The sequence below is a fragment of the Streptomyces sp. WG7 genome (assembly GCF_049975785.1).
Taxonomy (GTDB): Bacteria; Actinomycetota; Actinomycetes; order Streptomycetales; family Streptomycetaceae; genus Streptomyces.
Genome location: NZ_JBNGGE010000005.1, coordinates 57,672 through 173,014 on the forward strand (window position 1 = coordinate 57,672; position 115,343 = coordinate 173,014).

Sequence of the window (115,343 nt, forward strand, 5' to 3'; positions counted from 1 at the left end):
CGTACGGGCCGACGAGGATCTGGCGCAGGCGGCGGCGCGGGAGCTGGCAGAGGAGACGGGCCTGTGCGTCCACGACCCCGTCGCACCCACCCAGGACAACGGTGCCCACCTGGAACAGCTCGCGACGTACGGCGACCCCGAGCGGGACCCCCGGATGCGCGTGGTCAGTGTCGCCCACCTCGCGCTCGCTCCCGACCTGCCCGCGCCACGGGCGGGCGGTGACGCCAGCAACGCGCGCTGGGCGCCGGTCGAGGAACTGCTGGAACAGGCTGGTCACGGCCGTGTCAGCGAACCTGTGGCGCCGCTCGCCTTCGACCACGCCCAGATCCTGGCGGACGGGGTGGAGCGAGCTCGCTCCAAGATCGAGTACTCGTCGCTGGCCACCGCGTTCTGCCCGCCCGAGTTCACCGTCGGTGAATTGCGTCGCGTCTACGAGGCGGTGTGGAGCGTGGCACTCGACCCGCGCAACTTTCACCGCAAGGTGACCGGCACCCCGGGCTTCCTCGTCCCTACCGGCGGCACGACCACGCGCCAGGGCGGGCGTCCCGCCCAGCTCTTCCGGGCCGGCGGCGCGACTCTCCTCAACCCCCCGATGCTGCGCCCCGAGGTGTGACGGCGAGCCCGGCCGGGTCCTGGGAGCGAACGGCGAACAAGAGATCGAAGAGACCTGTCACCCCGTGTCCGGCCCGCCGTGCGATGTCCGAAAAAACGGATATGGCACGCTATCTTGCTACGGGTGATCCAGGCCTTCGGACTTACCAGCAACCCCCGCAAGGAGCTTCCCCCCGCCGTCGACGACGTCTCGTTCGAGGCACGCGCGGGCCACGTCACCGCGCTGCTCGGTGCATCGGGCGCCGGCAAGACGACGGCACTCAGACTCATGCTCGAACTGGAGCACGGCCGTGGTCTCGCCTACTTCAGAGGCCGTCCCCTGCACCGCATCGCCCACCCCTCGCGTGAGGTCGGCGTACTGCTGGGAGATGTGCCGGGGCATCCGGCCCGCACGGTCCGCGGCCATCTCCGCATGCTGTGCGCGGCGGCCGGCGTTCCCGTCCGGCGGGCCGACGAAGTCCTGGAGTCGGTCGGCCTCGTGAGCCTGCGGGACGAACGCCTCGGCACGCTCTCCCGCGGCATGGACCGACGCCTCGGAATGGCCTGCGCACTGATCCCGGACCCGCACACCCTGGTACTCGACGACCCCGCCGGCGCACTCTGCGCGCGCGAGGCCCGCTGGCTCCACGGCGCGCTGCGCGCCCACGCCGGCCAGGGCGGCACCGTCCTGTTCAGTACGGCCGACCCCAAGGAGGCGGCGCGTACCGCCGACCACGTCGTCACGCTGGAACGGGGCAGAGTCGTCGCCGACCAGGAGGCGGCGGACTTCGCCCGTACCCGGCTGCGCCCCCGCGTCGCCGTCCGCAGCCCGCACGCCGCCCGGCTCGCTGCCCTTCTGGTCAAAGAGGCACGCACGGCCCGCCGTTCCGTCGAGGTCGTACGCGAGGGCGGCAACCGCCTCGCGGTGTACGGCAGTACGTGCGCCGACGTCGGCGAGACCGTGTTCCGTCACGGAATCCTGGTACACCAACTCGCCGACGAAGTCGGCGATATGGGACCGGGTGCGGGCGCGGCGCCTGCGGGCCGGCAGCCGGGTACCGAGATCGACGGGGCGCCGGAGACCGGAGACCGGGCCGCCCCCCGCCCAGCCGTCACCCGCCCACGCCGACCGTCCGCCACCGCGCCCCACCCGGCCCCTGCCGAACCACAGCACCCGTCCGCCACCGTTCTCGGCACGTTCGGCCCGCACCGGCCTCCCGCCGGCGACGGCGGCCCGGAGCCCGGTGGCCCACGCCCGGCCACTCCGACCGACTCCCCCCAGCGGCCGACGGACACGGCCCCGCGTGTCCCCGGGGAGGAGCACTCGCTCGCTGACGCCTCTCGGCCTTCGGCCGGCACGCCCGCACCGTCCGGGGCGGAGCCGTCCCCTGTCGCTGGCACCCCTCACTCCTCCCCCGGAACCCGGCCGGTGGCCACGAATCCCCGGCAGCTCGACCGCGATCCGCCGCCGATGACCGGCCTTCAGCCCCTCGGCCGGGCCGGACAGGCGTCCCCCGTCACGGGCGGAGGCACCGATGCGACTGTCGCCGCCGCCACAAGCCGCACCCGGAAGGCGGTGTCCCCGCTTCCACCGCCCGTCTCCGTCCGCTCCGCCCCCAGTCCCCTGCGCCCACTCCGCTATGAACTCCGCCGTGCGGTCGGCATCAGCACCGGGTTCGTCACCGGTGCCGTCGTCCTCGTCGTATCCGCTGTCATCGCTGTGGTCCTGGCACGTGTGGGTCACACCCCGCAGCCGCGGCTCCTGGCCGCGTGGCCGCGGGAGCTGCCGCTGCCGCCCGCGGCGCTCGGCGCGGGGCTGCTCGGTGCGCTGGCCTTCGGCGACGAGTTCCGCCACCCCGCCCTGGCGGCGGACCGCGGCACCGTGCCCCGCCGGATGGGGCTGCTGACCGCCAAACTCGTCGTCTCCGCGGCCACCGCGGTGGTGCTGGCCGTCCTGACGGTGGGCTGCGACACCGAAGTGCTCCGTCTGTTCTACGGACAGGAGCTCGCCCGGGTTCCCGCCGACTGGCCCGCACTCAGCGCCGGTTGGCTCGGGCTCGTCGTCGGATGCGCCTGGTCCGGTGTGCTCGCCGCGGGCGTCTTCCGGTCCACCACGGCCGGGCTCGCCGCGGTGGTCGCCGTTCCCGTGCTCGTCGTACCGCTCGTACAAAAGGTCTGGGACGGCCCGTCCGTGCGGACCGCCGCCGGTCTCCCGATGCGGGTGCGCGAGGCCCTTCTGACGCAGTGGCCGTTCGGCGGTGAGCGGTATCTGGCCGATGTGCTGAGCATGATCGTCCAACCCGTGGGCAGCGCACTGACGTTGTCGCTGACCACTCTGCTCTGCGCATACCTGCTCGTGACCCTGCGCAGCAGGGCCCGATGACGTCGGCCGCGCCCTTCCGGTCCGACCGTGCGCGCAACTCCCCGGGGAAAGCCCATTTCTTTCCGATAAGGCGTCAATTGCGACGGGGTGAGCGATCACCCTTTCGTGTGCTTTTCACCAAAGACCTCAAGGGAGTTGAGAACGGCGCCGACAAAGGATGCGTGAGTACCCTTGCGCACACCATGATGACCGCCGCCCGCTCCGCCGACTCCGGCCTCGCGAACCCGGGCGAACTCGACCGCTACCCCTACGCCGAGGCGCCCCCCGTCGACCGCGTCGGAGTGCCCGCCTGGGAAGGGGTGGAGCCCGAGCTGGGCCGCGTGGGCCGGCGCACCGCGGGCAGCCGTGGCCGTGGACTGCACGGGCAACTCGTCCAGCAGCTGGGCCAGATGATCGTTTCGGGGGACCTGGGCGCCGACCGCCCGCTGGTGCCCGAGGAGATCGGCCAGCGCTTCGAGGTGTCCCGAACCGTCGTCCGTGAGTCTCTCCGCGTCCTGGAGGCCAAGGGCCTGGTCAGCGCCCGTCCGAACGTCGGCACGCGCGTGCGCCCCGTCAGTGACTGGAATCTCCTCGACCCGGACATCATCGAATGGCGCGCCTTCGGGCCACAGCGCGACGACCAGCGCCGCGAGCTCAATGAGCTGCGCTGGACGATCGAGCCGCTCGCCGCCCGCCTCGCCGCCGGGCACGGGCGCGAGGACGTCCAGCAGCGTCTGTCGGACATGGTCGGGATCATGGGTCACGCCCTGGGGCAGGGTGACGCGCTCACCTTCTCGCGTGCCGACGCCGAGTTCCACACGCTGCTCATCCAGATCGCGGGCAACCGGATGCTGGACCACCTCTCCGGGATCGTCTCCGCCGCCCTGCACGTCTCCGGCGGCCCGGTCACGGGCTGTGACCGGCCGAACGACGTCTCGCTGACGCAGCACGGCAGGATCGTCGACGCCCTCGCCGCGGGGGACGGCGCGGCGGCCGAGGCGGCCATGCGGCAACTTCTGACCGTTCACCCCGAGGTGGAACGCGTGGTGCCCGCCCCGCGCGAGCACTGACCGCGTTCCGCCGCAACGGCGCGGGCCGGGCACGCCAGATCCCTCCTATGGCTGTGGCCGGCCGGTTCGCCGCCACCGCGGGCCCCGCGGAACCCCTCGTGGTTCCGCGGGGTCCGAAGGTGCGATGTGGCCTGGGCCTCCCGGCGCGGCCGAGTTTGACTCGTCGGTGACCTTGTTTGGCCGTATCTGACCTGTTTTGAACGCTTACGGGGTGTGACTCGGGCCACGCGGATTGGGCGTAACGCTCGTGGGAACAACGCGATGACCTAAGAGGTGACAGCCGCGGAGGGAATACGGACGCCGTTCACGGCGCTGTGCATCTCCCCGGCTCGCCCGCGCCGTCGACTCACTCCTAAGCCGACGGTCGGCTCCTGTCCGCCATGGACGGGGCCGGAAGCCGTTTTCCAACGTTCCGAGAGGTTGTTCGTGTCGGCCAGCACATCCCGTACGCTCCCGCCGGAGATCGCCGAGTCCGTCTCTGTCATGGCGCTCATTGAGCGGGGAAAGGCTGAGGGGCAGATCGCCGGCGACGACGTGCGTCGGGCCTTCGAAGCTGACCAGATCCCGGCCACTCAGTGGAAGAACGTACTGCGCAGCCTCAATCAGATCCTCGAGGAAGAGGGTGTGACGCTGATGGTCAGTGCCGCAGAGCCCAAGCGCACCCGTAAGAGCGTCGCAGCGAAGAGTCCCGCCAAGCGCACCGCCACCAAGACGGTCACGGCGAAGACGGTGACCAGCAGGAAGGCCGCCGCCCCCGCCACCCCGGCGGCGCCCGCCACCGACTCCGCAGTCGAGGACGAGGCGCCCGCCAAGAAGGCGGCGGCCAAGAAGACCACCGCCAAGAAGGCGGCGGTGAAGAAGACGACCGCCAAGAAGACGGCTGCGAAGAAGACGACCGCCAAGAAGGAAGACGGCGAGCTTCTCGAGGACGAGGCGATCGAGGAGCCGAAGGCCGCGACGGAGGAGCCCGAGGGCACCGAGAACGCGGGCTTCGTGCTGTCCGACGACGACGAGGACGACGCCCCGGCCCAGCAGGTCGCCGCGGCCGGCGCCACCGCCGACCCGGTCAAGGACTACCTCAAGCAGATCGGCAAGGTCCCCCTGCTCAACGCCGAGCAGGAGGTCGAACTCGCCAAGCGCATCGAGGCGGGTCTGTTCGCCGAGGACAAGCTTGCGAACTCCGACAAGCTCGCCCCCAAGCTCAAGCGCGAGCTGGAGATCATCGCCGAGGACGGCCGCCGCGCCAAGAACCACCTCCTGGAGGCCAACCTCCGCCTGGTGGTCTCCCTGGCCAAGCGCTACACCGGCCGCGGCATGCTCTTCCTGGACCTCATCCAGGAGGGCAACCTCGGTCTGATCCGCGCGGTGGAGAAGTTCGACTACACCAAGGGCTACAAGTTCTCCACGTACGCCACCTGGTGGATCCGTCAGGCGATCACCCGCGCCATGGCCGACCAGGCCCGCACCATCCGTATCCCGGTGCACATGGTCGAGGTCATCAACAAGCTCGCGCGCGTGCAGCGCCAGATGCTCCAGGACCTGGGCCGCGAGCCCACTCCGGAGGAGCTGGCCAAGGAGCTCGACATGACCCCGGAGAAGGTCATCGAGGTCCAGAAGTACGGCCGCGAGCCCATCTCGCTGCACACCCCGCTGGGCGAGGACGGCGACAGCGAGTTCGGTGACCTCATCGAGGACTCCGAAGCGGTCGTCCCGGCCGACGCGGTCAGCTTCACGCTCCTGCAGGAGCAGCTGCACTCCGTCCTCGACACCCTGTCCGAGCGCGAGGCGGGCGTCGTCTCCATGCGCTTCGGTCTCACCGACGGTCAGCCGAAGACCCTCGACGAGATCGGCAAGGTGTACGGGGTCACGCGGGAGCGCATCCGTCAGATCGAGTCGAAGACGATGTCGAAGCTGCGTCACCCGTCGCGCTCCCAGGTGCTGCGCGACTACCTCGACTAGATCGCGGTCGTACGAGCGACAGGGCCCGGTTCCACCAGGTGGGGAACCGGGCCTTCGCGCTGGGCAGCGGGTGCGCGGCACGGCGGGCTGGATCACTCTGGGTGTTCCATCACAATCTCGGAGTGAGGAGCTCGCATGCGTCGCCTCTTTGCCCGGGCGCTGGTCCGGCCGCTGGTCCTGGCGGCTGCGGCGACCGCGATACCGCTGGTGTCCGCCGCCCCCGCGTCCGCCGACAGCATCGTCGTCGGAGGCTTTCCGGTCGAAGCGTCGGACAGCCCGTGGACCGTCGCCCTGTCCAGCCGTGACCGGTTCGGAGGTACTCGGGCCGGACAGTTCTGCGGGGGAGTGGCCGTCGGCCGTACCACCGTGCTCACGGCGGCCCACTGCCTGGGTGAGGAGGTTCTCGGGTCGCCGCCCGAGCGGGTACGCGATCTGAGGGTCATCGCCGGTCGTACGGACCTGCTCTCGGACCAGGGCCGCGAGGTTCCGGTCCGCGACGTCTGGGTGAACCCGGCGCACGACGACGTCACCAATGCCGGTGACTTCGCGGTGCTCACCCTCTCCGAAGCCCTTCCCTCCGGCTCGGTCATAGGGATGGCGGCCGCGGGCGACCCCGCGTACGGATCCGGGACGGGTGCGCTCGTCTACGGGTGGGGGGACGCCTCGGGTACCGGGGACTACGCGAACGGCCTGCGGGCGGCACGCGTGCGGGTGCTCCCCGACGCACGCTGTGAGCGGGCGTATCCGGGAAGCGACGAAGGGCGGTATCACGCCGGCACGATGCTCTGTGCCGGCGAGGATGCCGGTGGCCGCGATGCCTGTCAGGGCGACAGCGGGGGGCCGCTGGTCGCGCAGGGCAGACTCATCGGCCTCGTGTCCTGGGGGAGCGGCTGCGGGCGCCCGGGCAGTCCCGGGGTGTACACGCGCGTCTCCGCGGTTCTGCGGACGCTGGGATGGGACGACGATGCCGCGCGGTGACGTGAGGGCGCCTGGCGGCCGCTGAGGGCCTTCCGGGCACGAGGACGGGCGGCCGCCTCCTGGTTGGGGAGGCGGCCGCCCGTTCATCGGCCTGTGCCGGGCTGGCTCGTCGTCGGGCGCGAAGCGTCAGCGCTCTTCCTCGGCGGAAGATTCCGGAGCGGCCGTCAGCCGCTCCGTCTCGTCCTGTATCTCAGCGGCGATCTTCTTGAGTTCCGGCTCGAACTTGCGCCCGTGGTGAGCGCAGAAGAGCAGTTCTCCGCCGCTCAGCAAGACGACGCGCAGGTATGCCTGGGCGCCGCAGCGGTCGCAGCGATCAGCGGCCGTCAGCGGGCTTGCGGAAGTCAGAACAGTAGTCACGTCGCCTCTTCTCTAGCTCGACGAGCTGTCGTACCAGGGTCAACATCCAACCAGCCCCAAAACGTTCCCGCTCGTGGCTTTTCCTCGAAAAAAATTTCCGAGGGGCAGGCTGTTGCCGGTTGGCGGCGAATGTGCCGTATTGCGTGTCTCTGTGTCGTACGGGTTCGCGCAGTCGGTCAGTGTCAGTCCCGCCGGCTGGGTTGCCGGTTTGTTCATGAGGACGTGCCCGGAGCCTAAATGGTTCATGCGTCGAAGGGAACGTGATGTGTACTTCACCCCTTCGAGGGATCGAACAGGCATGCGACGCTGGACTAGGGTGAACCCTCGACGAGGGTGGCGTTACAACGGCTCTACCAGGCCTCGGTACCCTCTGACCGGTGAACTGAGCCGCGCCCTTACCCAGCGGGGCCCCATCTGAAATTCAGCGAGGAGCGAACCGCGTGACCGCCGAGACATCCGTGCCGTCCACTGCGCTGCTGGCAGGAGCAGACCGGGACGGATCCAACTACACCGCGCGGCACCTGCTCGTCCTCGAAGGGCTCGAGGCCGTGCGGAAGCGTCCGGGCATGTACATCGGATCGACCGACAGCCGTGGCCTGATGCACTGCCTGTGGGAGATCATCGACAACTCCGTCGACGAAGCCCTCGGCGGTTACTGCGACCACATCGAGGTGATCCTCCACGACGACGCGTCGGTGGAGGTCAGGGACAACGGCCGGGGCATCCCGGTCGACGTCGAGCCCAAGACCGGCCTGTCCGGTGTCGAGGTCGTCATGACCAAGCTGCACGCCGGCGGCAAGTTCGGAGGCGGCTCGTACGCCGCATCCGGCGGTCTGCACGGCGTCGGCGCCTCCGTGGTGAACGCCCTGTCCGCCCGGCTGGACATCGAGGTGGACCGCAACGGGCACACCAACGCCATCAGCTTCCGGCGTGGCGTTCCGGGCGCCTTCACGGGGAGGGGGCCGGACGCGAAGTTCGAGGCCGCGAGCGGGCTGCGCAAGGCCAGGAAGATCCCCAAGAGCCGTACCGGCACGCGCGTGCGGTACTGGGCCGACCGGCAGATCTTCCTCAAGGACGCCAAGCTCTCCCTGGAGAACCTGCACCAGCGGGCCCGCCAGACCGCGTTCCTGGTGCCCGGACTGACCATCGTCGTCCGCGACGAGTACGGTCTCGGTGACGGCGGCAGCAAGGGCGAGGAGTCCTTCCGTTTCGACGGCGGCATCAGCGAGTTCTGCGAGTTCCTGGCCAGTGACAGGCCCGTCTGTGACGTGCTGCGCTTCAGTGGACAGGGCAGCTTCAAGGAGACGGTCCCCGTCCTGGACGAGCACGGCCAGATGACGCCCACCGAGGTCACCCGCGAACTCGGCGTCGACGTCGCGATGCGCTGGGGCACCGGGTACGACACCACCCTCAGGTCGTTCGTCAACATCATCGCCACGCCCAAGGGCGGCACCCACGTCGCGGGCTTCGAACAAGCGGTGGCCAAGACGATGAACGAGGTGCTGCGCACCAAGAAGCTGCTGCGCGTCGCCGAGGACGACATCGTCAAGGACGACGCCCTGGAGGGTCTGACGGCGGTCGTGACGGTCCGCCTCGCCGAGCCGCAGTTCGAGGGCCAGACCAAGGAGGTCCTCGGCACCTCGGCGGCCCGCCGCATCGTGAACAACGTCATCACCAAGGAACTCAAGGCGTTCCTGACCTCCACGAAGCGCGACGCGGCCCAGCAGGCACGGGTGGTCATGGAGAAGGCCGTCGCCGCGGCCCGCACCCGCATCGCCGCCCGTCAGCACAAGGACGCCCAGCGCCGCAAGACGGCCCTGGAATCCTCCTCGCTGCCCGCCAAGCTCGCCGACTGCCGCAGCGACGACGTCGACCGCAGCGAGCTGTTCATCGTCGAGGGCGACTCCGCGCTGGGTACGGCGAAGCTTGCCCGGAACTCCGAGTTCCAGGCGCTGCTGCCGATCCGCGGCAAGATCCTCAACGTTCAGAAGTCGTCCGTGACCGACATGCTGAAGAACGCCGAGTGCGGCGCGATCATCCAGGTCATAGGAGCCGGGTCCGGCCGTACCTTCGACATCGACGCGGCCCGCTACGGCAAGATCATCATGATGACCGACGCCGATGTGGACGGCTCCCACATCCGTACTCTGCTCCTGACCCTGTTCCACCGCTACATGCGGCCCATGGTGGAGGCGGGCCGGGTCTTCGCCGCGGTGCCGCCGCTGCACCGCATCGAGCTCGTCCAGCCGAAGAAGGGCCAGGACAAGTACGTCTACACGTACTCGGACCGGGAGCTGCGGGACACACTCATGGAGTTCCAGAGCAAGAACATCCGGTACAAGGACTCCATCCAGCGGTACAAGGGCCTGGGCGAGATGGACGCCGACCAACTGGCGGAGACGACCATGGACCCGCGGCGCCGCACCCTGCGCCGGATCAACCTCACCGACCTGGACTCCGCCGAGCAGGTCTTCGACCTGCTGATGGGCAACGACGTCGCGCCCCGCAAGGAGTTCATCTCCAGCTCGGCGGCGACGCTGGACCGTTCGCGCATCGACGCGTAACCGCGTACGACCGCGCGTAACCGTTGAGCCTGGCCCGGCGGCGATCGAGCTGCCGGGCCCGGCAAGGTGCCTGGGTCCGGCAACTGCCCGGGAAGGCCACTGCCCGACGGCTGCCCGGCCGGCCGCACAAGCGGCTCCTCCGCCTCTGGCCGACGCTCGCACCGTAGGGAATCGGAGGGCGAACCCCTGACGCCTGACTCCCTGCGAAAGAGTGAGGCATCTTCCCGTTCTGCCCAGCCTTGGGCATGCGGTCGAGCAACGCACCCCCCGAGGTGCCGAGAGGGGCCCCGAAGGCACGGCCGGCCACCGCGACGCCCCGGGCCCGTCCATGGCGTCCGGACTCCTCAGGCGCGGGTCGCCCACTCGTAACGGTGCTCCGGGCGGCCCGCGTCGCCGTACTTGAGGGTCAGCCGGGCCCGTCCCGTGCGCTCCAGCAGTTTCAGATAGCGCTGTGCGGTCTGGCGGCTCACCCCGGTCCGTTCGGCGATCTCCTGGGCGGAGAGCGCACCGTCGGCCTTCAGCAGGCACTGGCGCACGAGCTCGGCGGTGGTGGGGGAGTGCCCCTTGGGCAGCCCCGGCTCCGACGGTGCCGAGAGGGCGCCGAAGATGCGGTCGACCTCGGCCTGCTCCGCCTCACCACCGCCGTCGAGAGTGCGCCGCAGCTCCGCGTACGCCTCCAGCTTGGCGCGCAGCCCGGCGAAGGCGAACGGTTTGACCAGGTACTGCAGGGCACCCTGGCGCATCGCCGCCTGGACGGTCGACACGTCCCGTGCCGCCGTCACCATGATCACGTCGGTCTGATGGCCACGTCGCCGCATCTCCTGGACGACCTCCAGACCGGTCCGGTCGGGCAGGTAGTGGTCCAGCAGGATCAGGTCCAGGCGCGGCAGCATCTCCACGCTGTGCAGCGCCTCCAGCGCGCTGTGCGCCTCGCCGGCGACGTGGAAGCCCGGAACCTTCTCGACGTAGGCGGCGTTGACCCGCGCGACCCGCGTGTCGTCGTCCACGACCAGGACCTCGATCATCGGGACTCCTCCTCGGCAACGGTGTTCACGGGGGCGGTGAAGGCGTGTTCCAGGTCTGGTTCGGCCAGCGCCTCGGGCAGGACGACGACGAACTCCGCGCCCCCGCCGTGCGCCTCACCGACGGTGGCACTGCCGCCCTGCCGCTCGGCCAGCCTGCGTACCAGAGACAGCCCGATGCCGCGCTGGCGGTGGGCCGGCGGTTCCTTGGTGGACCATCCCGCCGCGAACACCAGCTCGCGGTGTTCCGCCGGTATCCCGGGCCCGGTGTCACGAACCCTGAGCGTGGCCGTACGGCCCTGCGCACGCAATTCGACCTCCACGCGCGCGTGCGGCGTCCCCGCGACGGCGTCGAGCGCGTTGTCGACCAAGTTACCGACGATCGTCACGAGCCCCCTGGGGTCGACCAGGAGGTCCGGCAGCCGCGTCCGGTCCGACACCCACAGGGCGACTCCGCGTTCGGCCGCGACGGTCGCCTTGCCGACCAGCAGGGCGGCGAGAAGGGGATCCCGGATCCGCTCGGTGATCTGCTCAGCGGTGACCCGGTGGTCGCCGACCACCTCGCCGACGAACTCCACGGCGTCGTCGTACATCTCCAGTTCGAGCAGCCCCAGCAGGGTGTGCATGCGGTTGGCGTGCTCGTGGTCCTGCGCGCGCAGGGCGTCGATCAGGCCGCGCGTCGAGTCCAGCTCCCGGCCGAGCTGCTCCAGCTCGGTGCGGTCGCGCAGCGTGGCGACGGCACCGCCGTCGTCGGTGGGCATCCGGTTGGCGACCAGCACCCGCTGGCCGCGCACCGTGAGCAGGTCGGTCCCGGTCACCCGGCCGGCCAGGACGTCGGCCGTGCGCCCCGCGCCGAGCGCCTCGTCGGGGGAGCGGCCGACGGCCTCGCCACCGATGCCCAGCAGACGCTGGGCCTCGTCGTTCAGCAGGCGTACCCTGCCGCCGCGGTCCAGGGCGACGACGCCCTCCCGGATGCCGTGCAGCATGGCCTCGCGCTCCGCGAGCAGCCCCGCGATGTCCGAGAAGGCCAGGTCCCGGGTCTGCCGCTGGACCCTGCGCGAGATGAACCAGGCGGCCAGCGCGCCGACGGCCAGGGCGCCACCGGCGTACGCGAACAGGCCGGGGATGGCGTGGATCAGCCGGGCCCGGACGCTGTCGTAGGCGATGCCCACCGAGACGGCGCCGACGACGGCGCCTTCGCTGTCGCGCAGGGGCACCTTGCCGCGCGCGGAGCGGCCCAGGGTGCCGTCGTCGATCTCCATGACCTCACGGCCGGCCAGGGCCTGCCCGGGGTCGGTCGAGACGACCTCGCCGATCCGCTCCGGGTCGGTGTGCGACCAGCGCACGCCCTGCCGGTCCATCACGACGACGTACTCCGCCCCCGTGGCCCTCCGGATCCGCTCCGTCTCCTGTTGCACCGGCCCGTCGGGCGCGGGCCGGGTGGTGCGCAGGTCCCGTACCACCTGTGGCTGCTGCGCCGTGGTCTGCGCGATCGCCAGCGCCCGGCGCATCGCCTGGTCGTCCAGCTGGTCGCTGAGCGGCGCCAGGAAGAGCCCGGTCGCGAGCACGACGACTCCCGCCGCGATCGCCAGCTGCATCAGCAGCACCTGCGAGAACACCCGCCGCGGCAGGCCGAGGCGCAGGCGGCGAACGGGGGGAGTGGGACTCATACCCATGACGGTACGTGGAGGCTCTGACATGCCGTAGAGGGGTGTGGCGCGGATCTCCCGAGCGCCTTGGACGAGGGAGGCCCGGCCGGGACCCCTCGCGGCCGTCGGGCCCCTCCCTCCGTCCCCGGGCCGGCTTCAGCCGGCGAGCGCCGCCGTCACCGACAGTTCCCGCACCGCGGTGACCGCCATCCGCGCCGGCGAGCCCAGCACCGACGTCCCGCAGCTCTCCGGACGCGGCGGTACCGACGCGTCCTGCTCGACGGTGACCCGCCAGTGCCGGCCGTCGGCGTGGGCCACGGTCACCTCCCAGTGCGGTGCGGCACCGTCCGTCCGTACGACGCTCAGCACCTGCGCCGCGTCCTCGCCCACGGCCGAGCGCACGGCCAGCTCGGCCGCCTGTCCGGGGCGCTCCCACGAGGAGTTCCCGCGGCAGCCCTCGACGACGACCCGTGCCTCCCGCGCACCGTGCAGGATCTCCTTGACCGTGTGGGCCTGGACCCGGCCGTACGCGTACCCGTGGGGCAGCACGAGCACCGTCGGCGAGAAGCGGTGCCCGCCCAGATGGGTGACCTCCCATACGCCCTCGGCCCCGGACGCGGCGAGCTCGGCAGCCAGCGGCCGGCCGAGGAGCGCGCAGCACCGGTCGCGCTTGCCGTTGGTACAGACGAGGGCGAGCGGATCGCCCGGGTGGGGACCGCCGTCGAGCACCGACTCGAAGGTACGGCGGTCGCCCCTGCCGAGCGCGGCGAAATCGAGGTCGAGCAGCCGGCGGGGGTCCGTGAGTGTGGTGCCGTGCAGCCACACGTTTCCCGGCACGGTGTGGGCCGCGTACACCCGGCGCTCGGCTGGAGTGCCGCCGTCCGCGTGGCGTCCGGGCCGGCGGATGAGCGCGATGCGTACGCCCGTCCCCTTCGCCTGCGCCTCCAGGGCACGCCCCAGCGCGGGATCCAGGTGGCTCGACGTGAGCGCCTTGGCGCCCCACGGGCCGGGCTGTTCGAGCAGCAACCAGGTCCTCGCGACGGGTGCGGTGCCCGAAACGGGCTCGTCGAGGTTCCGGGAGGCGACTGAGCACGTACTCACAGAGGTGAGCCTAACCTGACTTGTGCCGCGGCGACTTCCAGCCGCGCCTGAGCGCTGCTTCGGCAGGGCTTGTCAGCGGCTGCGGACCCGAGTGGAGCCCGCTGGTACGCGTGCGCGGTGGGCGCTCGCCGTACTCTCCGGCGCGTGCGCCATGGACGCTCGCCGTACTCCTCCGGCGCGTGTGCGGTCCTGCCAGCCGTCCGGGCCACGGGGGTGCGGTGTGCGGGGCAGGGGGCGCCGGTCGGGGCACCGGCGGCGGCTGAGGATCCGTGCGGCCTGGTGCCGTTCCGGCGCCAGGCCTCATCGGTGGGGCCGTCGAGCGGGACGGGGTGCCGAGGGCTCGACGGACGACTGGTCCGGCGCGGTGGACGGTTGCGTGCGGCCGGAACGGTGTGACGGGGTACGGGTCCGGGCGGACGCGTGCCTCGCGGGAGGTCAGGCGTCGGGGATGTCCGCCTTGGCGCGGATCAGGGTTTCCCGGCTGATGACCACGATGCGTTCGTAGTCGGCGCGGGCGGCGTCGGCGGGCAGCTCACGCTCCAGCGCCTCGGTGGCCTCGGTGCCGATGACGGCGAAGTTGCCGTCGCTCAGTTCGAACAGGTCGGGGCAGTTCGCTCCTGAAGCACTGCCACGGGCACTTGGCGGCACACCGATACGGCGCACGATTTTCAAGGGTTACCGGTCCTTACGTCGGATCTGCTCTCTCAGGGGCGGGCAGCACCCTACTGGTTGGCAGTGAGCGGTGAGGGCGACAGAGCGGCGTGTCCTGCTTTCCGCCTTGTCGCGGCCCTCATGCGCGTGGGGGAGCGGAAGACGTGCTGGGGATCTGCTCCGGGGCTGCGGGCGGCGACGGTGTCGTCGGCGGGACGCTGGGCGACAACAGGCAGAGAACGGCTATGACGGCGGCGCCTGCCGCGACACCGGCCCCGATTCCTTCCCGCCGGTTCACCAGGTAGCCGACGGCTGCGGCGACGGCGAGGAAGACGATGGCTTCCAGGGTCATGTGACACCTCCATGATCCGCACCTGCCCGGCGGTGAAAGCCGGCGCGGCGGGCAGGCCGGCGACCGTGCGCTGTTCCGAGCGCATCGCTTGGAGGGGGAGAGTACGGGTGGTCGTGGGGACGGGGTGACCGCATGGCCGAAAGGCACTCCGCGGTGACCCTCATGCGCCTTCGCTGACGGCGTCGCCGGGAAAGCCCGGAGGTCAGGGCGAGGGAGGCGTGCCCACCACCCACCATTCATCCGTGTCGGCCTCGTCGAGGTCGCTGATGAGGCCGTCTACCAAGTGGCCGATCCGGGCTTCGTCGGACGACTGCTTGAGCGTCGCGCGCTGCCCCCTCGATGCATCCCAGTACTCCCGCATCAGAGGGTTCTGGAAGAGCTCACGGGCATGCCCGTACAACTCCTCCTGGTCCACAAGTCCCGCGCGGTAGAGGTGGTAGAGGTTGATGTACCAGGCGTTGGCATAGAAGTACTGACGGCGCTTCTCCGCCGGAATGTCGGGCGCGTATGTGTCGATCACCGAGGCCAGCGACGGGTCGTCGATCGCCCTGGACAGCAGTTCCCAGTGCATGCGCTGCTGGTGAGCGAGCGCCCGGCGGCGCGAGGCGGTCTCCTCGAGTTCGAGCCGCCGTATGCGCAGCCGTTCCGCTTCCAGCGCACGGTGACGCGCGGCCAGCGTCAACCCGGCCGTGGCGACCAGCAGACACGCTGCGGCGGAGCCGAACCTCCCCGTGATGTTCTTCCGTGTGACCATGTCAACCCCCGAATCAGGCGACCGCCCGCCGGTCGTCGAGTGCGGGTCGGCTGACGGGGACCGGCGAGCGATGGCTGGCGCTGCCGCCTCCAGAGTGCCGAGCGGCGCTGACCGGCGGGGAGGCGGAGAGGAGGCGCACGGAGGGAAGCGAGGGTCGCACGGTCCGGCGCCATGCAAAACGTCTGCCCAGCCGGCGCTGCTAACAATCGTTCACTCCGCGGGCACTGCGTCGGCTCGTATCCTGAGCAGGCAATTCCGTATGTGGGTCTACGTTCTGCCGCGGACCGGCGTACGCGTAGGTGAGAGAGAGGTCGCACGGTGGGGCAGCGCTCGATTCCGCAGCAGATCCCGGTCGTCGTACTCGCCGGGTTCCTCGGCTCCGGAAAGACCACCCTTCTCAACCACCTCCTCCATCGCAGTGGAGGCAGCCGTATCGGCGCCATCGTGAATGACTTCGGCTCGATCGAGATCGACGCGATGGCCGTCGCCGGCGCACTCGGCGACTCCACCGTTTCGCTCGGCAACGGGTGTCTGTGCTGTGCCGTCGACGCCGGCGAACTGGACGGGTACCTGGAACGCCTGGCCCGGCCCGACACCGGTATCGACGTCATCGTCATCGAGGCCAGCGGGCTCGCCGAGCCGCAGGAACTCGTCCGCATGCTTCTCGCGAGTGAGCAGCCGGAGGTCGTCTACGGCGGGCTCGTCGAGGTCGTCGACGCCGCCGAGTTCGACGACACGCGCGCCAAGCACCCCGAGATCGACCGGCACTTGGCCCTCGCCGACCTGGTCGTGGTCAACAAGACCGACCGGGTTCCGGGCGCCGAGCGGGTACTCGCGCTCGTCCGGTCGCTCAGCGACCGCGCCGCCGTCGTGCCCGCGACCTACGGCCGCATCGACCCCGAGTTCCTCTACGACTGCCGGCCGAGCGAGGAGCGCGTGGGGCAGCTGTCCTTCGACGACCTGTACGACCACTCCAGGGGCGGCGCACACGCCGAGCACCTGCACGCCGCCTACGACACCCTGTCGTTCGTCTCCGATCTCCCGCTGGACCCGCGCCGGCTCATGCGCTTCCTGGACAGCAGGCCGGAGGGCCTGTACCGGATCAAGGGGTACGTCGACTTCGGTCCGTACGACACGCGGAACCGGTACGCCGTCCACGCCGTGGGCCGTTTCCTGCGCTTCTACCCGGAGCCCTGGGGGCCTGCCGACGCCCGCCGCACCCAGCTCGTCCTCATCGGCTCCGGCATCGACGCGCCCGCCCTCGGCGAGGAACTCGGCGCGTGCCGCGCGGATCCCGACGCCCCGCACGCCGACGAGCACGGCATGTGGGGCGTCCTGCGCTACGTACCGGAGCCCGAGGGCGGGGAACCGGGCGACATCGAACCGGGCGACATGGAATCCGACGGCGGGGATCCCGACGACAGCGAGCCGGGCGGCGAGGAGCCGCCGCCCGTTCCCTGGGGCGGGCCCTAGGGGGTGTCGTTTGGGTCAGGTCGGCTCCAGGCACCGGTGCCTTGCAAGCGACCCCGGCAAGATCCAAACGACACCCCCCCTAAGCCGGTCCCGCCACCACCGACACCGTCTTCGGCAGTGACACCCCCGAGCCGTCGCGGCGCGGGTCGATCTCCGGGAGCTGAGCCGGGGAACCGTTCTTCTGCGCGGCGAGCGCCGGGGTGGCACCCGCCCAGGCGAAGGCCAGGCAGTCCTCGCCCTTCAGGAACCGCTGGCAGCGCACACCCCCCGTGGCGCGGCCCTTGCGCGGGTACTGGTCGAAGGGGGTGAGTTTCGCCGTGGTCTGGACGGAGTCGTCCAGAGTGCCGCGCGAACCGGCGATCGTGAAGACGACCGCCTTCGCGGCCGGGTCCACCGCCGTGAAGGAGATGACCCTGGCACCGTCGGTGAGCTTGATGCCCGCCACACCGCCCGCGGGACGGCCCTGCGGGCGGACCTGCGAGGCCTGGTAGCGCAGCAACTGCGCGTCGTCCGTGATGAAGACCAGGTCCTCGTCGCCGGTGCGCAGCTCGGCACCGCCGACGATCCGGTCGCCCTCCTTGAGGCTGATGACCTCCAACTCGTCCTTGTGGGACGGGTAGTCGGGCACCACACGCTTGACGACACCCTGTTCCGTACCGAGCGCCAGGCCGGGGGAGGACTCGTCCAGCGTGGTCAGACAGATGACCGTCTCGTCGTCCTCCAGGGTCACGAACTCCGCGAGCGGAGCGCCACCCGAGAGGTTCGGCGTCGGCAGGGGCTCGGGGAGCTGGGGGAGGTCCACGACGTTCACCCGCAGCAGACGCCCCGCGGACGTCACCACGCCCACCTCGCCGCGCGCCGTGGCAGGCACCGCCGAGACGATCAGGTCGTGCTTGACCCGCTTGGCCCCCGCCTCCGTGACGAGCGGCTCGTCGTTCGCGGTGCGGGCCAGCAGGCCCGTGGAGGACAGCAGCACCCGGCACGGGTCGTCCGCCACCTGGAGCGGCACGGCGGCGACCGGGGCGCCGCTCGACTCCAGCAGTGTCGTACGGCGGTCGGTGCCGAACTTCTTGGCGACCGCGGCCAGTTCGGTGGAGACCAGCTTGCGCAGCTCCGCGTCGGAGTCGAGGATCCGGGTCAGCTCCTCGATCTCCGCGTTCAGCCGGTCCTGCTCGGACTCCAGCTCGATGCGGTCGAACTTGGTGAGCCGCCGCAGCGGCGTGTCCAGGATGTACTGGGTCTGGACGTCGCTCAGCGAGAAGCGCTCCATCAGGCGCTGCTTGGCCTGTGCGGAGTTCTCACTGGAGCGGATGAGGCGGATGACCTCGTCGATGTCGACCAGGGCGGTGAGCAGGCCCTCGACCAGGTGCAGACGGTCGCGGCGCTTGGCGCGGCGGTACTCGCTGCGGCGCCGCACGACGTTGAAGCGGTGGTCGAGATAGACCTCCAGCAGTTCCTTGAGGCCCAGGGTGAGGGGCTGGCCGTCCACCAGGGCGACGTTGTTGATGCCGAAGGACTCCTCCATCGGCGTCAGCTTGTAGAGCTGCTCCAGGACCGCCTCCGGCACGAAGCCGTTCTTGATCTCGATGACCAGGCGCAGTCCGTGCTCGCGGTCGGTGAGGTCCTTGACGTCGGCGATGCCCTGGAGCTTCTTCGAGCCGACCAGGTCCTTGATCTTGGCGATCACCTTCTCCGGGCCGACCGCGAAGGGCAGCTCGGTCACGACGAGACCCTTGCGGCGGGCCGTCACCGTGTCCACGGCGACCGTCGCCCGGATCTTGAACGTGCCGCGGCCCGTCTCGTAGGCGTCCCGGATGCCGGGCAGACCGACGATCCGGCCGCCGGTGGGCAGGTCGGGGCCCGGAACGTGCTTCATCAGGGCTTCGAGGTCGGCGTTCGGGTACCGGATGAGGTGCCGGGCGGCCGCGATGACCTCGCGCAGATTGTGCGGCGGCATGTTCGTGGCCATGCCGACCGCGATGCCCGAGGCGCCGTTGACCAGCAGGTTCGGGAAGGCGGCGGGCAGTGCCACCGGCTCCTGCTCCTGGCCGTCGTAGTTCGGGCCGAAGTCGACGGTGTCCTCGTCGATGGACTCCGTCATCAGGCTGGTGGCCTCGGCCATCCGGCACTCGGTGTACCGCATGGCGGCCGGCGGGTCGTCGTTGCCCAGCGAGCCGAAGTTGCCGTGGCCGTCCACCAGGGGGACGCGCATCGAGAAAGGCTGGGCCATGCGCACCAGGGCGTCGTAGATCGACGCGTCGCCGTGCGGGTGCAGCTTGCCCATGACCTCGCCGACGACGCGGGCGCACTTCACGTAGCCACGCTCGGGCCGCAGGCCCATCTCGTTCATCTGGTAGACGATGCGGCGGTGCACCGGCTTGAGGCCGTCGCGGGCGTCCGGCAGCGCACGGGAGTAGATGACCGAGTACGCGTACTCGAGGAAGGAGCCCTGCATCTCGTCGACGACGTCGATGTCGAGGATCTTCTCCTCGTACGAGTCGTCGGGCGGCGGGGTCTTCGTACTACGGCGGGCCATCGCTGCCGGCTCCTTGCTGAAGCGTGAACGGTGATCTGACGCGGTCCATTGTGGACCGCGGCACTGACAGCGACCGACCAGGACCCGTCACGGGCTGCCCGGCCCGGCGCTGCCCGCAGGGTACGCCCTCGTGCCGCGCCCCCGCCCCCGCCGGGTCGCCGACCCCGTTCTCGCTCTCGGCGTACGAGGTCCGGGAACTCCACGGGCGGCCCGCACGCTTGCATACAGTGGCAGGATCGGAAGGATCGGCGGAATTCCGCAGTTCCGCCCAATGATCCACCAAGTGTTTCACCAAGTGATTCCGCCAAGGATTTCGCGATCGAAGGGACGTACATGCCCATGGGTCACACGGCCACAGCCCAGGCAGGCTCCGGCGGCCTGACAGCGACCGAGCACCGCCTGGCCAACGGCCTGCGCGTGGTGCTCTCCGAGGACCACCTGACCCCGGTCGCGGCGGTGTGCCTCTGGTACGACGTCGGCTCCCGCCACGAAGTCAAGGGGCGTACCGGCCTGGCTCACCTTTTCGAGCACCTCATGTTCCAGGGTTCCGCCCAGGTCAAGGGCAACGGCCACTTCGAGCTGGTGCAGGGCGCCGGCGGCTCGCTCAACGGCACCACCAGCTTCGAGCGGACCAACTACTTCGAGACCATGCCCGCCCACCAGCTGGAGCTCGCTCTGTGGCTGGAGGCCGACCGCATGGGCTCCCTGCTGGCCGCCCTGGACGACGAGTCGATGGAGAACCAGCGTGACGTCGTCAAGAACGAGCGCCGCCAGCGCTACGACAACGTGCCCTACGGCACGGCCTTCGAGAAGCTGACCGCCCTCGCCTACCCGGAGGGCCACCCCTACCACCACACGCCGATCGGCTCGATGGCCGACCTGGACGCGGCGACGCTGGAGGACGCGCGCGCGTTCTTCCGCACCTACTACGCGCCGAACAACGCGGTGCTGTCGGTCGTCGGCGACATCGACCCCGAGCAGACGCTCGCCTGGATCGAGAAGTACTTCGGTTCCATCGCCTCGCACGACGGCAAGCAGGCCCCCCGGGACGGCTCGCTGCCGGATGTCATGGGCGGGCAGCTGCGCGAGATCGTCGAGGAGGAGGTCCCGGCCCGCGCCCTGATGGCGGCCTACCGCCTGCCGGAGGACGGCACGCGCGCGTGCGACGCGGCCGACGTGGCTCTCACCGTCCTGGGCGGCGGCGAGTCGTCCCGCCTGTACAACCGGCTGGTGCGCCGCGACCGCACGGCCGTCGCCGCCGGGTTCGGTCTGCTGCGGCTCGCCGGAGCACCCTCCCTGGGGTGGCTGGACGTGAAGACGTCCGGTGACGTCGAGGTGCCGGTCATCGAGTCCGCCATCGACGAGGAGCTCGCCCGGTTCGCGGAGGAGGGGCCCACGCCGGAGGAGATGGAGCGCGCCCAGGCCCAGTTGGAGCGCGAGTGGCTGGACCGCCTGGGTACGGTCGCGGGCCGCGCCGACGAACTGTGCCGGTACGCCGTCCTGTTCGGCGACCCGCAGCTCGCCCTCACCGCCGTGCAGCGGGTGCTCGAGGTGACGGCAGAGGAGGTCCAGGAGGTCGCCAAGGCACGCCTGCGTCCCGACAACCGCGCGGTGCTCGTCTACGAGCCCACGGCCCCCGCCGACGCCGACGACAACGCCGACGACAACGACGCCGACACGAACGCCACCGACGAGAACGAGGAGGCGGCCAAGTGACCGAGCTCGCCACCATGGAATTCCACCCTCAGCCGCAGGCCGGCGAGCCCAAGCCGTGGGCGTTCCCGGCCCCGGAGCGCGGCAGCCTCGACAACGGCCTGACGGTGCTGCGCTGCCACCGCCCCGGCCAGCAGGTCGTCGCTGTCGAGATCAATCTGGACGCACCCCTCGACGCCGAACCGGCCGGCCTCGACGGCCTCGCCACGATCATGGCGCGCGCCTTCTCCGAGGGCACCGACAAGCACTCCGCCGAGGAGTTCGCCGCCGAGCTGGAGCGCTGCGGCGCCACCCTCGACGCACACGCCGACCACCCCGGCGTCCGGCTGAGCCTGGAGGTGCCCGTCTCGCGCCTCGCCAAGGCCCTCGGCCTGGTCGCCGACGCCCTCCGGGCGCCCGCGTTCGCGGACAGCGAAGTCGAGCGGCTGGTCCGCAACCGGCTCGACGAGATTCCGCACGAGCTGGCCAACCCGGCACGCCGCGCGGCCAAGGAGCTCTACAAGGAGCTGTTCCCGGCCGGGACGCGCATGTCGCGCCCGCGTCAGGGCACCGAGGAGACGGTCGCGAGCATCGACTCCGCGGCCGTACGCGCCTTCTACGAGAAGCACGTCCGGCCCGCCACGGCCACCGCGGTGGTCGTCGGCGACCTCACCGGCGTCGACCTCGACGCGCTGCTCGGTGACACGCTGGGCGCGTGGACCGGCTCCGCCGCCGAGCCGCGTCCCGTGCCGCCGGTGACCGCCGACGACAGGGGCCGGGTCGTCATCGTGGACCGCCCCGGAGCCGTCCAGACGCAGCTGCTGATCGGTCGCACCGGCTCCGACCGGCACGACCGCGTGTGGCCCGCCCAGGTGCTCGGCGCCTACTGCCTCGGCGGCACCCTCACCTCGCGCCTGGACCGCGTCCTGCGCGAGGAGAAGGGCTACACCTACGGCGTGCGGTCGTTCGCACAGGTCCTGCGTTCCGCGCCCGACGGCACGGGCGCCGCCCTGCTGGCCATCAGCGGCTCCGTCGACACCCCCAACACCGGTCCCGCGCTGGAGGACCTGTGGACGGTGCTGCGGAAGGTCGCGGAGGGCGGGCTCACCGACGCCGAGCGCGACGTCGCCGTGCAGAACCTGGTCGGTGTGGCGCCGCTGAAGTACGAGACGGCTGCGGCCGTGGCGAGCACGCTGGCCGACCAGGTCGAACAGCACCTGCCGGACGACTACCAGGCCACGCTCTACCGCCAACTGGCCGCCACGGGAACCGTGGAGGCCACGGCGGCGGTCGTGAACGCCTTCCCGGTGGACCGTCTGGTGACGGTCCTCGTCGGCGACGCGGCGCAGATCAAGGAGCCCGTCGAGGCCCTCGGCATCGGTGAAGTGACCGTCGTGGCGGCCGAGTAGCGGCACGCGCGCGTGGCGGCCCTGGTGACCACAGTGTCACCAGGGCCGCCTTTTGTCCGAATTGAGGGGCTGACTGACCGTCTGCCCTGTGGCGTGCGCTACAAAAGGCCGGTTGCGTTTGAGGATTGAAGACACCCCGTTTAGCGTCGTCCGGGCTGTTCGTCAGGCAGTGCGCCGCACCCGCGGCACCGGACAGCCATCGCCGAGTCCCCGTACGGCGCGAGCCAGGGGAGCCGGGGACCCATCGCAGTCCCTGGGGTGAATCGGACGCCCGCGCGTGAAGCGAGGGGGTCCGTAGGAGACCTTCCTGCTCCGAACCCGTCAGCTAACCCGGTAGGCGAGAGGGAAGGAAAGGACCAGCCTCCACATGGCGTTCACGCGCGCCACCGGCAAGCATCGCCGTCCCAGCCGGATGCATCGCACCACCGCCCACGCGGCGGGCGTCGCGGCCCTCGCCACCACCGGTGTCGTCGGCACCCTCGCCGCTCCGGCGCTCGCCGCCGAGTCCGAGGCGGAGCAGAGCGGACTCACCCCGGTCGTCACCATCGGCGACGCCGTAGCCGACGAGATCGACGCCCAGGCCACCGCGCAGAAGCGGGCCGCGCTGGACGCCGCCGCCCGTGAGGCGGCCCAGGAGGCCGCACGCGAGCGGGCCGTCGAGGCGGCCGAGGAGGCACGCGAGGCCAAGGAGCGCGCCGCGCGCGAGGCGGAGCGCGAGCGCCTCAACACCTTCGTGTCGCCGATCACCGCCTCCTACGTCTCCACCGCCTACCAGGCCGGCAGCTCCCTGTGGTCCTCGGGCAGCCACACCGGCATCGACTTCCACGCCGCGAGCGGCACCTCCGTGCACGCGGTCGGTGTCGGCACCGTCGTCGAGGCCGGCTGGGGCGGGGCGTACGGCAACCAGGTCGTGATCAGGATGCACGACGGCACGTACACGCAGTACGGCCACCTGTCCTCCATCGCCGTCTCGGTCGGCCAGGCGGTCGCCGCCGGTCACCAGATCGGCCTCTCCGGCGCCACCGGCAACGTCACCGGAGCCCACCTGCACTTCGAGGCCCGTACGAGCCCCGAGTACGGCTCGGACATGGACCCCGTCGCCTATCTCCGCTCCCACGGTGTGAACGTCTGACGACGGACGGTACGGCACTCGAACGCCCCGGCTCCCGAGCCGGGGCGTTCGCATTTCCGTGGGTGATCCAGGCGTCGCCGCTGTCCAAAAAATGTCCATGAAATCCGCCCCGCCGTCGGAATATCCGCCCGACTGGCCTAGAGTCACTGCTCACGCGTCAATCGTCGACGTTTTCTTGGGGATCAAGGCGGAGGTCGGGCATGCGTATTCCGGCGCACTCGGTGTGCACGGCGATCCGGGACGACATCGTCGCCGGCGTCCACGGGCGCGGCAGCCGGCTCACCGAGGAACTGCTCGCCCGCCGTTACGGAGTCTCCCGCGTCCCGGTCCGTGAGGCCCTGCGCACGCTGGAGGCCGAGGGCTTCGTGGTGACCCGGCGGCATGCGGGCGCGTGCGTGGCGGAACCCGGCGAACAGGAGGCCGCCGACCTGTTGGAGGCCCGTACGCTCCTCGAACCCCTCGGCGCCTCCCGGGCCGCCCGGCGCCGTACCGAGGCCCACCTCAAGGTGCTGCGCGGACTGGTCAGGCTGGGGCAGGAGCGGGCCAGGCAGGGCAACAGCGAGGATCTGCGTTCCCTGGGCGGCTGGTTCCACGACACCCTCGCCCAGGCCGCGGGCAGCCCCTCCCTGGCGGCGTTGCTGACCCAGTTGCGCCACAAGATCGCTTGGATGTACACCGTGGACGCGCCGGCCGGACCCGTGGAGTACTGGGCGGAGCACGGTGCGATCGCCGACGCGGTGGCCCGGGGCGACAGCGAGCGCGCGCGGGCGCTCATGATGCTGCACACCGAGCGGTCGACGCCGGGATACCGGCTGCGATTCGCTTCCGACGGCGAACGGACAAGGCGTGTGAGGAAATCGCAACGTGCCGTAAACACGTCGAGCCTGCGGGCTTAACGCGAGGGCCGTATACAAGAGAGGGTAAGAGTAATTCGAGGAGTCTTTTTTGCTGCCCGGCTGCCCGGTTGCCCGACTTTCTGGCTTCTCGACTTTCTGACTTCTCGACTTCCTGGCCTACCGACGCCCCGGAATGCCCGGATGCCCGCAGAAGAGCGAAGCCGAAAGAAATCAAAAGGCCCGCCCGGTGGTCCGGGCGGGCCTTTCAATGCTGCTGTCCGTCAGACGGTTCAGACGGCTCAGACGGTCTCGGGAAGCTCCTCGAGCCCTTCGGAGACCAGCTTCGCCAGCCGCTCCAGGGCGGCGTCCGCGCCCTCGGCGTCGGAGGCGAGGACGATCTCCTCGCCGCCCTGGGCGCCGAGGCCGAGGACGGCCAGCATGGAGGCCGCGTTGACGGGGGAACCGTCGGCCTTGGCGATCGTCACCGGGACGCCTGTGGCCGTGGCGGCTCGGACGAAGATGGAGGCGGGGCGGGCGTGGAGGCCCTCGGCCCAGCCGACGTTGACGCGGCGCTCAGCCATGTGATGCTGCCCTTCAGGTATTCAGGGGTTCATGTTGTCTAGACCAGTCTTGTCTAGACCAGTTTCCCACATCGTGAAGCGTGCCCGGACGGCTGTGTGCCGCCCGTGTGGTCGTCGGACCGCGGCCTCGGTCCGAGCTTCCGTCCTCCACAGACTGCCTCGCGCCGTTGTCGTACGCGAGCCGTACTCTGGGGCCCATGCAGACCTCGTCGGACCGGCACGAGTACCCCGCCCATTGGGAGGCCGACGTGGTGCTGCGCGACGGCGGCACCGCGCGCGTCCGCCCCATCACCGTTGATGACGCCGAGCGCCTGGTCAGCTTCTACGAGCAGGTCTCCGACGAGTCGAAGTACTACCGCTTCTTCGCGCCGTACCCTCGCCTGTCCGCCAAGGACGTCCACCGCTTCACGCACCACGACTTTGTGGACCGGGTGGGACTCGCGGCCACCATCGGCGGCGAGTTCATCGCCACCGTACGCTACGACCGGATCGGCGCCGGTGGAACACCCGCGACGTCCCACCCCTCGCCCACCACCGCCCTTGCCGGAGGGCGCTTCGCGCCCGCCCCTCCCGTCTCCGACGAGGCCGAGGTCGCCTTTCTCGTCCAGGACGCCCACCAGGGGCGCGGCGTCGCCTCCGCGCTGCTGGAACACATCGCCGCCGTCGCCCGTGAGCGCGGCATCCGCCGCTTCGCCGCCGAGGTGCTGCCCGCCAACACCAAGATGATCAAGGTGTTCATGGACGCCGGGTACACCCAGAAGCGGAGTTTCGAGGACGGCGTGGTCCGCCTGGAGTTCGGCCTCGAACCCACCGACCGCTCGCTCGCCGTGCAGTACGCGCGCGAGCACCGCGCGGAGGCGCGTTCCGTTCAGCGGCTGCTGCAGCCCGGGTCGGTGGCGGTCATCGGCACCGGCCGCACACCCGGAGGCGTCGGCCGCAGCATCCTCGGCAACATCCGGGACGCGGGCTACACGGGGTCGCTGTACGCCGTGAACAAGGCGTTCCCCCAGGGCGGCACGGAACTGGACGGGGTCCCGGCGCGCCGCTCGGTGCGCGACATCGACGGCCCCGTCGACCTGGCCGTCGTCACCGTGCCCGCCGAGCACGTCCCCGAGGTGGTCACCGAGTGCGGCGAGCACGGGGTGCAGGGTCTCGTCGTGATCTCCGCCGGATACGCCGACAGCGGCCCCGAAGGACGCGAACGCCAGCGCGCACTCGTGCGGCACGCGCGCACGTACGGCATGCGGATCATCGGGCCCAACGCCTTCGGGATCATCAACACGTCCCCGGACGTGCGGCTCAACGCCTCCCTCGCCCCCGAGATGCCCCGCACCGGACGGATCGGCCTGTTCGCCCAGTCCGGTGCCATCGGCATCGCCCTGCTGTCCCGGCTGCACCGGCGCGGCGGCGGGGTCACCGGCGTCACCGGCGTGTCGAGCTTCGTCTCGTCCGGCAACCGGGCCGACGTCTCCGGCAACGACGTCCTTCAGTACTGGTACGACGACCCGGAGACGGACGTCGCGCTGATGTACCTGGAGTCCATCGGCAACCCGCGCAAGTTCACCCGCCTGGCACGGCGGACGGCGGCCGTCAAACCGCTGGTCGTGGTGCAGGGCGCCCGGCACGGGGGTGTGGCGCCCCAGGGGCACGCCGTACGGGCGACACGGCTGCCGCACGCGACGGTCTCCGCGCTGCTGAGGCAGGCCGGCGTGATCCGGGTCGACACGATCACCGACCTGGTCGACGCGGGTCTGCTCCTCGCCCGCCAGCCGCTGCCCGCCGGACCGAGGGTGGCGATCCTCGGGAACTCGGAATCACTGGGGCTGCTGACGTACGACGCCTGCCTCTCCGAGGGGCTGCGGCCGCACCCTCCCCTGGACCTGACCACGGCAGCCTCGGCCGGCGACTTCCACGAGGCCCTGTCCCGGGCCCTGGCCGACGACACGTGCGACGCGGTGGTGGTGACCGCCATCCCGACGGTGGGGGAGGGGCAGGCGGGAGACGCGGCGCTGGCGGAGGCCCTCCGCTCGGCGGCGGCCGGGGTGCCCGCCAAGCCGGTCCTCGTGGTCCACGTGGAGCTGGGCGGCCTGGCGGAGGCCCTGTCCGCGGCGACGAGCACGGCGCCGCAGGCGGTTCCGCCCGGCGGGCCGCGGGCCGCCTCGTCCGACGGGCGGGAGACGGCGGCTTCGGCCGCCGGCCCCCGGGTGGCTTCGACGGCGGAGAGCCGGGCTGCCCCATCCGACGAGCCCCAGGCCGTCTCGTCCGACGGGCCCCAGGCCGCTGCGCCCACCGATCCCCAGGTTGCCTCGTCCACCGCCGATCCCCGGGCCGCCTCGTCCACCGATCCCCGGGCCGCCTCGTCCACCGATCCCCGGGCCGCCTCGTCCACCGATCCCCGGGCCGCCTCGTCCGCCGAGCCCCAGGTGGCCCCGGCCCCCGGGCCGCACGCGCTCTCGGCCGCCGTGCCCCGGGCGCCCCTGGCCTCCGGGGCAGGCGCCGTCGACCGCCCCGCCTCCGCGCAGCGGCCCTCCACCGGCGAGCCCGGCGGCGGGGGGACGGAAGGCGCCCGCCTCATCCCGGCCTACCCCGCCGCCGAACGCGCCGTCCGCGCCCTCGCCCAGGCCGTCGCCTACGCCCAGTGGCGACGCGACGCCGCCGACCCCGGCAAGGTGCCGGAGTACGAGGACATCGACGAGAAGGGCGCCGCCGAGCTGATATCCGGGCACCTCGCGCGCGGGCAGGGGCTCACGCTCGGCCCGCAGGAGACCTGCGACCTGCTCGGCAGGTACGGCATCCATGTCCACCGCGCCCTGCCCGCCCCCACCCCCGACGACGCCGTCGCCGCCGCGCGGACCATCGGCTACCCCGTCGCCCTCAAGGCCACCGCCCCGCACCTGCGCCACCGCGCCGACCTGGGCGGCGTACGCCTGGACCTCGCGGACGAGGAGCAGCTGCGGCGGGCATACGCCGAGTTGACCGAGCTGTTCGGGAAGCCCGAGGAGCTGCGCCCCGTGGTGCAGGGCATGGCCCCGCGCGGCGTCGACACGGTCGTACGGGCGGTCATCGACCCGGCGGCCGGCGCGGTGCTCTCCTTCGGTCTGGCCAGCGCGGCCACGCAACTGCTCGGCGACATGGCGCACCGGCTGGTCCCGGTCACCGACCGCGACGCCACCTCGCTCATCCGCTCGATCCGCACCGCGCCCCTCCTCTTCGGCTGGCGCGGCTCGGCCCCGGTCGACAGCTCCGCCCTGGAGGAACTGCTGCTGCGGGTCTCCCGGCTGGTGGACGACCACCCGGAGGTCGTCGCGGTCACCCTGGAACCGGTCGTCGTCGCCCCGCGCGGCCTGAGCGTCCTCGGCGCCGCCGTCCGCCTGGCTCCTCCTCCCGCCAGGGACGACCTCGGCCCGCGGACCCTGCCGGCGTACTGACCGCCCGCGCCCCGGGACGGGTCTCGCACGAGCGTGCCGCGCAGTCGGCGCGCCCCCGTAGGATGGACGGCATGGCCAAGACCAGTACGACGACCCAGGGGCTGCGAGCGGCGATCGAGCGCAGCGGCTACTACCCGGCCCTCGTGGCCGAGGCGGTGGAGGCCGCTGTGGGCGGCGAGCCCGTGCGGTCGTACCTGGTCCACCAGGAGACGACGTTCGACCAGAACGAGGTGCGCCGGCACGTGACCGTGCTCGTGCTCACCGGCAACCGCTTCATCGTCAGCCACACCGACGAGCAGGCCGCCGACGACACCTCCCCGACGCCGTACGCCACGACGTCCACGGAGTCCGTCAAGCTCGGCCGGATCTCGTCCATCGTCGTCAGCCGCGTGGTCGCCAACCCGGAGCAGTACAAGCCGGGCACGCTGCCCCGCGAGATCGTGCTGACCATCGGCTGGGGCGCCGTCTCCCGCCTCGACCTCGAGCCGGCCGCCTGCGGCGACCCCAACTGCGAGGCCGACCACGGCTACACGGGCAGCTCGACGGCCGACGACCTCAGCCTGCGCGTCAGCGAGGCCGGCGACGGCCCGGAGACGGTGCGCCAGGCGCTCACCTTCGCCCAGGCCCTCTCCGAGGCGACCGCGGACACCTCCCGCTGATGGCGCAGCACACCGCCTGGGACACCGAGCCGGAACCCCTCCCCGTCGACTCCGCCCCCGTACCCGAGTACGGCACCGGATCGCTCGCCGACCTGCTGCCCACGCTCGCCGCAGGCCTCGGCGTCCCCGGCACGACCGCCGGGATCACGGAGCTGACCCCCGCCGACCGGAACTGCGTGTTCCTGATCGACGGCCTCGGCTGGGAGCAGCTGCGTGCGCACCCGGAGGACGCCCCCTTCCTGACCTCGCTGCTGGGCAGCTCACGGGGCGGCACCGGACGCCCGATCACCGCCGGCTACCCGGCGACCACCGCGACCTCCCTCGCCTCCGTCGGCACCGGTCTGCCGCCGGGCGCCCACGGCCTGCCCGGCTACACCGTGCGCGACCCGGCCACCGGCGCGCTGATGAACCAGCTGCGCTGGCAGCCGTGGACCGCACCGGGCCGCTGGCAGCCGTACCCCACCGTCTTCGGCCTCGCCCACGAGGCGGGTGTGCACGCCGCCCAGGTCTCCTCCCCGACCTTCGCGAACACCCCGCTCACCAAGGTCGCGCTCAGCGGTGGTGAGTTCCACGGACGCCTGTCCGGCGAGGACCGCATGGACTGCGCCGCCGAGCAGCTGGCCCGCGCCGACCGTTCCCTCGTCTACACGTACTACGCCGAGGTCGACGGCGCCGGCCACCGCTTCGGCGTCGACTCCGACACCTGGCGCGGCCAGCTCGCGCACGTCGACCGGCTCGTCCAGCGCCTCGCCGAGCAGCTGCCGCCGCGCAGCGCCCTGTACGTCACCGCCGACCACGGCATGATCGACGTGCCCTTCGACGAGGACCACCGCATCGACTTCGACGAGGACTGGGAGCTGAAGGCGGGCGTCGCCCTCCTCGGCGGCGAGGGCCGCGCCCGGCACGTCTACGCCGTCCCCGGCGCGCACAACGACGTACTGACCTGCTGGCGGGAAGTGCTCGGCGAGCAGTTCTGGGTGGCGTCCCGCGACGAGGCGATCGACGCGGGCTGGTTCGGTCCCCGCATCGACGACCGGGTGTACGACCGCATCGGCGACGTGGTCGCCGCCGCGCGGGACGACGTGCTGCTCATCGCCTCCGAGCGTGAGCCGAACGAGTCGTCGATGGTCGGCAACCACGGGTCGATGACCCCTGCCGAGCAGCTCGTCCCCTTGCTCGAAATCCGCTCCTGACCCACCCCCCCCCGCGTACCCCGCCCTCTCTGCCGAAAGGTGCTCAGCCCCTCATGCCCGAGCTCGTGTTCTTCTCCGGAACCATGGACTGCGGGAAGTCGACACTTGCTCTGCAGATCGGTCACAACCGGTCGGCGCGAGGACTACAGGGTGTGATCTTCACGCGGGACGACCGTGCGGGGGAGGGGAAGCTTTCCTCGCGGCTGGGTCTGGTGACGGAGGCGACCGAGGCGGCTCCGGGCATGGATCTGCACGCCTACCTCGTGGATCGGCTGTCGCGGGGCGGCAGGGTGGACTACGTGATCGTGGACGAGGCGCAGTTCCTCGCCCCGGAGCAGATCGACCAGTTGGCACGCGTCGTGGACGACCTGGGCCTGGACGTCTTCGCCTTCGGCATCACCACCGACTTCCGCACGAAGCTGTTCCCCGGCTCGCAGCGGCTGATCGAGCTGGCGGACCGGATCGAGACCCTTCAGGTCGAGGCGATGTGCTGGTGTGGTGCGCGTGCCACGCACAACGCCCGCACGGTGGGCGGCGAGATGGTCGTGGCGGGCGAGCAGGTCGTCGTCGGAGATGTGAACGGCCCGGCCGCGGAGGTCGGTTACGAGGTGCTGTGCCGACGTCACCACCGCCGCCGGATGACGAGTGTCTCCGCGCACGCCGGCGCGCTCTCACCGGACGTCCTGCCGGTGGCCCCGCCTGAGTGACACCGGCCGTACCGCCGGTCACGGGGCCTTTTCCACCTCCTTTTGAGGTGGTGGGAGGAGGGCTCGACGCGTGCCGGCCCACGGCTGTGGCCGCTGACCGGAACGAGCACCGCCCACCGCCACCCCACCAGGCCGTCGACCGGCCGGCGTCCCTCGCGGGTCGGGGCCGCGGCGGAAGCGCTGTCGCGCGGAACGTTGGACGCGCCGTCAACCGAGCGCATACGTTCGCGCGCATGGGTGACACCCCTTTTCGGCGCCTGGTCATGCTCGACGTGCCTGCTGCCCTCGGGTTCGCACTGCTTCCGCACGTGTCGGCACTGCGGCCGGCCGGGGGCGGCGAGGTGGGCGACGGCACCGTAGGGCTGTTGTCCCTGAGCGTCGCGCTGGCGTTGGCCGCCCGCCGGCTGTGGCCCGTCCCGGTCTTCGGATGCGTCCTGACCACCGCCTGCGTGGCACTGGCGGTCGGAGCCGGACCGGCCCTGTTCCCGGCCGCCTCCTACGCCCTGTACGCGGTGGCCACGACGAGGAGCGGACCACCGGTGCTGTCCGCGGCCTTCGTCGCGGGGCTGTGCGCCGCGGGCGCGGCCCTGCTCACGGTCACGGGAGGGCAGAGCCAGCAGGGCGGAGGCAAGGCCGTGCAGACCGTGTTCGGACTGCTCGTTCTCGGCGCCACCTGGGCGGCGGGTTCGGCCGTCCGGGAACGGAGGGAGAGCACGCGGCGCGCGGTCGGCCGACGCACCCCGCACCCGCCGGACGCGCACCACTGACCGTCCGGTGGCATCGCCGGACATCTCACCGGACATCTCACCGGACGTCCCGCCGAACAACTGATCGACATGTCGGCGGATCCGGCTATGATCTTCCACGGCAAGGCTGTAGCGCAGAGGTCGTCGCGCCCTAGCATCAAGCTGGAGGACGTCGGTTCGAATCCGACCGGCCTTGCCGCCCTTGTCGTGGAGGAACGTCGATTGGCGTCGGTCCGTCCTGGGCGGGCGGAGGGCGATGCCGTCCTCGGCGGGCCGGGCACCGGCGATGGACCGGTGGAGTGGTGATGACGCAGCCGACACCCGTGCGCTGCCCGGCGATCGAGCACCCGGACATCCCGATCAGTGACCCTGTCGGCCTGGACCCGCTGCTGACCCGGCTGACGTCGGCCCGGGCGGTGGAGACCGACGAGGTGTTCCCGCTCGGCACCGTGCGCGCGGACGGCCGTGTCGACCTGTGCAAGCAGGGCCTCGGGGCGGCCGGCGCCGCCCGGCTGATGCCCGTCGCCGCCACCTCACCGCACGCCCGGCACGTCCTGCTCGGCACCAACGCCATCGGCGACGAGGGGGCGTCGACGGTCGCCCGCGCGCTCGTCGACGGCCACGGCCTGCACACGCTCTACCTCGGCTGCAACCGCATCGGCCCGGAAGGCGCCGACGCGCTCGCGGACACGCTCTCCGCGGACGACACCGTCCGCGCCCTGTGGCTCAAGCGCAACCCGGTGGGCGACGACGGCGTGATGGCGCTCGCCGCGATGCTCCGCCGCAACACCACACTGCGCACCCTCGACCTGGTCAACACCGGTGTCACCACCAGGAGTCTGCGCGCCCTCGTCGACGCCCTCACCGGCCGCCCGCACCCGGTGGAACGCCTCTTCCTCGGCGGGAACGGCCTGACCGCCGACGCCGCCGGCCTGCTGGCGGCCCTGATCCGGGAGGCGGGCGTGCGGGAGCTGTACCTGCCCGCCAACCACCTCGGCGACGAGGGCGCCGCCGTCCTCGCGGCAGCCGCCGCCGACTCCGGGGGACCCGTGCGCCTGGGCCTGGGCGGCAACGGCATCGGCCCCGCCGGGGCGCGCGCCCTCGCCGGCGCCCTGGGCGCCATCGAGACGCTCGACCTGGGACGGCCGATGTCGGAGCGGAGCCTCGGCGCCCCCGCCAACGCCACCGGCGACGAAGGCGCCCGCGCCCTGGCCGCCGCGCTCGCGGGCAGCCCGCTGCGCCGGCTGGAGCTGTGCCACACCGGGCTCACCGGCCGGGGCGCGAAGTCCCTGCTGGCGGCGGTGCCGGACGCCTCACCGCTGGAGTACGTCGGTCTGGGGCCCGGACTGCCCCGGAAGGTGAAGCGGTCCTTCACCCAGCGCCTGCGGCCCGTGGCCGGGGCCCACCCCGACCTGCGCGCGATAGGAAGTGTCTACCGTTGAGCGGCCGCCCCGAACTCCCTTGCTTCCCACCGGAGGAGGCGGCGAGCCGGCGGCGGGTCCGCCGCTACGCCGTGCCCCGGAGGATGATCGAGCGCGCGACGGAACGCCGTACGGCCGGTGACTGGCGGGGCGCGTGCGCGGCGGCCGACGTGGACGTCGACATCGACCTGCCGGAGGTCGCCGAGCACTGCGGCGACGACGTCGCCGCGGCGCTGGCGGACGACCTGCGCCACCTGGTCCCGGACCTGGTGCGATGGCACCTGCCCCGGGTGCTGGGCGGGTGGACCACCCTCGACACCGACCGCACCGTGGTCCTCGCCCGCTACCGGCCGGTGCGAGCGGGCGAAGGCCCCCGCTCCACGCCGTACCTGCACCTCACCACGCCCGCGATGCTGGAGGGCCCGCAGCGGATCACCCTGCGGTTCCGAACGGTCGCGGACGAGAAGACCGCCGGCGTCTTCGGGAGCCCGACCGAGGACTGGCGGTACGCCCGGCACCTGTGGGACGCGCGGCACACCGCCGAACTGCGCGAGCGGTGCGGCGGCGGCACCGAACGTCCCCCCTTCTTCCACACCGACGGCCGACCGCGCCGTACGGACGAACTGCCCACGGCCGACCCCGGCCCCGGTGACGCGCCGGCCCGGGCCGAGTGGGTCACCCTGCTGCACCAGAACGGCGAGGTCGAGGCGGCCTTCACCGCGGCCGGGATCGAGGCCGACCTGACACCCCCGTCCGGCGGCCCCGGCTGGTACCAGGCCGATCCGACGAAGCTCCTCGGCCGGCTCGCGCTCGACCACACCCGTCTGGAACGGGAGGTCCGCCGGCTGAAGGACGAGGGTGTCGGCGACCGCTTCCTCGTCGTCGGCGACTGGCGCACACGCATCCTGCTGGAGCCGACGGCCACCGGTCTCGGGGTCAGGGCCGTCGACCGCGGGGAGACCAACGGCGTGCCCTTCCTGGCCGAGGCGCTCTGGCGCAGGCTCCCCGACCTCGACCTGCTGCGCGTCGGCGGAGTCGAGCCGGAACACCTGCATCCGCTGGTCCGCGAGGCGCTGTTCCCCGACCTCCGGGTCGCCGACGGGACCGGTGGCCCACCGGGCCCCGCCGTCCCCGAACCCGTCCGGGTGCGCTGCCGCGGCGAATGGCACGAGGTGGGCTTCCGCCCGGGCGGTCTGCTCCGCATGCCGCACAGCGACGAGGAGCAGCAGCGCGAACGGGCCCTGCGCGCGTTCGGCGGCGCCGTCGCCGGGTGCTTCGCCGTCGAGCAGACCTGGGCGTCGGGCGACGGCCGGCTGCCGAAGGCGCTCCGCGCCCAGCGCCAGGACCTGTTCCTGCGCGCCCAGCACGGCGACACCCACGGCGTGCTCCAGCTCCTGGACGCGGGAGTGGATCCCCGGGTCCGCGACGCCTCCGGACGCTCGCTGCTCCACGTACTGCACCTCCTCGACCACGAACCGCTCCTGCCCCGGCTGCTCGCGGCAGGGCTCGACCTGGAGGCCCGGGACCAGCGGGACCGCACACCGCTGTTCGTGGCGGTCAACGACGGCGGCTCCAGGGCCCTCGTGGAGGCACTCCTCGCCGCCGGTGCCCGGATCGACGTGGAAGACCAGATGGAGCTGTCGCTGGCCCAGGTCATCCGCCGCTACCAGCGTTCCGACCTGGCCTTCCTCCGGAAGCGCGTCCGTGAGGAACACCCTGGCCTCGGGGCCGACTGGTGGGACGAGTACATGGACCGCAACGAGCAGGAGGAAGCGGACGAGTACGAGCCTGTCGAGCCCGAGCCCGAGCCCGAGCCCGAGCCCGAGCCCGAGCCCGACGAGCCCGAGCCCGACGAGCCCGAGCCCGACGAGCCCGAGCCCGACGAGCCCGAGTCCGACGAGCCCGGACTCGACGCGTACAGCAAGGAACCGCCGTTTTGAGCACCGACGCCGCCCCCCGCACCGGACCGGCCCCGCTGGCCGCCGCGGACGACCTCGTCGCCAGGCTGCGCACCCGGCGCACCGAACCCGCCGCCAACCCCCAACTGGAGGCGCTCGCCCTGGCCGTGACGGCCAACCAGCCGGTCCTGCTGTGGGGCGAACCGGGCATCGGCAAGTCCGCCGGCCTTGAGCAGCTCGCCGCCGGACTCGGCCTCCCGCTGGAGACGGTCATCGCCAGCGTGCACGAGCCGTCGGACTTCGCGGGACTGCCGATCGTCGGGGACGACCCGGCCACCACCGGCGTGCCGATGGCCCCGCCCGACTGGGCGGTCCGGCTCACCCGCGCCGGACAGGGCCTGCTCTTCTTCGACGAGCTGTCCTCCGCGCCACCGGCCGTGCAGGCGGCGCTGCTGCGGGTCGTCCTCGAACGCCGGGTCGGCAGCCTCGTCCTGCCCGACGCGGTGCGCATCGTCGCCGCCGCCAACCCGCCGTCGAGCGCCGCGGACGGCTGGCACCTCAGCCCCCCGCTCGCCAACCGCTTCGTCCACCTCGACTGGACCCACGACCCGGCCACGGTCGCCCGCGGCATGGCCGGTACCTGGCCGGAGGTGGCCATCCCCGCGGTCGATCCGGCCAAGGTGCCCGGTGCCGTCGCGCGCGCCCGCGGCGCCGTCTCCGGTTTCCTCACGGCCCGGCCCGGCCTGGTCCACCACATACCCGCCGATGCCGAGAGCCGGGGCCGCTCCTGGCCGTCGCCCCGCACCTGGGAGATGGCGCTGCGGCTGCTCGCGACGGGATACGCGACCGGCGCCGGCCGCGAGGCGACGGCCGCCGCGCTCACCGGTGCCGTCGGGGACGGCGCGGGCATCGAACTGCTGTCGTACCTGGAGCACCTCGACCTGCCCGACCCCGAACGGGTCCTCGCCGACCCCGACGCGTTCGCCCTCCCCGAGCGCGGCGACCGGCAACTGGCCTTCCTCATCGCGGTCGTCGCCGCCATCCAGAGCGACCTCACCCGGCCCCGCTGGGAGGCCGGCTGGGCGGTCCTGGCCAAGGCCGTGGACGCGGGCGTACCGGACGTGGCCGCCCGGGCGGCCACCGACCTCGCGTCGATGCGCCGGCTCGACTGGCCCGTACCCCCCGGCATCGACGGGTTCCTGGACCTGCTGCGGATGTCCGGGGCCCTGCCCGGCAGCCGTTGAGGCACGTAGGCATGACGGATCCCCGCAGCCGCCTGGACACCACCAAACTGCTCGCGGCCCGCTACCGCGCGGCGAACGACCGCCCCTACCTGGCGTCGGCCCTGTACGCCCTCACCGTCGTGCCCAGCCCCGACGTGCCGACGATGGGCGTGGACCGCCACTGGCGCTGCTACGTGTCGCCCGCCTTCGTCGACGCCACCCCCGTGGAGGAACTCGCGGGCGTCTGGATCCACGAGGCGGCACACCTGCTGCGCGACCACCACGACCGCGCCGGCCGGCTCCCCGCCGCCGACCAGCGCGACCGGTACCGCGTCAACGTCGCCCAGGACTGCGAGATCAACGACGACCTCCTCGCCGACGGCCTGCGCCTGCCCGCCGGACGCGTCGAACCCCGCCTCTTCGGCCTCCCCGAAGGGCAGCTGTTCGAGGCGTACCTGCCGCAACTGCCCCCGCACGTAAGGGAACACGACTGCGGATCGGGCGCCCACGGCCGCCCGGCGCCCTGGGAACTCCCCGGATCCGCCGGCCCCGCCGCACTCGGCGACGTCGAGGCCCAGGCACTGCGCCGGCTCACCGCCGAGGCGATGCGCACCCACCAGCGCACCCGCGGCACCCTGCCCGCGGGCTGGCAGCGCTGGGCCGAGGAGGTGCTGGAACCCACGGTGGACTGGCGGCAGGCGCTCTCCGGCGCGGTCCGGGAAGCCGCCGCGTGGGCCGGCGGGGCCGTCGACTACACCTACCGCCGCCCGTCGCGCCGCACCCCGGCGCTGCGCGGCGTCGTCCTGCCCAGCCTGCGCCGTCCGCTGCCCCGGGTGGCCGTCGTCGTCGACACCTCAGGCTCGATGGGCGACGCGGAACTCGCCGCCGCCCTGGGGGAGATCACGGGCGTACTGCGCGAGGTCGGCGTGCGCGGCAACCGCGTCACCGTCCTCGCCTGCGACGCCGACGTGCACGCCGTGTCCCGGGTGACATCCACCGATCAGATCAGCCTCGGCGGCGGAGGCGGCACGGACATGCGCGTCGGCATCGACGCCGCCCTCGCGGCCCGCGACCGCCCCACCATCGTCATCGTCCTCACGGACGGCTTCACCCCCTGGCCCGCCGAAACCCCGTCCTGCCGCCTCATCGGGGCCCTGATCGGCCCCGAAGCGCCGCAGCCTCCGGCCTGGGTGGAGACGGTACGGATCTGAACCCCCTTGAAGAAGGCCCCGCCCCTCAGGGCGATCTGGGTACACCGGGTATTGCAGTGTTCCAGTGGCCCGTGTTCTGCGGACCCCTTGCTGTGGCAGCGCACGGTCAACGTTTGACGCGGTTGCGGACGGCCAGGACGGCCAGACCCAGCAGGACGGGCTCGGCCACGCGGGAGGCCATCTCGATGTAGGTGCCGGCGGTGGTCAGGCCCTGTCCGCTGGAGCGGAACACCACGGAGTTGAGCGTGACGTTCAGTGCCTTCTCGAAGCGCTTGCCGGTGAACCTGTTTCCGGTGGGATTGCGCGGGTCGGCCTTGTCGATCTCGAAGGTGACCCTGCCCCCGCCGGGCGGCACGGTGCCGGTCGCTTCCTGCTTCGGGGAGTTCTGGGGGAGCCCGAAGCCCATCAGCAGCACGATGGTGACGAGCATGGCGGCAGCGAGCCAGCCCAGGGCGCGCGAGGCGCGCAGTCCGTAGCCGGACAGTATCCAGTAGCCGTACAGCAGCCCGCGTTCGGCACGGGGGGTGCCGGTGCGGTCGTGGCGCCGCATCTCCATCTCGCCGTAGTAGAAGTCCGCCGCTCCCGGCTCGTTCTTGCCGTCCTCGAACGCCTTGCGGAGTGCCCGGTACACCGGCGACAGCTGCGCCGGTCCGACGTGTCCGGCGCCGAGCACTGCTGGACTCCAGCCCCGGACTGCTCTCGGCCGGCGTGCGCGCCAGTGGTGCTCTTCGGCGAGGGTGCGGCGCTGGGTGAACCGTACCGGGCGCCGACGCCGCCGGTGCGTGCGGGACGGGACCGTGTCGAAGGAGCAGGTGCCCTCCAGCCGCAGCTGGTCCAGGTGCACGGTCCCGGTGAACAGGCACTCCGACAGGTCGACGTCGGCGAGAACCAGATGGGCGGCGTCCACCCCACGCAGCGAGGCGATCCGCACCGCGGTGCCGGGTGCGTGGGCAAGAGCCCGTTCTGCCACCGGCTGCCCGTCGGGGAGCACGAAGGGGTCGGCCTCCGCGGCGATCGTGAGGGGGTACTCGAAGACGGCGTGGGCGAAGTCCACCGTGGCGTAGCGCAGGCGCAACTCGGCCGTTGACGACCAGCGGGTCCGTCGGCACTCCAGGCGACGCGCGGCGGATGCGAGGGTCACCGGGCCGCCGAACACCGCTCCGGACAACTTCACCCGCCCGGCGCACACCAGTGGCCCCAGGCTGACTGACCGCTCGAAAACCGCCTGTTCGAACCGTGCATCGCCCAGGAACGTCGCCGACTCGAACCGTGCGTCGCCTCGGAACGTCGTCGATCTGAACCGTGCGTCACCCCGGAAGGCCACTGAGGCGAACCCGGCACTGCCTTGGAACGTCGCCGAGGAGAATCCGGCACCGCCCTGGAACGTCGCCGATCTGAACCGTGCATCGCCGTGGAAGGTCGCTGCCCCGAACCAGGCGCCGTCCTGGAAGGTCACCGACCCGAATCCGGCGCCACTCCGAAAGATCGCCGACTCGAACCAGGCGACACCCTGGAACGTCGCCGACTCGCACCCGGCATCGCCTTGGAAGACCGCCGACTCGAACCGGGCGTCGGCCTGAAAGGCCGTGAACCTGAACCGCGCGTCGGCCTGGAAGGCCGCCGACTCGAACCAGGCGGCGTGCTGGAAGGTCACCGACCTGAACTCGGCGCCCTCCCGGAAGGTCACGGACCTGAACCGGGCGTCACCTCGGAAGGTCGCCGACCTGAACCACGCGACGCCTTGAAAGGTCGCCGACGCGAATTCGGCGTCGCCCTGAAAGGTCGCTGACTCGAACCAGGCATCGCCTTGGAAAAGCGCCGACGTGAACCGAGCCTCACCGAGGCGGGGATGTCCGGTGGCGGGGTCACGGAGGGCGTCGAGGAGGGCGTCGAGAAGGGATTCCGCGAAGGGGGTGCCGCGGTGGTCGATGTCGGCGCCGGGGGCCAGACCGGCCAGGTAGGCGTCGCGGTCGGTGCCGGTCAGGTGGGCGAGGCATGCGGTGTGACCGGGGACATGGATGCCACGGCAGCCGACCGGGTCCTCCGGGGCGGCGCCGTGGCCGCAGTGCGGCCAGTCGGGCGGAGTCGTGGACGGTGCGGAGCCCAGGTGCGTCATGTCCTGAGGACGATCACGCACGACCGGACGGTTTCCCGCCGCTTCCTGGCCGCCGCCGTACCGACGGAAGCGCTGACGTGGACCGTGCGCTCCTGAGTCCCTCCATGCGGTCCGGTGAACAGGACCAAGGGCTCCTCTCCGCAAGGTGATTGACAAGCCGGGTCATCGGTCCTTCGCATACGTGCAAGCCCTGGCGAAGCTGCCAAGTCGTACCTCGTGTTCCCCGTACCGCCGGCCGAGCCGTGGTCGGCCGACTGCCTCCGCGACGTCTTCACAGTGGACGTCGTCCGGCGGAGGTGCCCCGGCCGTCCTCACCCTTTCCGCGCGTTGGCGTGCTCGCACTGCACCAGCGCGAACCGCGCCCCCTCCGGATCCGCCACCATCGCCACCCGGCCGTGGGGAGTGTCCTGGACGGGCTTGACGGCATGGCCGCCCAGATCGGTGAGGCGCTCCAGGGACTCCTCCGCGTCGTCCACTTCGAAGTACGTCAGCCAGTGCGGCCCCCGGTCGCGGGGCAGGGCGGTGCCGAGGCCGTGGATGCCGGCGACGGGGCGTCCGTCGAGGCGCAGGGTCACGTAGTCGAAGTCGGCGGAGACCTCCGGCGCCAACTCGAAGCCGAACACGGTCTCGTAGAACTTGGCGACGCTCGTCGACTCGAAGGTCATCAGCTCGTTCCACGCCGGTGTGCCGGGCACGCCCGTGACGGCGGTGCCGAGGTGCGCCGCCGCCTGCCAGATGCCGAAGACGGCGCCCGAGGGGTCGGAACAGATGGCCAGACGGCCGGCCGCGCCCGCGTCGAGCGGGCCCACACCGATCGTGCCGCCGCACAGGCGTACCGTTTCGGCCGTCCGGTTGACGTCGTCGGAGGCGAAGTAGGGAGTCCAGGCCAGGGGCAGGTGCCGGTCCGGGGGCAGCTGGCCGATACCCGCTACCTCGCGACCGTCGAGCAGGGCCCGTGCGTAAGGGCCCAACTGCTGTGGCCCCGGCTGGAATTCCCAGTCGAACAGTGCGCCGTAGAACTCCCGGGTCGCGGCCGGCCCGTGCACCATCAGACTCACCCAGCAGGGTGTGCCGGGCGCGTGCCGGGCGTTCGTCTCGTCGTCCCGGCCGGTCGACTCCCGTGCGTCGGTCATCGTCACTCTCTTCTCGGCCCTCCGCGGGCCGTGCGTCCGCTTCCGCTCTGACGGATACCGGTCTGACAGACCTTCGCGCCGGTGCCGGCACCGGACCCGCGCCGCGTGCTTCGGGCGCGCCCGTGGGGACGGCCCGGCTGCTCGGGTGGTACAGCATGTGCCCGAACCCGTACGCCTCGTGATCGGTACTGTACGGCGGGCAGAGTAGCCCGACATCGACGCGGCGGCCACTCGGTACGCCAGGATGGGGCCATGAACGCCATCATTTCCGTACCCGAACTCGTGACCGAACTGGCGGGCGTGAACCCGCCGGTCCTGCTCGACGTCCGCTGGCAGCTGAGCACGGCCGGGGCGGCCGGCGCCGCGCCGTTCGACGGGCGGGCCGCGTACGCGGCCGGGCATCTTCCCGGTGCCGTCTTCGTCGACCTGGACAGGGAACTCGCCTCCGCGCCCGGCGGGCGCGGCCGGCATCCGCTGCCCGACGTGGCGGAGTTCGGAGCGGTGATGCGCCGGGCCGGAGTGTCGTCCGGCCGGCCGGTCGTCGTGTACGACGGCGGGCAGGGGTGGGCGGCGGCTCGCGCGTGGTGGCTGCTGCGCTGGACGGGTCACCCGAACGTGCGGGTCCTCGACGGCGGGTTGCCGGCCTGGGAGGCGGAGCTGTCGACGGACGTCCCCGCTCCGGTGGAGGGCGACTTCACGCCGGAACCGGGCGCGGCGGGGATGCTCGACGCGGACGGCGCCGCCGCGCTGGCCCGGTCCGGGCTGCTGCTCGACGCCCGCGCGGGGGAGCGGTACCGGGGCGAGGTGGAGCCGATCGATCCGGTAGGCGGTCACATCCCGGGCGCCGTGTCCGCGCCGACGACGGACAACGTGGCGGCGGACGGCCGCTTCCTGCCGGCCGGGGAACTCCGGGCGCGCTTCGAGTCCTTGGGGGCCGGGGAGGGCGGTGAGGTCGGCGTGTACTGCGGCTCGGGCGTGTCGGCCGCCCATGAGGTGCTGGCGCTGGCGGTGGCGGGCATTCCGGCGGCGCTCTATGTGGGTTCGTGGTCGGAGTGGTCGTCGGATCCGGACCGGCCGGTCGCGGTGGGACCGGACCCGCAGTAGAACAGCATCCAGCAGGCCCGGCGCACGAGAGGGGACCGCAGCCGCAGGGGCGCGGTCCCCTCTCACGCGTCGAACGCTGCCTACTCCTGCTTCTTCCGCCGCGTCCCGAACACGATCTCGTCCCAGCTGGGGACCGCCGCCCGGCGGCCCGGGCGGACGCCGTCGGCCTCGGCCTGGCGGTCGGTGGAGCCGGTGAGGCGGTCGCGGTGGCTGGCCACGGAGCGCGGCATGAGCACGTCGGCGTAGGCGGAACCGGCCGACGCCGCGGAGGCCGGAGGCTCCTCCACCTCGGGCTCCTCGACGGGCTCGTCCACCGGATCCGGAGCGCGCTCGGGTACCACCAGGTCGCCCCGGAAGCTCGGTACCGCCTCCAGCAGGCTGGTGAGCGAGTCGCGTTCGCGTTCGGCCGAGGCGGTGATCGCGGTCTCCTCGTCCGGCTCGGACGGCGGTGGGGGCAGGCTCGGCCGCTCCCGCTGCTCCCGGTCGAGGGAGCGGTCCAGCGGCCGGTCGCGCGGCAGCCGGGCGATGCGCGGGACGAAGGGGAAGCTGGGCTCGGGCGCGGCGAGGTCGTCGGACTCGCCGATCAGCGCGCGCGCCTCCTCGTCGACGGCCTGGACGAGCCGCCGGGGCGGGTCGTACGTCCAGCTCGCCGAGTGCGGTTCGCCCGCGACCAGGTAGACCAGCAGGACTTCCCAGGTGCCGTCGTCGCGGCGCCAGGAGTCCCACTGGACGGTGTCCTTGTCGGCGCCGCGCAGCACCAGCCGCTCCTGGACGGCCTCGCCGAGGGGCGGCCCGGAGTTCTCGCCGGGGCGGCGGACGGGGGTCTTGCGGGCCCGCTCCGCCATGAAGGCGCGCTCGGCCAGCACGGGGCCCTCGAAGCGCCGTACGCGGTCGACGGGGATGCCGGCCATCTGGGCGACCTCTTCCGCGGTCGCACCGGCACGTATACGCGCCTGGATGTCGCGGGGGCGGAGATGACTCTCCACCTCGATCTCGATCTGGCCGAGGCGGGGACGGTCGCCGCGTACGGCGGCCCGGAGCCGCTCGTCGATCGGAAGCGTGTACTCCGTGCTGTCCGCAGCCTTCAGCACCAGCCGTGTGCCGTCATTCGAGACGGCCACGACACGCAGTTCGGGCATGGGGACCTCCCGGGTGGTGCCTGCCGACGTCACGTGCGTCGCTGCTTCCGCTCTGTCGAGTGTGACCTGCCCGGGTGCAGCCTGCCACAACCTTGCCGAGTTGCCCGGCGTGTCGGGCACGGGCCCTGGATCGCCGTTATGGCACGGTTACCCATTTACAACGGTGAGTGACCGATTCTGTCACCCTGTGCAACCAGCCCCCTCCCGGCGGTCCTTCAAGGTCCGGAGCCCCCTGTCGGGAGACCGGGCCCAGGGTTCGCAACAGTACTCCATTCGGACCACCTGCGTGGATTGGCGCGCCGCTCGACTTCCGGCAAGAGGTGCGCCAGGGCGCTCCCGGTGCGGTTTCCTCGGTCTCGGGCGTGGCGTACTTCACGGAATCACCAGAAACGGAACTAATGGTTTCGGTGACACGTCCCTTTCTCGTGCAGTTGATCGATCACGTACGGGAAAGACAGGCAAGGTCCGGGGATGCGTGAAAAGCCCGATGATGCAGACGAGGCGGATGTGCGCGCGGAGGTGAAGTCCAAGCGAATCGACCTGAGCGTGCCCCAGGTCGCGGGCAGCGCCCTGGCGGCGGTGGTGGCCGCCAAACTCGCCTCCTCCTTCGGCGTGTACGGCACGATCCTCGGGGCCGGCCTGATCAGCGTCATCGCCACCTGCGGCGGCTCGGTCCTCCAGCACTTCTTCAAGCGCACCGGCGAGCAGCTCCGGGTGAAGCGCCCCCTCGGCGCCGGGGGTGCGGACGGGCGAGGGGCGGCGGTCCCGGGCGAGTTCACCGCAGGCACCGTCTACCGCGCACGGACCAGGGGCTGGAAGCGCCCGTTGGTCGCCGCGGCCCTCGTCTTCGGCGTCACCATGGCCGGGATCACCGCGTACGAGGTCGCCTCCGGCGAGAGTCTGGGGGGCGGCCACAGCACCACCGTCGGCAGTGCCCTCTCCGGGCACGGCAAGTCCGCGGCGGATGAGAACAAGTCGGATGATTCCGGCAATTCCCAGGACTCCCAGGACTCCCAGGACTCCGGTGGACCGGGTGACTCGGGCTCCGGCGGCGACGCCCCGACGGCCACCCCGTCCGGTACTCCGAGTGGCACCGACGGCGCCGACGGCGGCGCGTCGCCGGGCAGCGGCTCCGGGGAGGACGGGGGTACGGCGTCCAGCCCGACGCCCACCCCGGACGCCACCGGGGAGGGCTCCGGCGACGCCGCGAGTCCGGCCCCCGACGTCTCGGCTACGGCCCCAGAACCCGGCGCAAGTAGTCGTTCCGGAACAGACGATCCGGGTCGAGGCGGTCCCGCAGCGCCGTGAACTCACCGAAGCGCGGATACACCCGGGAGAAGTACTCGGCGTCCCGGGTGTGGATCTTGCCCCAGTGCGGTCGCCCCTCGTGCGCCGTGAAGATGCGCTCGGCGGCGGTGAAGTACGCCTGGTAGGGCGTGCCCCGGAACATGTGGACGGCGATGTACGCGCTGTCGCGGTCCGAAGCCGTGGACAGCGTGATGTCGTCGGCCGGGGCCGTGCGCACCTCGACCGGGAAGCTGATCCGCAGCCGTGACCGGTCGACCATCGCCCTCAGCTCGCGCAGCGCAGGGACGACGGCCTCGCGCGGAACGGCGTACTCCATCTCCAGGAAGCGCACCCGGCGCGGAGATGTGAAGACCTTGTAGGAAGTGTCCGTGTACGTCCGCGCGGACAGTGCCCTGCTGGAGATCCGGGCGATCGCGGGGACGGCGGCGGGCGCCGCGCGGCCGACCCAGTTGGCCGCCTGGAAGACACCGTTGGACAGGAACTCGTCCTCCAGCCAGCCCCGGAGCCGCCCCACCGGTCGTTCGGGGCCGGCGCTGCGGTTGTTGCGCTTGGTGTTGGTGCTGCCGGTGTGCGGGAACCAGTAGAACTCGAAGTGCTCGTTCTCGGCCCACAGTTCGTCGAAGTCGGCGAGAACCCGGTCGAACCGCATCGGTTCCTCGCGGGCGGTGAGCAGGAAGACGGGTTCCACGGCGAAGGTGATCGCGGTGACGACGCCCAGCGCGCCCAGGCCGATCCGGGCCGCGGCGAAGACGTCGGGGTTCTCCCGCTCGGAGCAGGTCAGCACCGAGCCGTCCGCCGTGACCATCTCCAGGCCCCGGATCTGGGCGGCGACCGAGGCCGAGTCACGGCCCGTGCCGTGGGTGCCGGTACTGGTGGCCCCGGCGACGGTCTGCTCCATGATGTCGCCCATGTTCGTCAACGACAGGCCCTCGCGCGCGAGGGCCAGGTTGAGCCTCTTCAGCGGTGTGCCCGCTTCGACCGTGACCGTCATGGCGGCGCGGTCGATGGCGCGGATGCCGGTCAGCAGCTGAGGGCGTATCAGCACGCCGTCCGTCGCGGCTATCGACGTGAAGGAGTGCCCGGTGCCGACGGCCTTGACCCGCAGTCCGTCCTCGGCCGCCCTGCGAACGGCCTCGGCCAGTTCGTCGACGGAGGCGGGGGTGACCTCCCGCGCGGGGCGCGCGGAGACGTTGCCGCCCCAGTTACGCCATGTGCCGTTCTTCCCGCTCGCCATCCCGCTCGCCGTGCGTGTGCTGCCCAACGGTCCCTCCCCGACGCGGAGCCGGCCGCTTGAGCCGGCGGTACCCGAGGAAACCGACCGCGGCCGCGACGGCCCCGGCCACCGCCGGAACCGCGTACCCGGCACGCGCCCCGGAGGCGTCGATCACCCAGCCGCCCGCGGAGGAGCCGAGTGCGATCCCGACCGCGAGGCCGGTGCTCACCCAGGTCATGCCCTCGGTGAGCTGCGTGCGTGGTACGTGCTCTTCGATGAGGGACATCGTCGTGATCATCGTGGGAGCGATGGACAGACCCGCAACGAACAGCGCCGCGGCCAGAAACAGCAGGTTTCCGACCAGTAGGAGGGGGATCATACTCACGGCCATCGCGCAGACGCCCAGCAGCCAGCGGCGTTCCGGCGGCCCGGCGAAGCGCATCAGCCCGAAGATCATGGCCGCCGTGCACGACCCCGCCGCGTACAGGGCGAGGACCAGGCTGGCGGCGGCCTTGTGCCCCTCCTCCTCGGCGAAGGCCACGGTGACGACATCGATGGCCCCGAAGATCGTCCCCGTCGCCGCGAACGTCCCGACCAGGACCTGGAGCCCCCGGGAGCGCAGGGCGGTGCCGCCGCCCTTGTGCTCGCGAGGATGCGGCTCCGGCTCGGTGGCGCGCTGGGCGGTCAGCCAGAAGACGCCCGTCGCCAGGAAGCAGGCGGCGAGCAGCGGACCGGCCTCCGGGAACCAGGCGGTGGACAGGCCGATGGAGATGATCGGCCCGAAGATGAAGCAGATCTCGTCCACCACGGACTCGAAGGAGTACGCGGTGTGCAGCTGCGGGGTGCCCCGGTACAGGGCCGCCCACCGGGCCCGGACCATCGCACCGAGGCTCGGCACGCAGCCGACGCCGGCGCAGGCGACGAACAGCACCCAGTCCGGCCATCCGTAGTGCGCGGCCGGCAGCAGCACGGCCGCCGCGGTGAGCGACACGAGGGTCGCCGGTCGCAGCACCCGCCGCTGGCCGTACCGGTCCACCAGGCGGGAGACCTGCGGTCCGGCCACGGCGGCGGCGAGCGCGATGGTGGCCGACAGGGCGCCGGCCAGCCCGTACCGCCCGGTCAGCTGCGAGATCATCGTCACCACGCCGATGCCCATCATCGACAGCGGCATCCGGCCGAGGAAGCCCGCGGTGGAGAAGCTCTTGGAGCCGGGGGCGGCGAACAGGGCGCGGTAGGGGCTGGGCAACGAGGTCTCCGGGAGCGGCTCAGTAACGACTCGGACGACTCAGTAAGGTCCGAACGCAGTCGATACAGCTTACTCGTCACAACGCCCGGAAACAGCCCCGCGGACCTGGCGGAACGCACCGTCGGCACCCCGCCGTTTTCCCGCTGTCAGTGCCGGGTGGCAGGATCGAGACATGCCAGACGTGCTCGATGCCAGCCCCTACGACGCCCTGCTCCTGCTCTCGTTCGGCGGCCCCGAAGGGCCGGACGACGTGGTCCCGTTCCTGGAGAACGTGACGCGCGGGCGCGGCATCCCCAAGGAACGCCTGAAGGAAGTCGGCCAGCACTACTTCCTCTTCGGCGGGGTCAGCCCCATCAACGACCAGAACCGCGCCCTGCTGGACGCCCTCCGCGAGGACTTCGCCGAGCACGGCCTGGACCTGCCGGTCTACTGGGGCAACCGCAACTGGGCGCCGTACCTGACGGACACCCTGCGCGAGATGGTCCGCGACGGACGCCGCCGCATCCTCGTCCTCGCCACCAGCGCCTACGCCTCGTACTCGGGCTGCCGCCAGTACCGCGAGAACCTCGCGGACGCGCTCGCCGCGCTGGAGGCCGAGGGCCTGGAGCTGCCGAAGATCGACAAGCTGCGGCACTACTTCAACCACCCGGGCTTCGTGGAGCCCATGGTCGACGGGGTCGTCCGGTCCCTCGCCGAGCTGCCCGAGGAGGTGCGGGACGGCGCCCACATCGCCTTCTGCACCCACTCGATCCCCGACTCCGCCGCGGACACCTCCGGCCCGGTCGAGGAGCACGGCGACGGCGGGGCGTACGTACGCCAGCACCTGGACGTGGCGCAGGTGATCGCCGACGCCGTCCGCGAGCGCACCGGCGTCGACCACCCCTGGCAGCTCGTCTACCAGTCCCGGTCCGGCGCCCCGCACATCCCGTGGCTGGAGCCCGACATCTGCGACCACCTGGAGGAGCGCCACGCGGCCGGCGCCCCCGCCGTGGTGATGGCCCCCATCGGCTTCGTCTCCGACCACATGGAGGTCCTGTACGACCTCGACACGGAGGCCACGGCCAAGGCCGGGGAGCTCGGGCTGCCGGTGCGCCGTTCGGCCACCGTCGGCGCCGACCCGCGGTTCGCCGCCGCGGTCCGCGACCTCGTCCTGGAGCGGGCCGGGGACGAGCGCGGACAGGAGGTCGCCCCGTGCGCCCTCGGCGCGCTCGGCGCGAGCCACAACCTGTGTCCGGTCGGCTGCTGCCCCGCCCGTGCCCCCCGCCCCGCCGCCGCGGGCGCCGACAGTCCCTACGCGTGAGGAGCCCCGTGACCGCCGTGACGCCCGACCCCCTCCACGCCGAGCTGCTGAAGATCGCCCAGGAGGCCGCCCACCGCGCGGGCGAGCTGCTGCGCGACGGCCGCCCGGCCGACCTCGCGGTCGCCGCGACCAAGTCCAGCCCGATCGACGTGGTCACCGAGATGGACATCGCGGCGGAGACGCTGATCACCGGCCTGATCGCCGACCGCCGCCCCGACGACGGCTTCCTCGGCGAGGAGGGCTCCGCGACCGAGGGCACGAGCGGCGTCCGCTGGGTCATCGACCCGCTCGACGGCACGGTCAACTACCTGTACGGACTGCCCACCTGGGCGGTGTCCATCGCCGCGGAGCAGGACGGCGAGCGGGTGGCCGGGGTGGTCGTCGCCCCGATGCGGGGCGAGGCGTACCACGCGGTGCTGGGCGGCGGCGCCTGGGCCACGGGTGCCTGGGACGGCGAACGCAGGCTCGCCTGCCGCCCTGCGGCCCCGCTGGACCAGGCCCTGGTCTCCACCGGCTTCAACTACGTCGCCGACGTCCGCGCCGAGCAGGCCGACATCGCGCGGCGGCTCATCCCGCTGGTACGCGACATCCGGCGCGGCGGCTCGGCCGCGATCGACCTGTGCGACGTGGCAGCGGGACGCCTCGACGGCTACTACGAGCGTGGACTGCACCCCTGGGACCTCGCCGCGGGCGACCTGATCGCCCGGGAGGCGGGCGCGGTGACCGGTGGACGCCCCGGTGAGCGCCCGACCGGCGACCTGACGATCGCGGCCACCCCGGAGGTCTTCGAGCCCCTCCAGCGGCTCCTGACGGACTTCGGCGCGTAGGCCTCCGGCAGGCGGACCGGTGCGCGGGAGGCGACGGCGCACGGCCGGCGCCGCGGGGGCGTGCCGGCTCTCGCGCACGCGGCGCGATCCACCGAGATGCGCCGGCGCCGGCTGCCAGTGCGGTCGGCCGGCACGGGGGCAGGCGGCGGCTGACGTCCCGGGCGATCCGCCCGCGGGTGGTGGCCGCCGTCGCGGCGGAGTATCCGGTCGGCACGGTCCAGGAGTGGCCCGCCGGGTGCCGGTCGTATCACGGCCCGGTGCTCGTGAACCCCGGTGACGTGCGGTCGGGCCGCAGCCTTCGCGCTGCCCGATGCCGACGTCAGGAGCACCGCCGGACGCCGGACCGCACACGGGCCGGCCCTGTATTTCCCGGGTGGGGGCAACGAGGCAATGGGGCAACGGTGCGTGGCCGCCCGGGGGAGGCTGTCCCGTGCCGACGGGGTGCCACTTGTGCTTCCACCCTCGGCCTCCACCCCCGCCTGCCCAGGGTGGTGCCTCCGCGGCGGTGGGGCGTTGGCGCAGCGTGACGGCCCGCGGCTGCGCCCGCCGGCCCACGGGCCATGGTGCTGCCCGGCAGGGGCTGTCCACACGCGGTCCGCGCGGCCCGGCGGCCGTGCGCTTGTGGCCGGACGGCGACACGCACGACAAGGCCCCGGCGCGGATCCCGCCGGGGCCTTGTCGCTCACGGGCCGGTCAGACGCCGGTCGCGCCGACCTCCACACCGTGCTCGGCGGCGAGACGGCGCAGGTCGTCGAGCTCTCCCAACTCCACCTCGACGAGGAACTCGTCCCCCTCGTCGCGGGCGCGGGACAGGTCGGACTCGGTCGTCTTTATGCGCTGCAGAAGTCCTGCGGTGAAAGCGTCCATGCTGCGCCCCCTCGTCCTGGGTCGTGGGTCGTTGGCACGGGGGTGTGCCGTTCGGAAGGGGCGATCACGTCTCCGGTGGAGTGCCCAGCGCTGCCCGGCCGGGCAGCGACGGTGCCGGACACCCACGCCCGCTCTGCGGAAGCGGACCGCGGCGTACCGCGCGGTAACGCGGTACAGGCAGAGCGTGATCGCGGGGTGTAAAGCCGTCCTCCCCCAGCTCCCCTTCGCGGAAACCTCAACCGCGCGAGAAAATCTCGCATTCCCGCTCCCCGCCGCCTTCCCCGCAGTCCCGTCCGACGGAGGCGCTCGGTGCTCGCCACCGGGCCCCCTCACCCGCCTTACAGCCGACTTATGGCCGAAAAGGGCAGGATGGAGGCAACACACCCACCAGCCCCCTGCCCTCGTGCGCCGAGAAGCGCTACGCGGGTGGACACAGGAAGGACAAGCGACGTGCGCGTACTCGTCGTCGAGGACGAGCAACTGCTCGCCGATGCGGTGGCCACCGGACTGCGCCGGGAGGCCATGGCCGTCGACGTCGTGTACGACGGTGCGGCCGCCCTGGAGCGCATCGGCGTCAACGACTACGACGTGGTCGTCCTCGACCGCGACCTCCCGCTCGTGCACGGGGACGACGTGTGCCGCAAGATCGTCGAGCTGGGCATGCCCACACGCGTGCTGATGCTCACGGCCTCCGGCGACGTCAGCGACCGGGTCGAGGGCCTGGAGATCGGCGCCGACGACTATCTGCCCAAGCCCTTCGCGTTCAGTGAGCTCATCGCGCGCGTGCGTGCCCTGGGCCGGCGTACCAGCGTGCCTCTGCCGCCCGTCCTGGAGCGCGCCGGGATCAAGCTCGACCCGAACCGCCGCGAGGTCTTCCGCGACGGCAAGGAGGTGCAGCTCGCGCCGAAGGAGTTCGCGGTGCTGGAGGTGCTCATGCGCAGCGAGGGCGCGGTCGTCTCGGCGGAGCAGTTGCTGGAGAAGGCCTGGGACGAGAACACCGACCCGTTCACCAACGTCGTGCGCGTGACCGTCATGACCCTGCGCCGCAAGCTGGGCGAGCCGCCCGTCATCGTCACGGTCCCCGGCTCCGGCTACCGGATCTGATCGACCGTGGCGACGACACCCGCGCCCCCCGGGGCGCCTCCGAAGCCCACCTGGGACCCGCGGTCGGCCACCCCGCTGCCCTGGCTGCGTCCCACCATCCGGATACGGCTCACGCTGCTGTACGGCGGCATGTTCCTGATCGCCGGCATCCTGCTGCTGTCGATCATCTACCTGCTCGCCGCCCAGGCGGTGCGCACCGGCAACCAGCCGCTGTACAAGATCGTCGATTTCGAGGATCTCCGGGTGACCAGCAACGACTGTCCGGGGATCACCAACGGCAACCTGTCGCTGTCGCAGTTCAACGCCGCGATCAGCGACTGCATCGACCACCAGCGCCAGGTCGCCCTGGACAGGCTGCTCAGCCGCTCGCTGCTGGCGCTGCTCGGCCTCGCCGTGATCGCCTTCGCCTTCGGCTACGCCATGGCCGGCCGCGTCCTGTCGCCGCTGGGCCGGATCACCCGCACCGCGCGCGCGGTGGCGGGCTCCGACCTCTCCCGGCGGATCGAGCTGGACGGCCCGGACGACGAGCTGAAGGAGCTGGCGGACACCTTCGACGACATGCTGGAGCGGCTGCAACGGGCCTTCACCGCCCAGCAGCGCTTCGTCGGCAACGCCTCCCACGAGCTGCGCACGCCGTTGGCGATCAACCGCACCCTCCTGGAAGTGCACCTGTCCGATCCGAACGCCCCGGTGGAGCTCCAGCAGCTCGGCAAGACGCTCCTGGCCACCAACGAACGCAGCGAGCAGCTCGTGGAGGGCCTGCTGCTGCTCGCTCGCAGCGACAACCAGATCGTCGAACGCAAACCGGTGGACCTCGCAGAGGTGGCCGGCCAGGCCGTGGACCAGGTGCACGCCGAGGCGGAGGCCAAGGGCGTGGAGATCCGCGGTACGCGCGAGCCCGCGGTGGTCCAGGGCAACGGCGTCCTGCTGGAGCGGATCGCCCTGAACCTCGTACAGAACGCGGTGCGTTACAACGTGGCCGAACAGGGCTGGGTGGAGGTCACCACCGCGGTCGAGAGCGGCCAGGCGGTCCTGGTGGTCACCAACACGGGCCCGGTCGTACCGGCGTACGAGGTCGACAACCTCTTCGAGCCGTTCCGGCGGCTGCGCACCGAGCGCACGGGCAGCGACAAGGGCGTGGGCCTCGGCCTGTCCATCGCGCGGTCGGTGGCCCGGGCGCACGGCGGGCACATCTACGCGCAACCGCGCGAGGGCGGAGGGCTCGTGATGCGTGTGACACTTCCCGTCTGAGATCATGACCCCGACATCTCACCGAACTCCGAGGATGTTCGCTTTGAGCGGAATTTCCAGGGTGGCGGCCCGGGAGTCGCCTGTGTGATCGATCACAGCGGAGGCTTTCCCGCCATTCACTCTCGGTGATCATGCACCCTGTCGGAAAGCCGGGAAAATCCCGGTTTTCAGGGGTCCTGATCACGGGAAGTACACGGTGAGGCGCCTTTGAAGTGCGGTATTGGGACCGTGTACGGTCCCCATCGCCATCCAAGCCGATCACTCATGAGGAGTCCGGTTGGGTGTCGATTGAGTAACAGACCTTGATGTGAGGCAAAATCTCCGCCTCAGGTCGGGCACAAGTCCGGCCTCTCACGCGTTACGTGCGCTGGAGACACCGCAGACACCCAGAGGGGGAGAGCGACTATGGCAACCGATTACGACACTCCACGCAAGACCGACGACGACGTCGACTCGGACAGTCTCGAAGAGCTGAAGGCGAGGCGGAACGACAAGTCCGCTTCGGCCGTCGACGTCGACGAGTTCGAGGCCGCGGAAGGCCTCGAACTTCCCGGCGCCGACCTCTCGAACGAGGAGCTGGCCGTCCGTGTGCTTCCGAAGCAGCAGGACGAGTTCACCTGCATGAGCTGCTTCCTGGTGCACCACCGCAGCCAGCTGGCCCGGGAGAAGAACGGCCAGCCGATCTGCCGCGACTGCGACTGAGGCGGGGTCGGCCGTGACTGGCTCGACCCCTCCCTGGAAGCGCCGCTTCTCCAGGCGGGAAGCGGACCAAGGACCGTCCGACGGTCCCTACGGCGCGCGTGACGACGAGCGGGGCCCGACCGATAAGGGAACGGCCTCGCTCGGGCCGGCGGCCGACCGGGGTGACCTCCCGGCGACCGCGCAGACGCCGGCACCCGCTGCCCGGCGACGGGCAGCGGCGTTCCGGCACAAGGCCGGACAGGGCGTTCGCAACGGCGGCACCCGCGCCAGGGCCGCCCTGGCGTACCTCGCCGACCGGATCATCGACCTGGCCCCGCGCGTGCCCGTACGGGACCTGGCGACGCTCCGCGGGCAGTTCCCCGGTCTCGGGCCGGAGGAGCTCGCCGACCGGCTCGTGGCAGGCGCCGCCAAGGGCACGGCGACCGTCGGGGCGGGAGTCGGCGCGGCGGCGATGATGCCCGTACCGCCCGCGATGCCCGCCGAACTGGCCGCCGAGGTCACCGGCGTGGCCGCGATCGAGCTGAAGCTGATCGCCGAGCTGCACGAGGTGTACGGTCTGCGTCCGCCCGGCAGCCTCGCGCAGCGGAGCACCGCGTACCTGAACTCCTGGTCGGACGAGCGCGGCGTCGACGTGTCCAAGCCGTCGACCCTCGGCTCGGCGATGAACAGCCACATGAAGCGTCAGCTGCGCCAGCAGATCATGAAGCGGATGGTGCGCAACCTGCCGAACCTCATGCCGTTCATGGTCGGCGCCGCCGTGGGCGCAGTCATGAACCGCCGCGACACCAGAAAGCTGGCCGACAGAATCCGCGCGGACCTGCGCAAGCGCCAGGTGCCCTGGAGCGCCCTCGGCGAGCTTCCCGCTCTGGACGGACCGCAGAACGCGCTGGACATGGGCGTCCTCACGAAGGAGTCCGGCACGAACGACTCCGGAACGCATGAGTCCGGCACACAGGAGTCCGGAACGCAGGAGTCCGGAACGAACGAGTCCGGCCGCCGCCCCGGCTGGGACGGCGGCCGCTGATCCCGCGCGTGCGCTACGCCGCCGCCTTCGCCGCGGCCAGGGCCTCGACCAGCCGCTCCGGCTCGCGGGTCGACAGGTACAGGTACGGAGTCGGGTCCTCCGGGTCCGTGACCACCACGCGCACGGCCCTCGGGATGTAGGCGCGCAGCAGCAGGAAGGCACGGGTGTCGGCCTTGTGGGTGCGCCAGGCGCGGGCCTCCGCCGGGTCGAGGATCTCCGCCTCGCCCAGGGCCGACAGCGGCACCTTCGCCTCGCCCGCGATCAGCGAGTCGCCCACGACGCGGATGCGGACCGCACCGTACGAACTGGCCACCACCGCCGCCACCGCCGTTCCGCCGGCCAGGCCGCCCAGCATCGGCAGCGTGCCGAAGGGCAGCAGGATCAGGGCGAACGAGAGCCCCACCAGGAAGGATCCCAGCCACCAGGAGCGGGGCGCGGTGAGGCGTTCTTCGTACGGGGCGGTGGAGAGCTGCATGAAGCAAGCTTGGCACGGTATCGGTGTTCGGCCGACGCGCGGGTAAGGTCTGCGCCTGTGAGTGGTACTTCCTCAGGTCTTCAGGTCCCCGCCGACGCGGTGAAACCCGTACGGCACCCCGACGCGCCCGCCCCCGGCGAACTGCTCGGCGCGCACTACGGGCAGTGCTTCGGCTGTGGCGGTGACCAGCCCCACGGGCTGCACCTGCAGGCACGGGCGGGCGAAGGCGTGTCGATCACCGCGGAGTTCACCGTGCAGCCCGCCCACCAGGGCGCCCCCGGCCTGGCCCACGGCGGCGTGCTGGCCAGCGCCCTGGACGAGACCCTCGGCTCGCTGAACTGGCTGCTGCGTACGATCGCGGTGACCGGACGGCTGGAGACCGACTTCCTGCGGCCGGTGCCCGTCGACACGACGCTGTACCTGGAGGCCGAGGTGACCGCCGTGGCCGGCCGGAAGATCTACTCCACCGCCACCGGCCGGATCGGCGGCCCCGAGGGACCCGTGGCCGTGCGCGCCGACGCCCTCTTCATCGAGGTCAAGATCGATCACTTCGTCGACCACGGCCGCGAGGAGGAGATCCGCGCCGCCATGGACGACCCGGACCAGGTCCGCCGCACCCGCGCCTTCGAGGTGAACCCGTGAGCAGGGACCCCAGGCCGGAACTCGACGTCCTGATCCGCCGCGTCGACCCCGACGTACCGCTTCCGGCGTACGCGCAGCCCGGCGACGCGGGAGCCGACCTGCGTACCACCGTCGCCTGCGAACTCGAGCCCGGTGAGCGGGCCGTACTGCCCACGGGCGTGTCTGTGGCGCTCCCGGAGGGGTACGCGGCCTTCGTGCACCCACGTTCCGGTCTGGCCGCCCGCTGCGGTGTCGCCCTCGTGAATGCCCCGGGGACGATTGATGCCGGGTACCGTGGGGAGATCAAGGTGATCGTGGTGAATCTCGACCCGCGCGAGACGGTGCGGTTCGAGCGCTTCGACCGGATTGCCCAACTGGTCGTCCAGCAGGTCGAGAGGGTCCGCTTCCGCCAGGTCGCGGAACTTCCCGACTCGGCGCGGGCCGAGGGGGGCTTCGGGTCCACCGGCGGCCACGCCGAGACGGACCGTGCAAGCGGCACAAGCGGTCAGGTCGCCGAGGGCGGCCCGACGGGTGGGAATCGATACGCTTCGGTCGTATCCGACCGGGAAGGACAGTGACGTGTTCGGACGTCGCAAGAAGAGGGATGCCGCCGAGGGCGCGGCCGGCGAGGCCGAGCAGGTCGTCGACAGCGTCGACACCGAGGCGGACGACAGGGTCGAGCGGGTGCGGCTCGAGCCCGAACCGCGGCCCGACGGCCCCTGGGACAGCACCGAGGTCCGCGACCCCGCCGAGGGCCGGGTGGACCTGGGCGGCCTGTTCGTACCCGGAGTCGACGGCATGGAACTGCGGGTGGAGGTCGCGGGCGACGCGATCGTCGCCGCGACCGTCGTGCTGCGCGACAGCGCCATCCAGCTGCAGGGCTTCGCGGCGCCCAAGCGCGAGGGCATCTGGGGCGAGGTGCGCGAGGAGATCGGCTCCGGCATCACCCAGCAGGGTGGCATCGTCGACGAGGTCGAGGGCCCGCTCGGCTGGGAGCTGCGGGCCCAGGTCCCGGTGCAGCTGCCGGACGGCACGAGCGGCTTCCAGGTCGTGCGGTTCGTCGGTGTGGACGGTCCCCGCTGGTTCCTGCGCGGAGTGATCTCGGGCCAGGGCGCGGTGCAGCCGCAGGCCGCCGGTCTGCTGGAGCAGATCTTCCGCGACACGGTGGTGGTCCGCGGCGAGGGACCGATGGCCCCCCGCGACCCGATCGTCCTCAAGCTGCCGAACGACGCGCAGATGGTCCCCGAGGGTGTCCAGCAGGAGGAGGGCTCCCGCTTCGCCGGCGGCATGGGCCAGCTCCAGCGCGGGCCGGAGATCACCGAGGTCCGATAGGCAAGGACTCCGCACGGAGGGCCGCGCCCCGCACGGGGCGCGGCCCTTCCGCCGTGCCGGGCGGAACGGTTCGCCGGACGGACCGGACGGACCGGACGGACCGGACCGGACGGGCGGACGGGCGAGCCGTGGAGCAGCGCCGTCCGCGTGGCCGAGCGGTGACGTCCGCGGACGTCAGAGTTCCGTCAAAGAGCACCTTCCCCCGGCGCCCTGCCCCGCTTTGCCGGGATTGGCGGCCGTAAGGTCGACGCTGCGCACTCAGCGATGACCGGAAGACGATGAGGCCATGGGACGCGGCAAGCTTCGGATCTATCTCGGCGCGGCGCCGGGCGTCGGCAAGACGTACGCGATGCTGTCCGAGGCGCACCGTCGCACGGAGCGGGGCACCGACTGTGTCGTGGCCTTCGTGGAGCACCACGGCAGGTCGCGCACCGAGGTGCTGCTGCACGGCCTGGAGCAGGTGCCGCGCCGGGAGCTGGAGCACCGCGGCGCGCGCTTCACGGAGCTGGACCTGGACGCGGTGCTGGCCCGGGCCCCGCGGGTGGCCCTGGTGGACGAGCTGGCCCACTCCAACGTTCCCGGCACCCGCAACGCCAAGCGGTGGCAGGACGTCGAGGAGCTGCTGGCCGCCGGCATCGACGTCGTCTCGACCGTCAACATCCAGCACCTGGAGTCACTCGGTGACGTCGTCGAGTCGATCACCGGGGTACGGCAGCGGGAGACCGTGCCGGACGAGGTGGTGCGACGCGCGGACCAGATCGAACTGGTGGACATGTCGCCGCAGGCGCTGCGCCGTCGCATGGCCCACGGCAACATCTACCAGCCGGACAAGGTCGACGCGGCCCTGTCCAACTACTTCCGCCCCGGAAACCTCACCGCCCTGCGGGAGCTGGCCCTGCTGTGGGTGGCGGACCGGGTCGACGAGTACCTCCAGCAGTACCGCAGTGAGCACCACGTCTCGAAGATATGGGGCTCGCGCGAGCGCATCGTGGTCGGACTGACCGGCGGTCCCGAGGGCCGGACGCTGATACGGCGGGCCGCGCGCCTCGCGGAGAAGGGCGCCGGCGGCGAGGTGCTGGCCGTGTACATAGCCCGCAGCGACGGGCTGACCTCGGCCTCCCCGAAGGAGCTCGCGGTGCAGCGCACCCTGGTGGAGGACCTCGGCGGCACCTTCCACCACGTACTCGGCGAGGACATACCGGCCGCCCTGCTCGACTTCGCGCGAGGTGTCAACGCCACTCAGATCGTCCTCGGCTCCTCGCGCCGCAAGGCGTGGCAGTACGTCTTCGGCCCCGGAGTCGGTGCCACGGTCGCCCGCGAGTCCGGCCCCGACCTGGACGTCCACATCGTGACCCACGAGGAGGTCGCCAAGGGCCGCGGGCTGCCGGTGGCCAGGGGCGCGCGGCTCGGCCGCTCCCGGATCGTCTGGGGCTGGCTCGCGGGCCTCGGCGGACCGGTGCTGCTGACGCTGCTGCTCAACACCGTCCACCTCGGGCTCGCCAACGACGTCCTGTTCTACCTGGCGCTGACCGTGGCCGCGGCCCTGCTCGGCGGGCTGTATCCGGCGCTGGCCTCGGCCGCGGTCGGTTCCCTGCTGCTGAACTGGTTCTTCACGCCGCCGGTCAACCGGATCACCATCGCCGACCCGAGGAACATCCTTGCGCTGGCCATATTCGTGGGCGTCGCGCTCTCCGTGGCCTCGGTCGTCGACGTCGCGGTCCGCCGCACCCACCAGGCCGCCCGGCTGCGTGCCGAGTCCGAGATCCTCTCCTTCCTCGCGGGCAACGTCCTGCGCGGCGAGACCAGCCTGGAGGCGCTGCTGGAACGGGTCCGTGAGACGTTCGGCATGGAGTCGGCCGCCCTCCTGGAACGGGAGGACGACGTGTCGCCCTGGACCTGCGCCGGCCGGGCCGGGGCGGGTCCACCGGTCGGGCGCCCCGAGGACGCGGACGTGGACATGCCGGTCGGGGACCACATGGCCCTCGCGCTGACCGGCCGCGTCCTGCCCGCCGAGGACCGCCGGGTGCTGGCCGCGTTCGCCGCCCAGGCCGCGGTCGTCCTGGACCGGAGGCGCCTGCGCGAGGAGGCCGACCGGGCCCGCGCGCTGGCCGAGGGCAACCGCATCCGCACGGCGCTGCTCGCCGCCGTCAGCCATGACCTCCGTACACCGCTCGCCGGGATCAAGGCGGCGGTCACCAGCCTCCGGTCCGACGACGTGGCGTGGTCCGAGGAGGACCAGGCGGAACTCCTGGAGGGCATCGAGGAGGGCGCCGACCGCCTCGACCACCTGGTGGGCAACCTGCTCGACATGTCCCGCCTCCAGACCGGCACGGTCACGCCGCTGATCCGGGAGATCGACGTCGACGAGGTCGTGCCGATGGCGCTCGGCGGGGTGCCCGAGGGGAGCGCCGAGCTGGACATCCCCGAGACCCTGCCCATGGTCGCCGTCGACGCCGGTCTCCTGGAGCGGTCGATGGCCAACCTGGTCGAGAACGCCGTCAAGTACAGCCCCGCCGGACGCACCGTCCTGGTCGCCGCCAGCGCCCTCGCGGACCGCGTCGAGGTGCGGGTCGTCGACCGGGGGCCGGGCGTGCCGGACGAGGCGAAGGACCGCATCTTCGAGCCCTTCCAACGGTACGGCGACGCACCGCGCGGGGCGGGCGTGGGGCTCGGCCTGGCCGTCGCCCGGGGCTTCGCCGAGGCGATGGGCGGCACCCTGAACGCCGAGGACACCCCCGGCGGCGGCCTCACCATGGTGCTCACCCTCCGCGCGGCGGGCCCACCCGGACCGGCGGCATCACACCTCGCCGCAGAGCCCTCCGCCGCAGAGCCCTCCGCGACGGAGCCCTCCGCCACAGCGCACTCCGCCACCCCAGAAAGGCAGGCCGCCCGATGACCCGGGTGCTCGTGATCGACGACGAACCGCAGATCGTGCGGGCCCTCGTGATCAACCTCAAGGCACGGCACTACGAGGTCGACGCCGCCCACGACGGCGCCACCGCCCTCCAGCTCGCCGCCGCCCGCCACCCCGACGTCGTGGTGCTGGACCTGGGTCTGCCCGACATGGACGGCGTCGAGGTGATCAGGGGCATGCGCGGCTGGACCCGGGTGCCGATCCTGGTGCTGTCCGCCCGGCACTCCTCCGACGAGAAGGTCGAGGCACTCGACGCGGGCGCCGACGACTACGTCACCAAGCCCTTCGGCATGGACGAACTGCTGGCCCGGCTGCGGGCCGCCGTCCGCCGGGCCGAGCCGGTCCCGGGGGGCGAGGACGGTGTGGTCGTGGACACCGCCGAGTTCACCGTCGACCTGGCCGCGAAGAAGGTGCACCGGGGCGGGAAGGACGTACGGCTGACGCCCACCGAGTGGCACCTGCTCGAGGTGCTGGTGCGCAACACGGGGCGCCTGGTCAGCCAGAAGCAGCTGTTGCAGGAGGTGTGGGGGCCCTCCTACGGGACGGAGACGAACTACCTGCGCGTCTACATGGCCCAGCTGCGCCGCAAGCTGGAGGCGGACCCCGCACACCCGCGGCACTTCGTCACCGAGCCGGGCATGGGATACCGCTTCGAGAAGTGAGCGGGGGTCGAGGGGCCGGAAGTGAGCCTCGCGATACCGGCCCGGAGAGGGTGTCTGGCTGTCGGCGGGCCCCGGTACGCTTCAGATATGAGTGCTGCTCCGCGTTCCGACAAGCCGGTGGGCCGGTTCCGGCGCATGTTCGACCGGCTCTCCTCGTCACAGGAGGACCTGGAGTCCGAGGAACTGCGCGAGGACGCCGACACCGCCGGCTGCACCCGCATCTGCGACTGCCAGGACCGGCAGATCGTGTCGGTTACTGGTACCTTGCGCACGGTCACCCTGCGACCGCGCGCGGGCGTCCCGGCCCTGGAGGCCGAGCTGTTCGACGGCTCCGCCGCACTGGACGTGGTGTGGCTGGGCAGACGCTCCATCGTGGGCATAGAGCCGGGGCGCAAGCTCATCGCATCGGGCCGGATCTCCATGAGCCGGGGCCGCCGGGTGCTCTTCAACCCGAAATACGAACTGAGACCCCTCGGACGGGAGTAGCCGGTGACGTCGCTCGACAAGCCGACCGAAGACACCCAGGACACGGAAGCGGACAACGCCCGAGCGGTGACGGAGGCCGCGCTCTTCGAGGCGTTCGGCGGCGTGCGGGGCATGGTCGAGACGGTGCTGCCGGGCCTGCTCTTCGTCACCATCTTCACCCTCAACAACGACCTGCACATGTCGGCGATCGCGGCGCTGGCCGTGTCGCTGGTGCTGGTCGTGGTCCGGCTGGCGATGAAGGACACCGTCAAGCACGCGTTCAGCGGGGTCTTCGGCGTCGCCTTCGGCGTGGTCTTCGCGATGATGACCGACAACGCCAAGAACTTCTATCTGCCGGGCATGCTCTACACCCTGGGCCTGGCCATGGCGTACATCGTCACCTCGCTGGCCGGAGTGCCGCTGATCGGCCTCATCCTCGGCCCGGTCTTCAAGGAGAACCTCTCCTGGCGCACCCGCAACCCGGGCCGCAAGAAGGCGTACACCAAGGCCAGCTACGCCTGGGGCCTGATCCTGCTCGGCAAGAGCGCGATCCTCTTCCCGCTGTACTGGTGGGCCGACACCGAGCAGCTCGGCTGGGTCCTGGTCATCCTGAAGATCCCGCCGTTCCTGCTCGCCGTCTGGCTGACCTGGGTGTTCCTGGCGAAGGCACCGGCCCCCATCGACGTGTTCGCGGAGATGGAGGCGGCCGAGAAGGCCGAGGAGGAGAGGGCGGAACGGGAGAAGGCCGAGCGCGAGGCCCGGGAGGGCGAAGCCGTGGAGTCCGCCGCGGACTCCGCACGCGGCGGCAGGCACCGCAAGGACTGACGGCGTACGACGACGGTCGAGGGCGTACGACGACGGTCGAGGGCGTACGACGACGGTCGAGGGCGTACGACGACGGTCGAGGGCCCACGAGGTGGTCGACGACCGCATACGACGGTGGCCGACGGCATACGACGGTGGGGCGCCCGGGAATCTCCGGGCGCCCCACCGTCGCATGCGCGGGCCCTGCGTCCGCTCAGCGCACAGCGCACAGCGCACAGCGCACAGCGCACAGCGCACAGCGCTCAGCGCGCGGCGTCGCCGCGCCGCGCCGACAGCAGGTCCTCCAGCTGCTCCTCGCGGGCCTGCGCCGCCACGAACAGCAGCTCGTCGCCGGCCTCCAGGGAGTCCTCCCGGGACGGCGTCAGCACCCGGGTGCCGCGGATGATCGTGACCAGTGAGGTGTCCTCGGGCCACTCCACGTCGCCGACCTGGATGCCGGCCAGGGCCGACTCCTCCGGCAGCGTCAGCTCCACCAGGTTGGCGTCGCCGTGGCTGAAGCGCAGCAGCCGGACCAGGTCACCGACGCTCACCGCCTCCTCGACCAGGGCCGACATCAGCCGCGGCGTGGAGACGGCGACGTCCACGCCCCAGGACTCGTTGAACAGCCACTCGTTCTTCGGGTTGTTCACCCGGGCGACGACGCGCGGAACGCCGTACTCCGTCTTGGCCAGCAGGGAGACGACCAGGTTGACCTTGTCGTCGCCCGTCGCGGCGATGACGACGTTGCAGCGCTGCAGCGCCGCCTCGTCCAGGGACGTGATCTCGCACGCGTCGGCGAGCAGCCACTCCGCCATCGGGACGCGCTCGACCGAGATGGCGGTCGGCGCCTTGTCGATGAGCAGGATCTCGTGGCCGTTCTCCAGCAGCTCGCCCGCGATCGAGCGGCCGACCGCACCGGCTCCGGCAATGGCGACCCTCATCAGTGACCGGCCTCCTTTTCGGGACCCTTGGCGAACGCCGCCTCGACCTTGTGGACCTCGTCGGTGCGCATCATCACGTGCACCAGGTCACCCTCCTGCAACACCGTCTGCGAGGTCGGCAGGATGGCCTCCCCGAGCCGGGTGAGGAACGCCACCCGCACGCCCGTCTCCTCCTGGAGCCGGCTGATCTTGTGGCCGACCCAGGACGCCGAGGTGTGCACCTCGGCGAGCTGGACGCCGCCGGTGGGGTCGCGCCACAGCGGCTCGGCGCCCGAGGGGAGCAGCCGGCGCAGCATCTGGTCGGCCGTCCAGCGGACGGTGGCGACCGTGGGGATGCCCAGGCGCTGGTAGACCTCGGCGCGGCGGGGGTCGTAGATGCGGGCGGCGACGTTCTCCACACCGAACATCTCGCGGGCCACCCGGGCGGCGATGATGTTCGAGTTGTCACCGCTGGAGACCGCGGCGAAGGCGCCGGCCTCCTCGACGCCCGCCTCGCGCAGGGTGTCCTGGTCGAAGCCGATACCGGTGACCCTGCGGCCCCCGAACGTGGAACCGAGGCGGCGGAAGGCGGTGGGGTCCTGGTCGATCACGGCGACCGTGTGCCCCTGCTGCTCCAGGGTCTGCGCGAGGGCGGAGCCCACGCGCCCGCAGCCCATGATGACGATGTGCATCGCCTCACACCCCGCTTTCCGCGGGTCCGCCGGCCTCTGTGGATGTCCTGCTCATGTCTCTCTTTCGGCTCGCCTGGCGACACGTCGCGGCCAGTGTGCGGGCCGCGGGGGAACCATCATGCCGGTGCGTACCGGCGCTGACGCCTCTCGGGGCCCCGGGTAGCCGGATTCCCCGTCCGGGGAGCCGGATTTCCCTGTGCGCACCCAACGTATCGGCAAGCCTCCACGGGCCGCAGGGGCCGTCTCACCCTCTGGCGGACGGCCCCCGCCGGCCGATGCTGCGGACGCTGGCGAGAGTCAGGATTCCGAGGCCGACGAGTGTGACGGCGCCGCCGATCAGTTCTGCGATCAGGTGCATGGAACCTCCAGGGGCGGCAACGGCCGGGAAGCGAAAGGTAATCGCACGGTGCTTGTCATATAGGCACGCGAACCCGTTCACCTGCGGAATCCGCAGCCGCACCACCTCCGAATTCACCCGTAGAGCAGACGGTGGACGGATCGGGGGTGGCGGGTGGGCGGGCGCTCGTTCGAACCCTTACGATCCTCTGTTGTGTCCAAACTGACCGACGTGCCCAAACGGATTCTGATCGGGCGCGCACTGCGCAGTGACCGGCTGGGGGAAACGCTCCTGCCGAAGCGCATCGCCCTACCCGTCTTCGCCTCCGACCCGCTCTCCTCCGTGGCGTACGCGCCCGGCGAGGTGCTGCTGGTCCTGTCCATCGCGGGCGTGTCGGCGTACCACTTCAGTCCCTGGATCGCGGTCGCGGTCGTCGTGCTGATGTTCACGGTGGTCGCTTCCTACCGGCAGAACGTGCACGCCTACCCGAGCGGCGGCGGCGACTACGAGGTGGCGAACACCAACCTCGGTCCCAAGGCCGGCCTGACGGTGGCGAGCGCGCTGCTCGTGGACTACGTCCTGACCGTCGCGGTCTCCATCTCCTCCGGCATCGAGAACCTCGGCTCCGCGGTCCCCTTCGTCGTCGAGCACAAGGTCCTCTGCGCGATCGCCGTGATCCTGCTGCTGACGCTGATGAACCTGCGCGGGGTCAGGGAGTCGGGCACCCTGTTCGCCATCCCGACGTACGTCTTCGTCGCGGGCGTCTTCATCATGATCGCGTGGGGAGCCTTCCGGGGCCTCGTGCTCGACGACACCATGCGCTCCCCGACCGCGGACTACGAGATCAAGCCGGAGCACGGCGGCCTGGCCGGCTTCGCCCTGGTCTTCCTCCTCCTGCGGGCCTTCTCCTCCGGCTGTGCCGCGCTCACCGGCGTGGAAGCCATCTCCAACGGCGTCCCGGCCTTCCGCAAGCCCAAGTCGAAGAACGCGGGCAACACCCTCGCGCTCATGGGCCTGCTCGCGGTCACCATGTTCTGCGGCATCATCGCGCTGGCCGCCGCGACCGACGTCCGCATGTCGGAGAACCCGGCCACCGACCTCTTCCACAACGGCGTCCCGCTCGGCGCGGACTACGTCCAGCACCCGGTGATCTCACAGGTCGCCGAGGCGGTCTTCGGCGAGGGCAGCTTCCTGTTCATCGTGCTGGCGGCCGCCACCGCCCTGGTCCTCTTCCTCGCCGCGAACACCGCGTACAACGGCTTCCCGCTGCTCGGCTCGATCCTCGCCCAGGACCGCTACCTGCCGCGCCAGCTGCACACCCGCGGCGACCGCCTGGCCTTCTCCAACGGCATCGTGCTCCTCGCCGGCGCGGCCATGCTCCTCGTCTTCATCTACGGTGCCGACTCCACCCGGCTGATCCAGCTCTACATCGTCGGCGTCTTCGTCTCCTTCACGCTCAGCCAGATCGGCATGGTCCGCCACTGGAACCGCCACCTGGCCGCCGAACGGGACCAGGCCAAGCGCCGCCGCATGATCCGCTCCCGGGCCATCAACGCCTTCGGCGCCTTCTTCACCGGACTGGTCCTGGTCGTCGTGCTGGCCACGAAGTTCACGCACGGCGCCTGGGTCGCCCTGCTCGGCATGTGCATCTTCTTCGCGACGATGACCGCGATCCGCAAGCACTACGACCGCGTCGCCGAGGAGATCGCGGCCCCCGAGGACCCCGAGGAGCAGAGCGACGACATCGTGCGGCCGTCCCGCGTCCACTCCGTCGTCCTCATCTCCAAGATCCACCGCCCGACCCTGCGCGCCCTCGCCTACGCCAAGCTGATGCGCTCCGACACCCTGGAGGCGCTCAGCGTCAACGTCGACCCGGCGGAGACCAAGGCACTGCGCGAGGAGTGGGAGCGGCGCGGCATCGCCGTACCGCTGAAGGTCCTGGACTCTCCCTACCGCGAGATCACGCGGCCGGTCATCGAGTACGTCAAGAGCCTGCGCAAGGAGTCCCCGCGCGACGCGGTCTCGGTGATCATCCCCGAGTACGTGGTCGGCCACTGGTACGAGCACCTGCTGCACAACCAGAGCGCGCTGCGCCTCAAGGGCCGCCTGCTCTTCACCCCGGGCGTCATGGTCACCTCCGTCCCGTACCAGCTCCAGTCCTCCGAGGCCGCGAAGCGCCGGGCCCGCAAGCAGCAGGACTGGAACGCGCCCGGTGCGGTGCGGCGAGGTCCGGCGCAGCGCGACCGGGCGAAGGACACCTCGTCGTCGACGTAGACTGGACGGCTGCTGTCCTTTGACGTTCGTCTTCCGGCGATCGTCCTTCGTCGTCCCCGTTCTATGGAGTCACCCCGCCATGCAGGCAGAACCGAAGAAATCGCAGGCGGATTCCCAGGCGGTCTCGCTGGTGGGTGACGAGTACGAGGTCGAGGTCGGCCCCGTCGCCCACGGCGGCCACTGCATCGCCCGCACATCCGAGGGGCAGGTGCTGTTCGTCCGGCACGCGCTGCCCGGCGAGCGGGTCGTGGCCCGGGTCACGGAGGGCGAGGAGGGGGCCCGCTTCCTGCGTGCCGACGCCGTCGAGATCCTGGACGCCTCCAAGGACCGCATCGAGGCCCCCTGCCCCTTCGCCGGCCCCGGCCGCTGCGGCGGCTGCGACTGGCAGCACGCCAAGCCGGGTGCCCAGCGCCGGCTGAAGGGCGAGGTCGTCGCCGAGCAGCTGAAGCGCCTCGCGGGCCTCACTCCCGAGGAGGCCGGCTGGGACGGCACGGTGATGCCGGCCGAGGGCGACAAGGTGCCCGCCGGCCAGGTCCCGTCGTGGCGCACCCGGGTCCAGTACGCCGTCGACGCCGAGGGCCGCGCGGGCCTGCGCAAGCACCGCTCGCACGAGGTCCAGCCGATCGACCACTGCATGATCGCCGCGGAGGGCGTCAGCGAGCTGGGCATCGAGCAGCGGGACTGGACGGGCATGGAGTCCGTCGAGGCGATCGCGGCGACCGGCTCCCAGGACCGGCAGGTCATCCTGACCCCGCGGCCGGGCGCGAGGCTCCCCATCGTCGAGCTGGACCGCCCGGTCTCGGTGATGCGGGTCGGGGAGAAGGACGGCGGCGTCCACCGCGTCCACGGCCGCCCCTTCGTCCGCGAGCGCGCCGACGACCGCACCTACCGGGTGGGCAGCGGCGGTTTCTGGCAGGTCCACCCGAAGGCCGCCGACACCCTCGTCAAGGCGGTCATGCAGGGCCTGCTCCCGCGCAAGGGCGACATGGCCCTCGACCTGTACTGCGGAGTGGGCCTCTTCGCCGGCGCCCTGGCCGACCGCATCGGCGACAAGGGCGCCGTCCTCGGCATCGAGTCCGGCAAGCGCGCGGTCGAGGACGCCCGGCACAACCTCGCCGGCTTCGACCGGGTGCGGATCGAGCAGGGCAAGGTGGAGGCGGTCCTGCCGCGCACGGGGATCGACGAGGTCGACCTCATCGTCCTCGACCCGCCGCGCGCGGGGGCGGGACGCAAGACGGTGCAGCACCTGGCGTCGCTGGGGGCGCGGAGGATCGCGTACGTGGCGTGCGACCCGGCGGCGCTGGCGCGGGATCTGGGGTACTTCCGGGACGGGGGGTACCGGGTGCGGACGCTGCGGGTGTTCGATCTGTTTCCGATGACCCACCACGTGGAGTGCGTCGCGATCCTGGAGCCGGTCAAGAAGGGCGCCTGACCTGCGGGTTCTCCGTTCTCGGCCGGTTCTCGACCTGTTTCCCGGTACCCAACAGGTTGAGCGGGACGCTCAGTGCCTGACCTGCGTTTTTCTGTTGCGGAGAGCGCTGCGACGGGTGACGCGTGCCCACTGGCGGGGAATCTTGACGCTCATATGACGCTCGAACCGCCGGCGGACAGGTGGGCCGGCGGTTCCATGCGGTGGCTGTCACTCGCCAGAACGGTGCTCCTGCATGAAGGGCTGTGAGCAGCGTCGCCGGCGACTCCTCTGATCACCTAGGGTGATGCGCAGTGCCGCAGGCTTGGGCTGCTGCGGCTCTCGGCAGGGGATGGCGAACCTCGGCATCGACCCGGTGGAGCTCGGCGAGCCCACCTTGGGGACGGCCCGTCGGCGTGACCTGCCGTGCGGAGGCTGGTTCACGACTCAGTCCCTGTCGTACAGCACGTCCGCCCCTTCTTGCCGTGGTCGAAGTGGTTCCCGCCGTTCCACCTTCTCTGAAGGTGGAACCTGTGCGTGTGTGCGGCGGGCGTGCGGGCCGATGGACTTCGGCCGGCCAGCACCACGGCTGGCCGCCGTAGCACCTGATGCGGGCCGCTACTTGCGTCGACGTGCGGATCCTCAAGGCGCACCAGCGCCAGTCGGCTCTCCTTGGTGTGGTGTGTCTCGCAGTATGCTAGGCGGTGACTAAGTAAGATTCATTCTATGTAAGATGTGAACTGCTTTTCTGGATGGAGTGCCGGTGGATTTCAAGGGCAGAGCGGCCGATCTCGATCTGCTGGCGCGACAACTTGGCCAGGTGACGGACGGCTCCGGGGCCACCCGGGGGCGGGCTGTGATCATGATGGGGCGGCGGCGGGTGGGCAAGTCCCGCCTGGTGCAGGAGTTCTGTGACCGTTCCGCAGCCCCGTACGTCGTCTTCCAGGCGACCCGGGGCCGTAACCCCGAGACGGAGCGGGCCGACTTTGCCACGGCACTCGCGCAGTCCCCGCTGCCGGGCGCGGAACTTGTGGCCGGCCTGCGGGCCACGGACTGGAACCAGGCTCTGCGCTCACTGGCGCTCGCGGTCCCCGACGACGTCCCGAGCATCGCGGTGATCGACGAGGTGCCGTGGTTGGTGGAGCAGGACGCGGAGTTCGAGGGAGCGCTGCAGACGGTCTGGGACCGCCACCTGTCCGCCAAGCCGGTGCTGCTGATCCTGGTCGGCAGCGACATGTCGGTGATGGAGGCGCTGCAGTCGTACGGGCGCCCCTTCTTCGGCCGGGCCGGGAAGATGCTGGTGCGGCCGCTGCACCTGGCCGATGTGCAGACGATGACCGGACTCGGGGCGGCGGACGCGGTCGACGCGTTGCTGATCACTGGGGGCTTCCCGGAGATCGTCCAGTCCTGGCCGGCGGGGATGGCCCGAGTGGACTTCCTGCGCGAGGCCGTGACGAACCCTCTGTCGCCGCTGCTGGTGGCCGGAGAGCTCTCGCTCCTGGGGGAGTTCCCGGAGGCGTCGCACGCGCGGGCGGTGCTGGAGGCGGTCGGCAGCGGCGAGCGGACCTTCTCCACCATCGCCGCTCAGGCCGGCGGAACCGGCGCCCTGCCCTCAGGCACCCTGTCCCCCCTGCTGAACGCGTTGCAGGCCAAACGGGTCGTCGCGGCCGACCTGCCGCTGTCCACGAAACCGGACACGAAGAACAAGCGTTACCGCATCGCCGACCCCTACCTCCGGTTCTGGCTGGCCTTTCTGCGGCGGGGAATCCCTCTCATCGAACGCGGGCGCGGCGACCTCGCCCTGGAACGCATCGAGCGCTCCTGGACCACCTGGCGGGGACGCGCCGTCGAGCCGGTCATCCGCGATTCGCTGTTGCGGCTGCTGCCTGATGAACGGTGGCCGCACACCGAGGCGACCGGCGGCTGGTGGAACCGCCAGAACAACCCCGAGATCGACCTGATCGGAGCCGACCGCGAACCGGTGGCGGGTGCGGTGCACTTCGTCGGTTCCGTCAAGTGGCTGGAGTCCCAGCCTTTCAGCAGGCGCGAGTACGACGCCCTGGCCCGAGATGTCCTCGCTGTGCCGGGGGCCGGGCCGGACACACCACTGGTCGCCGTGTCCCGCAGCGGAGTGTCCGACGGGCTGCCACTGGCAGCCCACTGGGGGCCCGAGGATCTCGTCCGCGCCTGGCAGTGAGTCACCCCCGACTGCCGGGCAAGTCTGGCTGCTGATGCGGCAGGCAGGTGAAGCTGGTTACGGATGGGTTCTCGAGAGGCGGCTGAGCCGTGGAACTCGTCATGGTCCTGGAGGGGAACTGCGGCTGCTTGCCGGAGGGCGGACACAGTCAGCCGATCGGCAAGATCAGCGTTGAGAACTCCACGGTCCTGTCGTTGAACTCCTCGACGGGCAACCGCGGCTGCCAGGGCAGTCGCGCGGGCAGCTGTAGCGCCAGCAGTTCGACCGTCGCAGACGTCGTTCTGTCCTCGGCTCAGGTAGGTGGACCTCATGCTCCTGCTGGTGCGGCGGAGGTGTCATGGGTGGGGACTCGTGTGTGTCAACAAAGGCTGTCGGCGACGGCGAGTGGAGGGGGACGCCGGATCCGTACGGTGACCGGCCTCTCCTGACCACTGTCATGACGGAGGGCTACGATGCCGTCCCCCAGCCGGAACGCAGTCGGCTGCGGAGCTACCTCGAAGCGGTTGCCGGGGCCCGTTCGGCGCCGGTGCATACCGCCGTCGCCTTCAACGCCGTGTACTTCGGGTACGACCCAGGTGGCGACGGCTATGGCGGAAGCCCGCTGCACCTCGACGACTTCCCCGTCATCACCTTCGGAGAGCGCGCTCCCGTTCTCCCGGTCGGTGCCATGGTGTGTGTCGCCACCGGGTCGGATCCGCTCTACGCCGAGATCGTTTACCGGGAGGGCGCGCACCCCGAAGTGAGCGCGCTCGGTGACGTACCGGGCTGGGTGTCAGGGGCTCCCGCGGGAGCCAAGGGGCCAGGAGGCCGGGGGAGGACGCCATGCCCCGGCGCAGGGAGCTGCTGGTCCCGGACTTTCTCCGCCCGGGCCCAGTCTGCAGGGTCTTTCCCGGTGCCGGACCCGTCACGTCTTCAGGGGGCCCGTGGTGCGCGGTGAGTCCTACCGGTGGTGTGTGGCCGCCGTCGGTACCGGCTGGGACGGCAGTAGCGGGGTGCTGGCGGGGGTCGAGCGGACAAGAGGTCGAAGCAGGTGTGCTGAGGGCAACGGCCACGAACCATCACCGAGAGCTTCAGCGGGCTCGCGATGGCCGACTGCGCGACCCACGGTCCGCGCACTGCGAAAGCGCCGGAGATCTGGCCGCGGACCTCGATGAGGTCGAGCACCCCCCCGGCTGGAGATCTTCGACGCGGAGCATGGGCTGGGCGGTATCTCGACCTTCGGCGCAGCCGAGACCACCGACGAAAACCCCGACCGTGTCGCTGCCGTACGAGCGCTCGTCCGGGCTTGTCTGCGCAGCGAGCTCTATCCCGGGGATCCGGCCTGGGCGCAGGCCACCGCGGCGCTCGCCGGCGGCACCACACCGATCGGACGCGTCGAGTCGAAGTAGACCCTCGGCGCACGTGACAGCGCGGCGGCTACCAGCGACGCTGTGGCGTTCGGCCCGGTCGGGCCCCTCGGCCGGGCCGGCCCGAACCGCCGGCGGTCAGGCGTGGGCGCCGCCCCCGCGGTCCACCGTCTCCTCCTCGCCCGCTGCCGGCCCCTCGACGCCACCCAGGGGGCCCTGGTCGTCAAGGTTCACGCGCGGGTCGCCCTCCGGTCTGTCGGGTGCCCCGTCGGCGGACTCGGAGTGGGAGAGCGCGGCGAGGAGCCGCAGTTTCTCGTCGCTGTCGCCGCCCTTGCCGGGGTAGTAGACGACGAGCAGGACATCGCCGATGGCGAGTTTGTCGCGGTGGAGGCGCAGTTCACCGACGACGGGGTGGTGGACCGTGGTCGTGCCTCCGGCGAGACCGCGGACGTCGTGGCGGGCCCACAGGGTACGGAACCGCTGACTGGAGAGTGCGAGTTCTCCGACGAGCTCGACGAACCGCGGGTCGTCGGTGTCGTCGCCGATGGTGGTGCGAAGGGCGGCGACGAAATCGGCGGTCGCTTTCTCCCAGTCCTGGTGGAAGGCTTGTTCCTCGGGGTCGAGGAGGAGGGAACGCAGCCGGTTCTGGCCGGGCCGCAGGCGGGGGTTGAGTGCGACGGCCATGGGATTGGAGGCCAGGACGTCGAACGAGCGCCCTTCGACGAACGCGGGTATCTGAAGGTGGGCGAGCAGTTCGTGCACCCGCGTCGGCACGTGCTCGGGTCGCTTGCGGCGAGGCGCCCTGGGGCGGGCCGACGCGAGGCCGAGCAGATACGTCCGCTCGATGTCGTCGAGTTTCAGGACGCGTGCGAGTGATTCGAGGACCTGAGGCGAGGGGTTGCTGTCACGTCCCCGTTCCAGGCGCAGGTAGTAGTCGGGGCTGATTCCGGCGAGCAGGGCGACTTCCTCACGGCGCAGACCGGGCACACGGCGGTTGCCGCCGGGCGGGATCCCTGCCTGAGCCGGGGAGACCAGCTCACGCCGGGCACGGAGATAGCTGCCGAGCCGGTTGCCGGATTCCTCATCCTTCATGCCGACACCGTAATGCGAGGCGTGTGTCTCAGCGGGGGCCCTGTCAGGACCAGGGAAGACGGGGGCTCTGCCACACCTGGTGCAGGCCGCCAAGACTGCGGTGGCACTGTTCACAGCGAAACGGGGACATCGCCGCCCGCGCCGCGATTGCGCGCGGGCGGCGCCCTGGATGAAGGGAAGATCTCATGGACCTCTCCAACCGCACCGTTCTCGTCGTCGGCGGGACCTCGGGTATCGGGCGGGAGCTGGCCCGGCGGTTCGCGGCGGCGGGCAGCACCGTGGCCGTCGGCGGCCGCAGCCCCCAGGCGCTCTCGGAACTCGCAGGGGAGGGCTTCGGCACGTTCGGCATCGACGTCACCGACAGCGCCTCCGTCGCATCCGCCCGCGACGCCGTGCTCGCCCGGTATCCCGAGCTGGACACCGTGGTGACGATGTCCGGCGTCATGCTCATGGAGGACCTGCGCGACCCCGCGCACTTCGAGGTGGCGGAGACCACGATCGACACCAACCTGGTCGGCACCATCCGGGTCATCGATGCCTTCACCCCGCACCTGGTCCGGCGGGGCGCCGGCACCTTCGTGACCGTCACCTCCGGCATCGCCTTCCTGCCGTTCCCGCCCATGCCCAGCTATGCCGCCTCCAAGGCCGCCGTGCACGCCTACTCCGAGGCACTGCGCGCCCAGCTCGACGGCACCGGCGTCGGCGTCGTCGAACTCGTCCCCCCGGCCGTCGCCACGGCGGACCAGGAGAAGGTCAACCCGCACGCCCTGCCGCTCGACGACTTCGCCACCGAGGTCATGGAGCTGCTCTCGGCCGACCCCACCCCTCACGAAATCCTCGTGAAGGGCGTCCTCATGCACCGCTGGGCCGAACGCGACGGCACCTACGACGACCTCGTCGCACAGCGCGCCAAGGCTCTGTCCATGCTCCCGGGCCGCGAAGGCTGACGTTCTTCACGACGCGACGGTGTCGCACAGGAATGGACGCCGTCCCGCCGGGCCCGATGTCGGACCGCTGTGCAAGGTTTCTTCCCGTCAACGCCGGTCCGCCCGGCGGTAGTCCGGCGCGAGGAAATTCCCGCGAACGCGCGGAGGGGAAGGAAAGGGAGGAACGGGCTTCGAGGAGCGCCGTTTCTCCCGGCACCGATCATGCGAGTGACATGTACGGATGAGACCACGTCAGGAAGCCGGGAAACGGCGCTGGTGCTGGACATGGAAGGTGAACGGGTGAGCGCCCGGGAGCTGATCAGGCGACGGGTCTTCCAGGAGGTCGCCGAATTCCGCGCCGAGGGAGCGACGAGACTCCACGGCCTGGTGGGGTCGTCGATCCCCAGGTCGTGGTCCGGGTCGTGAACGACCCCCGTCGCTTCGTGTTGGGGGTGCGCACACATGCCTTGGCGTCTTTCTTGCTGATGTCCACACCGGCGCAGCGTTCGTGCAGTACGTCCACGTCCCGGTCCCTCCCTCATCAGGCCGAGTGGTACGCCGTTCCGGGAGGGCCAGGGTGAATCAGGAATTCTGACGCACGTGCTCACAGCAACACTCCACGGTTCCCGTGGACGGCCCTCGGCACCACGCTGACCTGCGAGCTCGCCGGCATCACAGAGCAATCGGTTTCGGCCGGAACGAACACCACCACGATCCCGAGCCAGCACCGGCCCACGTCAGGGGCAGACAGAAGCATCCCCAGCGCGCGCCACGGCATTTACCACGCCCCCGGCGCACACCGCAGGTGCGCTGAGTCGCTGACCTGCTACTTCGCAGTGCTTCACAGGGCTGACCTGTTCCCGATGACGTCGCACGTGGAGTGCGTGGCGATCCTTGAGCCTAGATTGTTGCCTGCTCCGCGGACGGGTCGTCCTGGACGCCCAGACTCTGAAACGACGCTCGTTCTGTCGGGCTTGCATGCGTGGTTGTACGTGGGCACGGGGGGGCTCTCAGAGGGTGTCGGCCCCCCCGTACCGCAGATGGTGAACCCGATCCTCCGTCCGCCTACGACGACGGGGACGCATTCGACGACCTGCTGCCCGCCACCGCCCGGGAGGAGCAGCTGGCCCCCCTGCTCGAACTCGCCCATGCGGAACGGGCCACCCGGACCCCATCGGCCGAGGCCCGGCGGACGTGGCGGCGATGCCTGGAGGAGAGGCGAAGCGAGCTGGAGTGGTAGGGGAACTCACGCTGCCAGAAGGTGAGTTCACATTCCCCATTCGAGCCGGACCGGCTCTCGCGCCGTGGTCAGTGCCCCGTCGAAGTCCGCGAGACGTTCGGCCAGTGTGGCGGTGGCCACGCGCGGCGGGAGGGCAGCCGAGAACTTCAGGCCGCGGACGGCGCGCGGGTCGACGGTGGGCAGAGTGAGGACGCTCGGGAGTTCGGCGCGGGCGGATTTCCAGTCGGCGGGGGAGAGGTCCTGGCGCAGTCGGAGGTGGGTGTCGGAGGGCCGCTGGACGGGATCGGCGAGGTTGCCGAGGGAGGCGGCGAGGGTCGCATTGGCGCGGTAGCCGGCCCACGTCCACCAGCGTGTGGCATCGGCGTCGCGGACCACGAGAGTACCGGCCGGGTGCACCTCGTGGGGGGCGCGATCGGTGCGCAGCTCGGCGAGGGCAGCGGTGGCGCGGCGGGTGAGCCGGACGTCGGGGTCGGTGCCGAGGAGGACGTCGCGCATGGCGCGGGTGAGGGGGAACGACAGACCGCGCGCCTCGCCGCCCTGCCATTTGGCCACACCGCCGTCCTCTACGGGTTCGACGAAGGCACGGCGGCGGGCCCAGTCGATGAACGTGACCTGCCAGCTGCGCCCGGCAAGCAGGAGACGGCGCGGGCCGGGGCGTTCCTCGGTGAGCACGGTGGGGTCGGTGGTGCCGATCTCGGTGCGCCCGGCGAGGACGGTGAACTCGGGCGGCGCGGTGAAGGAAGCGGTGAGTTCCATGAAATGGCGGCGGCCGAAGTGCTTCTCGGCCTCGGAGCCGATGAAGAGCATGCCGTCGTCGCTGTCCAGGAAGCCCTCGTCGATCAGGTGCTTCAGGAGCGGGGCGGCCGACCGGTCGAAGGGCGCGAGGCCGTTCCACCGGTCCGGCCAGAGCCGGTCGCCGATGCGGTGCTCCTGCAGGGTGAGCGCGAGCAGCTGCTGGGCGACGAGGTGACGGGGCGATGGTGGCGGGGTGACGGGCTCGACCCAGCCCCGGGCCCAGAGGGTGAGCAGCCCTGCGGCCTGCAACAACGACTCGGGGCGGGTGGCGAGGAAGAGACAGTTGCGGGAGGTGTCGGCGCGACGGCCGGTGCGGCCGATCCGTTGCAGGAACGAGGCGACGCTGCTGGGGGAGTCGATCTGGATGACTCGGTCGAGGTCGCCGACGTCGATGCCGAGCTCCAGGGTGGAGGTGGACACGATGACGCAGTCGCGCGCCTCGGCGAACGCCTGCTCGGAGCGGGCCCGTTCATCGGTGGAAAGTGAGGCGTGCGAGAGGAACACGGTGACGTCGCGGGCCCGGAGCGCCGCACCGAGTTCCTCGACCTGCTTGCGGGAGTCGCAGAAGACCAGACGCTTCTCGCCGCGGTGCAGGGCGGAGATCACCTTGGCGGCGTTGGCGAGTGAGCCGACGTAGTCGAGTTCGACGTCTCCCGCGGGCCTCGGTAGCGCGGCGTCCCCGGCCGTGTCCGGCAGGGTGACGCCGGGCGCGACGACCCGCCCCGGGCGTTCGGCGGGACGCGCCCCCTGCAGCCATGTGAGCAGTGCGCCCGGGTTGCCGACGGTGGCGGAGAGCCCGATCCGCTGGATCCGGTGACCGGCCAGCCGCTCCAGCCGTTCGAGCACGGCAAGTAGGTGCCAGCCCCGGTCGTCACCCGCGAAAGCGTGCACCTCGTCGATGATCACGGCACGGACCCGGCCGAGCATGTGCGTGTGGTCGGTCTTGACACTGATCAGCATCGCTTCGAGCGACTCGGGTGTGGTGAGCAGGAAGTCGGGCGACTCGGTGCGGATACGGCGGCGTACCGACTCCTGGGTGTCGCCGTGCCAGAGCGCGGCGCGGCGACCGAGCCACTGGGCGTAGGTGTCGACGCGGTGGACGAGGTTGTTGAGGAGGGCTTTGAGTGGGGCCAGGTAGAGGACAGAGGTGCCCGTCCAGTGCTGCTCCCGCATGGCGGACAGGACGGGGAAGGTGGCGGCTTCCGTCTTCCCGCCCGCGGTCGGCGCGAGCAGGATCGCGTCCTCGCCGTCCATCAGTGGTTCCACGGCGGCCTTCTGCAGCGGGCGCAGATCAGGCCATCCGAGAGTGTTGACGATGTGGTGCAGGACGACCGGATCGAGTCGATCGAGCGGGTCGGGACCGGGCGGCTGGTCCTGCACGTGTATGGCTCCCTGCGCTTGGTCTTCCGGGAACGGGAGGGGAAGGCAACAGATCAGAGGTCGAGGTCGAGGTCGTCGGCCGACGCGGCAGCCGGGGGCGCGGCGAGGTTGCGTTCGGTGGCAGTGAGATCGCCGCTGCCGAGGGTCAGTTTGTAGTGCGTACGCGGATCGAAGTCGTCGAACTGATCGATCCGGTCGAGTACGTCCCCGACCAGTTTCTTCAGGTACAGGCGCGGTGCCACTCCGACTTTCCCTCCCAGCGCCCCGCCCACGGCCCTTGCCAGGTCCGCAAGGTACGCGTCGTCGGCGAGTCGCTTGATCCGCTCGGCGGAGCCGGGGGAGGAGACGCCGTCCGCGTACAGGTCGCGGATGGTGGCACCCAGACCGGTCAAGGAATCCTCGGTGAATCCGGGGAGCCGGATCTGCACCGCGCGCGGGTTGTCGAAGCGCGGGTCGGTGGTGAAGTCGGTGGCCAGACGCTGGGCGAGCGGGGCGAGGCGCTGGACGCCCTGCTGCCCGTCGTAGAAGGCGGGTGTGCCGGTGATGACGAGGTAGAGGCCGGGGAAGCGGCCGGAGTGAACCTCGTCGATGAGCTGACGCAGGGCGTTGAGGGCCTTGTCACGGGCGTCGGAGCGGACCCGCTGCAGTGTCTCCACTTCGTCCAGGACGAGAACGAGCCCGGCGTGCCCCGCGTCCTTGAGCATGGTCAGCAGGCCTTGGAGGAAGCCGAAGGCGCCGAAGTGGTCGAGGTCGCCGCGGACGCCCGCGCTGCGCCGGGCGGCAGCGGCGACGTGCGGCTGGCCGCCGAGCCATGCCATCACCGCGGCGGCGGTCGCCTCGTCGCCGGCGTCCAGGGACTGCTTGTACCCGCGCAGGGCGGTGGCGAAGGCGGGGGCCTGGCGGGACACCTCGGCCAGGCGGGCGGTGAGCAGCCGCTCCACGGCCTGCGGCAGTTCGCTCTCGGACGCGCCGTCGGCGAGCGCGTCCTCCTCAAGGGCGTAGAACCAGGCATCGGCGACGGGCCGCAGGGCGCTGGGCGGGAAGCTCGCGGTGGTCAGGCGTTCGGTGAGCCGCCGGTAGACCGTCTCCAGCTTGTGCAGCGGGGTCTCGGTCTCCGACACCTGTACCTCGGCCACGGCGAAGGTGCGCCGCTTGGCGCGCTCGCCGAGCCAGCGGGTGAAGAAAGTCTTGCCGGAGCCGTACTCACCGCGCACCGCCTTGAACACCGAGCCGCCGGCGGCGACGGTGTCCAGTTCCTCGTCGACCGCCTGCTCGAAGCGGCCCAGGCCGGTGGCGAGCAGGTCGAGGCCGCTCTCGGGGACGGCGCCGCGCCGCAGCGCGTCCACGACGGCGCGGCGGCGTACGGCGCCGACGGGTGCACCGGCAGGAGGGGTTGAGGATCCGAACGAGTTCACCCGGACAGTCTCCCATCAGGGAGGTGGCCGGACGGCCGGAGTGCCGGCAGACGGACCCGGTTCGTCGTACTCACGGGGTGCGCAGTCCGAACTGTTCGATCAGCTGAGCCCGGTGCAGGCGCAGGGTGCGGTTGTCCGGGAGGATCTCCAGGATCTGGGCGCCGTCGTAGTTGAGGAGCTGGGCCAAGGTCGCGGCGAAGCCGGGGGCGCGGCTGGCGGGCTGGCCCGCGCGTTCGGCCAGGGCGGTCATGGGCAGGGTGCCCGCTTCGACGAGGGCGACCAGCGCCTTGGGGAGGACGGACGGCTCCCGGGGCTTCCGGGCGAGCAGGTCCAGCTGCGCCGCGTACAGCTCGGTGGCGACGAGACGTTCCACGAGCGCGACGGCAGGTGGCTGGGCCTGGGTGGAGGGGGCTTCGGTCTTCGGTGCGGGGTCGCCAGGCTTCTGGGACGCGAGAGGGGTGAGTTCCTCCTCACCGAAGAGACTGATGACGCCCTCTGCCAGGGGCGGGGCGGCCTTCTTGGACTGCTTGGCGCCCGGACGCGACGGCGTGGCGGCGGGAGCGGCGGCGTTGGACGAGGTGACGGCCTCGGCGCCGGATTCCGTCTCGATGCCCGTCTCGTCGGACCACCACAGCGGAGCCGGATCGCCCAACTCCCGCCACGCTTTCGGCGGTTCGGCACCGAAGGGCAGCAGGGCGAGCAGCGGGATGGTGAATTCGGAGAGGGTCGCGCCGCCGTGGTAACCCGCCTTGAGGGCGGTGTACCGGGCGTCGTGGTCGCGCAGGGCGACGATACGTGAGCCGGGCTCCGGCCAGACCACTCGCGGCCCGGCCAGTGCGATCTCGGAGGGGGCGACCGGACCGCCGGGGCCGCGGTGACGGGCCGAACCGATGGTGCCGGCGGGTGCGTCGAGCCTGCTGCTCCGCCGTTCGACGACATGGCCGTGGTCGGAGGTCAGGAGCACGGTCATGCCATTCGCACGCGCGGCCCGCAACAGTGGTTCGAGACCGCTGACTTCGCCTGCCTGCCAGGCTCCGTCCCCGAGCTTCTGTTCCTTGCCGAGCCGGTCGTCGACGGTGTTGAGGACGACGGCGACATGCATGCGTTCGTCGGCGAGGGCCTCGTCAAGGGCGGTGGAGAAGGGCGAGCCGGTGTCGGGGCCGCGCAGGTCGTCCTTGTGGAAGACGGCCGCCGGGGCGCCCTGCCAGCAGGAGTGCTGAGGGAAGAGCCGCTTCTCGTCGTTCTGGTCGCCCTTCCTCAGGGTTCCGGTGAAGAGCGAGGTGCGCGAGACGGCGGTGAGTGTGGGCAGCGCCGCTGCCACGGCACGGCGCACCGGTGCGCCGTGAGCCCCGGGAAGCGGGTCGAACTCGGCCCACTGCCGACGCAGTTCCTGCCCCAGCTCGGCCGCTATGGCCGCGCTCATCCCGTCCAGGAGCAGCAGCAGGACCCGGCGCCCCGGCTCGGCGACGACCGGCGCGACGACTCGCGTCAGGAGGGACTCGACGGTGAGCAGGGAACCGGGGGAGCTGCCGTCTGCCGTCCACGCTGCGAGCCGTTCGCTGAAGGCGTGGTCGAGCGCGCGGCGGGTCCGCCGCACCTGGTCGCCGACCCGGTTGTACGCGGCGGCGAGTACGGCGTCGGGGTCGCCGCCCGCCTCCAGGTGTTCCAGGGCGCGGTCGACCCAGCCGAGTTCGCGGATCTGGCGGTCCGTCCCGTCGGTCACCGACTCGATCTCTTCCGACGGGTTCCCGGCCAGCCATCGCCGCAGCCGTACGGCCATCCGGACCCGCTCGATCCGGGCCCGGGTCTCGCCGTCGCCGGTGGCAAGGGCGTGCGCGCGGAGCGCGGTGACGGAGTCCGTGATCACCTCGGTGGAGCCGCCGGTCAGTGCGTGACCGGCGGCGGTGAACCGGGCGTCGAGTCCGGCGGGCAGGAGCGGACTGGCGGTGGCGGCTGCCTGCGCCCCGAACTGGGCGACCAGCTGTGCGGCCCGGGTCAGGACCGGGTCGGCGAGTCGGTGCTCACCCCGGTCGATGAGATCGCGTACGTACGCCTCACCGCTGCGGGCGAAGGAGGCCAGGAGACGGTCGAGTTCGTCGCCCTGGGCGGGCGGCTGCTCGCCGAGCCACCGTTCGGCCCGGCCGCGTGCGCGGTACAGGTCGTGGTCGGCCTCTGCGTGTCCCCACAGGGTGGCGCAGACCACCGCGTACGCAGCCGCGTCGGGGCCGTGGTCGGCATCGACCAGGGCGGTGATCACCCTGCCCGCGGAGCCGCCCTGTTCGGGTGCGGCGAGGAAGCGGGCGAGGCCGGCCTTTTCCGGTCCGCGCAGCTCGCGCAGGAGGTCCGGGCCACCGGGGGTGAGGGTCCACCGGAACAGGGCGACGGGGTCGACCCGGTCCGCTTCGCCTGGCGGGACGCGTACCGCGAGTGTGTCGTCGCTGTCGTCGTCGAGGCGGAGCCGACGACGGGTCAGCCGGGTGAGGGCCTCGTCGCGGGAGAGCACGCCCCTGCCGATCGAGCGCCAGCCCCGGGTGCCCGCCGCGTCCAGGAGCGCCTCGGCCGCCCAGGTCTCGCCGCGCAGACGGGTGTCGAGGCCGCTCGCGCCGAATGCCTCCTGCACCACCTCCCAGTTGTCGACGGACCTGATGCGGCGGCTGTAGACACGGGCGAGCAGACCGGGGTCGAGCTCGGTGTTCTCCCGGTCGGTGAGGACGACGAGGACGCGCGGCTCCGGCGGCACCCGCGCCTCCAGGTGGTCCAGGATCTGCTCGTGCACCGCGAGGACGGACGGCGCGACAGCCACCCGCACCCGCGTCCCGCCCACCGTCGGCTGCTCGGCGGCCCCGTCCCACTGCGGGGCGGCCCGCAGCAGCATGACGCGGACCGCGCCGTCGCAGAGCTTGCTGCGCGCGGCGACGAACTGGCGGACCGTGCTCACCGAAAGGCGGGCGGGACCTGCGGCGGAGGGTCCCGGCCCGGCGGCGGGCGCGGTGGTGATCGTGCCGGACATCAGTCGACGACCTTCCAGGTGACCTCGACGGTGGCGTCGGGGCGTGCCGCGGCGAGTGCCGCGATCTCGGCCTGCAGCTCCGCGGCCGCCCGGGCGGCCGTCGTCCGGCCGCCGCCGGAGCGGGCCACCGGGCGGGCCGGATCACGCGGCGCGGGCGGCGGAGTCGGCAGCACCTGCGGATGGGCGGAGCCGCCGTCCAGGGGCACCGTGCCGGCGCTGGGTGCCGGGGCGGCGGGCTGCTGCGGGGCCGGCGGCGGACTCTGCCGGGACCGCAGCAGCGCCATCACGTCCCGGCTGCCCTTCTTCAGTACGGCCGGCAGGTCGGGGTAGTCGCCGGGGTCGCCGGCCGCGGCGTCGCGCACCCGCTCCAGGATCGCCGCACCGTCCCGGCCGAGCGTGTCGGCCAGCTCCAGCTGTTCACCCCAGCTGGTGTTCTGCAGCGCATCGGCCACGGTCCCGGCATGGGTCAGCGACATGCCGTACCGGTGTGCGGTGAACCCGCCGAGGTCGAAGCCGGCCAGCCGGTCCACCACGGCCTTGGCGCCGAGGTTCTCCTCGCGCAGCGCGTCCACCAGCTCCTGGGCCCGCCGGGCGAGCACGAGGCGGGGTGAGGCGTCGTCCAGGTGCAGGAATCTCCGGTGCTTCTCCAGCTCCGTGACGAGTCGTCCCGCATCGGGCGCGAACGCGTTTGCGGCCTTGCGGATCTGCCCGGCGAACTGGTTCACGATCCGCCCGCGCCGCAGCTGCGGTGCGGGCGTGCCGAACACCGTCTCGTATCGCTTGCGTGCCTCCGCCCAGTCCGCCTCGGTGGGCAGCGGCTGCTCCCGCAGTGCGTAGTCACGCTTCAGGTCGCTCGGTAGCGGTGCCGGTTCGACCGCGACTCCGCCGCGCACCCACACGCGGTCGGACATTTCCGCGTACGCGGCGGCGAGCAGCCGACGCAGCGGGTCGGGCAGGCCGCGCGGGTCGGGCTGGTCGGTCCAGTCGGCGAGCCTGACCAGGGTCGGCTCGGCGACCCCGTCCCGGCGGGCCTGGGCGTTGAAGTGGTCGAGCCAGGCGGTGGACTGCCGGTAGTAAGCCTCCTGCATCACACCCAGCTTGAGGCCGCCCGCGATCCGTGCCATGACCTTGCGGTCCTTGGCCTCGACCTCCACCTGCCCGTCACGGTCCTCCGCGGCCTTGCGCACGTACTCGAAGACGGTCTTGATCTCGGCGGCCCGCAGCGGCTTCCCGGTGCCCTCCGGGTCCAGGTCGGGGTGGGCGGGGAACTGGTGGGCGAGCAGCTTCCCGGAGAGCTGACGTGCGGCATCGTCCATCTGCGCGCCGATCGGCAGCTGCAGGTCCGCCACCTGCTGCTGGGCCTCCAGGTGGTTGCCGAAGCCGAGGTCGACGACGCCTTCCTGCTTCTGCGCGAGTCCGTACGCCTGCTTCAGCGCGCCCAGGACCCGCTCGGTGAGGACTTCCCGCTGCGACTGCAGCATGCCCTTGGCGCGGGCCTTGTCGTCGGCGCCCAGACTGCGCGCGAATTCGGAGTCGAAGCGGGCCTCGTCGGACAGTGCCTTGTCGATGACGACGAGACGCTCGAAGTCGCCGCGGGTCGCGTCGGTGAGATGAGTGGGCAGCCAGGCCAGGGTCCGCGAGTCGCCGCCCGTCTTCTCCCGCAGCGTGCGCAGCCGCTGAAGGTCGTCCATCGGCCCGAACTCGCCCTCGTCGTACGGGAAGTCGACGACGAGCCGCCAGGCGTCCTCCTGGCTGGGCCGCAGCGCCGCATCCGACAGCGAGTCGACGTCGGCGACGTTCCCGAAGACCACCTCGACCTGCCGCTCGGTGCCCTTCCACACCAGGTCGAGGGTGTCGTACGGGTCGAACCCGCCGGTCCCGTCGGTGACGCCGAGCGCCTCCTTGAGCAGGGTGCGCATCTTGGTGCGGCGGTTGCCCAGGTTGTTGTGGACCTGGGCGTTGGCGAGCACCGCGTCGAGGTCGACACCGGTCAGTTCGAGGCGGACGACCGCGCCGGGGCCGGTGCCGGCGACCTTGATCTCGGGGAAGGTCGCCGCCCATTCCTTCGCCTTCTGCTCCAGGCGGCCGATCTCGGTTCCGGCGATCCGGGTGGTGATGGACCCGTGGTTGAGCGCGTTGAGCCGGGCCAGGGTCAGGTCGGACAGGGCGGGGACGCTCGGCGCGAGTGCGGAGAGGAGCAGCGTCTGGACCAGTCGGCTGTCACCGGTGAAGTCCCGGCAACGGGCCTTCAGCTGCGGGTCGCCGATCGTTTCCGGACGGCGTCGGTACGTCTCCACGTCGTCCTCGGTGACCTGGTTGGTCTTCAGCAGGTACGGGCGCAGCTTCTCGCGGTACAGCTTGTCCGCCGCCTCGAAGTGGACGCTGGTCTCGCCGCTGAACGCCTTGTCGCCGCCGCCGACGATCGCCGGGTACAGATCGCCGAGCGGTACGAGCTGGCCGAGCCGCCAGTCGTCCCGGTGGTCGACCAACAGCTGGCTCATCAGCTTGAGGCCGGTGCGGGAGCGCTGCAGTGCCCCGGAGATGTGCACCAGGGTGTCCATGAAGGCCGGCGGGAAGGGGTACGTGCGCCGGAAGGCGTCCTCGTCCGCGCCGGTGGTGGAGTCCTTGTGGCCCAGCAGGGTCTGCCAGACGTCCGGACCGAGCTTCTTGGCCTCGTCGAAGGCTGCCGCGACCTTGGCCTCGGCCTCGTCGTCGACGGGATCCAGCAGACGGGCCCGTGCGATCGTCGGCAGGTTGCGGTCCTCAAGGACGATCGAGTCGTACCGGCCGCCGTTGAGCTTCAGCGTGTCCTGCACGGCGATTTCGGCGGCGCCGGCCATCTCCTCGCCGACCAGCTCGCGCAGGTCACGCTGACGGGCGATGAACGAGACGACGGGGATGGCGCGGCGCTCGTCAGCGCCCTCCACGAAGTTGGTGACCTTGCCGGCCTCGCGGCCGAGAACCTTCGGGTCGTGGATGAGGGTGGCCAGCCACAGGATCAGCTCGTCCATGAAGAGGACGAGGCCGTCGTAGCCGAGCGACTTGGCGTGCGCGGCGATGATGCCGAGGCCCTTGTCCAGGGAGACGAAACCGTCGGCGTTCTCCGAGGCGCCTCGGGCGAAGGACGGGAAGAGGGTCTTGGTCAGGTCCTGGACGAGCCGGGCCCGCAGCTCCTGCGGGGTGGTCGGGTTGTCCAGATCGAAGCCCTTGGTGTTCTCGTGCTCCTCCTGCGCGGCGACGGCCTGGTCGAGCAGTTCGGTGGTCCAGGCGAACGCCTCGCCCCACGCGTCGCCCTCACCGCTGTCCGCCTCGGCGAGCTGCGCGATCACACGGTCGTCGCCGCTGCCACGGCGATGTGCGGCGAAGTCCTCGAAGAGGCCATCGGTCAGATAGACCTGCGGCAGATCGCAGTCAGGGTGCACCTTGCGTACGTGCTCCACGTACTTCCCCAGAATGCGCTGCTCAAGGGACTTGGCACCGAGCATGTGGTACGGGACGAGAAGGAACTTGCGATCTCCCGCGTCCAGCCAGGAGTGGTGGGCGCGCACGGGGTCGAGGCCCGTCTTGGAGCGGGCGGCCTGGTGGCCGGAGAGCAGGGCGTAGAGCACCGCCATGAAGTGCGACTTACCCGAACCGAACGAGCCGTGCAGATAGGCAGCCTTGGAGGAGTGGCTGTCGAGCGCCGACTTGATCAGGTCGAGGGCCTCGTCGAAGTTGCCGCGCAGGCGGTCGGTGACGACGTAGTCCCGCAGGGCGGCCTCGGCGCCCCCAGCGGTGACGGCCTCGCCGAGCTTCAGCACGAAGTCGGACGTCGACACGCGCTCCGGGATGCGGATCAGCTCGCGCAGGAGGGGCCGGTCCTCGGGACGGGGGGTGTTCCTGCTCATGAACGCCATGTGTCTGTGATGCTCCTCGCCCGGCCGGTCCTTCAGCTCGATCAGATGAGCTGCCCGATCAATCGTAATGGGCGGCACTGACACCAGGAGGGCCAGATTCTGTCCGGCTCTCCCGTTCCTCCTGCTGCGGCTCGGCCGACCCGGTCTGCGCCCATACGGTCTTGCCGGGGCCGGTGCGGTCCTCGACGCCCCAGTCGTCGGCGACGGCCGCCACGAGGGCGAGTCCCCGCCCGCCGTCGGCGTCCGGGTCGGCCATGGTGACCGTCGTGGGGTCGGGCCGTCGCGGGTGCGTGTCGGACACCTCCACACGTACGACCACGGTCGTACGCGCCTGCTGGTGGAGGAGGCGAAGCTCGAAGTTCCGTCCCGGTACGCGGCCGTGGCGGGCTGCGTTGGCCGCGAGCTCGGCGACGAGGAGGGCAACGGTGTCGGAGAGCGGGCTGCCGGGCGGGACGCCCCAGTCGTCGAGCCGGGCCACGGCGGCCCGGCGGGCGAGGCTCGCGCCGAGGCGGGTGGAGGGGAAGGTGTGCGTGGACTCTTGGACGGCCAGGGGTGGTCCGACCTGCGATGTCGTCATGAGCCCAGCCTTCCGGCCGCGCCCGCCGTGCCGACAGGAACGGCACCCATACAGATCGATCTGTACTTGTTCACGCACTGGACTGGGTGGGTGACGCACCGTAATCATGGGCAGGTTGGCCGACGCGACGTACGGGGCGCAAGGCACAGAGCACGGAAAGCGGGGCGGCGATGACGGCGGACCAGGACGGCAGCGGTACGGCGGCGTGTGGTGAACCCGAACTGTCGGACAGTCTCAAGACGTTCGGGGCCGTCTTGAAGGCGCTGCGGGAGGCGGGAGGGCTCACGCAGGAGGTGTTCGCGGCCAGGGTGCGGTATTCGGCGGCGTACGTCGCGAAGATCGAGCAGGGCAAGCGGTTCCCGCCGGAGGCACTGCCCGGGAGGGCGGAGGAGGCGCTGGGGCCCGTCGCGGGCAAGGTCCTCGCGGCAGCGGCGAAGAGCCTGCGGAGGAAGGCGGGGCTGGCGTCCTGGTTCCTGCAGTGGGCGGGGATCGAGGAAGAGGCGATCACGCTGTACGCGTATGAGTGCCGGGGGGTTCCGGGGTTGTTGCAGACCGAGGGATACATCCGGGCCGTCTTCGATCGACGGCTGCCGCCCTTGTCGGAGCAGCAGTTCGAACAGCAGGTTGCTGCACGCCTCGAACGACAGGAGCTCTTGGCCGCGCGGCCCAACACCTCGTTCTCGTTCCTTGTCGAGCAAGCTGTCCTGGAGCGCCAGTTGGGAGGGCCTCAGGTGACTTCCGCCCTCATTGACAACCTGCTGACGCAAGGCCGTCGACGCAACGTAGAAATCCTCGTCATGGCACTCAAGCAGCATGACCACTCGGGCATCGACGGCCAGATGTACCTCGCCGAGACCTCGTCCAACAGCTGGTTCGGGTACGTCGAAGGTCACGACGGCAGTACTCTCATGGCCGACCCGAAAGTGGTCAGTGCCATGCTTCAGCGCTATGGCAAGATGCGCTCACAGGCGCTGAGCCACGAGGCCACAGTCGGCCTGCTGAAGCAGATTCGAGGAGCGCTATGAGCACCGAACTTGACTGGGTCAAGAGCAGCTACAGCGGCAGCGGTGGCGACAACTGCATCGAGGTCGCGCTGGACGCCGAAGCGGTCCACGTGCGGGACTCCAAGGATCTCGGCCGCGACTCGTTCGCCGTTGCCCCCGGCGCCTGGGCGGCTTTCACCGCGCACGTGTCGGGTTCCTGACTGTCGTCTGTGAGGCGGCAGATCAGCCACCTCACAGACGCGCTGCTCAGTCGGACTCTGCGGAGGCCGCTGCCTTCTTCTTCGGGGCGGCGGCCTTCTTCGCGCGGGTGGCGGGTGCGGGACGCCAGGCACGCAAGGCGTTGTCGGTCAGGCCGAGTTCGCCCTGCTTCTGCTGTCGGAAGGCGAGGATCTCGGCGGCGGGGGAGGCGCCGAACTCGGCGTCGTACTCCCCGTACCACTGGTCCAGCCAGGGCTGAAGCTCAAGCAGCCCGGCCAGGAACGGCACGATCTCCTCGCTGCCAAGACCGGCGGTCTGGATGTACGAGGCGAGCGCGAGCGCCTGCTCCAGGTGGTCCCAGCCGGCCCACCCATACAGCTCGGGCGACTGCGCGTTGACCGTGCCGTATGAGACGAACCGCTCCTTGGGTACGTCGAGCTTGCCGCGGGCGCGCCAGTAGCTGGGCTTGAGGAAGTCGGCCGACGTGTACTTCGGCGGTACGGGCGTCCGCTCCCGGATCTTCCGCTTGGCGGGCTCGTCCGGCGCGGCGTCCTCCTCGCGCTGGAGATCCCAGACGTGCTCCCAGTCGGCTCGCTTCTTGAGCGCGGCGGGCTTGTACCGGAGGGCCGATACGAAGGGGACGTGCTCCTCGGAGAGCAGGTCGCGGACGGTCTTGGCGAGGTCCTGCCGGGGGGCGTAGAGGTCGGCGACGGAGGTGAAGTCGTCGTCGGCGGAGAGGGCCTCGGTGAGACGGGCGAGGGTGGTGACGGTGGGGTTGCCGTTCGCGTCGAACCAGTAGGAGCGGTCCTCGATGCGGTCGAGCAGCCAGGACTTCAGTGCCTTCTGCCGCATCGAGTCCCAGCCCTCGGTGGCCCAACGGCGTTTGTACTCGGGGCGTTCGACCATGCCGATGGCGCGGTTTGACTCGATGACATCGATCCGCTTCTGGACCAGGGTCCGATATTCGGCGGGCCAGTGGGAGGGGATGGTGGAGATGGGCTTGGACCCGTGCCGCTTGAACCATTCGTCGCTTGCCTCGCCGGCTTCGATGCGCCGCGCGAGCACGATCTCGAAGGCGCGCTCGCCGAGGTCGAGTCCGGGCACGTTGTGGGTATTGGGGAGGCGAAGGTCCTCGGAGTGCAGGTTGTAGAGCGAGTACACCTGCCAGTCCAGCTCCTCCTGGAGCGCGATCATGCGGGCGCGAGCGGAGGTGCAGCGCGCGTGGGCGTCGCGGAGGGCGGGGGCAGTGGGGACGGACTCGGCGGCGAGGGTAGCCGGGGTCGAGGCGGAGAGCCGACGGGCGAGGGCGTCGAGCTCGGAGGCAAGGGAACTCGGGAATTCGGTGGGTAGAGGGAACTCCTGGAGCTTTGTTCCAGTGAACTCGTAAAATTGCTCCCATAGTTCAGTTTTGATGCCGGACTGGTGCCCCTCGGTTCCCTTGCTGTGGCTTACCATCTTGAGCCAGAACCCGGCCGTGGAGCTGTTAAGCAGTCCGAGCAGTCGTACATGCTCCTCCTCGGATGCCCCACCCTGCAGCTTAATCACTGGTGCGTGCCTGTTGAAGACGCTGCCGCCGCGATCCAGAGCAAATTGGTTGTGCGTCGCCACCGAGGCGAACGTCAACGACAAGGGGGTGGAGTATCGCTCAGGAACCCATCTGTACCACGCCCACCACTCCTTTCCTGTGTCAGCATGAGAATTACCGTCGAAGTCCTTCGTTGATTTCAGTTGTGATCGCAGCGGCCACAAGACTCGCCCCCAGGGAGTGTGCTCGTCCCACGGGAGGGGCTTCAGGTCCGCAGCGTACGGGGTGATTGCAGACTCGATGCAATTCTCCGACCAGTCTCGTACCACTGAGCCGGTGACGAAGTCGCGTGCTACGGAACCAGAAATTCCATTGCGGCGCAGGGCGTCGGGTGTGCTGATGAATGCATCATCCTGGCCGGGGAAGCTGGCGAACCCAATTGGGCGAGATAGAGCGCTCCGCAAGCGTGTAGGTGCCGAAGCCTCGATGGATTCATTGAGCTCCAACCCGCCATCAGTTAGGATCCATGGCTGCTTCCCGAAGTACCTGCGTCGCTCCAGGTCGTCTACTGACACCCACTGCCCCGTGCTACCGGTCTGTTCGACCTGGTTCACGATCGCTTGCCAGACAAGGCCGTGTTCGGCGTTGTCTGGCGCTGAAGGCTCTCCCTGCACGCTCCGCACTGTGCGGATCGTTGACCGGCGAGGTCCTGTGTGATCCAGTGGGCGCCCAACGAGAATTACCGTCGGTGTCCCATGTCCGGGGATGAATGCACCTGATGTGTCGATGACTTCTGTTAGTTCGACCTGATCCCGGAAAAAACTTTCGATCAGCTCAGTCCCAAACTCCCGCTTCATGAAAGAGTTCGCCGTGATCTGGCCGACCATGCCGTATCCGTGCCCGGTTTTCTCGTTGCCCCGCATAGCGAGTTCGAAGAATCGTTGGGCGAACGGGACGGACAGCGCGTACTTTCCGGTGCACGCGTCGTACAGGTCGCGGTATTTTTGGTTGAGTGTCCTATCCTTGACCGTGATGTAGGGCGGATTACCCACGACTACGTGATACGAGCCGCGTCGCAGGATGTGCGGGTACTCGAAGAGGTCCTCGGTGCTTAGCGCGTAGTACGGGGGCTCGGCGTTGCCCGACTCTGCACCAGCCCCGCCCCTGCCCTCGTCGCTAAGATTCAGTTCCTCGTCGCTGAACAGACCCTGCTGCCGGTGCTCCGTAGGCAACAGCGAGTCGCCCACCGCCAGCTGAATCGGCCACTCGTACTCCCGAGCCGCCCCAAACGTCCGCAGCCCACTCGCCGCCATCGCCGCAACGAGCAACCGGAACCGCGCCACCGCCACCGCGAACGGGTTCAGGTCCACCCCATGCACCGACTCCAGCGCCGCCCGCACCCGCTCGTACGAGCCGACCTCCGGCCGGTCCTCGGCCCACAGCCGCACCAGCCGCCGAAACGCGCCCAGCACAAAGTGCCCCGACCCGCACGTCGGGTCGATCATCTTCAGCTCTTCGAAGCCGAACTCCCGCACCGCAGGCGTCATCGTCCGGTCGAGGATGAACTCCTCCACGAACTCCGGCGTCTGCAACAGCGCGTACGTCTTCCGCGCCGCCTCGCTCAGGTCCTGGTAAAGGTCGCCCAGGAATCGGGTGTCCCAGCCCTCCGTGCCGTCCTCGCTCAGCGGGTCGGTGAAGTCGTGCACCAGCACGGACGCGGCCGACGTGTTGCCGGAGCCGTCGTCCGCCTCCGACGCCACCGACTTCTGCTGCCGCCAGAACGCCAGCAGCGCGCCCGCCCCGTCATGCGACAGCGGAATCTGGTACAGCGGATTGTGGTCCCGGTCGAACAGCAACCGCCCCGCCTGCCCCGCCCCCAGCTCCGCAAACGCCGTCTCCAGCCACCCGCGGTACGTCGGGTCGGCGTCCTTCGCCATGTACTCCTCGTACCGCGCCTGGGCGACCTCCCGCCCCGCCACATCCGGCGCCGTGATGTACGGCTCCGCGATCAGCCGGTTGTCCTCGCTGAACCGGACGAAGACCGTGCCGAGCACCCACGCCACCGCGACCTGCGTGACCCGCTCCCCGAGCCAGCTGTTCCAGGTCGCCGCCGTCCGCCCCAGCTTCTTCGCCTGGTCGTACTCGCTCCGCAGACGCTCCCCGACCTCGGGAACGGCCTTGACCTGCGCGTCCAGGTCGGTCTCTGCCGCCTTGACCTGCTTCTGCAGGTCGCTGAGGAGGCTCTTGCGGTCGATCACGGACTGCTCCCGAAGTTGTGACTGAAAAGCGAGACGAGAAGGAGACGAGGACGAGAAGGCGGAGAGAAGAGGCGACAATCAGCCGTACGTCAGACGACGTCCGGCACCAGATGCTTCCGCGCCACCCACGCGTCCGGCACGACGATCCACTCGTCGAACCCGGCCTGGTACGGAACACTCTGCCCGGCCAGCCTCGGCGCGCGGGCCGGGTCGGACTGGGCGACGAGCAGCCACAGCGGGGTGCCGCCCTGCCGGGATTCCTCCGCGAGGCGGCCCAGGAGGTCGAACGCGTCGTAGCGGGCGAGTGCCGCCGTGTCGGTGAGGAGCAGCGGACCGCCGGCCTGAGCCAGCCGCTCGCGCAGGAGCGGCTCGACGCGCCCCCACGCCTTGTCCGTACGGACCCGCAACTGCTGGTGGGGCCGCGTGCCCGCCTCGGCGGCGTCCGCCTTGAGGACGGTCTCCCAGGTCGGCTTGGCCGCCTCGGCGATCACGCCGCGCAGCTCGGCCAGGAACAGCCCGGTCAGCGAGACGACAGCGGCCCCGTACGGCTGGCCGGACAGCCGTCGTACCGCCGTCTCCGCACCCTGGTGCGGCACGGTCAGGACCCGGAAACCGTCCTGCCCCGCCGAGTGCACGAGCCGCTGCTCGGCCTTCACCGCCGCCGCGACCGCCGCGTCCGCGTCGTACTGCGTCGGCGCGGACCGCCGCGCCGCCGAGGCCGCGACACCCCAGCTCGCGGACGTCAGCCCGCTGGTGAACTCCCCGGCGGGCCGGTCCGGAACGAGCCGGAGCGTCTTGTCGTAGCGGGTCGCCAGCTTCAGCTCGAAGCCGGCCTGCTTCAGCAACCGCACCAGCGCGCTGCCCGTCGGCAGCTCGCGCGGCACCAGCGGATCCTCGCCCAACTCCGGGAAGCGGGTCGCGACCCGCTTGTGCAGAGCGTCGACGGTGAGCCCCGGCTGGCGCTCCTCCTCGACACCCGGCTGCACGGCGACCACACCGGCCTGGGTGATCCGCAGTGCGCGTACGAGGTCCAGATCGCGTGGGTAGATCTCCAGGCGGGGCGTGAGCGCGGCCCCCGGGGAAGCCGCGACCGCGATCTCGGCCGTCCGCCGCTCGTCCCAGCCGAGCGTCCCCGGCGGCTGCCGGATCGCGGCCAGCTTGGTGAGGACCGTACTCGCCGTCGGCAGGGACTCCAGGCTCGCCAGCTCGTCCGCCTGCGCGCCCAGCTTGAGCGCGTACTCCCGGAGGGCCGGCAAGGTCGGGGTGTCCGCCCCGTCGTCACTGTCCTCCCCGTCGCGGACGTCGATGACGATCAGTCCGAGCACCGGGTCGGCGCCCTTGGGCAGCCGGGCGTGGAAGTAGCGGAACCGCGGCGGCGTCTCCTCGTACTGCTCCCGGAACTGCTCCCGCTCCACCACCGCACGCAGCAGCGACAGCGCCAGCGCACGCCGGTCCCGACGCTTCGCCACCTTGCTGCCTCGCTGGGCGAGCAGCGCGTCGGCGAGTTCGAGCACCGGCACGACCCGGCCGCGCTCGGCGACCAGCTCGATCACCTGCTCGCTCAGCAGCTTCAGCGCGAGATCGTTGTACCAGCGCTCGCGCGCCTTCTTCACGATCTGCGGGATGCGGCCCACGGTGAGGCCAAGGACCTTGGCGACGTCCGCCTGCCGGACCCAGGGCAGCCCCTCGGGCAGGTCGCCGTTCTCGTCGGGAAGCCGGAGCAGCAGTCGGACGGCCTCACGCTCCTTCGTGTTGGAACGGGCGTTGCCGCCCGAGGGACGCGGCACCAGGCGGGAAGCGAGGGCGTCCAGACTCAGTGCGCGCAGTACCTCCAGGCCGGTGTCGCCGCCGTCCGCCGCGACCGATTCGGCGGCCGCCCGCTCCAGCTCGGTGGCCTCCTCGCGGGCGGCCTTGAGCGCCTCCTTGCTCATCGGCGCCGGTGTTCTGCCGAGTCGAAGGTTCCACTGCTTCTGCCGGTTCTGGATCTCCGTGCGGGTCCGGGCGCCCATGCCCGGTGCGGTCAGGAACTTCCGCGCCGAGTAGTCGAGGACGTCCCCCACGGTGTTCAGGCCCAGGTCGAACAGTTGGGACTGCGCCGCAAGGGTCAGACCCGCCACCGACAGCGGTGTGGAACGGTCGGCCCGCTCCGCCTGCTCGTCGCGAATCTCCTCGGCCGAGGTCTCGTCGTCGCCTTGCCCGATCCGCGGCGCAGTGCTTTCTACCGCCACCACCTTGTTGCCGTGCCCGGAGCTCGGAGCGGTCGTCCGCTGGGCGTCCAGGAAGATCGCGTTCCAGGCGCGCTCCATCGGCTTCAGGTCCGGGAAGCGGTCCTTCACGTCCCGGGCCAGGGCCTTGCGGAAGAAGGCCACCAGGCCGTCCCGTACGGGGTCGTCGAAGGCGTCGGCAGCCAGCTGCGGGTACGGCCACTCCTTGGGATCGGTCTGCCGGGGCGTGACCGAGCCGTCGCCCCAGCGGGGCAGCTCGCGGGACGCCATCTCGTGCAGCGTGACGGCCAGCGCGTACCGCTCGGCGTGGCCGTCGTACGAACCGCGCGTGATGATTCCGACGAAGGGGTCGAGATAGCCTTCGGTGCCTGCCTCGATCTCCTTCGCGGGGTATCCGGCGAGCGAGAAGTCGATCATCACGAGCTGGCGGGTGCCGTTGGGACGGATCCGGATCGCGATGTTGTCCGGCTTCAGGTCCCTGTGCCAGATGCCCTCCGCCTCCAGGTGCTCCACCGCGCCGAACAGGTACTTTCCGTACGTCTCCAGCTGGTCCATACGGAGGCGGCCGTAGTCCCGCAGCTGACGGGCGACGGTGTCCTCGCGTCTGCGTGCGGCCTTGCCCGTGCCCTCCGTGTCCAGTGCGCGGCTGTCGCCCACGTACTCCAGAGCGAGCACCCTGCGGCCCGCGAGGGTCAGCGGCTCCCGCTCGTACAGCGCGATGATGCTGGAATCCCGGTGGATCCGGCCCAGGACATCGGCCTCCCGGTCGAGCACCACGTGCTTCGCCTCGCTGAGCGCGACCTTGAGCACCGCTACCGGCAGGCTTCCGCTACGACGGGGCTCGCCGGCCAGGTCACGGACCAGGAACGCACGCGACGTCGAGCCCGTGCCGAGACGGCGCACGATCTCCCAGCGCCCGGCGAACACATCACCGGCCACCGCTTCCAGCGGGTCCTTCTCCGGCTCGGTCTGTCCTCCACCGGCCTCCGACGCCGGAGAAGCGCCTACAGCCGACTCTCCACCCGCGGCGTCCTTCTCGGCGAACGCCTCCTCGACGAATTCCAGCATCTCCAGGAAGTCGTCGACCGTGGAAAGACGGCGGCTCGGCTCGTACGCGGTGGACGCCTCCACCAGGTCGTCGATGTCGGGATTGAGGCCGTCCACCAGCGCGCTCGGGGCGAGCGTCTCACCCGCCTCCAGGCGGGACAGGACCTCACCCTGGGTCGCACCCGGCGCCTGCCCGGTGATGAGGAGGTACGTGAGAACGCCGAGCCCGTACACATCGAGCCGGACCGGGTCCGCCTTCGGGATCCGCAGCTCGGGCGCCAGATACGGGTCGGCCTGCTGGGAGACGTGCAGACCGGACACATGGGAGGTGGCCAGCGTCAGCGGCTTGCCCTGACTGGCGCTCTGCCCGGAGGCGATCTGCCAGTCCGCGATCTGCAGCCGGGGGCTCAGCCAGCGCTGCTCCTCGCCCAGTTCGCGCCCGCGCGGACCGCGGTTGCGCGGGATCACGTGCACCGCGTGCGCCGACAGCGTGCGGTGATGGAGCCGGTTGGAGTGCGCGGAACGGAGCGTCTCGGCGAGCTGGCGGACCAGCGCGAGACGGCCGGGCAGGCCGAGGAGCTCGCCGTGCTCCACCAGGTAGTCGTCGAGCCTGAGGGTCTCCGGGTGGTAGTCGAAGAGGATCGTCGGGCCTGCGGGATGTCCCGACGGCAGGTAGCTCTTCAGCTGGACGGCACCCGGGTGCCGGAACCGGCTGAGCACCGTGGCCTCACGCGCGGCGGCCTTCTCCACCGAGGCGCGCTCGGTGTCCGAAGCGCCCCGCTCGCTGAGGAAGACCCGCACCCGGGCCAGATCGTGCAGCTGGGTGTGACGCCCCAGGTAGTCGGCCCAGGTCGGACCGGAGTCGAACGACTTCGTCTCCAGGAGGTACGACCCCACCTCGTGCCGACGGCGGACGGACGCGATGCCGAGCTGCTTGAGGGCCGCGTCGACCTGGCGCGAGACCCCGGCGGTCACCTGCCCCCGGGCATCCTTGGGCGGAACGGCGAGCATCTCCACCAGCTGCCTGATCTTGAAGACGCCATTCAGGTCGGCGCCCGTCAGATTCACCCGGAACCTGTCGTCGGTGAAACAGACCGCCTCACCCACCCAGATCCTCGGTCGTCCGGGGCCACGCCCCACGACGTTCCCGATCAGGCCCGCCAGCTCCTTGGCCTTCTGATTGGTCAGATGCAACGGATTGCCGTGCCGGCGCTGGGTACCGCCGGGTGTCGTCTGCACCCAACTGTTGCCGCCGCCGCTCACCGACCCGTGCCAGTCCTTCAGCTCGACCAGGAACACTCCGGCCGGCGCGGTGACCATGAGATCGATCTCGCGGACGTGCCCACTGTTCGCCGTGAAGGTGAAGTTCGACCAGGCACGCCAAGGCTCCTCGTTCGGCAGGAGCCTGCGGATGGCCTCAAGACCGCGGCGCTCGTGCTCGAACTCGGACTCGGTGACCGTCGTCCACCGGCCATCCTCCATTTGGCTCCCGCCCCGTGTCAGCTCATGTCCCTGCGTGCCGGTCGCATTCTTGCTGGTGCGGCCCAGGCCGCCCGGCTGAGTTCCCGGAAGAAATCCTAGACGGTGGCACCGACACAGAGCGGTCCAGAAGTGACAGCGGGCATACAACGGCAGGCCAGAGGGCGGACGGCGTGGGCGAGTGACCGGAACGCCCGCCCGGTCCCTGGCTGCCTGGAGCGCCCGAAACTGCGGGCGGAACTCTCGGAGAGCGCGGCGTCGGCGTCGTCGATGGGAGCAACGGCCGCACCTCGAATCCGCTGACCGCAGAGAGTGCGGCGTTCACGGGTGGGCCGTCAGGTGCAGCCTTCGCCGTCACCTCGAGTCCGCAGCGCCCAAGGGTGTTCAGCCGCTCCGGTGCCTGCCGGCCCTTTCATGATTCCTGACCTCCCGTTCACTGCCGGCGCCGGCCGGTTCTGCCTGAAGAAACGCCTCCCAGGCGGCGCGTACGGCGGTCTGGAGTCCGGCGTCGTCGAGATCGCCGGGTTCTGCGAGGCCGGGGTCGACCGAGTAGTCCTCGAGGATCATGAACACCTGGTCGAAGAGATCACCGAGCGCCCCTTGGACCCGCTCCCCGTTCGCCTGGGAAGCGCGCCGGGCCTCCCACCAGCCATGCGCGAAGGCCGGTGAGACTGAAGCAGGGCCGCGTTGCCCGGTCGGCGATGGGCGAGTGGGGTCGGCAGGTCGCCCTCGTTCGCGACGCGTCGGCGTGACTGTCGCCCACGAGGGACAGCCGACATCCGGCTTACGCAAAGGGCGCAAGCCGGTGATCGGTCATGACGTCGTCCGGCCCCGTCGGTGACGACGGAGCGCATGCCGGAGGAGTCTGATAGCCGCTCCCGGGCCGTCCGGTAGCGGACGTCCAGGACGTCACCCGCACGGACTCGGTGCGACTCGGTGCGCGGCACGTCCCGGGTGCTCCGGTCCGCTTCAGCCGCCGATGGGCGTTGCCCCTGAGGGAGCCGGGACCAGTCGGTACCCGCCGTCCTCGCGTAGCACGTGTCCGGCGGTCGGCGGGGGGAAGTGGCTCCCGAGCAGGAGAGTTGACGTACCGGCCAGTGAGCCGAGCACCTGGTTCCGGGTCCTGGCCGCGAGTTCGGGAGCGATGTCCACGCAGCTGCAGAGCTCCGGATGCGCCATCTGGACCGGGTGGTGGATGCTGTCACCGGTGACCAGTGCGGTCTCGCCACGGCTGCTCAGTTCCACCGCCACCTGCCCCGGTGTGTGGCCGGGGGTGGGCAGCAGGCGGATGCCCGGCGCGACGTCCGTGCCCTCGTCCGCGACGTCGATGAGGTCGAAGAGACCTGCTTCCCGGACGGGATGGACCGAGTCCCGGAACATCTGCCGACGCGCCTCCTCCATGTCGACACCCGCCCAGTAGTCCCACTCGGTGCGTGAGGTGAGATAGCGCGCGTTCGGGAAGGTGGGCACCCAGGCGTCGCCCTCGGCACGCGTGTTCCACCCCACGTGGTCGGCGTGGAGGTGGGTCAGGACCACGAGGTCAACGCTCTCCGGCGCGAAGCCCGCCGCCCGTAGCCGTGTTTCGTAGTCGCTGTTCAGGTTGTGCCAGGCGGGGTTGGCGCGCCGCTTCCCGTTTCCGATGCCGGTGTCCACCAGCACCCGCATGCCGTCCACCTCGACGGCGAAGCTGTGACTCGCCAGGCGCAGGACACCTTGTTCGTCGGCGAATTGGGGGCTCAGCCAGGGAGTCCGGCTCACGAGGTCGGTGGTTGCCCCGGGCAGCAGCCACGGACCGGTCTGGGCGGGCAGGGCCACTTCGTCGATGCGTCGTACGGTGTGGTCGCCCACCGTCCAGGAAGAGGCGGGGGGAGTGATGGACTTGGTCGTTTGAGATGAGGTGAACACGGCGACTTTCCTTACCTGTTGTGGGTCGCGAGGACGGAGATGATGTCTGGAGCGGGTGTGTCGGGTGTGTCGGGTGTGTCGGGTGTGTCCGGTGAGGCGGATGTGTAGTCGCTCGTCGCCGGGCGGGAGTGGGTGCCGGGGGACGGTGCCCGGCGTCGACCGCGCAGCGACGCGGTCAGCGTCGCGACTGCGACGGTCGCCAGTACGGCGACGCAGCCGGCGTAGGCCAGTGCTGCCGCACGCAGCCCGAAGCCGGTGGTGAGGGCGCCGGCGCCGATGGCGGGCAGACTCATCGCCAGGTAGCTGAGTACGTAATAGGAGGCGAGCGTGCCGCCTTTCTCCCGGGCCGGGACCGAGTCGACGACCGCGCGCAGCGCACCCTGGGAGACGGCTCCGAAGCCGAACCCGGCCAGCGCCGCCCCGGCGAAGAGGAGTACGGGGCCGGCGAGATGGAGGGCACCCAGGGTCAGGACGGCCGCCGGAATCACCGCGCAGCTCCCGAGGAGAGCGGAGACGTCGGCACGCATCCTGCGCGTGAAGTACACCGTCGGGGCGGCGACGGCCGTCAGCGTGAAGAAGACCATGCCGCCGGCGTATTCGGGCCCGCCGGGGGAGATGAGCCGGGTGAAGCCCGGTCCCAGGGACGAGTAGAAGCCGCCGAGTGCCCAGACGGCGACGACGCCGGCGCCGTTGAGCAGGAGAGCGTGGGCGGCCGCCGACGGCAGCGCCAGGTGGGGCCGCGTCGAGCGCAGTGCTCCGGGACGGCGGTGGACGGTCTCGGGCGTCGAGACCAGGGCGATGGCCTGCGCGGCGAACACGGCGATCAGGGCCGCGTACACCGTGATCGTCGGAACGGGGGCGAAGCGCACCATGAGGGTGGCTGCCAGGACGCCGGCCGCCATGCCCGTCACCGGTGCGATGCTGTTGGCCAGAGCGGGGCGACCCGGCCGGGCGGGGTTTTCCAGGTCGAGGAGAGCCGCACCTGCTGCGCTGGTCGCCGCGCCGGTCGCGATGCCCTGCAGCACGCGGGCGCTGATCAGAGTGGTCAGGCCGTCGGCCGTCGCGAACAGTGCCATGGAGGCGACCTGGACCGCGAGCGCGCCCAGGAGCACGGGGCGGCGTCCGACATGGTCGGAAAGGGTTCCGGTCGTCAGCAGTGTGATCAGGAGCGCCAGGGCGTAGGCGCTGAAGACCACGGTGATGTCGAGGGACGACAACTGCCACTGAGCCTGGTAGTGGGGGTACAGCGGGGTCGGCGCGCTGGATGCGGCGAGCAGCGCGATCAGGATCGAGGCGTGCAAGGCGAACGGCAGGCGTCCGGATGGCGAGGTGCGGGGAGGCGCGAGGCCCGCAGGGACGCTCTGCATGAGGGTCCTTCCAGTGCTAAAAGCGATTGGTTTGCTTTAAGTCACCGTAGGTCCTACGATCGACTAAAGCAAACGATTCGCTTTTGCGGTGGTCGGAGGTCCTGTACCAGCCCCGGCCCGTCGCGCCGTACAGATCCGGAAGGAAGCCATGACCAGCGAACTCACCCCCCAAGAGGCAGCCCGAGGGGCGCTGCGGGCGGGGCTCCCCCTCGGGGGCGGCCGACACGAAGGGGTGGCCATGACGGCCAACTACATCCACTCCGTGATCAGCACGTTGCGCGAGCTCGACTTCGGCGAGACCCCTCCCGCGTCCTCCTACCGAGCCGGACAGGGGAACGCCGATGCAACCGTTTGAGCTGTCGCTGACCGAAGCCTCCCGTGCGGTGCGCGCACGGGAGCTGTCCCCCGTCGAACTCACCGAATCGGTGCTCGCCCGTATCGCCGCCGTCGAAGGACGGCTGGGCGCCTACGTCACCGTCGCCGCCGACGCGGCCCGGGCCGCAGCGGTCCGCGCCGAACGGGAGATCTCCGGAAGCGGACCGCGCGGGCCACTGCACGGGATCCCCATGGCGCTCAAGGATCTGATCGACGCGGAGGGGATGCCCACCACGGCGAGCTCGCACGTCCGGGCAGGGCACGTGGCGGAACGCGACAGCCGGGTGGCCGAACGGCTCGGCGCCGCCGGGGCCGTCCTCCTGGGCAAGACGCACACGCACGAGTTCGCCTACGGCCTGACCACTCCGCAGACGAACAACGCCTGGGACCACAGCCGGGTCGCGGGCGGGTCGAGCGGAGGCTCGGCGGTAGCTGTCGCCGCCGGCGAGGCGACGTTCGCCATGGGCACGGACACGGGCGGTTCCATCCGGGTCCCCGCTGCTCTGAACGGCATGGTGGGCCTCAAGCCGACCTACGGCCTGGTCCCACGCACAGGCGTGACCTCGCTGTCCTGGTCCCTGGACCACGTGGGACCTCTCACCCGCACCGTCCAGGACGCCGCGCTGGTGCTGTCGGCGACCGCCGGCCACGACCCGCGCGACCCGGCGAGCGTGTCCGGCCCGATGCTGGACCGCTTCCCGGGAGGCGACCTGCGAGGACTGAAGGTCGGCGTACCGCGAAACCACTACTTCGACCGGGTCGCGCCCGAGGTCGAGGAGTCCGTACGCGGCGCGATCGAGCGGCTGGCGGAGCTGGGGGCGGAGCTCGTCGACGTCGAGATCCCGATGGCGCGTTACGTCCAGGCCGTTCAGTGGGGGCTGATGGTTCCCGAGGCCACCGCCTACCACGAGCGGTCGCTGAGGGCCACCCCCGACCTGTACGCGGCGGACGTTCGCATCCTGCTGGAGGCCGGCGAACTCACCTCTGCGGGCGACTACCTCCGCGCCCAGCGGGCCCGCACCATGATGCGAGACGCCTGGGCTCGCATGTTCGACGGAATCGACGTCCTCGCCGCGCCGACGGTGCCGATGACCGCCACCGAGGCGGGCCAGGAAGCCGTCGAGTGGGCCGATGGTACGACCGAGGCCGTGTCGGACAGCTACGTCCGCCTCTGTGCCCCGGCCAACATCACCGGCGTCCCGGCCCTCACGCTGCCGGTCGGTCACGACCGCGCCGGACTGCCGATCGGTATGCAGCTGATGGCGCGCCCCTTCCACGACGCGACGGTGCTCCGGGTGGGCCGGGTCTACGAAGAGTCGGTGGCCGGCGCGGGGCGGCTCGCTCCCCTCGCTGCCTGAGGGAAGGCGGACGTTCCAGCCGGCCTGCGGTCGCGTCGCCGCAGGGGCGTCCGCCGTGCTCGGCCGCCCGGACACGTGGCCCCGCGGGGCGCCGACGCCGGCCACCGCCTAGAAGCAACAAAATCGCATTAAGGTGGATCGTATGAGTCCCAAGCCCATGGTCCGCCCCGGCGGGCGCAGCGCACGCGTACAGGAGTCCGTCCACGCCGCGGTACGTGAACTCGTAGGGGAGGTGGGCCGCGACGCGCTCACGGTCCCGATGGTGGCCACTCGGGCGGGCGTGACCCCCTCCACGATCTACCGTCGTTGGGGTGACCTGCAGGAACTCCTGTCAGACGTGGCCGTCGAACGACTGCGCCCGGAAACGGATCCGGCCGATCTCGGAAGCCTGCGGGCCGATCTCGACGCGTGGGCGGAACAGTTCGTCGACGAGATGGCCTCGCCGCCCGGGCGCGCCTACATCCGGGACGCCCTGCTCGGCGACCCCGACGGAACCCATGCCGGTCAGTGTTCGGCGTATGCCGCCGAGCAGATCGACGTCGTGTTGGCCCGTGCGGTGCGGCGGGGGGAGCCGGTGCCCGAGACGGAACTGCTGATCGACCGTGTCGTGGCGCCGATCATGTACCGCATCCTCTTCCGCCCTGGCCGACTGGACGCCGCATACGCGCGCGAGCTCGTGACGAACGCCGTGTACGCCCAGCAGACCGAGGCCGGCGCCGGCCCCACCCAGGCCGCCGCCCCTCGGCGCTCGAAGAAGGAACCCGACAACTGACCACTTCGCTCATCGGGCGGTCTGGCCCCTGGGCCGTGGAGGCCCGGCTGGCTGTACTGGCAGGGGTCGTGAATTCCCCGGCAATGACCGACCAGGACGTGGCCCTTGGGCGTGACACCCGTTTGACGCTCCGTGCGCACGAAGGGCCCTTCGGCGGAGCAGAAAACGGCAGCGGAGGCGATGGTGCGTCTATGCGGCGTGGAGGAGGTTGTGCAGGCGGGCGACACCGGGCATGGCGTGTCCGCGGCCGGGTCGGTCCCGGCAAGACCGTCTGGTCCGAGTGCGCACCGTCGACCGGAGCCGTAGCCCCCGAGCCCGGGCAGGCCGCCGCACCGAACGGCGGACCCGGCCACCGTCCCATGCCGCCGTGGGCCGGGCGCCCGGCTCACCGGAGCGCGGGGCGGTACCAGAACCTGTCGCGGGGAACGACCCAGCGCCAGGTTCTGCACAGCGCCCGGTGGGAGCCGGCTGTCCGGGCCGTGCCGCGAGAGGCGTTCCTCGACGACGGCTGGTTCGAGGACGAGGACGAGGGCCGGTACCGGCCGGCATTCCTCGACGGCCGACGCGGCGGCGGCCTGGACCGGGTCCACGGTCGCGGTCGTGAGCCTCCACGCCACCACGTGGCAGGCCGAAGTCAGCCGGTCGCCGCGCCCCCGGCTTTGGCGATGAGCATGTCCAGGAGCGAGAGCAGCGCACCGCGCGCGTCGTCACGGGAGCGGGCGTCGAGCAAGTGGACGGGTGTGTTCGGGTCACGCAGATGCAGCGCCGCCCTGATCTCCTCGGCGGTGTAGAGCTGTTCGCCGTGGAAGCAGTTCGCGGCGACCACGAACGGAAGCCCTCGGTTCTCGAAGAAGTCGACGGCCGGGAAACTGCGGTCGAGGCGTCGTGTGTCGACAAGGACAATCGCCCCGAGTGCTCCGTTCAGCAGGTCGTCCCACATGAACCAGAAGCGCTCCTGGCCAGGTGTGCCGAACAGGTAGAGCACGACCTGTGCGTCGGTGAGGGTGATGCGGCCGAAGTCCATCGCGACGGTGGTAACCGCCTTGGACTCGATGCCGTTGAGGTCGTCGATGCCGACGCCCGCGCTCGTCAGCCGTTCCTCGGTGCGCAACGGCTCGATCTCGGAGACCGTCTCGACCAGGGTCGTCTTGCCGACACCGAATCCCCCAGCGATGAGGATCTTGACGGGGGCCGCTTCCTGGGCAGGGGTGTCATATCCGGGCAAGGTTGTCCCTGATTCTCATGAGCAGGTGGACATTGGTGGTCTCGGCCCCTTCCAGGGGTGGCCGGTGCTCGATCAGCCCTCGATCCGCGAGTTCGCCGAGAAGAAGCGTCATGGGAGTGAGGCGGATGTGCATGCGCGCCGCGATCTCGGCGACCGCCAGGCCGCCCGGAGGCGAGCACATCGCGAGGATGGCCTGCCACTCGCTGGGCAGGCCGCCGTGGCCGTCGGCGACGGCCACGGCCGTGATCGTGGTGTCCATGGTGAGGGCGGTGTGCGCAGCCGCCGTACGTCCATCGGTCAGCGCGTACAGCCGCGTCCGGCGGTGGCCTCCCTCTCGCGGCCTGGGCTCGTCCGCCATTACGACGGCTGTGCCTGGCCGCGATCAGGCGTGCTCAGCCACTCTCCGAGCGCCTGGGCGGTGCGCACGGCTTCACCGCCCAGCTCCCCCAGCCGCGCCTTGCGGGAGGTCACCACGATGAGCGTGCTGCCCTCCCCGCACCCGACGATGCAGAGATAGCAGTCGTCCATCTCGACCAGTTGGCGGATCACCCGGCCGCCGTCGACCTCCCTGGATATCGCCTTCATCGTGGAAGCGATACCGGAGGACGCGGCGGCTATGCGCTCCGCCTGGTCCCGTTCCAGCTCGTACGAGCTGAGCTTGATCCCGTCGTTGGACAGGAGCACGGCTCCCTGGATGCCGGCGATCCTGCTCAGGTTGTTGTCCAGGACGCTGTAGATCATGTCGTTCGTTGTCGTCATGGCTGATCCTGTCGGAGTTCTTCTTCCACTGTCTGAGTCCCGTGTTCGTAGTCCGCCCAGGCGTCGGCCACTTCCTCGGGTGTCGCCGCGTCCTGGTGGACGGCAGTCTCCGGTGCGTGTGGCGCGCGGAGCTGCTCGGCGATATGGGCCTGTGGGACCCGCTCGGGGAGGGCCGGCTTCGCGTCACCGTTCCGTGTCGGGGAAGGAACCGACGGCTTGCTCTCCACCGGCCGCTCGGGCAATCGCTCCGGCGTCCTACGGCCGGCCGACCCGGTCTTCGCGTGCAGGACCAGTTCGGGCTTGCGTTCGTCGAACGGGCCCGGTGCCGGGGCGGGCATCGCCGCCGCGCGCGGCGCTTCCTTTCCCGCCCGGACCGGTTCGGTCGGCACAAGGAGTTCCTTGGGAAGGATCACCACGGCCGACGTCCCCCCGTATACCGAGCGGCGCAGCGTCACTGTGGCCCCGAGCTGTTCGGCGATGTGGCCGACCACGAAGAGTCCGAGCCGGTGCGCGTTCTCCGCCAGGACGGAATACGGCGGGGCCGAGTGCAGACGCCCGTTCATCTCCTCGTAGGTTGCGGCGGTCACCCGAGGCCCGCGGTCCTCGATGTCGACCAGCAGCCCGTCTGTCACCAGTTCGGCACGGACGACCACCTTCGACTGCGGCGGGGAGAACCGGGTGGCGTTGTCGAGGAGTTCTGCCAGGAGGTGGCTGATCTCGCTGATCACCCGCGGTACCACGCTGATCTCGTCCAGGGCCTGGCGCTCGATCCGCCGGAAGTCCTCGACTTCCGCGGCGGCTTCGCGCAGCAGGTCGGCGACGCGCATGGGCTCGGTGTGCGGATCGGGGATCTCCCCACCTGCCAGGATGAGCAGGTTCTCGATCTGCCGCCGCATACCCACCGTCAACTGGTCGGATCGCATCAACCGGGCGAGAAGCTCCTCGTCGTGCCCGAAGGCGTCCTGCAGTTCGTCGGTGAGGGTCAACTGGCGGCTGACCAGGTTTCCGGTGCGCGAGGCGATGCCCGCGGCGAACATACCGAAACCCTGACGCTCGGCCGCGAGCCGCGCATGCCCGTCGACGGATACGGAGACGACCCGGGCGAACGCGTCGCTGATACGTCCGACCTCGTCCCGGTCTCCGCTCACGGCGGGCAGCGCATCGTCGTCGACGGGCTGCCCGCGCTGGAGCCGGGCAACGACATCCGGCAGCGTGTCCTCGGCAACGGCCACCGTACGTTGGTGCAGACCGCGCAGGCGGCGCAGCACGGAGCGCGTGGTGAGCACGATGACGGCCGCGACGGCGAAGACGGCCGCGCCGTTTCCGACGATCAGCCAGATGACCCCGTTCTCCAGCTGCGTGGCCTTGGCGTCGGCGTGCACGAGCAGTGCTCGCCCCTGTTCCGCGTTGAGCGCGGCAAGGCGCGGTGCGAACTCGTCGTACGCGGCCTGCCAGGCGTCAGCTTCCTTGGGCAGCTCGATGCCGGACGCGGTGTTCCGGTGATCGGAGATGACCGCGTCCTCGACGCGGACCTTCGTCTTCCAGCCGTCCGAGGCGAAGACCTGGTCGTAGGCCGCTTTGTCCTCGGCCGTCAGATACGGCGCGACCCACTCGTCGTACTGGTACCGCTGGGAGCCGACGGAGTTGACGAATTCGGCGAACCCGGAAGGGCTCAGACGCCTGGACGGCCCGGCCATGGCGAGGATGGTGGTCTCGCGCGCCACCATCTCGGACACCGTGAACACCGTGACGACCAGGCCGCTCTCCTGGATGAGCTCGGCGTCTTCCGCATGGCTGAACTCGTTCTGGTAAACCCGGATGATGCGGTCGACGAGGTCGGAGTAGTAGCCGATCGTCCGATCCGCGTCCCCGCTGCGGGCGTCCGCACGCTCGCGGAACGCGGCCAGATCCGCGAGGCCGTGCTTCAGCTCCGCGACGTACTGATCGTCCTCGCGCCCGGTCGCCGCCAGAGCTCCGTCCGCCGCCCGGCGGAACTCGTCCGCGGTCCGGTCCGTGGCCGCGCGCTGCTCGCGCAGCCCTTCCTCGGACACGGAGCCGCTCGCCCACCGTGTGGCGGTCATCGTCCGCTCAGCCTGCAGTTCGACCATCAGCCTGGTCAGGGATACATCGGTCCGCTCACCGACTGCCACATCAGCGCGCAGTTGCTTTGACTGGTGCACCAGCGGCTGTGCGGTCATGACCACTTGGGCACTCATCGCCAGAATGGGGACGATCGCCAGCCAAATGAGCAGCGTACGCAGGCGCAGAGTACGCCGCCGACGAGTCGCCGGCTGCCCTCGTGTGCCTTCGGGTTCTATGGGAGACATCAGTCCTCGGAGAGCGGGGAACCAGTGGGGACGGCCCGACCGCCGAGACCAGACGCAGTCCTGAGTTCAGGAATGGGGGAAGTCCGGTTCGGCTTTGACGCGACGTGAGGTACCGATCATAACCAGCCACACCGGCGAAACGGAGAGAAGACTTCCGTTGGCCACATGTGGTAAGGGCGACGAGGCGTTGCGCATCAGACGCCGTCGCGCAGCAGACGGCTGGTGCCCAGAGAGTCCGGCACCAGCAGATACCCATGTTCCCGCGCCGCGCATTCGGTTCGGCAGGATGGGCGCATGACAGAGATCCGCACACCCCGTCTTCTCCTCCGCAGCTGGCACGACGACGACCTCGCGCCGATGGCGGACATCAACGCGGACCCACGGGTCATGCGATGGATCGACGACGGCTCGGTGCGCGACCTGGACCGTACGGCCGAGGACATCGAGCGGTGGGAGGAGGAGTGGGACGAGGAGGGCTTTGGACTCTTCGCCGTCGAGCTGCTGGCCTCGGGTGAACTGATCGGTTTCACGGGGCTGTCCGTGCCCGCGTTCCTGCCGGAGGTGATGCCCGCCGTGGCGATCGGCTGGCGGCTCGGGTCACCGTTCTGGGGCCAGGGATACGCGTCCGAAGCCGCGCACGCCACACTGGAGTTCGCACTCCAGGACCGCGGCCTGGACCGTGTCATCAGCATCAGCCGGGTAGGGGACAACGCCTCCGAGAACGTCATCCGCAAGCTCGGCATGGCGCCCGAGCGGGAGACGGCCCACCCGGTGTACGGCTACCCACTGCGCGTTCACGCCATCGACCTCACCGAGTTCCAGGCATGAACCGACCCGACCGTCGATCATCACAAGACAGCCGACCACTGTCCCTGCGCCCCTGAACGAATTGACCGCGGCGGCACGGACACCCAGGAAGGGATGGCCCCTCCCTGTCAGCGCACCTTGCCGAAGAACTCGCGGACGTCGCCGACGAGCAGTTCCGGGGCTTCCATCGCGAGGAAGTGGCCGCCACGGTCGAGTTCGGTCCACCGCACGATGTTGTGGTCGCGTTCGGCCCAGCGGCGAATGGTCACATCGTGGGCGGAGAGCAGCACGGCGGTGGGCACGGTCCCCTGTGGACCGGCTGACCAGTCGTCCTGACCGTCGCTCCACCCGGCGTCGTGCGCCGTGCCGGGGGCAGTCCAGTCGTCGGCTGCGGCTTCGCCCCAGGTGCTCGCGGACATCTCCTCGTAGTAGACCTGGGCTGCTGAGGCGGCGGTGGCGGTCAGCCAGTCTGCACGCCACCCAGGGCACTGCGGGCTACCGGCTCGGGGCCGGGACCACGCTGCCGCCACTGCTGTTCGACGACGACGAGGCTGTCGCCGTCGTCGTCGGCCTGCGCACGGCGGCCGGTGGCTCGGTCGCCGGCATCGAAGGGTCCTCGATGCGCGCGCTCGCCAAGCTCGAGCAGATGCTCCCACCCCGGCTGCGGTACCGAGTGAGCACCCTGCACACCGCTACTGTCCGGGCCGGCGCAGCCCCGACTCCCAAGGTCTCCGCGGACACCCTCATGGCCATCGCAGAGGCGTGCCGCCGGCGCGAGCGCCTGCGCTTCGACTACGTCAGCCCTCGCCGCAGCCGCAGCACGCGCTTGGTCGAGCCGCACAGTCTCGTCAGCTTCGACCGCCACTGGTACCTGGTCGCCTGGGACACCGACCGCACCGACTGGCGCACCTTCCGCGTCGACAGACTCACTCCGCGCACGCCGACTGGACCGCGGTTCACCCCCCGCGAACTCCCCGACACCGACGTGGCCACCTATCTGGCCCACCAGCTGTCATCGCGGACCTGGCCGTTCCAGGCCACCATCACCCTGCACGAGTCCGCCGCAGCGGTCACCGACCGCATCTGGCCCGGCATGGGCGTCGTCGAACCCGTCGACGATGACAGCTGCCTACTGCACCTGGGCGCCGACAACCCCCGTGACCTCGCCTGGATGATCACCTCGGTCGACGCCGATTTCACTCTCACCGACGCACCACCCGAACTCACCGACGCCCTGCACGCCCATGCCGCCCGCTGCCTGAACGCCGTACGCAAGGCATAGGCACCCCTGCCGCGCAGGCGTCCGGGAATCTCCCGACGACCGGGCTCCGTCACCGCTCAGTACCTCGATGCGGAGTGTCCTGAGTGTGGTGGAGTGAGAACCGCGGCACAGATGTTCGACAGCACCAGGAGCAGCTACTTCGGTCTGAGCCCGCTGGCCGTGCAGGTGTCACGACGTCTCGGCAGTCTCGGCGACGAGGCGTATCTGTACGTGCGACGCCGCTACGTCGACGATGTCGAGCGGCTGTCCTCGCCAGTAGCCGTGATTCAGGTACGCAAGGACCACGCACTTGTCACTGTCTGTTACACAGAACAGAACGCCGGTCAGGCGCGAGGTGTTGATGTGGCCGAGGCCCTTGCCCGCACCGCGCTGCGCAAGGCGGCTTTCGCCCGCACGTGACCTGCAAGAAGACCTCTCCTCACCGGTTCACCGTGACGGCATATCGGCGAGTGACCGGTCTGGGAGCCGTTCTCCGCTCGACCGTCGTCTCCCGTGCCAAAGCCTCGGCTTCCCGCCCTTGCACGCGCGGCGGGAGGTATCGCGCCTCTCACGCTGGATCGGCGTGGGACGTCACCGCTGCCCGACGTGACGTTCATATGACGCTCCCGTCAGCGAGACCGGCGGGAACAGTGTGTTGCCATGCCCCGTGGCCGCATTGTCGGGAGCCGCTGACACAGCTCTGCGACGATCACCGCCAGTGATCTCTGCTGTCGGGCACAGTAAAGTCAAGCTGGACGGATTCCGTCTAAGTAGACTTAGACATGTTGTGGTCGATCCAGGCTGGTGGGGAGTTCCGGTGGACGAGAGCGTGCTTGCCAAGCCCGGGGACGTGGTCGACCGTGATCGTGAGTGGGGTCTGCTGTCCGAGTTCGTCACGGACCCGGATCCGGCGATGCGTCTGGGGATCGTGTCGGGGCGCAGGCGGCACGGGAAGTCGTATCTTCTGCAGGCGCTGTCGGAGCGGGTCGTGGGTCTGTACGTCACCGCGGTGCGGGAGGAAGGGCGACTGCCGGCGATCCAGAGGTTCAGCGACGCCATCGCGGTCCACGCGGGTCTGCGGCCCGGCACGCTGCGGTTGACCGACTGGCGCGAGGTCCTGTCCAACGCCCTCGACGTCACCGCGCGTTCGCGGACTCCGCTGCTGGTGATCGACGAATTGCCGTATCTCCTCCAGCACTCTCCCGAAATTCCGGGCCTGCTGCAGCAGCTCTACGACGAGCGCCAGCGGGGCACCGGGGCCGGCCCCGGAGCGCGGGTGATCCTGTGCGGGTCCGCGATGAGCGTCATGCACGAACTGCTGTCGGGGACGAAACCGTTGCGCGGCCGTGCGGTGATCGATCTGAGACTGGGGGCCTTCGACTACCGGGCGGCACGCGAGTTCTGGCAGATCGACGACCCGCTGACCGCCCTGCAGGTGCACGCCGTCCTCGGTGGCGCTCCCGGATACCGCCCCGTGGCGGCCCGCCCGCACCCGAACGACGGCTTCGTCTCCTGGCTGACGCGGACGCTCCTGGACCCGGGGCGGGCGGTGTACTCGCGCACGGAGACGGAGTATCTGCTGCGCGAGGATCCGCGGATCACCCAGCACACCCTCTACTACGACATCCTCACGGCGATCGCCCAGGGCGCCACCACCCCCACCAGGATCGGCGCGGCACTGGAACGACAGCGCAACGCAGTCACCCACCCGCTCGACGTCCTGGAGTCCACCGGCTACATCCAGCGCGAGCAGGACATCCTGCGTCCCCGCCACCCCGTCATCACCCTGGCCGACCCCGTCATCCGCTTCAACCAGCTGGTCACCCTGCCGCAGGCGGCCACCGTCGAGCAGGGCTTCGCCGAAGAGGCGTGGCAGGCCGCCGCGCCGACCTTCAACTCCAAGATCCTCGGCCCCCACTTCGAGGACCTCGCCCGCACCTTCACCCGCCGCTACGCCCGCACCCTCCTCCCCGGCAGCCTGCCAGGACCGGTCGGCACCACCGAAGTGGCGGACCCCGTGGCCCGCACCAAGCACGAGGTGGACGTCATCGCCCTGGCCCTGGGTGAACGCCCGCAGGCCCCCCGCGCCCGGATCGCCCTCCTCGGCGAGGCCAAGGCCACCGCCGCCCGCCGCGGCACCGGCGACCTGCAACGCCTGGAGCGCATCCGCACCCTGCTCGCCGGCCAGGGGTACGACACCGCGGGCACCACCCTGGCCCTGTTCTCCCTGCACGGCTTCTACCCGGACCTGATCGAGTCCGCGGCCGGCCGCGACGATCTGCTCCTGGTCGACCTGGCGACTCTCTTCGGAGCCGGGTAGCCACTGCTGTCGCGATGACAACGGCGAACCCAGCGGCGCGGTGGGGCGTGCCCGCACACCGCGGGGGCACACCGGCGGTTGTCAGGCGCGGCCGGTTCAGGGCGGCAGCGGCGACGCCGACGCTCTGCGGGATGCGCTGCTGTCTCTGGTCGAGCCTGATGTGCGTGGGGGACCCCGTGTTGCCGCTGCGCCGGACGTGCAAGTCCATCCGTAGGCGCGCTCTGCCGAACTGATCCGGCAGGGGGCCGGATCGCGCTCGACCAGGCTCTTATGACCACCGCCGGCTCGGCGAGCCCGCCCCAGCGGGGCCTGGCCGGACTCGGGTTCCCGCACAACGAGCGACGCCGTGCCCTCACGAATGCCTGCGGCGCGGGCAACCGCCCTGACCCCGCCGTGAAGCTCCCCCTTGTGACTGGACGTCTGAAGACCGGGACATGAGGTTCCAGCGGAAGCAGGGGACTCCCGGACTGCCGGCCTTGACGCTCATTTGACGCTTTGGGCGTCTTCATGAGGAACGATGAGCTGAGAAACGGCTCTGACCAGGGTTTTTCTGGGACCCGTTCAGGCCGACATTCTTTCCGATGACGCATCACGTGGAGCGTGTGGCGATCCTGGAGCCCGCTCAGAAGGGCTCCTGATGTCCCGCTTGGTGGGCGAGATCGAGCGATGACGGGTCGAGTCGATCTGTTTCCGGGAGTCCACCGCGTGAAGCGTGTCGCAGTTCCCGCCACGTCGAGCACCGTGTCTTCATGCAGGGCATCGAGGCGGTGGAAGCCGCCGCCGGAGTCCGCGACGTCCTGGTCGATCACAACAGCGGCAAGGCGGTGGACGCCTCCGGCACGTCCACCGCCTACGGCGCGCGGGTCGGCCGACCAGGCGTTGGTGTCCACCGTCGCCGCCTCGGCGGGCGCCGGATTCACCGCGGCGGGCATGCCGATCGCGAGGGTCGCCGCCACCATGGCGGCGACCCGGGACCATCAGCGATGTCTTCCTGGAGGTGCGGGGGAAGCCGCACCGTAGGTCTTCATCGATGCGCCCGTTCGTTTGTGGCAGGTCCCATCAGGTGCGGGTCCAGCGTTGGTTGCTGCCGTTCGAGCAGGAGTAGAGCTGGATCAGGGTGCCGTTGGCGGTGCCGGCTCCGACGGCGTCGAGGCAGAGGCCGGACTGGACGCCGACGATGGACCCGTCGGAGTTGAGGCGCCACTTCTGGTTGTCGCCGCCCCAGCAGCTGTAGATCTGGACCTTGGCGCCGTTGCCGGTGCCGGCGGCGTCCAGGCACTTGTCGCCGTAGACCCTGAGCTCACCCGCGTCGGTGTACGTCCACTGCTGGTTGCTGTTGCTGTGGCAGTCCCACAGCTGGAGCTGGGTGCCGTCGGCGGTGCCGGCGTTGGGCACGTCCAGGCAGCGGCCCGAGCCGACGCCCTTGATCTGTCCGCCGTCCGCGGGGGGCTCTGTGGAGTCGCCGCCGTTGAGTGCGTTGAGGACGGAGGTGTAGGCGGACTTCTTGCTGCCGTCGTTGTTGAACAGCAGCGGCGTCTGCTCGGATCGCCAGGAGTCGCTGTCGCGCACACCCCAGACGGTGACGCCGAGGCAGCGGGAGACGGCCAGGCAGTCGTTGACCACGTTGGCGTAGGTCGTGGGCGAGGCGCCCTGGATGTCGAGTTCGGTGACGGCCACGTCGACGCCGAGGGCGGCGAAGTTCTGCAGGGTGGTGCGGAAGTTGCTGTTGTAGGGGCTGCCGCTGTTGAAGTGCGACTGGAAGCCGACGCAGTCGATCGGCACGCCGCGCTGCTTGAAGTCCCGCACCATGTTGTACATGGCCTGGGTCTTGGCCCAGGTCCAGTTCTCGACGTTGTAGTCGTTGTAGCAGAGCTTGGCGGACGGGTCGGCGGCGCGCGCGGTGCGGAAGGCGACCTCGATCCAGTCGTTGCCGGTGCGCTGCAGGTTGGAGTCCCGCCGGGCTCCCGAACTGCCGTCGGCGAAGGCCTCGTTCACGACGTCCCACTGCGCGATCTTGCCCTTGTAGTGGGCCATCACGCCGTTGATGTGGCCGATCATCGCCTGGCGCAGATCGCTGCCGCTGAGGCTCTGCATCCAGCCGGGCTGCTGGGAGTGCCAGGCCAGGGTGTGACCGCGCACCTCCTTGCCGTTCTGCACCGCCCAGTTGTAGACGCGGTCGGCGGCGCTGAAGTTGAACTGGCCCCGCTGCGGTTCGGTGGCGTCGATCTTCATCTCGTTCTCGGCCGTCACCGAGTTGAACTCACGGTTGGCGATCGACGTGTAGGTCGAGTCGCCCAGCTTGCCCGAGGCGACGGCGACGCCGAAGTAGCGGCCGCTCTGCGCCGCCGCCGCGCCGAGCGTGCTCTCGGCGGCGTGTGCGGTCGGCGGCGTGACCAGGGCGGTGGCCGTACCGGTGGCGCCGACGACCAGCGCCAACAGCAGGCCGCGGATCTTCCGGCGGACAACGGATCTGGGAAGGGCGTACGAGCCCATTACTGTGCCTCCAAGGTAGACGTCGGGGAAGGACTGGAGCGCAGGGGAGTGCGTCGTCCGCTCCCTTGCGGCAGACGGAACGGGGCGGGCCGGAGCCCGGGCGGCACGGAGCCACCGGACACCGTGGTCATGGAACGGGACGATCTGCGGCTCGGGCACGGGCACGGGCACGGGAGTAATCCATCGCGGCTCAGCCGGATGCGCGGGTGCGGACATCACCGGAACGAAACGGGGTGGTGGGGGTGGTGGGGGGTGGTGCGGGTGCTTCGGTGCGCGGATCTGTGGTGCGGTGGTGCGTGGATCTGACGGGCGACGTGGAACACCCACGGTGGTGCAGGTCGAGATCTCGATCTGTGGCCGGTTTCCCAGACAGGAATGATTGAGGTGTTGACGATGCATCGTCAATACTCTCTACAGAAAAAGTTTCTGTTCTATGTCCGAAACTTTCGAAGCTCCGATGGGCTGGACGGTGAAACCTCGGCGCTGCCGTCGGCGGGCTGGGTCGGAAGGTCGTGAACGCGTCGGCGCCCCGGCCCGAAGGGGTGGCTGGATCCGGCCAGGTCTGCGCGGTGTGGCCGGTGGGCTGGTGGGTCGTGCGCCGGCCGTCAATCGGTGGATCCGCGGTGCCGCGACGACTGGGCGGTCCTCGCGATCCCGGGTGAGGCGGCGGTGCGGTATCGAAGGTCCGCTCGCCGGTCCGCCGGATCCGTCGATCCGGCGTGACGTGCGGCGTTCCGTGTACGGGTCCCCGTACGGATTACCCCTAATGTTTCGGCGTTCATAGCGATACGTGCGAGAGGTATTGACGTCGTTCGTCGGCTCCCTATCATTCAGGTTGCTCGATCCACCGACATCCGTTCGATATATCGAACCCGTCGACGTCTCATCGCACAGTAGGGCAACTCCGGGCCGTGACGCCCGGACGCGGGGGCCGCAAGGGGTTGTGCCGCAAGGTGTATGACATGTGTATGTCATGGCCTCGACAATCCCTGTCGTCGCCCTCTTCGGCCGTGTCACCCGGACGCTCGGCAGCCGAGCTTCCACCTCCGGGCGCCCGTGCCGCCCGAAGGTGCCGGGCGTCACCGGTCTTCCGAAAGGTCGCGAAGGGCCGGGAAGCCGCAAGCGGTATGCCGTGGTGCTCACGGACGGCTGTACACCACACCGCACCGTCAGTCCGGGCAGCCTCTGACGAGGCCGACCGGAACCGTCCATTCAAGGTTGAGGAAGTGCCCATGCACAGAGGAAGTCTCAGCCGCAGGCATCCGTCTGCGGTGCTCGCCGCCGTGGTCGCGGCCCTGGCCGCGTTGGCGGCGATGCTCGGCGCCACCCCGGCCCAGGCGGCCACCAGTGGCGCCTTGCGCGGTGTCGGTTCGGGCCGGTGTCTCGATGTGCCGGGCGCCGGCCAGGCCAACGGCACGTACCTGCAGATCTACGACTGCTGGAACGGAACCAACCAGCAGTGGACGTTGACGGACGCCAACCAGTTGACCGTGTACGGCAACAAGTGCCTGGATGTTCCGGGCCACGCCACCACGGCCGGTACCCGGGTGCAGATCTGGAGCTGCAGCGGCGCCGCGAACCAGCAGTGGCGGGTGAACTCCGACGGCACGGTCGTCGGTGTGGAGTCCGGGCTGTGCCTGGACGCGAAGGACAACGGTACGGCCAACGGCACGGCGGTGCAGCTCTGGACGTGCAACGGCGGCAGCAACCAGAAGTGGACCGGGCTGACCGGGACGCCGCCGACGGACGGCACGTGTTCTCTCCCGTCGACGTACCGCTGGACGTCGACCGGTGTCCTGGCGCAGCCGGCGAACGGGTGGGCCGCGGTGAAGGACTTCACCACCGTGACGCACAACGGCAAGCACCTGGTCTACGCGTCCAACTTCTCGGGATCGTCGTACGGCTCGATGATGTTCAGTCCCTTCACGAACTGGTCGGACATGGCGTCGGCCGGCCAGACCGGGATGAACCAGGCCGCGGTGGCGCCCACACTGTTCTACTTCGCACCCAAGAACATCTGGGTGCTGGCGTACCAGTGGGGTTCGTGGCCCTTCATCTACCGTACGTCGAGCGACCCCACCAACCCCAACGGCTGGTCCGCTCCGCAGCCGCTGTTCACCGGGAGCATCTCCGGCTCCGACACCGGCCCGATCGACCAGACCCTGATCGCCGACGACCAGAACATGTACCTGTTCTTCGCAGGTGACAACGGCAAGATCTACCGGGCGAGCATGCCGATCGGGAACTTCCCGGGCAACTTCGGCTCGTCGTACACGACGATCATGAGCGACACGAAGGCCAACCTCTTCGAGGGCGTACAGGTCTACAAGGTCAAGGGCCAGAACCAGTACCTCATGATCGTCGAAGCGATGGGTGCGAACGGGCGCTACTTCCGCTCCTTCACGGCCTCCAGCCTGAACGGGTCGTGGACCCCGCAGGCAGCCAGTGAGGGCAACCCCTTCGCGGGCAAGGCCAACAGCGGCGCCACCTGGACCAACGACATCAGCCACGGTGACCTGGTCCGCAACAACCCTGACCAGACCATGACCATCGACCCCTGCAACCTGCAGTTCCTCTACCAGGGCAAGGACCCCAACTCGGGCGGCGAATACAACCGGCTGCCGTGGCGGCCGGGCGTCCTCACCCTGCGACGCTGACCTTCCCGATGCACGGCGGGGTCGGTTGCACCTGCTGGCCGACCCCACCGCCTCGAGGAACCCCGGCCGTGCGGCGGCCGGGGTTCCTCGAGAGGACTCCGGCTCCGGGAGGTACGGGCGGACTGGCACCACCCCACCCCCCAGATACCAGTCAGGTATCATCGCAGTATGGCGATGACACTACGGCTCCCCGACGACCTCGACGCGAAGCTCACCGAGCGTGCCCGCCGCGAGGGCCGCAGCAAGCAGGAACTCGCCATCGAGGCCATCCGCGACGCCCAGGACCGGGCCGAGCTGAAGGTCGACGACGTCCTGGCCGAGCTCATGGACAGCGATGCGGAGATCCTGGACTACCTGAAGTGACCGGCGTGCGCCACATCCAGATCGACGAGATCCTGGCCGTCGCCCGCACGGTCAACGGCACCGAGCACAGCGTGCGTGACATGGGTCTCCTGGTGTCGGCGATCGAGCGTCCCCGGACGAACGTGTTCGGGGCTGAGCTGTATCCCACGCCGCACGAGAAGGCGGCTGCGCTGCTGCACTCCGTCGCCCGCAATCACGCGCTGATCGACGGCAACAAGCGCACCGCCTGGCTCGCCATGCGCGTGTTCCTGAGGTTCAACGGCGTCAGTGCCGGTGTCGCCCCGCCGTCCGTCTCCGTGGCCGGCCCGTTCGTCGAGGAGGTCGCGCAGGACCACATCGACGTACCGTTCATCGCCAAGCGGCTGGCGGAGTGGTTTCCGGTCTCCTGAAGACCTCCCGGTGCGGTGCGCGGGCCGACGCGCGTTTCGTGGGCGGCGCGGCACCGCCCTCCTCTTCGCCACCGCCATGACAGCCCGCTCTTCGTCTCCGTGGCCCGGCGAACCGGCCGTACTTCACGATGGGGTCCTTCAGCGCGCGTCGCTGCTGCGAAGCGTGAGGATGCGGACGGTGCGTTCACCTCGGTGGGCCTCCCGCCCGTGCCGGCAGCGGTAGTTGTCGAGGACGAGGATGTCGCCCTCGGCGAGCCGGAACCGGGGCAGTGACGCTTCGGCGCCGTGCACGGCCTCGCGGAGACGGCCGAGCTGCCGGTCGACGTGTTCGGAGGCCGGGTCGCGGTGGAGGGGCACGGCGCCGTCGGTGCGGCGGGCGATGCGCCGGCCGGTGCGGGTGTACTCGACGTGCCGTGCGACGCGCGGCGTGGCCGGCAGTCCGCGCAGTCCGGCCCAGGCGCCGTACAGGTCGACGTCGGTGCCGGTGAGGAAGTCGTACAGCACCGGATCGGACGTGGCGAGGCCGTCGACGAACGCGTAGGCGTCGAGGACGAAGGAGGCG

General features: G+C 70.9%; 87 protein-coding genes, 2 pseudogenes and 1 riboswitch (2 of these 90 cut by a window edge). Of the genes and pseudogenes, 51 read left to right on the forward strand and 38 right to left on the reverse strand.

Annotated elements, in window-relative coordinates; all coding sequences use genetic code 11:
- The 5 genes from ACP4J0_RS07710 to ACP4J0_RS07730 form a co-directional block, all read left to right on the forward strand.
- A protein-coding gene (locus tag ACP4J0_RS07710; RefSeq protein ID WP_426597864.1) for an NUDIX hydrolase crosses the window boundary here: on the forward strand, window positions 1-613 show its 3' portion. It extends 146 nt beyond the left edge of the window; the window shows 613 of its 759 coding nt (coding positions 147-759); the start codon falls outside the window, past its left edge; it ends in the stop codon at window positions 611-613.
- Between the two features lie 123 nt (window positions 614-736).
- On the forward strand, window positions 737-2,974 hold the full coding sequence (locus tag ACP4J0_RS07715) for an ATP-binding cassette domain-containing protein (protein WP_426597865.1): 2,238 nt from the start codon (window positions 737-739) through the stop codon (window positions 2,972-2,974).
- A gap of 161 nt (window positions 2,975-3,135) precedes the next feature.
- Entirely contained in the window at window positions 3,136-4,023 is an 888-nt protein-coding gene (gene whiH, locus ACP4J0_RS07720) for a sporulation transcriptional regulator WhiH (protein WP_426597866.1), read from the forward strand.
- Window positions 4,024-4,449: 426 nt separating this feature from the next.
- The gene (locus ACP4J0_RS07725; RefSeq protein WP_426597867.1) at window positions 4,450-5,982 is read left to right on the forward strand and encodes an RNA polymerase sigma factor; all 1,533 of its coding nucleotides are present in this window, start codon (window positions 4,450-4,452) and stop codon (window positions 5,980-5,982) included.
- A gap of 135 nt (window positions 5,983-6,117) precedes the next feature.
- The gene (locus ACP4J0_RS07730; protein WP_426597868.1) at window positions 6,118-6,960 is read left to right on the forward strand and encodes a S1 family peptidase; all 843 of its coding nucleotides are present in this window, start codon (window positions 6,118-6,120) and stop codon (window positions 6,958-6,960) included.
- A 126-nt stretch (window positions 6,961-7,086) separates the two neighbouring features.
- Here the strand turns inward: ACP4J0_RS07730 and ACP4J0_RS07735 are convergent, their stop codons facing one another.
- On the reverse strand, window positions 7,087-7,317 hold the full coding sequence (locus tag ACP4J0_RS07735) for a DUF7455 domain-containing protein (RefSeq protein WP_426521825.1): 231 nt from the start codon (window positions 7,315-7,317) through the stop codon (window positions 7,087-7,089).
- A gap of 440 nt (window positions 7,318-7,757) precedes the next feature.
- On the opposite strand from ACP4J0_RS07735, the gene ACP4J0_RS07740 reads away from it, so the two are divergent.
- Complete coding sequence (locus tag ACP4J0_RS07740) at window positions 7,758-9,881, forward strand: DNA gyrase/topoisomerase IV subunit B (RefSeq protein ID WP_426597869.1); 2,124 nt, start codon at window positions 7,758-7,760, stop codon at window positions 9,879-9,881.
- 344 nt (window positions 9,882-10,225) lie between these two features.
- On the opposite strand, the gene ACP4J0_RS07745 is transcribed toward ACP4J0_RS07740, so the two are convergent.
- The 6 genes from ACP4J0_RS07745 to ACP4J0_RS07770 form a co-directional block, all read right to left on the reverse strand.
- Window positions 10,226-10,906, reverse strand: a complete 681-nt coding sequence (locus tag ACP4J0_RS07745; RefSeq protein ID WP_426597870.1) for a response regulator — start codon at window positions 10,904-10,906, stop codon at window positions 10,226-10,228.
- Window positions 10,903-12,573 carry an ATP-binding protein gene (locus tag ACP4J0_RS07750; RefSeq protein ID WP_426597871.1) on the reverse strand — a complete coding sequence of 557 codons (1,671 nt, stop codon included), beginning with the start codon at window positions 12,571-12,573 and terminating at the stop codon, window positions 10,903-10,905. Before ACP4J0_RS07750 ends, ACP4J0_RS07745 begins: the two co-directional genes overlap by 4 nt.
- A gap of 135 nt (window positions 12,574-12,708) precedes the next feature.
- Entirely contained in the window at window positions 12,709-13,653 is a 945-nt protein-coding gene (locus ACP4J0_RS07755; RefSeq protein ID WP_426597872.1) for a sucrase ferredoxin, read from the reverse strand.
- Between the two features lie 435 nt (window positions 13,654-14,088).
- A complete protein-coding gene (locus ACP4J0_RS07760) occupies window positions 14,089-14,325 on the reverse strand; it encodes a hypothetical protein (RefSeq protein ID WP_398135373.1) in 237 nt (78 codons plus the stop codon).
- 118 nt (window positions 14,326-14,443) lie between these two features.
- Window positions 14,444-14,656: a hypothetical protein gene (locus tag ACP4J0_RS07765; RefSeq protein ID WP_426597873.1), complete on the reverse strand. Its 213-nt coding sequence runs from the start codon at window positions 14,654-14,656 to the stop codon at window positions 14,444-14,446.
- A 202-nt stretch (window positions 14,657-14,858) separates the two neighbouring features.
- Window positions 14,859-15,410, reverse strand: a complete 552-nt coding sequence (locus tag ACP4J0_RS07770; RefSeq protein WP_426597874.1) for a DUF6082 family protein — start codon at window positions 15,408-15,410, stop codon at window positions 14,859-14,861.
- A gap of 318 nt (window positions 15,411-15,728) precedes the next feature.
- Here ACP4J0_RS07770 and ACP4J0_RS07775 point away from each other — a divergent pair, with 318 nt between their 5' ends.
- Window positions 15,729-16,883: a CobW family GTP-binding protein gene (locus tag ACP4J0_RS07775; protein ID WP_426597875.1), complete on the forward strand. Its 1,155-nt coding sequence runs from the start codon at window positions 15,729-15,731 to the stop codon at window positions 16,881-16,883.
- 79 nt (window positions 16,884-16,962) lie between these two features.
- Here the strand turns inward: ACP4J0_RS07775 and ACP4J0_RS07780 are convergent, their stop codons facing one another.
- Window positions 16,963-19,419, reverse strand: a complete 2,457-nt coding sequence (locus ACP4J0_RS07780) for a DNA gyrase/topoisomerase IV subunit A (RefSeq protein WP_426597876.1) — start codon at window positions 19,417-19,419, stop codon at window positions 16,963-16,965.
- A gap of 333 nt (window positions 19,420-19,752) precedes the next feature.
- On the opposite strand from ACP4J0_RS07780, the gene ACP4J0_RS07785 reads away from it, so the two are divergent.
- From ACP4J0_RS07785 to ACP4J0_RS07800, 4 genes are all read left to right on the forward strand, one after another.
- A complete protein-coding gene (locus ACP4J0_RS07785; RefSeq protein ID WP_426597877.1) occupies window positions 19,753-21,135 on the forward strand; it encodes a M16 family metallopeptidase in 1,383 nt (460 codons plus the stop codon).
- Complete coding sequence (locus tag ACP4J0_RS07790; RefSeq protein WP_426597878.1) at window positions 21,132-22,520, forward strand: M16 family metallopeptidase; 1,389 nt, start codon at window positions 21,132-21,134, stop codon at window positions 22,518-22,520. Before ACP4J0_RS07785 ends, ACP4J0_RS07790 begins: the two co-directional genes overlap by 4 nt.
- Window positions 22,521-22,710: 190 nt before the next feature.
- A riboswitch (cyclic di-AMP (ydaO/yuaA leader) is annotated at window positions 22,711-22,875 on the forward strand.
- Window positions 22,876-22,887: 12 nt separating this feature from the next.
- A complete protein-coding gene (locus ACP4J0_RS07795) occupies window positions 22,888-23,652 on the forward strand; it encodes a M23 family metallopeptidase (RefSeq protein WP_426597879.1) in 765 nt (254 codons plus the stop codon).
- Window positions 23,653-23,852: 200 nt separating this feature from the next.
- Window positions 23,853-24,548, forward strand: a complete 696-nt coding sequence (locus ACP4J0_RS07800; RefSeq protein WP_426597880.1) for a GntR family transcriptional regulator — start codon at window positions 23,853-23,855, stop codon at window positions 24,546-24,548.
- A 239-nt stretch (window positions 24,549-24,787) separates the two neighbouring features.
- Here ACP4J0_RS07800 and ACP4J0_RS07805 read toward each other — a convergent pair whose 3' ends face one another.
- On the reverse strand, window positions 24,788-25,069 hold the full coding sequence (locus tag ACP4J0_RS07805; protein WP_053138275.1) for an HPr family phosphocarrier protein: 282 nt from the start codon (window positions 25,067-25,069) through the stop codon (window positions 24,788-24,790).
- 197 nt (window positions 25,070-25,266) lie between these two features.
- On the opposite strand from ACP4J0_RS07805, the gene ACP4J0_RS07810 reads away from it, so the two are divergent.
- From ACP4J0_RS07810 to ACP4J0_RS07850, 9 genes are all read left to right on the forward strand, one after another.
- Window positions 25,267-28,497: a GNAT family N-acetyltransferase gene (locus ACP4J0_RS07810; RefSeq protein WP_426597881.1), complete on the forward strand. Its 3,231-nt coding sequence runs from the start codon at window positions 25,267-25,269 to the stop codon at window positions 28,495-28,497.
- 62 nt (window positions 28,498-28,559) lie between these two features.
- Window positions 28,560-29,156 carry a DUF5998 family protein gene (locus ACP4J0_RS07815; protein ID WP_426521837.1) on the forward strand — a complete coding sequence of 199 codons (597 nt, stop codon included), beginning with the start codon at window positions 28,560-28,562 and terminating at the stop codon, window positions 29,154-29,156.
- Window positions 29,156-30,349, forward strand: a complete 1,194-nt coding sequence (locus ACP4J0_RS07820) for an alkaline phosphatase family protein (protein ID WP_426597882.1) — start codon at window positions 29,156-29,158, stop codon at window positions 30,347-30,349. The genes ACP4J0_RS07815 and ACP4J0_RS07820 overlap by 1 nt, the downstream gene beginning before the upstream one ends.
- Window positions 30,350-30,402: 53 nt before the next feature.
- On the forward strand, window positions 30,403-31,056 hold the full coding sequence (locus ACP4J0_RS07825) for a thymidine kinase (protein ID WP_426597883.1): 654 nt from the start codon (window positions 30,403-30,405) through the stop codon (window positions 31,054-31,056).
- Between the two features lie 233 nt (window positions 31,057-31,289).
- Window positions 31,290-31,823, forward strand: a complete 534-nt coding sequence (locus tag ACP4J0_RS07830; protein ID WP_426597884.1) for a DUF7134 domain-containing protein — start codon at window positions 31,290-31,292, stop codon at window positions 31,821-31,823.
- A gap of 284 nt (window positions 31,824-32,107) precedes the next feature.
- Window positions 32,108-33,244 carry a gala protein gene (locus ACP4J0_RS07835; protein ID WP_426597885.1) on the forward strand — a complete coding sequence of 379 codons (1,137 nt, stop codon included), beginning with the start codon at window positions 32,108-32,110 and terminating at the stop codon, window positions 33,242-33,244.
- An 83-nt stretch (window positions 33,245-33,327) separates the two neighbouring features.
- Complete coding sequence (locus ACP4J0_RS07840) at window positions 33,328-35,163, forward strand: ankyrin repeat domain-containing protein (protein WP_426597886.1); 1,836 nt, start codon at window positions 33,328-33,330, stop codon at window positions 35,161-35,163.
- Window positions 35,160-36,365 carry an AAA family ATPase gene (locus ACP4J0_RS07845; RefSeq protein WP_426597887.1) on the forward strand — a complete coding sequence of 402 codons (1,206 nt, stop codon included), beginning with the start codon at window positions 35,160-35,162 and terminating at the stop codon, window positions 36,363-36,365. The genes ACP4J0_RS07840 and ACP4J0_RS07845 overlap by 4 nt, the downstream gene beginning before the upstream one ends.
- A gap of 11 nt (window positions 36,366-36,376) precedes the next feature.
- Window positions 36,377-37,555 (forward strand): DUF2201 family putative metallopeptidase, encoded by a 1,179-nt coding sequence (locus ACP4J0_RS07850; RefSeq protein ID WP_426597888.1) that lies wholly within the window; start codon window positions 36,377-36,379, stop codon window positions 37,553-37,555.
- A gap of 106 nt (window positions 37,556-37,661) precedes the next feature.
- Here ACP4J0_RS07850 and ACP4J0_RS07855 read toward each other — a convergent pair whose 3' ends face one another.
- Window positions 37,662-39,671: a pentapeptide repeat-containing protein gene (locus ACP4J0_RS07855; RefSeq protein WP_426598013.1), complete on the reverse strand. Its 2,010-nt coding sequence runs from the start codon at window positions 39,669-39,671 to the stop codon at window positions 37,662-37,664.
- A 311-nt stretch (window positions 39,672-39,982) separates the two neighbouring features.
- Entirely contained in the window at window positions 39,983-40,804 is an 822-nt protein-coding gene (locus tag ACP4J0_RS07860; protein WP_426597889.1) for a VOC family protein, read from the reverse strand.
- A gap of 252 nt (window positions 40,805-41,056) precedes the next feature.
- Between ACP4J0_RS07860 and ACP4J0_RS07865 the strand changes: the two genes are divergently transcribed.
- Window positions 41,057-41,908 carry a sulfurtransferase gene (locus ACP4J0_RS07865; protein ID WP_426597890.1) on the forward strand — a complete coding sequence of 284 codons (852 nt, stop codon included), beginning with the start codon at window positions 41,057-41,059 and terminating at the stop codon, window positions 41,906-41,908.
- Between the two features lie 80 nt (window positions 41,909-41,988).
- Here the strand turns inward: ACP4J0_RS07865 and sepH are convergent, their stop codons facing one another.
- Window positions 41,989-43,047, reverse strand: coding sequence for a septation protein SepH (sepH, locus tag ACP4J0_RS07870; RefSeq protein WP_426597891.1), 1,059 nt, complete (start codon window positions 43,045-43,047; stop codon window positions 41,989-41,991).
- A 471-nt stretch (window positions 43,048-43,518) separates the two neighbouring features.
- Between sepH and ACP4J0_RS07875 the strand changes: the two genes are divergently transcribed.
- On the forward strand, window positions 43,519-44,355 hold the full coding sequence (locus ACP4J0_RS07875; RefSeq protein ID WP_426597892.1) for a hypothetical protein: 837 nt from the start codon (window positions 43,519-43,521) through the stop codon (window positions 44,353-44,355).
- Here the strand turns inward: ACP4J0_RS07875 and ACP4J0_RS07880 are convergent.
- On the reverse strand, window positions 44,279-45,589 hold the full coding sequence (locus tag ACP4J0_RS07880; RefSeq protein WP_426598014.1) for a D-arabinono-1,4-lactone oxidase: 1,311 nt from the start codon (window positions 45,587-45,589) through the stop codon (window positions 44,279-44,281). The genes ACP4J0_RS07875 and ACP4J0_RS07880 overlap by 77 nt on opposite strands.
- Window positions 45,558-46,814, reverse strand: coding sequence for an MFS transporter (locus tag ACP4J0_RS07885; protein WP_426597893.1), 1,257 nt, complete (start codon window positions 46,812-46,814; stop codon window positions 45,558-45,560). The genes ACP4J0_RS07880 and ACP4J0_RS07885 overlap by 32 nt, the downstream gene beginning before the upstream one ends.
- Window positions 46,815-46,986: 172 nt before the next feature.
- Between ACP4J0_RS07885 and ACP4J0_RS07890 the strand changes: the two genes are divergently transcribed.
- Both ACP4J0_RS07890 and ACP4J0_RS07895 read left to right on the forward strand, forming a co-directional pair.
- Complete coding sequence (locus ACP4J0_RS07890; RefSeq protein WP_426597894.1) at window positions 46,987-48,114, forward strand: ferrochelatase; 1,128 nt, start codon at window positions 46,987-46,989, stop codon at window positions 48,112-48,114.
- A gap of 8 nt (window positions 48,115-48,122) precedes the next feature.
- Window positions 48,123-48,941, forward strand: coding sequence for an inositol monophosphatase family protein (locus ACP4J0_RS07895; RefSeq protein WP_426597895.1), 819 nt, complete (start codon window positions 48,123-48,125; stop codon window positions 48,939-48,941).
- Window positions 48,942-49,634: 693 nt separating this feature from the next.
- Here the strand turns inward: ACP4J0_RS07895 and ACP4J0_RS07900 are convergent.
- Window positions 49,635-49,808, reverse strand: a complete 174-nt coding sequence (locus ACP4J0_RS07900) for a hypothetical protein (protein ID WP_167392522.1) — start codon at window positions 49,806-49,808, stop codon at window positions 49,635-49,637.
- Between the two features lie 450 nt (window positions 49,809-50,258).
- On the opposite strand from ACP4J0_RS07900, the gene ACP4J0_RS07905 reads away from it, so the two are divergent.
- From ACP4J0_RS07905 to ACP4J0_RS07920, 4 genes are all read left to right on the forward strand, one after another.
- A complete protein-coding gene (locus ACP4J0_RS07905) occupies window positions 50,259-50,912 on the forward strand; it encodes a response regulator transcription factor (RefSeq protein WP_003993508.1) in 654 nt (217 codons plus the stop codon).
- 6 nt (window positions 50,913-50,918) lie between these two features.
- Window positions 50,919-52,163, forward strand: coding sequence for a sensor histidine kinase (locus tag ACP4J0_RS07910; RefSeq protein ID WP_426597896.1), 1,245 nt, complete (start codon window positions 50,919-50,921; stop codon window positions 52,161-52,163).
- Between the two features lie 405 nt (window positions 52,164-52,568).
- Window positions 52,569-52,865: a DUF4193 domain-containing protein gene (locus ACP4J0_RS07915; RefSeq protein WP_003993510.1), complete on the forward strand. Its 297-nt coding sequence runs from the start codon at window positions 52,569-52,571 to the stop codon at window positions 52,863-52,865.
- 13 nt (window positions 52,866-52,878) lie between these two features.
- On the forward strand, window positions 52,879-53,889 hold the full coding sequence (locus ACP4J0_RS07920; protein WP_426597897.1) for a hypothetical protein: 1,011 nt from the start codon (window positions 52,879-52,881) through the stop codon (window positions 53,887-53,889).
- Window positions 53,890-53,902: 13 nt separating this feature from the next.
- On the opposite strand, the gene ACP4J0_RS07925 is transcribed toward ACP4J0_RS07920, so the two are convergent.
- A complete protein-coding gene (locus ACP4J0_RS07925; RefSeq protein ID WP_426597898.1) occupies window positions 53,903-54,364 on the reverse strand; it encodes a DUF3093 domain-containing protein in 462 nt (153 codons plus the stop codon).
- 57 nt (window positions 54,365-54,421) lie between these two features.
- Between ACP4J0_RS07925 and ACP4J0_RS07930 the strand changes: the two genes are divergently transcribed.
- The 7 genes from ACP4J0_RS07930 (at window position 54,422) to ACP4J0_RS07960 (ending at window position 61,183) form a co-directional block, all read left to right on the forward strand.
- Window positions 54,422-55,006 (forward strand): PaaI family thioesterase, encoded by a 585-nt coding sequence (locus ACP4J0_RS07930; RefSeq protein WP_426597899.1) that lies wholly within the window; start codon window positions 54,422-54,424, stop codon window positions 55,004-55,006.
- Entirely contained in the window at window positions 55,003-55,563 is a 561-nt protein-coding gene (dut, locus tag ACP4J0_RS07935; RefSeq protein WP_426597900.1) for a dUTP diphosphatase, read from the forward strand. Before ACP4J0_RS07930 ends, dut begins: the two co-directional genes overlap by 4 nt.
- A 1-nt stretch (window position 55,564) precedes the next feature.
- Complete coding sequence (locus ACP4J0_RS07940) at window positions 55,565-56,317, forward strand: DUF3710 domain-containing protein (RefSeq protein ID WP_426597901.1); 753 nt, start codon at window positions 55,565-55,567, stop codon at window positions 56,315-56,317.
- A gap of 286 nt (window positions 56,318-56,603) precedes the next feature.
- Window positions 56,604-59,213, forward strand: coding sequence for an ATP-binding protein (locus ACP4J0_RS07945; RefSeq protein ID WP_426597902.1), 2,610 nt, complete (start codon window positions 56,604-56,606; stop codon window positions 59,211-59,213).
- Window positions 59,210-59,893 (forward strand): response regulator, encoded by a 684-nt coding sequence (locus tag ACP4J0_RS07950; RefSeq protein ID WP_426597903.1) that lies wholly within the window; start codon window positions 59,210-59,212, stop codon window positions 59,891-59,893. Before ACP4J0_RS07945 ends, ACP4J0_RS07950 begins: the two co-directional genes overlap by 4 nt.
- Before the next feature lie 87 nt (window positions 59,894-59,980).
- A complete protein-coding gene (locus ACP4J0_RS07955) occupies window positions 59,981-60,379 on the forward strand; it encodes an OB-fold nucleic acid binding domain-containing protein (RefSeq protein WP_073731801.1) in 399 nt (132 codons plus the stop codon).
- 3 nt (window positions 60,380-60,382) lie between these two features.
- Complete coding sequence (locus tag ACP4J0_RS07960; protein WP_426597904.1) at window positions 60,383-61,183, forward strand: DUF3159 domain-containing protein; 801 nt, start codon at window positions 60,383-60,385, stop codon at window positions 61,181-61,183.
- Window positions 61,184-61,425: 242 nt separating this feature from the next.
- Here the strand turns inward: ACP4J0_RS07960 and ACP4J0_RS07965 are convergent, their stop codons facing one another.
- Both ACP4J0_RS07965 and ACP4J0_RS07970 read right to left on the reverse strand, forming a co-directional pair.
- Window positions 61,426-62,103, reverse strand: coding sequence for a potassium channel family protein (locus ACP4J0_RS07965; RefSeq protein WP_426521867.1), 678 nt, complete (start codon window positions 62,101-62,103; stop codon window positions 61,426-61,428).
- Complete coding sequence (locus tag ACP4J0_RS07970) at window positions 62,103-62,774, reverse strand: potassium channel family protein (protein ID WP_398131759.1); 672 nt, start codon at window positions 62,772-62,774, stop codon at window positions 62,103-62,105. Before ACP4J0_RS07970 ends, ACP4J0_RS07965 begins: the two co-directional genes overlap by 1 nt.
- A 550-nt stretch (window positions 62,775-63,324) precedes the next feature.
- On the opposite strand from ACP4J0_RS07970, the gene ACP4J0_RS07975 reads away from it, so the two are divergent.
- The 3 genes from ACP4J0_RS07975 to ACP4J0_RS07985 all read left to right on the forward strand — a co-directional run bounded on the left by ACP4J0_RS07975 (window position 63,325) and on the right by ACP4J0_RS07985 (window position 68,990).
- A complete protein-coding gene (locus ACP4J0_RS07975) occupies window positions 63,325-65,385 on the forward strand; it encodes an APC family permease (protein WP_426597905.1) in 2,061 nt (686 codons plus the stop codon).
- A 79-nt stretch (window positions 65,386-65,464) separates the two neighbouring features.
- Window positions 65,465-66,817, forward strand: coding sequence for a class I SAM-dependent RNA methyltransferase (locus tag ACP4J0_RS07980; protein ID WP_426597906.1), 1,353 nt, complete (start codon window positions 65,465-65,467; stop codon window positions 66,815-66,817).
- 739 nt (window positions 66,818-67,556) lie between these two features.
- On the forward strand, window positions 67,557-68,990 hold the full coding sequence (locus ACP4J0_RS07985) for an ATP-binding protein (protein WP_426597907.1): 1,434 nt from the start codon (window positions 67,557-67,559) through the stop codon (window positions 68,988-68,990).
- Window positions 68,991-70,474: 1,484 nt separating this feature from the next.
- On the opposite strand, the gene ACP4J0_RS07990 is transcribed toward ACP4J0_RS07985, so the two are convergent.
- On the reverse strand, window positions 70,475-71,428 hold the full coding sequence (locus tag ACP4J0_RS07990) for a helix-turn-helix transcriptional regulator (RefSeq protein ID WP_426597908.1): 954 nt from the start codon (window positions 71,426-71,428) through the stop codon (window positions 70,475-70,477).
- A 185-nt stretch (window positions 71,429-71,613) separates the two neighbouring features.
- Here ACP4J0_RS07990 and ACP4J0_RS07995 point away from each other — a divergent pair, with 185 nt between their 5' ends.
- Window positions 71,614-72,375 carry an SDR family oxidoreductase gene (locus ACP4J0_RS07995; RefSeq protein ID WP_426597909.1) on the forward strand — a complete coding sequence of 254 codons (762 nt, stop codon included), beginning with the start codon at window positions 71,614-71,616 and terminating at the stop codon, window positions 72,373-72,375.
- Between the two features lie 370 nt (window positions 72,376-72,745).
- Here ACP4J0_RS07995 and ACP4J0_RS08000 read toward each other — a convergent pair.
- From ACP4J0_RS08000 to ACP4J0_RS08025, 6 genes and pseudogenes are all read right to left on the reverse strand, one after another.
- A pseudogene (locus tag ACP4J0_RS08000) lies at window positions 72,746-72,877 on the reverse strand (IS110 family transposase); the annotation flags it as partial.
- Between the two features lie 744 nt (window positions 72,878-73,621).
- Complete coding sequence (locus ACP4J0_RS08005; RefSeq protein WP_426597910.1) at window positions 73,622-75,769, reverse strand: DEAD/DEAH box helicase; 2,148 nt, start codon at window positions 75,767-75,769, stop codon at window positions 73,622-73,624.
- A gap of 53 nt (window positions 75,770-75,822) precedes the next feature.
- On the reverse strand, window positions 75,823-77,184 hold the full coding sequence (brxD, locus tag ACP4J0_RS08010) for a BREX system ATP-binding protein BrxD (RefSeq protein WP_426597911.1): 1,362 nt from the start codon (window positions 77,182-77,184) through the stop codon (window positions 75,823-75,825).
- A 70-nt stretch (window positions 77,185-77,254) separates the two neighbouring features.
- On the reverse strand, window positions 77,255-80,194 hold the full coding sequence (gene pglZ / locus ACP4J0_RS08015) for a BREX-2 system phosphatase PglZ (RefSeq protein ID WP_426597912.1): 2,940 nt from the start codon (window positions 80,192-80,194) through the stop codon (window positions 77,255-77,257).
- Window positions 80,194-84,090, reverse strand: a complete 3,897-nt coding sequence (pglY, locus tag ACP4J0_RS08020; protein ID WP_426597913.1) for a BREX-2 system ATPase PglY — start codon at window positions 84,088-84,090, stop codon at window positions 80,194-80,196. The genes pglZ and pglY overlap by 1 nt, the downstream gene beginning before the upstream one ends.
- A gap of 58 nt (window positions 84,091-84,148) precedes the next feature.
- Window positions 84,149-84,667: an ATP-binding protein gene (locus ACP4J0_RS08025; protein ID WP_426597914.1), complete on the reverse strand. Its 519-nt coding sequence runs from the start codon at window positions 84,665-84,667 to the stop codon at window positions 84,149-84,151.
- A 170-nt stretch (window positions 84,668-84,837) separates the two neighbouring features.
- Here ACP4J0_RS08025 and ACP4J0_RS08030 point away from each other — a divergent pair, with 170 nt between their 5' ends.
- Window positions 84,838-85,692: a helix-turn-helix domain-containing protein gene (locus ACP4J0_RS08030; protein WP_426597915.1), complete on the forward strand. Its 855-nt coding sequence runs from the start codon at window positions 84,838-84,840 to the stop codon at window positions 85,690-85,692.
- Entirely contained in the window at window positions 85,689-85,871 is a 183-nt protein-coding gene (locus ACP4J0_RS08035; protein ID WP_018895950.1) for a DUF397 domain-containing protein, read from the forward strand. Before ACP4J0_RS08030 ends, ACP4J0_RS08035 begins: the two co-directional genes overlap by 4 nt.
- Window positions 85,872-85,917: 46 nt before the next feature.
- Here ACP4J0_RS08035 and pglX read toward each other — a convergent pair whose 3' ends face one another.
- The 5 genes from pglX to ACP4J0_RS08060 form a co-directional block, all read right to left on the reverse strand.
- Entirely contained in the window at window positions 85,918-89,652 is a 3,735-nt protein-coding gene (gene pglX / locus ACP4J0_RS08040) for a BREX-2 system adenine-specific DNA-methyltransferase PglX (protein WP_426597916.1), read from the reverse strand.
- A gap of 89 nt (window positions 89,653-89,741) precedes the next feature.
- Entirely contained in the window at window positions 89,742-94,406 is a 4,665-nt protein-coding gene (pglW, locus tag ACP4J0_RS08045) for a BREX system serine/threonine kinase PglW (protein WP_426597917.1), read from the reverse strand.
- Window positions 94,407-94,787: 381 nt separating this feature from the next.
- Window positions 94,788-94,970: a hypothetical protein gene (locus tag ACP4J0_RS08050; RefSeq protein WP_426597918.1), complete on the reverse strand. Its 183-nt coding sequence runs from the start codon at window positions 94,968-94,970 to the stop codon at window positions 94,788-94,790.
- A 402-nt stretch (window positions 94,971-95,372) separates the two neighbouring features.
- Entirely contained in the window at window positions 95,373-96,308 is a 936-nt protein-coding gene (locus tag ACP4J0_RS08055; protein ID WP_426597919.1) for an MBL fold metallo-hydrolase, read from the reverse strand.
- 11 nt (window positions 96,309-96,319) lie between these two features.
- Entirely contained in the window at window positions 96,320-97,675 is a 1,356-nt protein-coding gene (locus tag ACP4J0_RS08060) for an MFS transporter (protein ID WP_426597920.1), read from the reverse strand.
- 148 nt (window positions 97,676-97,823) lie between these two features.
- On the opposite strand from ACP4J0_RS08060, the gene ACP4J0_RS08065 reads away from it, so the two are divergent.
- The 3 genes from ACP4J0_RS08065 to ACP4J0_RS08075 all read left to right on the forward strand — a co-directional run bounded on the left by ACP4J0_RS08065 (window position 97,824) and on the right by ACP4J0_RS08075 (window position 100,180).
- A complete protein-coding gene (locus tag ACP4J0_RS08065; RefSeq protein ID WP_426597921.1) occupies window positions 97,824-98,030 on the forward strand; it encodes a hypothetical protein in 207 nt (68 codons plus the stop codon).
- Window positions 98,017-99,408, forward strand: coding sequence for an amidase (locus ACP4J0_RS08070; RefSeq protein WP_426597922.1), 1,392 nt, complete (start codon window positions 98,017-98,019; stop codon window positions 99,406-99,408). The genes ACP4J0_RS08065 and ACP4J0_RS08070 overlap by 14 nt, the downstream gene beginning before the upstream one ends.
- 142 nt (window positions 99,409-99,550) lie before the next feature.
- Complete coding sequence (locus tag ACP4J0_RS08075; protein ID WP_426597923.1) at window positions 99,551-100,180, forward strand: TetR/AcrR family transcriptional regulator; 630 nt, start codon at window positions 99,551-99,553, stop codon at window positions 100,178-100,180.
- A gap of 634 nt (window positions 100,181-100,814) precedes the next feature.
- Here ACP4J0_RS08075 and ACP4J0_RS08080 read toward each other — a convergent pair.
- From ACP4J0_RS08080 to ACP4J0_RS08095, 4 genes are read right to left on the reverse strand one after another with little or no spacing between them, the layout of a single operon-like run.
- On the reverse strand, window positions 100,815-101,405 hold the full coding sequence (locus ACP4J0_RS08080) for a GTP-binding protein (RefSeq protein WP_426597924.1): 591 nt from the start codon (window positions 101,403-101,405) through the stop codon (window positions 100,815-100,817).
- The gene (locus tag ACP4J0_RS08085) at window positions 101,392-101,763 is read right to left on the reverse strand and encodes a DUF742 domain-containing protein (protein ID WP_426523710.1); all 372 of its coding nucleotides are present in this window, start codon (window positions 101,761-101,763) and stop codon (window positions 101,392-101,394) included. The genes ACP4J0_RS08080 and ACP4J0_RS08085 overlap by 14 nt, the downstream gene beginning before the upstream one ends.
- Entirely contained in the window at window positions 101,763-102,164 is a 402-nt protein-coding gene (locus ACP4J0_RS08090) for a roadblock/LC7 domain-containing protein (RefSeq protein WP_030826382.1), read from the reverse strand. Before ACP4J0_RS08090 ends, ACP4J0_RS08085 begins: the two co-directional genes overlap by 1 nt.
- A complete protein-coding gene (locus tag ACP4J0_RS08095) occupies window positions 102,161-104,380 on the reverse strand; it encodes a sensor histidine kinase (RefSeq protein ID WP_426597925.1) in 2,220 nt (739 codons plus the stop codon). The genes ACP4J0_RS08090 and ACP4J0_RS08095 overlap by 4 nt, the downstream gene beginning before the upstream one ends.
- Window positions 104,381-104,785: 405 nt before the next feature.
- On the opposite strand from ACP4J0_RS08095, the gene ACP4J0_RS08100 reads away from it, so the two are divergent.
- Window positions 104,786-105,319, forward strand: a complete 534-nt coding sequence (locus ACP4J0_RS08100; RefSeq protein WP_426597926.1) for a GNAT family N-acetyltransferase — start codon at window positions 104,786-104,788, stop codon at window positions 105,317-105,319.
- 107 nt (window positions 105,320-105,426) lie between these two features.
- Here ACP4J0_RS08100 and ACP4J0_RS08105 read toward each other — a convergent pair whose 3' ends face one another.
- On the reverse strand, window positions 105,427-105,717 hold the full coding sequence (locus ACP4J0_RS08105; protein ID WP_426597927.1) for an alpha/beta fold hydrolase: 291 nt from the start codon (window positions 105,715-105,717) through the stop codon (window positions 105,427-105,429).
- Between the two features lie 200 nt (window positions 105,718-105,917).
- On the opposite strand from ACP4J0_RS08105, the gene ACP4J0_RS08110 reads away from it, so the two are divergent.
- The 3 genes from ACP4J0_RS08110 (at window position 105,918) to ACP4J0_RS08120 (ending at window position 108,879) form a co-directional block, all read left to right on the forward strand.
- Window positions 105,918-106,580, forward strand: coding sequence for a helix-turn-helix transcriptional regulator (locus ACP4J0_RS08110; RefSeq protein ID WP_426597928.1), 663 nt, complete (start codon window positions 105,918-105,920; stop codon window positions 106,578-106,580).
- A 111-nt stretch (window positions 106,581-106,691) separates the two neighbouring features.
- Complete coding sequence (locus ACP4J0_RS08115; RefSeq protein ID WP_426597929.1) at window positions 106,692-106,979, forward strand: hypothetical protein; 288 nt, start codon at window positions 106,692-106,694, stop codon at window positions 106,977-106,979.
- Window positions 106,980-107,376: 397 nt separating this feature from the next.
- Window positions 107,377-108,879 carry an AAA family ATPase gene (locus ACP4J0_RS08120; RefSeq protein WP_426597930.1) on the forward strand — a complete coding sequence of 501 codons (1,503 nt, stop codon included), beginning with the start codon at window positions 107,377-107,379 and terminating at the stop codon, window positions 108,877-108,879.
- Window positions 108,880-109,125: 246 nt separating this feature from the next.
- Here ACP4J0_RS08120 and ACP4J0_RS08125 read toward each other — a convergent pair.
- Window positions 109,126-109,275: pseudogene (locus tag ACP4J0_RS08125) on the reverse strand (ISAzo13 family transposase); the annotation flags it as partial.
- A gap of 663 nt (window positions 109,276-109,938) precedes the next feature.
- Window positions 109,939-111,372: an endo-1,4-beta-xylanase gene (locus tag ACP4J0_RS08130; RefSeq protein WP_426597931.1), complete on the reverse strand. Its 1,434-nt coding sequence runs from the start codon at window positions 111,370-111,372 to the stop codon at window positions 109,939-109,941.
- 1,232 nt (window positions 111,373-112,604) lie between these two features.
- Between ACP4J0_RS08130 and ACP4J0_RS08135 the strand changes: the two genes are divergently transcribed.
- From ACP4J0_RS08135 to ACP4J0_RS08145, 3 genes are all read left to right on the forward strand, one after another.
- Window positions 112,605-114,029 carry a non-reducing end alpha-L-arabinofuranosidase family hydrolase gene (locus ACP4J0_RS08135; protein ID WP_426597932.1) on the forward strand — a complete coding sequence of 475 codons (1,425 nt, stop codon included), beginning with the start codon at window positions 112,605-112,607 and terminating at the stop codon, window positions 114,027-114,029.
- Between the two features lie 168 nt (window positions 114,030-114,197).
- The gene (locus ACP4J0_RS08140) at window positions 114,198-114,392 is read left to right on the forward strand and encodes a ribbon-helix-helix protein, CopG family (RefSeq protein ID WP_007445201.1); all 195 of its coding nucleotides are present in this window, start codon (window positions 114,198-114,200) and stop codon (window positions 114,390-114,392) included.
- Window positions 114,389-114,781 carry a type II toxin-antitoxin system death-on-curing family toxin gene (locus ACP4J0_RS08145; RefSeq protein ID WP_426597933.1) on the forward strand — a complete coding sequence of 131 codons (393 nt, stop codon included), beginning with the start codon at window positions 114,389-114,391 and terminating at the stop codon, window positions 114,779-114,781. The genes ACP4J0_RS08140 and ACP4J0_RS08145 overlap by 4 nt, the downstream gene beginning before the upstream one ends.
- Window positions 114,782-114,919: 138 nt before the next feature.
- Here ACP4J0_RS08145 and ACP4J0_RS08150 read toward each other — a convergent pair whose 3' ends face one another.
- On the reverse strand, window positions 114,920-115,343 hold the 3' portion of the coding sequence (locus ACP4J0_RS08150; protein ID WP_426597934.1) for a TauD/TfdA family dioxygenase. It continues 371 nt past the right edge of the window; only the last 424 of its 795 coding nucleotides appear in the window; the start codon falls outside the window, past its right edge — the gene reads right to left on this strand; it ends in the stop codon at window positions 114,920-114,922.

Bases quoted from the DNA above. Each gene is read 5' to 3' on its own strand.
- ACP4J0_RS07730 (WP_426597868.1), top strand. From the start codon at position 6,118: ATGCGTCGCCTCTTTGCCCGGGCGCTGGTCCGGCCGCTGGTCCTGGCG.
- ACP4J0_RS07745 (WP_426597870.1), bottom strand. From the start codon at position 10,906: ATGATCGAGGTCCTGGTCGTGGACGACGACACGCGGGTCGCGCGGGTC.
- ACP4J0_RS07750 (WP_426597871.1), bottom strand. From the start codon at position 12,573: ATGAGTCCCACTCCCCCCGTTCGCCGCCTGCGCCTCGGCCTGCCGCGG.
- ACP4J0_RS07765 (WP_426597873.1), bottom strand. From the start codon at position 14,656: ATGACCCTGGAAGCCATCGTCTTCCTCGCCGTCGCCGCAGCCGTCGGC.
- ACP4J0_RS07770 (WP_426597874.1), bottom strand. From the start codon at position 15,410: ATGGTCACACGGAAGAACATCACGGGGAGGTTCGGCTCCGCCGCAGCG.
- ACP4J0_RS07780 (WP_426597876.1), bottom strand. From the start codon at position 19,419: ATGGCCCGCCGTAGTACGAAGACCCCGCCGCCCGACGACTCGTACGAG.
- ACP4J0_RS07785 (WP_426597877.1), top strand. From the start codon at position 19,753: ATGCCCATGGGTCACACGGCCACAGCCCAGGCAGGCTCCGGCGGCCTG.
- ACP4J0_RS07795 (WP_426597879.1), top strand. From the start codon at position 22,888: ATGGCGTTCACGCGCGCCACCGGCAAGCATCGCCGTCCCAGCCGGATG.
- ACP4J0_RS07800 (WP_426597880.1), top strand. From the start codon at position 23,853: ATGCGTATTCCGGCGCACTCGGTGTGCACGGCGATCCGGGACGACATC.
- ACP4J0_RS07805 (WP_053138275.1), bottom strand. From the start codon at position 25,069: ATGGCTGAGCGCCGCGTCAACGTCGGCTGGGCCGAGGGCCTCCACGCC.
- ACP4J0_RS07810 (WP_426597881.1), top strand. From the start codon at position 25,267: ATGCAGACCTCGTCGGACCGGCACGAGTACCCCGCCCATTGGGAGGCC.
- ACP4J0_RS07815 (WP_426521837.1), top strand. From the start codon at position 28,560: ATGGACGGCATGGCCAAGACCAGTACGACGACCCAGGGGCTGCGAGCG.
- ACP4J0_RS07820 (WP_426597882.1), top strand. From the start codon at position 29,156: ATGGCGCAGCACACCGCCTGGGACACCGAGCCGGAACCCCTCCCCGTC.
- ACP4J0_RS07825 (WP_426597883.1), top strand. From the start codon at position 30,403: ATGCCCGAGCTCGTGTTCTTCTCCGGAACCATGGACTGCGGGAAGTCG.
- ACP4J0_RS07830 (WP_426597884.1), top strand. From the start codon at position 31,290: ATGGGTGACACCCCTTTTCGGCGCCTGGTCATGCTCGACGTGCCTGCT.
- ACP4J0_RS07835 (WP_426597885.1), top strand. From the start codon at position 32,108: ATGACGCAGCCGACACCCGTGCGCTGCCCGGCGATCGAGCACCCGGAC.
- ACP4J0_RS07840 (WP_426597886.1), top strand. From the start codon at position 33,328: ATGATCGAGCGCGCGACGGAACGCCGTACGGCCGGTGACTGGCGGGGC.
- ACP4J0_RS07850 (WP_426597888.1), top strand. From the start codon at position 36,377: ATGACGGATCCCCGCAGCCGCCTGGACACCACCAAACTGCTCGCGGCC.
- ACP4J0_RS07855 (WP_426598013.1), bottom strand. From the start codon at position 39,671: ATGACGCACCTGGGCTCCGCACCGTCCACGACTCCGCCCGACTGGCCG.
- ACP4J0_RS07860 (WP_426597889.1), bottom strand. From the start codon at position 40,804: ATGACCGACGCACGGGAGTCGACCGGCCGGGACGACGAGACGAACGCC.
- ACP4J0_RS07865 (WP_426597890.1), top strand. From the start codon at position 41,057: ATGAACGCCATCATTTCCGTACCCGAACTCGTGACCGAACTGGCGGGC.
- sepH (WP_426597891.1), bottom strand. From the start codon at position 43,047: ATGCCCGAACTGCGTGTCGTGGCCGTCTCGAATGACGGCACACGGCTG.
- ACP4J0_RS07875 (WP_426597892.1), top strand. From the start codon at position 43,519: ATGCGTGAAAAGCCCGATGATGCAGACGAGGCGGATGTGCGCGCGGAG.
- ACP4J0_RS07880 (WP_426598014.1), bottom strand. From the start codon at position 45,589: ATGGCGAGCGGGAAGAACGGCACATGGCGTAACTGGGGCGGCAACGTC.
- ACP4J0_RS07890 (WP_426597894.1), top strand. From the start codon at position 46,987: ATGCCAGACGTGCTCGATGCCAGCCCCTACGACGCCCTGCTCCTGCTC.
- ACP4J0_RS07900 (WP_167392522.1), bottom strand. From the start codon at position 49,808: ATGGACGCTTTCACCGCAGGACTTCTGCAGCGCATAAAGACGACCGAG.
- ACP4J0_RS07915 (WP_003993510.1), top strand. From the start codon at position 52,569: ATGGCAACCGATTACGACACTCCACGCAAGACCGACGACGACGTCGAC.
- ACP4J0_RS07925 (WP_426597898.1), bottom strand. From the start codon at position 54,364: ATGCAGCTCTCCACCGCCCCGTACGAAGAACGCCTCACCGCGCCCCGC.
- ACP4J0_RS07945 (WP_426597902.1), top strand. From the start codon at position 56,604: ATGGGACGCGGCAAGCTTCGGATCTATCTCGGCGCGGCGCCGGGCGTC.
- ACP4J0_RS07950 (WP_426597903.1), top strand. From the start codon at position 59,210: ATGACCCGGGTGCTCGTGATCGACGACGAACCGCAGATCGTGCGGGCC.
- ACP4J0_RS07955 (WP_073731801.1), top strand. From the start codon at position 59,981: ATGAGTGCTGCTCCGCGTTCCGACAAGCCGGTGGGCCGGTTCCGGCGC.
- ACP4J0_RS07965 (WP_426521867.1), bottom strand. From the start codon at position 62,103: ATGAGGGTCGCCATTGCCGGAGCCGGTGCGGTCGGCCGCTCGATCGCG.
- ACP4J0_RS07970 (WP_398131759.1), bottom strand. From the start codon at position 62,774: ATGCACATCGTCATCATGGGCTGCGGGCGCGTGGGCTCCGCCCTCGCG.
- ACP4J0_RS07980 (WP_426597906.1), top strand. From the start codon at position 65,465: ATGCAGGCAGAACCGAAGAAATCGCAGGCGGATTCCCAGGCGGTCTCG.
- ACP4J0_RS07990 (WP_426597908.1), bottom strand. From the start codon at position 71,428: ATGAAGGATGAGGAATCCGGCAACCGGCTCGGCAGCTATCTCCGTGCC.
- ACP4J0_RS07995 (WP_426597909.1), top strand. From the start codon at position 71,614: ATGGACCTCTCCAACCGCACCGTTCTCGTCGTCGGCGGGACCTCGGGT.
- pglZ (WP_426597912.1), bottom strand. From the start codon at position 80,194: ATGTCCGGCACGATCACCACCGCGCCCGCCGCCGGGCCGGGACCCTCC.
- pglY (WP_426597913.1), bottom strand. From the start codon at position 84,090: ATGGCGTTCATGAGCAGGAACACCCCCCGTCCCGAGGACCGGCCCCTC.
- ACP4J0_RS08025 (WP_426597914.1), bottom strand. From the start codon at position 84,667: ATGACGACATCGCAGGTCGGACCACCCCTGGCCGTCCAAGAGTCCACG.
- ACP4J0_RS08030 (WP_426597915.1), top strand. From the start codon at position 84,838: ATGACGGCGGACCAGGACGGCAGCGGTACGGCGGCGTGTGGTGAACCC.
- ACP4J0_RS08035 (WP_018895950.1), top strand. From the start codon at position 85,689: ATGAGCACCGAACTTGACTGGGTCAAGAGCAGCTACAGCGGCAGCGGT.
- pglW (WP_426597917.1), bottom strand. From the start codon at position 94,406: ATGGAGGATGGCCGGTGGACGACGGTCACCGAGTCCGAGTTCGAGCAC.
- ACP4J0_RS08050 (WP_426597918.1), bottom strand. From the start codon at position 94,970: ATGATCCTCGAGGACTACTCGGTCGACCCCGGCCTCGCAGAACCCGGC.
- ACP4J0_RS08060 (WP_426597920.1), bottom strand. From the start codon at position 97,675: ATGCAGAGCGTCCCTGCGGGCCTCGCGCCTCCCCGCACCTCGCCATCC.
- ACP4J0_RS08065 (WP_426597921.1), top strand. From the start codon at position 97,824: ATGACCAGCGAACTCACCCCCCAAGAGGCAGCCCGAGGGGCGCTGCGG.
- ACP4J0_RS08070 (WP_426597922.1), top strand. From the start codon at position 98,017: ATGCAACCGTTTGAGCTGTCGCTGACCGAAGCCTCCCGTGCGGTGCGC.
- ACP4J0_RS08075 (WP_426597923.1), top strand. From the start codon at position 99,551: ATGAGTCCCAAGCCCATGGTCCGCCCCGGCGGGCGCAGCGCACGCGTA.
- ACP4J0_RS08085 (WP_426523710.1), bottom strand. From the start codon at position 101,763: ATGGCGGACGAGCCCAGGCCGCGAGAGGGAGGCCACCGCCGGACGCGG.
- ACP4J0_RS08090 (WP_030826382.1), bottom strand. From the start codon at position 102,164: ATGACGACAACGAACGACATGATCTACAGCGTCCTGGACAACAACCTG.
- ACP4J0_RS08095 (WP_426597925.1), bottom strand. From the start codon at position 104,380: ATGAGTGCCCAAGTGGTCATGACCGCACAGCCGCTGGTGCACCAGTCA.
- ACP4J0_RS08100 (WP_426597926.1), top strand. From the start codon at position 104,786: ATGACAGAGATCCGCACACCCCGTCTTCTCCTCCGCAGCTGGCACGAC.
- ACP4J0_RS08105 (WP_426597927.1), bottom strand. From the start codon at position 105,717: ATGTCCGCGAGCACCTGGGGCGAAGCCGCAGCCGACGACTGGACTGCC.
- ACP4J0_RS08110 (WP_426597928.1), top strand. From the start codon at position 105,918: ATGCGCGCGCTCGCCAAGCTCGAGCAGATGCTCCCACCCCGGCTGCGG.
- ACP4J0_RS08115 (WP_426597929.1), top strand. From the start codon at position 106,692: ATGTTCGACAGCACCAGGAGCAGCTACTTCGGTCTGAGCCCGCTGGCC.
- ACP4J0_RS08130 (WP_426597931.1), bottom strand. From the start codon at position 111,372: ATGGGCTCGTACGCCCTTCCCAGATCCGTTGTCCGCCGGAAGATCCGC.
- ACP4J0_RS08135 (WP_426597932.1), top strand. From the start codon at position 112,605: ATGCACAGAGGAAGTCTCAGCCGCAGGCATCCGTCTGCGGTGCTCGCC.
- ACP4J0_RS08140 (WP_007445201.1), top strand. From the start codon at position 114,198: ATGGCGATGACACTACGGCTCCCCGACGACCTCGACGCGAAGCTCACC.